At 64.8% G+C, this 112,829-nt stretch carries 105 protein-coding genes (2 of these 105 cut by a window edge); 64 read left to right on the top strand and 41 right to left on the bottom strand.

The annotated features are described in order from the left end of the window. The 9 genes from DACI_RS21585 to DACI_RS21545 form a co-directional block, all read left to right on the top strand. Positions 1 to 927: the 3' portion of a Bug family tripartite tricarboxylate transporter substrate binding protein gene (locus DACI_RS21585; protein WP_012206083.1), read on the top strand. Its footprint begins 75 nt before the window's first position; the window shows 927 of its 1,002 coding nt (coding positions 76-1,002); its start codon lies beyond the left edge, outside the window; it ends in the stop codon at positions 925 to 927. Between the two features lie 83 nt (positions 928 to 1,010). Next, a complete protein-coding gene (locus DACI_RS21580; protein ID WP_012206082.1) occupies positions 1,011 to 1,946 on the top strand; it encodes an amidohydrolase family protein in 936 nt (311 codons plus the stop codon). Beyond that, a complete protein-coding gene (locus DACI_RS21575; protein ID WP_012206081.1) occupies positions 1,943 to 2,941 on the top strand; it encodes a Bug family tripartite tricarboxylate transporter substrate binding protein in 999 nt (332 codons plus the stop codon). Before DACI_RS21580 ends, DACI_RS21575 begins: the two co-directional genes overlap by 4 nt. 48 nt (positions 2,942 to 2,989) lie before the next feature. Next, positions 2,990 to 3,676 (top strand): RraA family protein, encoded by a 687-nt coding sequence (locus DACI_RS21570; RefSeq protein ID WP_012206080.1) that lies wholly within the window; start codon positions 2,990 to 2,992, stop codon positions 3,674 to 3,676. Continuing rightward, positions 3,673 to 4,605, top strand: coding sequence for an NAD(P)-dependent oxidoreductase (locus tag DACI_RS21565; RefSeq protein ID WP_012206079.1), 933 nt, complete (start codon positions 3,673 to 3,675; stop codon positions 4,603 to 4,605). The genes DACI_RS21570 and DACI_RS21565 overlap by 4 nt, the downstream gene beginning before the upstream one ends. A 70-nt stretch (positions 4,606 to 4,675) precedes the next feature. Further along, entirely contained in the window at positions 4,676 to 5,680 is a 1,005-nt protein-coding gene (locus tag DACI_RS21560) for a Bug family tripartite tricarboxylate transporter substrate binding protein (RefSeq protein ID WP_012206078.1), read from the top strand. Positions 5,681 to 5,718: 38 nt separating this feature from the next. Continuing rightward, the gene (locus DACI_RS21555; protein WP_012206077.1) at positions 5,719 to 6,675 is read left to right on the top strand and encodes a tripartite tricarboxylate transporter substrate binding protein; all 957 of its coding nucleotides are present in this window, start codon (positions 5,719 to 5,721) and stop codon (positions 6,673 to 6,675) included. A 4-nt stretch (positions 6,676 to 6,679) separates the two neighbouring features. After that, positions 6,680 to 7,570, top strand: coding sequence for an amidohydrolase family protein (locus DACI_RS21550; RefSeq protein ID WP_012206076.1), 891 nt, complete (start codon positions 6,680 to 6,682; stop codon positions 7,568 to 7,570). Between the two features lie 22 nt (positions 7,571 to 7,592). Further along, positions 7,593 to 8,516: an SMP-30/gluconolactonase/LRE family protein gene (locus DACI_RS21545; protein ID WP_012206075.1), complete on the top strand. Its 924-nt coding sequence runs from the start codon at positions 7,593 to 7,595 to the stop codon at positions 8,514 to 8,516. A gap of 57 nt (positions 8,517 to 8,573) precedes the next feature. Here DACI_RS21545 and DACI_RS21540 read toward each other — a convergent pair whose 3' ends face one another. After that, on the bottom strand, positions 8,574 to 9,113 hold the full coding sequence (locus DACI_RS21540) for a PadR family transcriptional regulator (RefSeq protein WP_012206074.1): 540 nt from the start codon (positions 9,111 to 9,113) through the stop codon (positions 8,574 to 8,576). A 163-nt stretch (positions 9,114 to 9,276) separates the two neighbouring features. Here DACI_RS21540 and DACI_RS21535 point away from each other — a divergent pair, with 163 nt between their 5' ends. Together DACI_RS21535 and DACI_RS21530 are read left to right on the top strand one after the other, a co-directional pair. Beyond that, positions 9,277 to 11,298 (top strand): NADPH-dependent 2,4-dienoyl-CoA reductase, encoded by a 2,022-nt coding sequence (locus tag DACI_RS21535; RefSeq protein WP_012206073.1) that lies wholly within the window; start codon positions 9,277 to 9,279, stop codon positions 11,296 to 11,298. Positions 11,299 to 11,345: 47 nt separating this feature from the next. Further along, positions 11,346 to 11,786, top strand: a complete 441-nt coding sequence (locus tag DACI_RS21530; RefSeq protein WP_012206072.1) for a nuclear transport factor 2 family protein — start codon at positions 11,346 to 11,348, stop codon at positions 11,784 to 11,786. Between the two features lie 66 nt (positions 11,787 to 11,852). On the opposite strand, the gene DACI_RS21525 is transcribed toward DACI_RS21530, so the two are convergent. Then, positions 11,853 to 13,304: a catalase gene (locus DACI_RS21525; RefSeq protein WP_012206071.1), complete on the bottom strand. Its 1,452-nt coding sequence runs from the start codon at positions 13,302 to 13,304 to the stop codon at positions 11,853 to 11,855. Between the two features lie 264 nt (positions 13,305 to 13,568). After that, positions 13,569 to 14,111 carry a PAS and helix-turn-helix domain-containing protein gene (locus DACI_RS21520; protein WP_012206070.1) on the bottom strand — a complete coding sequence of 181 codons (543 nt, stop codon included), beginning with the start codon at positions 14,109 to 14,111 and terminating at the stop codon, positions 13,569 to 13,571. Positions 14,112 to 14,184: 73 nt separating this feature from the next. Between DACI_RS21520 and DACI_RS21515 the strand changes: the two genes are divergently transcribed. The 6 genes from DACI_RS21515 (at position 14,185) to DACI_RS21490 (ending at position 22,869) form a co-directional block, all read left to right on the top strand. Continuing rightward, entirely contained in the window at positions 14,185 to 14,892 is a 708-nt protein-coding gene (locus DACI_RS21515; protein WP_012206069.1) for a CoA transferase subunit A, read from the top strand. 2 nt (positions 14,893 to 14,894) lie between these two features. After that, on the top strand, positions 14,895 to 15,533 hold the full coding sequence (locus DACI_RS21510; protein ID WP_012206068.1) for a 3-oxoacid CoA-transferase subunit B: 639 nt from the start codon (positions 14,895 to 14,897) through the stop codon (positions 15,531 to 15,533). 102 nt (positions 15,534 to 15,635) lie between these two features. Beyond that, positions 15,636 to 17,000: an HD-GYP domain-containing protein gene (locus DACI_RS21505; protein WP_012206067.1), complete on the top strand. Its 1,365-nt coding sequence runs from the start codon at positions 15,636 to 15,638 to the stop codon at positions 16,998 to 17,000. A 90-nt stretch (positions 17,001 to 17,090) separates the two neighbouring features. After that, positions 17,091 to 17,975, top strand: a complete 885-nt coding sequence (gene imuA / locus DACI_RS21500; protein WP_012206066.1) for a translesion DNA synthesis-associated protein ImuA — start codon at positions 17,091 to 17,093, stop codon at positions 17,973 to 17,975. Positions 17,976 to 17,981: 6 nt separating this feature from the next. After that, the gene (locus tag DACI_RS21495) at positions 17,982 to 19,490 is read left to right on the top strand and encodes a DNA polymerase Y subunit UmuC family protein (RefSeq protein ID WP_012206065.1); all 1,509 of its coding nucleotides are present in this window, start codon (positions 17,982 to 17,984) and stop codon (positions 19,488 to 19,490) included. Continuing rightward, positions 19,483 to 22,869, top strand: coding sequence for an error-prone DNA polymerase (locus tag DACI_RS21490; protein ID WP_012206064.1), 3,387 nt, complete (start codon positions 19,483 to 19,485; stop codon positions 22,867 to 22,869). Before DACI_RS21495 ends, DACI_RS21490 begins: the two co-directional genes overlap by 8 nt. A gap of 29 nt (positions 22,870 to 22,898) precedes the next feature. Here the strand turns inward: DACI_RS21490 and tsaA are convergent, their stop codons facing one another. The 6 genes from tsaA to DACI_RS21460 all read right to left on the bottom strand — a co-directional run bounded on the left by tsaA (position 22,899) and on the right by DACI_RS21460 (position 29,762). After that, positions 22,899 to 23,399, bottom strand: coding sequence for a tRNA (N6-threonylcarbamoyladenosine(37)-N6)-methyltransferase TrmO (tsaA, locus tag DACI_RS21485; RefSeq protein WP_012206063.1), 501 nt, complete (start codon positions 23,397 to 23,399; stop codon positions 22,899 to 22,901). Then, entirely contained in the window at positions 23,396 to 23,758 is a 363-nt protein-coding gene (locus DACI_RS21480; RefSeq protein WP_013802017.1) for a winged helix-turn-helix domain-containing protein, read from the bottom strand. Before DACI_RS21480 ends, tsaA begins: the two co-directional genes overlap by 4 nt. Before the next feature lie 352 nt (positions 23,759 to 24,110). Then, positions 24,111 to 26,387 (bottom strand): AsmA family protein, encoded by a 2,277-nt coding sequence (locus tag DACI_RS21475; protein ID WP_043782238.1) that lies wholly within the window; start codon positions 26,385 to 26,387, stop codon positions 24,111 to 24,113. A 147-nt stretch (positions 26,388 to 26,534) separates the two neighbouring features. Then, positions 26,535 to 27,869, bottom strand: a complete 1,335-nt coding sequence (locus DACI_RS21470) for an MFS transporter (RefSeq protein WP_012206060.1) — start codon at positions 27,867 to 27,869, stop codon at positions 26,535 to 26,537. Between the two features lie 111 nt (positions 27,870 to 27,980). Beyond that, on the bottom strand, positions 27,981 to 28,913 hold the full coding sequence (locus tag DACI_RS21465) for a BKACE family enzyme (RefSeq protein WP_012206059.1): 933 nt from the start codon (positions 28,911 to 28,913) through the stop codon (positions 27,981 to 27,983). Positions 28,914 to 28,967: 54 nt separating this feature from the next. Continuing rightward, positions 28,968 to 29,762 (bottom strand): SDR family oxidoreductase, encoded by a 795-nt coding sequence (locus DACI_RS21460; RefSeq protein WP_012206058.1) that lies wholly within the window; start codon positions 29,760 to 29,762, stop codon positions 28,968 to 28,970. Positions 29,763 to 29,900: 138 nt separating this feature from the next. On the opposite strand from DACI_RS21460, the gene DACI_RS21455 reads away from it, so the two are divergent. The 8 genes from DACI_RS21455 (at position 29,901) to DACI_RS21420 (ending at position 37,397) form a co-directional block, all read left to right on the top strand. Next, positions 29,901 to 30,656 carry a GntR family transcriptional regulator gene (locus DACI_RS21455; protein ID WP_012206057.1) on the top strand — a complete coding sequence of 252 codons (756 nt, stop codon included), beginning with the start codon at positions 29,901 to 29,903 and terminating at the stop codon, positions 30,654 to 30,656. Between the two features lie 64 nt (positions 30,657 to 30,720). After that, entirely contained in the window at positions 30,721 to 30,948 is a 228-nt protein-coding gene (locus DACI_RS21450) for an AbrB/MazE/SpoVT family DNA-binding domain-containing protein (RefSeq protein WP_012206056.1), read from the top strand. Continuing rightward, positions 30,945 to 31,361, top strand: a complete 417-nt coding sequence (locus DACI_RS21445; RefSeq protein WP_012206055.1) for a putative toxin-antitoxin system toxin component, PIN family — start codon at positions 30,945 to 30,947, stop codon at positions 31,359 to 31,361. Before DACI_RS21450 ends, DACI_RS21445 begins: the two co-directional genes overlap by 4 nt. Before the next feature lie 12 nt (positions 31,362 to 31,373). Beyond that, positions 31,374 to 32,291 (top strand): pseudouridine synthase, encoded by a 918-nt coding sequence (locus DACI_RS21440; RefSeq protein ID WP_012206054.1) that lies wholly within the window; start codon positions 31,374 to 31,376, stop codon positions 32,289 to 32,291. Positions 32,292 to 32,397: 106 nt separating this feature from the next. Continuing rightward, positions 32,398 to 32,946: a TetR/AcrR family transcriptional regulator gene (locus tag DACI_RS21435; RefSeq protein ID WP_013802028.1), complete on the top strand. Its 549-nt coding sequence runs from the start codon at positions 32,398 to 32,400 to the stop codon at positions 32,944 to 32,946. 1 nt (position 32,947) lies between these two features. Then, entirely contained in the window at positions 32,948 to 34,723 is a 1,776-nt protein-coding gene (locus tag DACI_RS21430) for an MFS transporter (RefSeq protein WP_012206052.1), read from the top strand. 29 nt (positions 34,724 to 34,752) lie between these two features. Next, a complete protein-coding gene (locus tag DACI_RS21425; protein ID WP_012206051.1) occupies positions 34,753 to 35,946 on the top strand; it encodes an HlyD family secretion protein in 1,194 nt (397 codons plus the stop codon). Further along, positions 35,943 to 37,397: an efflux transporter outer membrane subunit gene (locus tag DACI_RS21420; RefSeq protein WP_012206050.1), complete on the top strand. Its 1,455-nt coding sequence runs from the start codon at positions 35,943 to 35,945 to the stop codon at positions 37,395 to 37,397. The genes DACI_RS21425 and DACI_RS21420 overlap by 4 nt, the downstream gene beginning before the upstream one ends. On the opposite strand, the gene DACI_RS21415 is transcribed toward DACI_RS21420, so the two are convergent. The 3 genes from DACI_RS21415 to dsrO form a co-directional block, all read right to left on the bottom strand. Beyond that, positions 37,398 to 40,598, bottom strand: a complete 3,201-nt coding sequence (locus tag DACI_RS21415; protein ID WP_012206049.1) for a tetrathionate reductase subunit A — start codon at positions 40,596 to 40,598, stop codon at positions 37,398 to 37,400. It abuts the gene before it with no gap. A 78-nt stretch (positions 40,599 to 40,676) separates the two neighbouring features. Beyond that, entirely contained in the window at positions 40,677 to 41,720 is a 1,044-nt protein-coding gene (gene nrfD / locus DACI_RS21410) for an NrfD/PsrC family molybdoenzyme membrane anchor subunit (RefSeq protein WP_012206048.1), read from the bottom strand. Between the two features lie 16 nt (positions 41,721 to 41,736). After that, a complete protein-coding gene (gene dsrO / locus DACI_RS21405; RefSeq protein ID WP_012206047.1) occupies positions 41,737 to 42,582 on the bottom strand; it encodes a sulfate reduction electron transfer complex DsrMKJOP subunit DsrO in 846 nt (281 codons plus the stop codon). Positions 42,583 to 42,915: 333 nt separating this feature from the next. Here dsrO and DACI_RS21400 point away from each other — a divergent pair, with 333 nt between their 5' ends. Further along, positions 42,916 to 43,380: a hypothetical protein gene (locus DACI_RS21400; RefSeq protein WP_012206046.1), complete on the top strand. Its 465-nt coding sequence runs from the start codon at positions 42,916 to 42,918 to the stop codon at positions 43,378 to 43,380. Here the strand turns inward: DACI_RS21400 and DACI_RS21395 are convergent. The 4 genes from DACI_RS21395 to DACI_RS21380 form a co-directional block, all read right to left on the bottom strand. Then, positions 43,365 to 43,766, bottom strand: a complete 402-nt coding sequence (locus DACI_RS21395) for a DsrE family protein (protein ID WP_012206045.1) — start codon at positions 43,764 to 43,766, stop codon at positions 43,365 to 43,367. The genes DACI_RS21400 and DACI_RS21395 overlap by 16 nt on opposite strands. An 11-nt stretch (positions 43,767 to 43,777) precedes the next feature. Then, positions 43,778 to 44,584 carry a thiol:disulfide interchange protein DsbG gene (dsbG, locus tag DACI_RS21390; protein ID WP_012206044.1) on the bottom strand — a complete coding sequence of 269 codons (807 nt, stop codon included), beginning with the start codon at positions 44,582 to 44,584 and terminating at the stop codon, positions 43,778 to 43,780. Next, positions 44,581 to 45,579, bottom strand: a complete 999-nt coding sequence (locus DACI_RS21385; RefSeq protein WP_012206043.1) for a TlpA family protein disulfide reductase — start codon at positions 45,577 to 45,579, stop codon at positions 44,581 to 44,583. The genes dsbG and DACI_RS21385 overlap by 4 nt, the downstream gene beginning before the upstream one ends. 185 nt (positions 45,580 to 45,764) lie before the next feature. Beyond that, complete coding sequence (locus DACI_RS21380; RefSeq protein ID WP_043782236.1) at positions 45,765 to 45,947, bottom strand: hypothetical protein; 183 nt, start codon at positions 45,945 to 45,947, stop codon at positions 45,765 to 45,767. Between the two features lie 439 nt (positions 45,948 to 46,386). Between DACI_RS21380 and DACI_RS21375 the strand changes: the two genes are divergently transcribed. The 7 genes from DACI_RS21375 to DACI_RS21345 all read left to right on the top strand — a co-directional run bounded on the left by DACI_RS21375 (position 46,387) and on the right by DACI_RS21345 (position 52,632). Then, on the top strand, positions 46,387 to 47,049 hold the full coding sequence (locus tag DACI_RS21375) for a response regulator (RefSeq protein WP_012206042.1): 663 nt from the start codon (positions 46,387 to 46,389) through the stop codon (positions 47,047 to 47,049). Beyond that, the gene (locus DACI_RS21370) at positions 47,046 to 48,590 is read left to right on the top strand and encodes an ATP-binding protein (protein ID WP_012206041.1); all 1,545 of its coding nucleotides are present in this window, start codon (positions 47,046 to 47,048) and stop codon (positions 48,588 to 48,590) included. The genes DACI_RS21375 and DACI_RS21370 overlap by 4 nt, the downstream gene beginning before the upstream one ends. A 196-nt stretch (positions 48,591 to 48,786) precedes the next feature. Next, positions 48,787 to 49,548, top strand: a complete 762-nt coding sequence (locus DACI_RS21365) for a c-type cytochrome (protein ID WP_043782235.1) — start codon at positions 48,787 to 48,789, stop codon at positions 49,546 to 49,548. Between the two features lie 17 nt (positions 49,549 to 49,565). Beyond that, entirely contained in the window at positions 49,566 to 50,597 is a 1,032-nt protein-coding gene (locus tag DACI_RS21360; protein WP_012206039.1) for a c-type cytochrome, read from the top strand. Positions 50,598 to 50,900: 303 nt separating this feature from the next. After that, positions 50,901 to 51,506, top strand: coding sequence for a DUF2325 domain-containing protein (locus tag DACI_RS21355; RefSeq protein WP_013802042.1), 606 nt, complete (start codon positions 50,901 to 50,903; stop codon positions 51,504 to 51,506). Then, entirely contained in the window at positions 51,503 to 52,006 is a 504-nt protein-coding gene (gene fur / locus DACI_RS21350) for a ferric iron uptake transcriptional regulator (protein ID WP_012206037.1), read from the top strand. The genes DACI_RS21355 and fur overlap by 4 nt, the downstream gene beginning before the upstream one ends. After that, the gene (locus DACI_RS21345) at positions 52,003 to 52,632 is read left to right on the top strand and encodes a nitroreductase family protein (protein WP_012206036.1); all 630 of its coding nucleotides are present in this window, start codon (positions 52,003 to 52,005) and stop codon (positions 52,630 to 52,632) included. Before fur ends, DACI_RS21345 begins: the two co-directional genes overlap by 4 nt. 67 nt (positions 52,633 to 52,699) lie before the next feature. Here DACI_RS21345 and DACI_RS21340 read toward each other — a convergent pair whose 3' ends face one another. From DACI_RS21340 to DACI_RS21330, 3 genes are all read right to left on the bottom strand, one after another. Further along, entirely contained in the window at positions 52,700 to 53,587 is an 888-nt protein-coding gene (locus tag DACI_RS21340; protein WP_012206035.1) for a class I SAM-dependent methyltransferase, read from the bottom strand. 147 nt (positions 53,588 to 53,734) lie between these two features. Continuing rightward, a complete protein-coding gene (locus DACI_RS21335; protein WP_012206034.1) occupies positions 53,735 to 54,319 on the bottom strand; it encodes a cysteine hydrolase family protein in 585 nt (194 codons plus the stop codon). A 227-nt stretch (positions 54,320 to 54,546) separates the two neighbouring features. Further along, the gene (locus DACI_RS21330) at positions 54,547 to 55,053 is read right to left on the bottom strand and encodes a hypothetical protein (protein WP_012206033.1); all 507 of its coding nucleotides are present in this window, start codon (positions 55,051 to 55,053) and stop codon (positions 54,547 to 54,549) included. Positions 55,054 to 55,186: 133 nt separating this feature from the next. On the opposite strand from DACI_RS21330, the gene DACI_RS21325 reads away from it, so the two are divergent. The 3 genes from DACI_RS21325 to DACI_RS21315 all read left to right on the top strand — a co-directional run bounded on the left by DACI_RS21325 (position 55,187) and on the right by DACI_RS21315 (position 57,565). Continuing rightward, positions 55,187 to 55,549 carry a hypothetical protein gene (locus DACI_RS21325; protein ID WP_012206032.1) on the top strand — a complete coding sequence of 121 codons (363 nt, stop codon included), beginning with the start codon at positions 55,187 to 55,189 and terminating at the stop codon, positions 55,547 to 55,549. 179 nt (positions 55,550 to 55,728) lie between these two features. Further along, complete coding sequence (locus DACI_RS21320) at positions 55,729 to 57,066, top strand: hemolysin family protein (protein ID WP_012206031.1); 1,338 nt, start codon at positions 55,729 to 55,731, stop codon at positions 57,064 to 57,066. After that, positions 57,053 to 57,565: a hypothetical protein gene (locus tag DACI_RS21315; RefSeq protein WP_012206030.1), complete on the top strand. Its 513-nt coding sequence runs from the start codon at positions 57,053 to 57,055 to the stop codon at positions 57,563 to 57,565. Before DACI_RS21320 ends, DACI_RS21315 begins: the two co-directional genes overlap by 14 nt. 121 nt (positions 57,566 to 57,686) lie before the next feature. Here the strand turns inward: DACI_RS21315 and azu are convergent, their stop codons facing one another. After that, positions 57,687 to 58,145 (bottom strand): azurin, encoded by a 459-nt coding sequence (azu, locus tag DACI_RS21310; protein ID WP_012206029.1) that lies wholly within the window; start codon positions 58,143 to 58,145, stop codon positions 57,687 to 57,689. Positions 58,146 to 58,473: 328 nt separating this feature from the next. On the opposite strand from azu, the gene DACI_RS21305 reads away from it, so the two are divergent. Further along, positions 58,474 to 58,764, top strand: coding sequence for a hypothetical protein (locus tag DACI_RS21305; protein WP_012206028.1), 291 nt, complete (start codon positions 58,474 to 58,476; stop codon positions 58,762 to 58,764). A 29-nt stretch (positions 58,765 to 58,793) separates the two neighbouring features. Here the strand turns inward: DACI_RS21305 and DACI_RS21300 are convergent, their stop codons facing one another. Together DACI_RS21300 and DACI_RS21295 are read right to left on the bottom strand one after the other, a co-directional pair. Beyond that, entirely contained in the window at positions 58,794 to 59,504 is a 711-nt protein-coding gene (locus DACI_RS21300; protein ID WP_012206027.1) for an alanyl-tRNA editing protein, read from the bottom strand. 38 nt (positions 59,505 to 59,542) lie between these two features. Continuing rightward, a complete protein-coding gene (locus tag DACI_RS21295) occupies positions 59,543 to 59,713 on the bottom strand; it encodes a hypothetical protein (protein ID WP_157059691.1) in 171 nt (56 codons plus the stop codon). Between the two features lie 540 nt (positions 59,714 to 60,253). On the opposite strand from DACI_RS21295, the gene DACI_RS21290 reads away from it, so the two are divergent. Beyond that, on the top strand, positions 60,254 to 60,460 hold the full coding sequence (locus tag DACI_RS21290) for a hypothetical protein (protein WP_225970973.1): 207 nt from the start codon (positions 60,254 to 60,256) through the stop codon (positions 60,458 to 60,460). Here DACI_RS21290 and DACI_RS21285 read toward each other — a convergent pair. Both DACI_RS21285 and DACI_RS21280 read right to left on the bottom strand, forming a co-directional pair. After that, a complete protein-coding gene (locus DACI_RS21285) occupies positions 60,445 to 61,272 on the bottom strand; it encodes an isocitrate lyase/PEP mutase family protein (protein WP_012206025.1) in 828 nt (275 codons plus the stop codon). The two genes, DACI_RS21290 and DACI_RS21285, sit on opposite strands and share 16 nt — an antisense overlap. Positions 61,273 to 61,292: 20 nt before the next feature. Continuing rightward, complete coding sequence (locus DACI_RS21280) at positions 61,293 to 62,438, bottom strand: hypothetical protein (protein ID WP_012206024.1); 1,146 nt, start codon at positions 62,436 to 62,438, stop codon at positions 61,293 to 61,295. 100 nt (positions 62,439 to 62,538) lie between these two features. On the opposite strand from DACI_RS21280, the gene DACI_RS21275 reads away from it, so the two are divergent. Further along, positions 62,539 to 62,865, top strand: coding sequence for a hypothetical protein (locus DACI_RS21275; RefSeq protein ID WP_225971107.1), 327 nt, complete (start codon positions 62,539 to 62,541; stop codon positions 62,863 to 62,865). 38 nt (positions 62,866 to 62,903) lie between these two features. After that, the gene (locus DACI_RS21270; RefSeq protein ID WP_043783577.1) at positions 62,904 to 63,869 is read left to right on the top strand and encodes a hypothetical protein; all 966 of its coding nucleotides are present in this window, start codon (positions 62,904 to 62,906) and stop codon (positions 63,867 to 63,869) included. Positions 63,870 to 63,902: 33 nt separating this feature from the next. On the opposite strand, the gene DACI_RS21265 is transcribed toward DACI_RS21270, so the two are convergent. Continuing rightward, on the bottom strand, positions 63,903 to 64,397 hold the full coding sequence (locus tag DACI_RS21265; protein ID WP_043782232.1) for a hypothetical protein: 495 nt from the start codon (positions 64,395 to 64,397) through the stop codon (positions 63,903 to 63,905). A gap of 181 nt (positions 64,398 to 64,578) precedes the next feature. Here DACI_RS21265 and DACI_RS21260 point away from each other — a divergent pair, with 181 nt between their 5' ends. After that, a complete protein-coding gene (locus tag DACI_RS21260; RefSeq protein WP_012206021.1) occupies positions 64,579 to 64,908 on the top strand; it encodes a hypothetical protein in 330 nt (109 codons plus the stop codon). A gap of 99 nt (positions 64,909 to 65,007) precedes the next feature. On the opposite strand, the gene DACI_RS21255 is transcribed toward DACI_RS21260, so the two are convergent. The 7 genes from DACI_RS21255 to DACI_RS21225 all read right to left on the bottom strand — a co-directional run bounded on the left by DACI_RS21255 (position 65,008) and on the right by DACI_RS21225 (position 70,682). Further along, positions 65,008 to 66,231, bottom strand: a complete 1,224-nt coding sequence (locus DACI_RS21255) for a DUF1501 domain-containing protein (protein ID WP_012206020.1) — start codon at positions 66,229 to 66,231, stop codon at positions 65,008 to 65,010. 5 nt (positions 66,232 to 66,236) lie between these two features. Continuing rightward, positions 66,237 to 67,601 (bottom strand): DUF1800 domain-containing protein, encoded by a 1,365-nt coding sequence (locus tag DACI_RS21250; RefSeq protein ID WP_012206019.1) that lies wholly within the window; start codon positions 67,599 to 67,601, stop codon positions 66,237 to 66,239. Between the two features lie 66 nt (positions 67,602 to 67,667). Then, a complete protein-coding gene (locus tag DACI_RS21245; RefSeq protein ID WP_252980559.1) occupies positions 67,668 to 68,225 on the bottom strand; it encodes a periplasmic heavy metal sensor in 558 nt (185 codons plus the stop codon). Between the two features lie 2 nt (positions 68,226 to 68,227). After that, entirely contained in the window at positions 68,228 to 68,755 is a 528-nt protein-coding gene (locus DACI_RS21240; RefSeq protein WP_012206017.1) for a hypothetical protein, read from the bottom strand. Continuing rightward, positions 68,752 to 69,360, bottom strand: a complete 609-nt coding sequence (locus DACI_RS21235) for an RNA polymerase sigma factor (RefSeq protein ID WP_012206016.1) — start codon at positions 69,358 to 69,360, stop codon at positions 68,752 to 68,754. The genes DACI_RS21240 and DACI_RS21235 overlap by 4 nt, the downstream gene beginning before the upstream one ends. 42 nt (positions 69,361 to 69,402) lie before the next feature. Further along, positions 69,403 to 69,666, bottom strand: a complete 264-nt coding sequence (locus DACI_RS21230) for a hypothetical protein (protein ID WP_012206015.1) — start codon at positions 69,664 to 69,666, stop codon at positions 69,403 to 69,405. A 374-nt stretch (positions 69,667 to 70,040) separates the two neighbouring features. Further along, positions 70,041 to 70,682: a substrate-binding domain-containing protein gene (locus tag DACI_RS21225; protein WP_012206014.1), complete on the bottom strand. Its 642-nt coding sequence runs from the start codon at positions 70,680 to 70,682 to the stop codon at positions 70,041 to 70,043. A gap of 121 nt (positions 70,683 to 70,803) precedes the next feature. On the opposite strand from DACI_RS21225, the gene DACI_RS21220 reads away from it, so the two are divergent. Next, positions 70,804 to 71,109, top strand: a complete 306-nt coding sequence (locus tag DACI_RS21220) for a helix-turn-helix domain-containing protein (protein WP_012251119.1) — start codon at positions 70,804 to 70,806, stop codon at positions 71,107 to 71,109. Between the two features lie 37 nt (positions 71,110 to 71,146). Here the strand turns inward: DACI_RS21220 and DACI_RS21215 are convergent, their stop codons facing one another. Beyond that, positions 71,147 to 72,037: a LysR family transcriptional regulator gene (locus DACI_RS21215; protein ID WP_012206012.1), complete on the bottom strand. Its 891-nt coding sequence runs from the start codon at positions 72,035 to 72,037 to the stop codon at positions 71,147 to 71,149. 279 nt (positions 72,038 to 72,316) lie between these two features. Here DACI_RS21215 and DACI_RS21210 point away from each other — a divergent pair, with 279 nt between their 5' ends. The 19 genes from DACI_RS21210 (at position 72,317) to DACI_RS21125 (ending at position 103,523) form a co-directional block, all read left to right on the top strand. Next, positions 72,317 to 73,225, top strand: coding sequence for a WYL domain-containing transcriptional regulator (locus tag DACI_RS21210; protein ID WP_012206011.1), 909 nt, complete (start codon positions 72,317 to 72,319; stop codon positions 73,223 to 73,225). A gap of 12 nt (positions 73,226 to 73,237) precedes the next feature. After that, complete coding sequence (locus DACI_RS21205; protein WP_012206010.1) at positions 73,238 to 76,471, top strand: helicase-related protein; 3,234 nt, start codon at positions 73,238 to 73,240, stop codon at positions 76,469 to 76,471. Further along, positions 76,468 to 77,271: a DUF4391 domain-containing protein gene (locus tag DACI_RS21200; protein ID WP_012206009.1), complete on the top strand. Its 804-nt coding sequence runs from the start codon at positions 76,468 to 76,470 to the stop codon at positions 77,269 to 77,271. The genes DACI_RS21205 and DACI_RS21200 overlap by 4 nt, the downstream gene beginning before the upstream one ends. Positions 77,272 to 77,297: 26 nt before the next feature. Continuing rightward, a complete protein-coding gene (locus DACI_RS21195; RefSeq protein WP_012206008.1) occupies positions 77,298 to 79,283 on the top strand; it encodes a site-specific DNA-methyltransferase in 1,986 nt (661 codons plus the stop codon). 11 nt (positions 79,284 to 79,294) lie between these two features. After that, complete coding sequence (locus tag DACI_RS21190; protein WP_008266576.1) at positions 79,295 to 82,300, top strand: type III restriction-modification system endonuclease; 3,006 nt, start codon at positions 79,295 to 79,297, stop codon at positions 82,298 to 82,300. 80 nt (positions 82,301 to 82,380) lie between these two features. Further along, on the top strand, positions 82,381 to 83,115 hold the full coding sequence (locus tag DACI_RS21185; RefSeq protein ID WP_012206007.1) for a vWA domain-containing protein: 735 nt from the start codon (positions 82,381 to 82,383) through the stop codon (positions 83,113 to 83,115). Next, positions 83,115 to 83,384, top strand: a complete 270-nt coding sequence (locus DACI_RS21180) for a WXG100 family type VII secretion target (RefSeq protein WP_012206006.1) — start codon at positions 83,115 to 83,117, stop codon at positions 83,382 to 83,384. The genes DACI_RS21185 and DACI_RS21180 overlap by 1 nt, the downstream gene beginning before the upstream one ends. Positions 83,385 to 83,400: 16 nt before the next feature. Continuing rightward, positions 83,401 to 84,711, top strand: coding sequence for a hypothetical protein (locus tag DACI_RS21175; protein ID WP_012206005.1), 1,311 nt, complete (start codon positions 83,401 to 83,403; stop codon positions 84,709 to 84,711). Next, on the top strand, positions 84,708 to 85,052 hold the full coding sequence (locus DACI_RS21170; protein WP_033940875.1) for a hypothetical protein: 345 nt from the start codon (positions 84,708 to 84,710) through the stop codon (positions 85,050 to 85,052). The genes DACI_RS21175 and DACI_RS21170 overlap by 4 nt, the downstream gene beginning before the upstream one ends. Beyond that, complete coding sequence (locus tag DACI_RS31575; protein ID WP_031757235.1) at positions 85,045 to 85,275, top strand: hypothetical protein; 231 nt, start codon at positions 85,045 to 85,047, stop codon at positions 85,273 to 85,275. Before DACI_RS21170 ends, DACI_RS31575 begins: the two co-directional genes overlap by 8 nt. Then, a complete protein-coding gene (locus DACI_RS21165; RefSeq protein ID WP_033945064.1) occupies positions 85,272 to 87,947 on the top strand; it encodes an FtsK/SpoIIIE domain-containing protein in 2,676 nt (891 codons plus the stop codon). The genes DACI_RS31575 and DACI_RS21165 overlap by 4 nt, the downstream gene beginning before the upstream one ends. Next, positions 87,944 to 89,707, top strand: coding sequence for a Card1-like endonuclease domain-containing protein (locus DACI_RS21160; RefSeq protein ID WP_043545366.1), 1,764 nt, complete (start codon positions 87,944 to 87,946; stop codon positions 89,705 to 89,707). Before DACI_RS21165 ends, DACI_RS21160 begins: the two co-directional genes overlap by 4 nt. Further along, positions 89,704 to 90,192, top strand: a complete 489-nt coding sequence (locus DACI_RS21155; protein ID WP_012206001.1) for a hypothetical protein — start codon at positions 89,704 to 89,706, stop codon at positions 90,190 to 90,192. Before DACI_RS21160 ends, DACI_RS21155 begins: the two co-directional genes overlap by 4 nt. Beyond that, a complete protein-coding gene (locus tag DACI_RS21150; protein WP_012206000.1) occupies positions 90,189 to 90,905 on the top strand; it encodes a PP2C family serine/threonine-protein phosphatase in 717 nt (238 codons plus the stop codon). Before DACI_RS21155 ends, DACI_RS21150 begins: the two co-directional genes overlap by 4 nt. Beyond that, positions 90,898 to 92,241: a protein kinase domain-containing protein gene (locus DACI_RS21145; protein WP_012205999.1), complete on the top strand. Its 1,344-nt coding sequence runs from the start codon at positions 90,898 to 90,900 to the stop codon at positions 92,239 to 92,241. The genes DACI_RS21150 and DACI_RS21145 overlap by 8 nt, the downstream gene beginning before the upstream one ends. Next, a complete protein-coding gene (locus DACI_RS21140; protein WP_012205998.1) occupies positions 92,238 to 95,618 on the top strand; it encodes a DEAD/DEAH box helicase in 3,381 nt (1,126 codons plus the stop codon). The genes DACI_RS21145 and DACI_RS21140 overlap by 4 nt, the downstream gene beginning before the upstream one ends. 86 nt (positions 95,619 to 95,704) lie before the next feature. Continuing rightward, the gene (locus DACI_RS21135) at positions 95,705 to 97,552 is read left to right on the top strand and encodes a hypothetical protein (protein WP_197968055.1); all 1,848 of its coding nucleotides are present in this window, start codon (positions 95,705 to 95,707) and stop codon (positions 97,550 to 97,552) included. Between the two features lie 2 nt (positions 97,553 to 97,554). Next, positions 97,555 to 100,191: a chromosome segregation ATPase gene (locus tag DACI_RS21130; RefSeq protein ID WP_008265595.1), complete on the top strand. Its 2,637-nt coding sequence runs from the start codon at positions 97,555 to 97,557 to the stop codon at positions 100,189 to 100,191. Next, positions 100,188 to 103,523 carry a cold shock domain-containing protein gene (locus tag DACI_RS21125; RefSeq protein ID WP_012205995.1) on the top strand — a complete coding sequence of 1,112 codons (3,336 nt, stop codon included), beginning with the start codon at positions 100,188 to 100,190 and terminating at the stop codon, positions 103,521 to 103,523. Before DACI_RS21130 ends, DACI_RS21125 begins: the two co-directional genes overlap by 4 nt. Before the next feature lie 30 nt (positions 103,524 to 103,553). Here the strand turns inward: DACI_RS21125 and mobH are convergent, their stop codons facing one another. Continuing rightward, positions 103,554 to 105,407, bottom strand: coding sequence for a MobH family relaxase (gene mobH, locus DACI_RS21120; RefSeq protein ID WP_012205994.1), 1,854 nt, complete (start codon positions 105,405 to 105,407; stop codon positions 103,554 to 103,556). Positions 105,408 to 105,704: 297 nt separating this feature from the next. Here mobH and DACI_RS21115 point away from each other — a divergent pair, with 297 nt between their 5' ends. The 3 genes from DACI_RS21115 to DACI_RS21105 are packed head-to-tail and all read left to right on the top strand — an operon-like array spanning position 105,705 to position 106,867. Further along, positions 105,705 to 106,022 carry a type II toxin-antitoxin system PrlF family antitoxin gene (locus DACI_RS21115; protein ID WP_008265574.1) on the top strand — a complete coding sequence of 106 codons (318 nt, stop codon included), beginning with the start codon at positions 105,705 to 105,707 and terminating at the stop codon, positions 106,020 to 106,022. After that, on the top strand, positions 106,022 to 106,480 hold the full coding sequence (locus DACI_RS21110; protein WP_012205993.1) for a type II toxin-antitoxin system YhaV family toxin: 459 nt from the start codon (positions 106,022 to 106,024) through the stop codon (positions 106,478 to 106,480). Before DACI_RS21115 ends, DACI_RS21110 begins: the two co-directional genes overlap by 1 nt. Positions 106,481 to 106,507: 27 nt before the next feature. After that, positions 106,508 to 106,867 carry a DUF3742 family protein gene (locus DACI_RS21105; RefSeq protein WP_008264713.1) on the top strand — a complete coding sequence of 120 codons (360 nt, stop codon included), beginning with the start codon at positions 106,508 to 106,510 and terminating at the stop codon, positions 106,865 to 106,867. Between the two features lie 6 nt (positions 106,868 to 106,873). Here the strand turns inward: DACI_RS21105 and DACI_RS21100 are convergent, their stop codons facing one another. From DACI_RS21100 to DACI_RS21070, 7 genes are all read right to left on the bottom strand, one after another. Next, positions 106,874 to 108,397, bottom strand: coding sequence for a conjugal transfer protein TraG N-terminal domain-containing protein (locus tag DACI_RS21100; RefSeq protein ID WP_008266205.1), 1,524 nt, complete (start codon positions 108,395 to 108,397; stop codon positions 106,874 to 106,876). A gap of 15 nt (positions 108,398 to 108,412) precedes the next feature. After that, the gene (locus tag DACI_RS21095; protein WP_008264618.1) at positions 108,413 to 108,784 is read right to left on the bottom strand and encodes a hypothetical protein; all 372 of its coding nucleotides are present in this window, start codon (positions 108,782 to 108,784) and stop codon (positions 108,413 to 108,415) included. Further along, positions 108,781 to 110,187, bottom strand: a complete 1,407-nt coding sequence (locus DACI_RS21090) for an integrating conjugative element protein (RefSeq protein WP_012205992.1) — start codon at positions 110,185 to 110,187, stop codon at positions 108,781 to 108,783. Before DACI_RS21090 ends, DACI_RS21095 begins: the two co-directional genes overlap by 4 nt. A 10-nt stretch (positions 110,188 to 110,197) precedes the next feature. Next, on the bottom strand, positions 110,198 to 111,145 hold the full coding sequence (locus tag DACI_RS21085) for a TIGR03756 family integrating conjugative element protein (RefSeq protein WP_012205991.1): 948 nt from the start codon (positions 111,143 to 111,145) through the stop codon (positions 110,198 to 110,200). Beyond that, positions 111,142 to 111,588, bottom strand: coding sequence for a TIGR03757 family integrating conjugative element protein (locus DACI_RS21080; protein ID WP_008266034.1), 447 nt, complete (start codon positions 111,586 to 111,588; stop codon positions 111,142 to 111,144). Before DACI_RS21080 ends, DACI_RS21085 begins: the two co-directional genes overlap by 4 nt. Before the next feature lie 164 nt (positions 111,589 to 111,752). Then, a complete protein-coding gene (gene radC / locus DACI_RS21075; protein ID WP_012205990.1) occupies positions 111,753 to 112,247 on the bottom strand; it encodes a RadC family protein in 495 nt (164 codons plus the stop codon). Positions 112,248 to 112,425: 178 nt separating this feature from the next. Next, positions 112,426 to 112,829, bottom strand: partial view of a DsbA family protein gene (locus DACI_RS21070; RefSeq protein WP_014596091.1) — the 3' portion only. 361 nt of this gene lie beyond the right edge of the window; only the last 404 of its 765 coding nucleotides appear in the window; its start codon lies beyond the right edge, outside the window; it ends in the stop codon at positions 112,426 to 112,428.

Raw genomic sequence — 112,829 nt, 5'->3', positions numbered from 1 at the left:
CCCATGGGCGCTGCCCAGGCCCAGGACGCCTATCCCCGCAAGCCCATCCGCCTGGTCGTGCCGTTTCCGCCCGGTGGCGGCACGGACATGATCGCGCGCACCGTGGCCCAGCGGCTGGCGGACCACAACAAGTGGACCGTGGTGGTGGACAACCGGCCCGGCGCCGGCGGCAACCTGGGCGTGGATGCCGTGGCCAAGGCCGCGCCGGACGGCCATACCCTGGTCATGGGCCAGACCAGCAACCTGGCCATCAATCCCTCGCTGTACGCCAGGCTGCCCTATGACCCGCTGAAGGATCTGGTGCCCGTGGCGCTGGTGGCTTCCGCGCCCATCGTCATGGCCGCGCCGGCCAACTCGCCCTACAAGACCTTTGCCGACCTGGTCAAGGCCGCCAAGGCCAAGCCCGACGGCCTCACGCTGGGCTACCCGGGCAACGGCACGGTGGCGCACCTGGCCGGCGAACTGGCCGAGAACGCGGCCGGCATCAAGCTGCGCCATGTGCCCTACAAGGGCGCAGCCCAGGCCATGACCGACCTGGTGGGCGGGCAGATCGATTTCTACATGTCCGCCGTGCCCACGCTGCTGGGCCAGGTGCGCAACGGCAAGCTGCGCGCGGTGATGGTCACCTCGCTCAAGCGCTCCGCCCAGCTGCCGCAGACGCCCACGCTGGCCGAGTCCGGCTACCAGGACTTCGAGGCCGTCACCTGGTTCGGGGTGCTGGCGCCGGCGGGCACGCCGCAGGCCATCGTGCAGCAGTTGAACAAGGCCATCAACGACGCGCTGCTGGTGCCCGAGGTGGCCGAGAAGCTGCGCTCCGAAGGCGGCGAGGTGCTGGGCGGCTCGTCCGAGAAGTTCGCCGCGCTGCTGCGCGCCGAGGTGCCGCGCTGGGCACGCATCGTCAAGGACTCGGGCGCCAGCCTGGACTGAGCCCGGGGGCAGGGGCGCCAGCCCTTTCGCTTCCTTCTCGCTCCCACCTCCCTTCCTTTCCTTTCCTCCATCGAGATCTCGCCATGGACTGCGACAGCCTTGCCGTGCCCGTCCGTTTCTCGCAGGGCAGCGCCCGGCCCCGTGCCACGCTGCCCCCGGATGCCTGCGACTGCCATGTGCATGTCTATGACGGCCGCTACCCGGCAACCCCGGGCGCGCGGCTGCTGCCGCCCGACGCCTCGGCCGGCGACTACCGCGCGCTGCAGCGGCGCCTGGGCACCTCGCGCTGCGTGCTGGTCACGCCGTCCACCTACGGCAGCGACAACCGCTGCATGTTGGATGGGCTGGCCGCCCTCGGCCCGCAGGCGCGGGGCGTGGCTGTGATCGATGGCAGTGAAAGCGATGACCAGCTGCAGCGCCTGCACGGCCTGGGCGTGCGCGGCGTGCGGCTGAACCTGTCGCTGGGCGTGACGGGCACGGCCGAGCTGCTGGTGCCGCTGGCCCGCCGCATCGCGCCGCTGGGCTGGCACCTGCAGCTGCTGATGGCGCCGGACCTGCTGGCGTCCCTGGCCGGCGTGCTGCGGCAATTGCCGGTGCCGCTGGTGTTCGACCACTTCGGCCGCATCGCCCCGGTGCAGGCGGGGCGCCATGCGGGCCATGCGCTGCTGCTGGAGCTGCTGGAGGGCGGCAGGGCCTGGGTCAAGTTGTCCGGCGGCTACATCGTCAGCGCGCTGCAGTCGGTCGAAGACCCGGCGCTGGATGCCCTGGCCGCCAGCTTTCTGCACTGCGCGCCCGAGCGCGTGCTCTGGGGCAGCGACTGGCCGCATGTCAGCGCCTTGGCAGGCATGCAGCCCCTGCCCGATGACGCCCGCCAGATCGACCGCCTGGCCGACTGGACCTCCCATGCCGGCGGTGCCGCCACGCTGCAGCGCGTGCTGGTGGACAACCCCCGGGCGCTGTACGGCTTCGAGACGGCAGCGCCGACATCGCTTTGCACACAAGCAGGAGACAAACCATGAACACCTTCCATCCCGCGCGCCGCGCCCTGCTGGCCGCAGGCGGCGCCGCCCTGCTGGGGCCGCTGTGCAGCCCCGCCGCCCAGGCGCAGCCCGCATGGCCGGCAGGCAAGCTCATCACCTGGGTCGTGCCTTACCCGCCCGGCGGCAGCACCGATGTGCTGGGCCGCCAGGTGGCACTGCAACTGGGCAAGGCCCTGGGCAGCACCGTGATCGTGGACAACCGCGCGGGCGCCACGGGCACCATCGGCGCGGCCTACGTGGCCAAGGCGGCGCCGGACGGCCACACGCTGCTGGGCACCTCCATCGGCCCGCAGGCGATCGCGCCCCACCTCATGGGCAAGCTGCCCTATGACCCGATTGCGGGCTTCGAGCCGGTCATCACCATAGGCACCATCCCCCATCTGCTGGTGGTGGGCGCGGCCCAGCCCTGCCAGTCGGTGGCCGATCTGCTGGCCGCCGCCAAGGCGCAGCCGGGCCGGCTGGCCTTTGCCTCGGGCGGCAGCGGAACCATCTTGCAGATGCAGGGCGAGCTGCTGCAAAGAAAGGGCGGCGTGCGCTTCATCCATGCGCCCTACAAGGGCGACACGCCCGCGCTGCAGGACACGCTGGCGGGCCAGGTGCAGTTCATGTTCGCCCCCGTGGCCGCGGCGCTGCCCCATGTGCAGGGCGGCAAGCTGCGTGCGCTGGCCGTGACCTCGGCGGCGCGCCTGAAGGCCCTGCCTGACGTGCCCACCATGGCCGAAGCCGGCATCGGCGACTTCGTGGTCGAGCAGTGGCAGGCCGTCTTTGCGCCGGCCAGGACGCCGGCCGCCATCGTGCAGCGGCTGAACCAGGAGATCGGCCAGGCGCTCAAGGACCCGGCCGTCGTGGCACTGGGCGAGCGGCTGGGCGTGGCCCTGGTCGGAGGCACGCCGCGGCAATTGGGCGAGCTGCAGAAATCCGACTCCGCCAAGTGGGCCCAACTCATCCGCGAGGCCGGCATCAAGGCCGACTGACGCGCTTGCTTCTTCCTGTTTTCCTTCACCTCATCTCACTGGACCATCATGAGCCAACTCCCAGAAATCATCCGTGACATAGAGCGCGTGGACGCCCAAGTCGTGCAACGCGCAGCAGGCTTTCAGGCCGCCATCCTGGCCGACGTGGCGGGCCGCCGCGGCACCATGCATGCGCGCGTGGCGCCCGTGCACCAGGGCATGAAGGTGGCCGGCCCGGCCTTCACCGTCGAGGTGCGCCCCGGCGACAACCTCATGATCCACGCCGCCATCGCGCTGGCCCGGCCCGGCGACGTGCTGGTCATCGACGGCAAGGGCGACCAGACGGCGGCGCTCATGGGCACGCTGATGCTCAGCGCCTGCAAGAAGCTGGGCCTTGCCGGCGTCATCGTGGACGGCGCCATCCGCGACCGGCTGGAGCTGCTGGAGCTGGACTTCCCCGTGTTCAGCGCAGGCTTCAATCCCGCAGGCCCGACCAAGTTCGTGCCGGGCCGCATCAACCACACCATCTCCGCTGGTGGCACGACGGTTCACCCGGGCGACCTGGTGGTGGGCGATGCCGATGGCGTGGTCGTCATCGAGCGCGCCAAGGCCCCCGCCATGCTGGAGCTGGCCGTGAAGAAGGTGGCGGACGAAGCCGCCCGCATCGAGGCCATTGCGCGCGGCGACACCGCATCGAAGTGGCTGCCCGCAGCCCTGCGCGCGGCCGGCGTGCTCAAGGAAGGGGAATCGCTGTGAGCACCATCATCGTCACCGGCGCCGATCTGGCGCAACAGGCGCTGGAGCTGCTGGCGCAGCACGACATCGTCTATGCGGGCAAGACGCCCACCGAAGAGGACCTGGTCGCGCTGTGCCGCGCCCATGATCCCGTGGCCATCATCGTGCGCTACGGCAAGGTGGGCGCGGCCGTGATGGACGCGGCGCCCTCGCTGCGCGTGATCTCCAAGCACGGCAGCGGCACGGACACCATCGACAAGGCGGCCGCCGCCGAACGCGGCATTGCCGTGGTGGCTGCGGCCGGCGCCAACGCGGCGGCCGTGGCCGAGCAGGCACTGGCCCTGCTGCTGGCCTGCGCCAAGTCGGTGGTGGCGCTGGATGCCCGCATGCACGCAGGCCACTGGGACAAGGCCACGCACAAGAGCCTGGAGCTGGGCGGGCGCACCGTGGGCCTGGTGGGGCTGGGCGCCATCGGGCTGCGCTTTGCGCGCATGGCCGATGCGCTGGGCATGCGCGTGATCGGCTTCGATCCCTTCGCAAAGAACCTGCCCGCCTACGTGCAGCCCGTGGACCTGGAAACCATCTGGCGCGAGTCCGACGCGATTTCGCTGCACTGCCCGCTGACCGAGGAAAACCGGGGCATGCTCGGCGCCTCCACGCTGGCGGCCTGCAAGCGCGGCGTGATCGTGGTCAACACCGCACGCGGCGGCCTGATCGACGAGGCCGCGCTGCTGGCCGCCGTGCGCTCGGGCCAGGTGGCGGCCGCAGGGCTGGACAGCTTTGCGGTGGAGCCCATGGTGGCCGGCCACCCGTTCCAGGGCGAAAGGAACTTCGTGCTCAGCCCCCATATCGGCGGCGTGACCGGCGATGCCTACGTGAACATGGGCGTGGGCGCGGCCCGCAATGTGCTGGAGGTGCTGGCCCGCGTGCCTGCGGCGGCCGGCGTCTGAGCCAGGGCAGGGGCGCCGTGCGCGCTCTTGGCCCATGCATGTGCATGCATGTGATTTGAGGAGACAAGCGATGTCGAGGAATTTCCAAGAGGTCCGCCGCCTGGCCTTGCGCGGCAGCCTGCTGGCCGCCGTGGGGCTGGCCGCGCTGGGCGCCCAGCCCGCGCTGGCGCAGAAGGACTATCCGGCCAAGCCCGTGCGGCTGGTCGTGGGCTTTGCGGCGGGCGGCCCCACCGACGTGGTGGCGCGCGCCTTTGCCGACCATGCGGGCAAGGCGCTGGGCCAGCCCTTCGTGGTGGACAACAAGCCCGGGGCCAACACCATCGTGGCCGCGCAGGCCGTGGCTGGTGCGCCGGCCGATGGCTACACCCTGCTGTTCGGCGCCACCAACCACAGCATGATCCCGGCGCTGTACCAGGGCCGCGTGAAGTTCGACGTGGTGCGCTCGTTCCGGCCGCTGTGCACGGTGGCCAGCAGCCCCACGGTGCTGGTCGTGGGGCCGGGCATGCCGGCGCGCAGCCTGCAGGAGTACATGGACCAGGCGCGCAGCCGGCCCGGCAGCGTCACGGCCGGCACGGCGGGCATGGGCAGTTCGGGCCATTTCGCCACCGAGATGTTTGCGCGGGCCAAGGGCCTGAAGCTCAACCACGTGCCCTACAAGGGCGCGGCGCCCGTGGTCACGGATCTCATGGGCGGCCAGCTCGACAGCTCCTTCGCCACGCTGGGCTCGGTGCTGCCCCAGGTGCGCAGCGGCAAGCTCACGGCGCTGGCCGTGGCCTCGCCCAAACGCGCGTCCCTGCTGCCCCAGGTGCCGACCTTTGCAGAAGCGGGCGGCGGCGACTACTCGGCCGATGTCTGGTACGGCGTGCTCGCGCCGGCCGGCATTCCCGACGGCGTGGCCCAGGCGCTGGAGCGCGTGGCCGTGGAGTTTGCCAAGAGTGCCTCGGCTGCGGACAAGCTGCACGGCCTGGGCATGGATGCCGAGTCGAGCTGCGGCAGCGCCTTCGCGCAGCGCGTGGCCAGCGAAGCGGCGTCCTATGCGCAGATCGCCCGCGAACTGAACCTGAAGGCGGATTGATTCGGCCGCCGCCCCTCAAAAAAATCTGGAGACAAGCCATGAAATTCCTTGCCGGAACCCTGATCGCGGCCTGCGCCCTGGCCGCCGCCGTGGCCCAGGCCGCCTTTCCCGAGCGTCCCATCACCCTGGTCGTGCCCTATGCGCCCGGCGGCGGCGCCGACGCGGCCGCGCGCCTGCTGGCCACGCGCATGGGCGCGCGGCTGGGCACCAGCATCATCGTGGACAACCGGCCCGGGGCCAGCGGCACGATTGGCGCCAGCCAGGTGGCCAAGGCGCGCGCCGACGGCTACACGGTGCTCTACGACGCCACGCCGTTTTCCATCAACCCGCATCTGTTTGCCAGGCTGCCCTACGCGCGCAGCGCGCTGCAGCCGCTGTCGCTGGTGCTGCTCATGCCCAATGTGGTCGTGGTCAAGGCCGACTCGCCCGTGCGCAGCGTGGCCGACCTGGCGGCCAGGGCCAAGGCGCAGCCGGGCAAGATCAACTTCGCCTCGGGCGGCAGCGGCACGGTGCAGCGCCTGGCGGCCGAGCTGTTCCGCCAGCGGCTGGATCTGGACATGGTCCACGTGCCCTACAAGAGCGGCGGGCCGGCCATTGCCGATGTGATGGGCGGGCAGGTGGACTTCATGTTCGGCACCATGGCGGCCACCTATCCGCTGGTCACGGGTGGCAAGCTGCGCGCCCTGGCCGTGGCGGCGCCCCAGCGCTCGGCCCGCCTGCCCGATGTGCCCACCGTGTCCGAGACCGTGATTCCCGGCTACGAGGCCTATGAGTGGAACGGCATCTTCCTGCCCACGGGCACGCCCGAGCCCGTGGCCGCGCGCCTGCACCAGGCGCTGTCCGAGGTGCTGCAGGAAGCCGAGGTGCGCCAGCGCCTGAGCGACCTGGGCGCTCAGCCCATGACATCGACGCCGGCCGAGTTCGCCGCCTTCCTCCAGAAGGAAGACGCCAAGTGGGGCGAGGTGGTGCGCAAGGGCGCCATCGTGCTGGACTGAGCGCATGGCCATGAACGCATCGACCATCGCCGTTGCGCATTCGGCCGGCACGAACCGGCCTTTGCGCACGCTGCCGCCGCTGGCCTGCGACAGCCACATGCACATCTTCGATGCGCGCTTTGCGCCGTCGCCGCACTGGCCGCGCACGCCGCCGCAGGCCGACGTGGCCATGTACCGTCAACTGCAGCAGCGCCTGGGCACCTCGCGCGCCGTGGTGGTCACGCCCTCGACCTATGGCACGGACAACGCCTGCACGCTCGATGCGCTGGATCGCCTGGGCGATGTGGCACGCGGCGTGGCCGTGGTCGCCCACGACGTGGCCGATGCCGAGCTGGACCGGCTGGCCGCGCACCGCGTCTGCGGGGTGCGCGTGAACTTTGTCTCGCCGCAGTCCTGGGGCGAGACCACGGCTCACATGCTGGTCACGCTGGCGCACCGGGTTGCACGGCTGGGCTGGCATGTGCAGGTCTTTGTGCAGCCCGAACAGCTGGTGGCGCTGGAGCCTGTGCTGGGTGCGCTGCCTGTGCCCCTGGTCGTGGACCACCTGGGCCGCATCGACCCGGCTGAAGGCATGGAGGGCGCGGCCCATGCCGCGCTGCGCCGGCTGCTCGACGGCGGCAACACCTGGGTCAAGCTCTCCGGCGCCTATATGCGTTCATCGGTGGGCGGCCCTTCCTATGCCGACACGCTGCCGCTGGGCCGCGATCTGGTGCGCGCCGCGCCCGAGCGCCTGGTCTGGGGCAGCGACTGGCCGCACACCACCGAGGCGCCGGGCTCCGTCAACGATGCCGACCTGGTGGACCTGCTGCAGGCCTGGGCGGGCACGGACGAGGCCATGGACCGCATCCTGGTGGACAACCCCGCAAGGCTGTATGGCTTCGACGGCGCGGCCTGACACTCCAAGAAAGACAGACACCATGTTCCTGCTGCAAGCCCCCCAGGTCTGCGAACTCGAATCGTTCACCACCATGCCCGACGCGCTGCGCCACCCCGAGCGCAGCGACTGGGCCGATGCCAACCGCAGCGGCGCCGTGACCGACTCCTTCCTCGAAGGGCCGGTGTTCGACGCGGCCGGCCATCTGTACGTGGCCGACATTCCCTGGGGCCGCGTGTTCCGCATCGATCCGCAAGGCGCCTGGACGTTGGTGGCCGAGTACGACGGCGAGCCCAACGGCATGAAGTTCCTTGACGAGCGCACGCTGCTGATCACCGACTACAAGAACGGCCTGATGCGCCTGGAGGTGGCCACGGGGCGCATCAGCCCCTATCTGCAGCGGCGCAACAGCGAGCGCTTCAAGGGCGTGAACGACCTGGTCTTCGATGCCGAGGGCAACCTCTACTTCACCGACCAGGGCCAGAGCGGCCTGCACGATCCCAGCGGCCGCCTGTACCGCCTGCGGCCGGACGGCCGGCTGGACCTGCTGCTGGCCAACGTGCCCAGCCCCAACGGCGTGGCGCTGTCGCCCGACGGCCGCGTTCTCTACCTGGCCGTGACACGCGGCAACTGCGTCTGGCGCGTGCCCCTGCTGCCCGATGGCAGCGTGGCCAAGGTGGGGCAGTTCTTCACCTCCTACGGCCCCAGCGGCCCCGACGGCTTGGCCGTGGATGACCAGGGCCGGCTGCTGGTGGCCAACCCGGGCCTGGGCCTGGTGTGGGTGCTCAACCACCGTGCCGAGCCCGTGCAGGTGCTGCGTGGCGTGCCGGGAAGCTCGCTCACCAACCTGGCCTTTGGCGGTGCGGACCGCCGCACGCTGTATGTGACGGACTCCACGCACGGGCGCATTCTGCGTGCCCGGCTGGAGGCGCCGGGGCTGGCGCTGCACGGCTTGAACAAGGGCTGAGGCGGCCGTCGCGACCTTCTCAGCCGTCTCGGCAGTCTCAGTCGTCGCAACCGCTCCTCAGGGCTTGGCCGGCATGTCCAGGATCTCCCGGGCTTCCTGCAGCAGGCCTATCCACAGCTGCTCCTGCTGTATGCCGGCCTTGAGCACCAGGTGCTGCAGCCGCCGCTCGCGCGTGGGCGGCTTGTCCAGGAAATCGCGCTGCTCCAGGCGCTGGTAGACGTCCAGCTGCGCCTGGTGCAGTGCCAGCAGCCGCTGCACTTCGTCCTGCAGTCCGCAGGGGCCCACCACCGCCTCGGCACGCAGGCGGACCATCCATTCCTCGCGCAGCGGCTTGGGGTCTTCCTGCTCGGCCACCCAGCGCTTGAGCTCCTTGCGGCCCGTGGGCAGGATGCGGTACTGGCGCTTGCGGCCCCGGCCGGATTCGGCGGGCAGGGCCTCGATCCATTGCGCCTCCTCCAGCCGCGCGAGTTCGCGGTAGATCTGCTGGTGCGTGGCGTTCCAGAAGTAGCCGATGGAGCGGTCGAAGCGCTCGGCAAGTTCCGAGCCCGAGCAGGGGTGCTCGACCAAGGCGGTGAGAAGGGCGTGTGGCAGGGACATCGGCAACAAGAAAGGCGCTGGAGCTGGGCGCCATCTTACGGGCCTGCATGGAGGTGCGGCCAAGCGCTGCAGTCATTTCTGCAATTTTTTGCGCAACCAGTTGCATAAATAAAGGAGGCTGACTACATTCATGCAATCAGTTGCATAAAAAAGCGAGACAGGCATGACCCACTACCCCCACCTGAATGCCGAACTGGACCTGGGCTTCACCACGCTCAGAAACCGCGTGCTCATGGGCTCCATGCACGTGGGCCTGGAGGAGGCGCCCCACGGCTTCGAGCGCATGGCCGCCTTCTACGCCGAGCGCGCGCGCGGCGAGGTGGGCTTGATCGTCACGGGCGGCATTGCCCCCAATGAGCGCGGCCGGCCCATGAAGGGCGGCGCCATGATGGTCAATGAGCACGAGGCGGACCAGCACCGCATCGTCACGCAGGCCGTCCATGCCGAGGGCGGCAAGATCGCCATGCAGATCCTGCACTTCGGCCGCTATGCCTACCAGCCCGGGCTGGTGGCGCCCAGCGCGCTGCAGGCGCCCATCAACCCCTTCGTGCCGCATGCGCTGACGGGCGACGAGGTGGAGCAGACCATCGAGGACTTCGTGCGCTGCGCAGCCCTGGCCCGGCATGCGGGCTACGACGGCGTGGAGATCATGGGCTCCGAGGGCTATCTGATCAACGAGTTCATCGCTGCGCGCACCAACCACCGCGATGACGAATGGGGCGGCAGCTACGCGGGCCGCATGCGCTTTGCGGTGGAGATCGTGCGGCGCACGCGCCAGCGTGTGGGGCGGGACTTCATCATCATCTACCGCCTGTCCATGCTGGACCTGGTGGAGGGCGGCTCCACGCTGGAGGAAGTGATCGCGCTGGCCCAGGCCATCGAGGCCGCAGGCGCCACGCTGCTGAACACGGGCATAGGCTGGCACGAGGCGCGCATTCCCACCATCGCCACCAAGGTGCCGCGCGCCGCCTATGCCTGGGTCACGCATCGCGTGATGGGGCAGGTGGGCATCCCGCTGATCACCTCCAACCGCATCAACACGCCCGAAGTGGCCGAGCGCCTGCTGGCCGAGGGCTATGCCGACATGGTCTCCATGGCCCGGCCGCTGCTGGCCGATGGCGACTTCGTGCGCAAGGCGCGCCAGGGCCGGGCCGACGAGATCAACACCTGCATTGCCTGCAACCAGGCCTGCCTGGACCATACCTTTGGCGGCAAGATCACCTCCTGCCTGGTCAACCCGCGCGCCTGCCACGAGACCGAGCTGGTGATTGCGCCCGCGCCCGCCGCCAAGCGCATCGCCGTGGTGGGCGCCGGCCCGGCGGGCCTGAGCTTTGCCGTCACCGCCGCGCAGCGCGGCCATGCGGTGACGCTGTTCGATGCGGCCAGCGAGATCGGCGGGCAGTTCAACATTGCCAAGAAGGTGCCCGGCAAGGAGGAGTTCTACGAGACGCTGCGCTACTTTCGCCGCCAGCTGGAGCTGGGCGGCGTGGACCTTCGCCTGGGCCACCGCGTGGAGGCCGCCCAGCTCATCGAGGGCGGCTATGACGAGATCGTGCTGGCCACGGGCATACGGCCGCGCGTTCCCGCCATCGACGGCGTGGACCATTCCAAGGTGCTCGGCTACTTGGACGTGCTGCAGGGCGACAGGCCCGTGGGCGAGCGCGTGGCCATCATCGGCGCGGGCGGCATAGGTTTCGATGTGGCCGAGTACCTGACCCATGCCGGCGACAGCGGCGCCGTGGCGCCCCGCAAGTTCTATGCGGAGTGGGGCATAGACACCGGCTACGCCCGGGCCGGCGGCCTGGCGCAGCCGCAGGCCGAGCCCTCGCCGCGCCGCGTGCACCTGCTGCAGCGCAAGTCCACCAAGGTGGGCGACCAGCTGGGCAAGACCACGGGCTGGATACACCGCACCTCGCTGAAGGCGCGCAGCGTGGCCATGGGCTCGGGCGTGGCCTATGAGCGCATCGACGACGCCGGGCTGCACATCACCGTGGACGGCCAGCCGCAACTGCTGGAGGTGGACAACGTCGTGCTCTGCGCGGGCCAGGAGCCGCAGCGCGAGCTGCATGCGGCCCTGAGCGCGGCGGGCTGCAGCGTGCACCTGATCGGCGGCGCCGACGTGGCGGCCGAACTCGACGCCAAGCGCGCCATCGTGCAAGGCACCACGCTGGCGGCCAGCCTTTGAGGGCGCCGCCCGATTCCGTTTTCCACCTCAACCACCAGGAGACAAGCATGTCCCAGCCCCCGAAGAACGCCCATCCCGCAGTCGCCCGCTCCCTGCAGCTGTGGCATCGCATGGTTGCCGCCAGCGACCTGGGCGAGCTGCACACCATCGTCCATCCCGATGCAGTGTTCCGCTCGCCCATGGCGAACACGCCCTATGCCTCGGCACCCGCGCTGATGCTGGCGCTGTCCACCGTGGTTCAGGTGTTCGAGAACTTCGCCTACCACCGCCAGATGGCCAGCGATGACGGCCTGGACGTGGTGCTGGAGTTCAGCGCCAGCGTGGGCGGCAAGAACCTCAAGGGCATCGACTTCATCCGTTTCGACGAGCAGGGGCTGATCCGGGAATTCGAGGTCATGGTGCGCCCCATGAGCGGCCTGCAGGCGCTGGGCACGGAGATGGGCAAGCGGCTGGGCGACAAGCTTCCCGCCTTCAAGGCCGTGGCCTGAGGGCAGGGCGCGCCATGAAAAACGCCCCCGGCGATGCGGGGGCGTTTTGCCGTGGGCATCAGCCGGTCAGAGCGTGCCGGCCTTCTGGCGGGCAATGGCATCGGCCACGCCCTTGCCGTAGGCCGGGTCGGCCTGGGTGCAGTGCGCTATGTGCTTTTGCACGATGTGCTCGGACACGCCGGCGATGTTGCGCGCCGTGTTCTCGAACAGGCGCTGCTGCGCATCGGGCGTGAGCAGGCGGAACAGGTCGCCGGGCTGGGTGAAGTAGTCGGCATCGTCCTCGCGGTAGTTCCAGCGGTCGGCCGCGCCGTGCAGGGCCAGCGGCGGCTCGGCGAAGGCGGGCTGCTCCTGCCACTCGCCCTTGGTGTTGGGCTCGTAGGCGATGGTGCCGCCGTAGTTGCCGTCCACGCGCATGGCGCCGTCACGGTGGTAGGCGTGGTAGGGGCAGCGCGGCGCGTTCACGGGGATCTGGTGGTGGTTCACACCCAGGCGGTAGCGTGCGGCATCGCCATACGAGAACAGGCGCGACTGCAGCATGCGGTCGGGCGAGGGGCCGATGCCCGGCACCAGGTTGGCCGGCGTGAACGAGGCCTGCTCCACATCGGCGTGGTAGTTGCGCGGGTTGCGGTTGAGCTCCATCACGCCCACTTCGATCAGCGGGTAGTCCTGCTTGCTCCAGACCTTGGTCAGGTCGAAGGGGTGGAAGCGGTAGGTCTCGGCTTCATGCTCGGGCATGATCTGCACGCACAGCTTCCAGCGCGGGAACTCGCCGCGCTCGATGGCTTCGAGCAGGTCGCGCTGGCTGCTTTCACGGTCGGAGGCGACGACGGAGGCCGCCTCGGAATCGGTGAAGTTCTCGATGCCCTGCTGGCAGACCCAGTGGAACTTGACCCAGTGGCGTTCGTTGCTGGCGTTGATGAAGCTGTAGGTGTGCGAGCCGAAGCCGTGCATGTGGCGGTAGCCGCGCGGAATGCCCCGGTCGCTCATGACGATGGTGATCTGGTGCAGCGCCTCGGGCAGGCCGGTCCAGAAGTCCCAGTTGTTCTCGGGCGAGCGCAGGTTGGTGTAGGGGTCGCGCTTGACGGCCTTGTTCAGGTCGGGGAACTTGAGCGGGTCGCGGAAGAAGAACACCGGCGTGTTGTTGCCCACCAGGTCCCAGTTGCCTTCCTCGGTATAGAGCTTGACGGCGAAGCCGCGGATATCGCGCTCTGCGTCTGCCGCGCCGCGTTCGCCGGCCACGGTGGAAAAGCGCGCGAACACTTCGGTCTGCTTGCCGATGTCGGAGAACACCTTGGCGCGGGTGTAGCGCGTGATGTCACCCGTCACGGTGAAGGTGCCGAAGGCGCCCGAGCCCTTGGCGTGCATGCGGCGCTCGGGAATCACTTCGCGGTTGAAGTGGGCCATTTTTTCCAGATGCCACAGGTCCTGCAACAGCATCGGGCCACGCGGGCCGGCCGTGAGCGAATCCTGGTTGTTGGCAACCGGGGCGCCTGCGGCGGTGGTGAGCTTGTGGGTCATGGTCTCTCCTTGATCGAGGGGTGGTAGCGGCGCCGGCTTGCACTCAGGCAGCGCGGCGCTTGGAAAATCAATAGCTGCGTGCTATCGAATTGCTTTTATTGTTGTTTCGTTCTATGGATGCGGCAAGGCTTTGGCGATTGGCAAATCTCAACTGCGCCATAGCCAAAAAATTTCACCGCCACCCGCATGCGCCGTGCCGGGCATGCTTTTTGCCAAGGCATTGTGTTGCGCGGGCGGATACGGCCCGTGTAGGCCGTCGCCCTGTCAGCCAGAGACCAGCTTGTGGACCAGGTCGGCGGCCGTGGAGGCGCCGTACTTGCGCATCAGCCGTGCGCGGTAGATCTCCACCGTGCGGTGGCTGATGGCCAGGGCGCGGCCGATTTCCTTGGAGGTAAGCCCCTCCAGCAGGCGGGCGGCCACCTCGCGCTCGCGCCCCGTGAGCTCGGCCTTGACGGGACGGTGGGCGCTGAGGTCCTCGAAGCTCCAGATGCCCGATGCGTGCGGGTCGCTGCGGTCCAGCGTGCGGCCCGTGACATGGCACCAGAACGTTTCGCCGTTGGCGCGCTTCATGATGCGGTTGTCCGAGTAGAAACCCCGGGCGTTGAGAATGGGCGCGATGCGCGCGCCCAGCCGCTCGTACTCGTCGGCGCTGGGGTAGAGGATCTGGAAGGTCTGGCCGATCAGCACCTCGCGCGAGGCCTCGAACATCTCGCAGACCTGGCGGTTGCAGTCGATCATGGTGCGATTGCGCGAGATCACGAGGCCGACGGGGGCGGCTTCGAACGCCAGCCGGTAATCTATATCCATGGGCAAATCTTTACGAAAAACTACCTATGTAAGTACGTAGTATCGTAGCGCATCCAATCTGAAGGAGACATGTGTGAAAAAGCTCTACCCCTCCGCGGAGCAGGCGCTCCAGGGCGTCGTGGCCGACGGGCAATTGCTGGCTGTGGGCGGCTTCGGCCTGTGCGGCATTCCCGAGGCCCTGATCGACGCGCTGCGTGACAGCGGCGCCAAGGGCCTGACGGTGATTTCCAACAATGCGGGCGTGGACGGCTTTGGCCTCGGCAAGCTGCTGGAGACGCGCCAGATCAAGAAGATGATCTCGTCGTATGTGGGCGAGAACAAGGAGTTCGAGCGCCAGTACCTGGCCGGCGAGCTGGAGCTGGAATTCACGCCCCAGGGCACGCTGGCCGAGAAGCTGCGTGCCGGTGGCGCCGGCATTCCCGCCTTCTTCACCAAGACCGGCGTGGGCACCATGGTGGCCGAGGGCAAGGAGCTGCGCGAATTCGACGGCAAGACCTATGTGATGGAGCGCTCGCTCGTGCCCGATGTCTCCCTGGTCAAGGCCCACCGGGCCGACAAGAGCGGCAACCTGCAGTTCCGCCTGACGGCGCGCAACTTCAACCCTGCCGCCGCCACGGCCGGCAAGGTCTGCATCGTGGAAGTGGAAGAGGTGGTCGAGGTCGGCGAGATCGCACCGGACGACATCCATCTGCCCGGCATCTACGTGCACCGCATCGTGCACAACCCGAATCCCGAAAAGCGCATCGAAAAGCGCACCATCACAGAAAAACAAGGAGCCTGACCATGCCGTGGACCCAAGACCAGATGGCCGCCCGCGCGGCCCAAGAACTCGAAGACGGCTTCTACGTCAACCTGGGCATCGGCATTCCCACCCTGGTGGCCAACCACACGGGTGACAAGGAAGTGTGGCTGCAGTCCGAGAACGGCATGCTGGGCATCGGCCCCTTCCCGACCGAGGATGCCGTGGACGCCGACCTGATCAACGCCGGCAAGCAGACCGTGACGACGATTGCCGGCTCGTCCATCTTCGGCAGCGACCAGTCGTTCGCCATGATCCGTGGCGGCAAGATCAACCTGTCCATCCTGGGCGCCATGCAGGTGTCCGAGAAGGGCGATCTGGCCAACTGGATGATTCCCGGCAAGATGGTCAAGGGCATGGGCGGCGCCATGGACCTGGTGGCGGGCGTCAAGCGCGTCATCGTGCTCATGGAACATGTGGCAAAGAAGAAGGACGGCACGACCGACCTCAAAATTCTTCCCGCCTGCACCCTGCCTTTGACCGGCGTGGGCGTGGTGGACCGTATCATCACCGACCTGGGAGTGATGGACGTGACGCCGCAGGGCCTGAAGCTCGTGGAACTGGCCCCCGAAGTGAGCTTCGAGGACATCCAGTCCAAGACCGGCGTGACGCTGATTCGCTGATGTTGCCGTGCACGGCCTGCCTTGGCTGGCCTGCGCAACGAGAGCCCGCCTTGCGCGGGCTCTTTTGCTTATATTTCAGATTTCGAGCCAATGGGAGCCTCTATGACGGATGTCGCGGCCGTGCGCAATCCACCGACAGCGCAGGGATGGAAGGACGAGGGCGTGCATTTCCTGCGCGCCGTCACCGACATGGCCGAGCATTGCAACGTGGTCACCGGCGAGCCCATCTTCAACGACAAGGGCGTCAAGCTCGTGGACAAGGGTGCGCGCATCGACGGCAACATGTACGAGCGCCTGGTCAAGCACAAGCTGCGCGACCCCATCGACAAGCACCTGGGCGTGGACAACCGCGTGGACGTGCTGGCCATCGAGGCCCAGGCCATGGTGCAGTGCGAAACCGTGGACCTGATGCGCCGCCTGGTGCAGTCGCTGGGCGGCACGGACCGGCTGCTGGCGCCGCTGCGCCTGATGGTGCTGCCGCCGCAGATCGCCTTCAAGCTCACGGTCATGCGCGAGCAGCGGCCCGAGCTGTTCGCCCACAGCCTGCAGATGATGCTGGTGGCCGTCTACCTGGCGCTGCAAAGCGAATGGAGCGAGCGTGAATGTGGCCCGCTGGCCACGGCGGCCCTGCTGCACGACGTGGGCATGCTCTACATGGACCCGGCCTGGACCGACCCCAACTACCGGCTCACGGGCGCCGAGCGCAAGCACCTGGTGGCGCACTCGGTCACCGGCATGCTCATCATGCGGGGCGCGGGCGCGTATTCGCAGGACGTGGAAATGGCCGTGCTCGAGCACCACGAGCGCATGGACGGCACGGGCTATCCGCGCGGCGTGCATGGCGAAGCCATCTCCAAAATGGGCCGTATCCTGTTGCTGGCCGAGGTGGTCTCGGCCTTCTTCGACAAATTCCAGGACCTGCCCGGCCAGCGCCTGTCGCTGATGCTGCGCATGAACCACCGCCGCTATCCGGCCGATCTGGTCGGCATCCTGCTGCCGCTGCTGTACGACGAGATCTCGCCGGGCACGCCGCTGCCGCCGCTGCAGGCCGAGGTCACGCACAGCGTGGCCGCCCTGTCGGCCGCCTTCCAGATGTGGGACACGTTCAGCCAGGCCTTCCCCGAGCGCTGGCAGGCCATGCCCGACCACCAGGCGGCCGTCTACATCGACTCCAGCATCGGCGGCCTGCAAAAGCAGCTGGCCGAGGCCGGCCTGCATCCCAGTCAGCAAACCGACCTGCTGGCCTACCTCAAGGACGATGTGCAGGGCATGAGCGAACTGGCCCTGCTCAGCCGCGAGGCACTGTGGCAACTTCAGGCCATCGTCAACGCCTGCCTGCGCCGCTGGCCCGCCATTAACGCCCGCACCCACGCCGTGGACACAGCGGTCGCGCAATGGTGCGAAGCCTGCATGCAGATCGACGCCACACCCCCAGCGGGCGGCGCAGCGAGAGCGCCAGCGCACTGAGACAGCCGGGCTTGCCCGGCTTTTTTACATCCGTGGATCTCTTGGAAATCAAGAGTGCTGTATATTCATACAGTATTTGAGATTTTCCCCATGACCACCCCCCACGCCTCCCAAACTGCGCAGCCCGCCCTCATGGCGGGCGCGGCGCGTGTGCTGCCTCAGTTGCAGGGCGTGTGGCGTGGCGATGGCTGGCAGCAGGCGCTGCAGCAGCGCGTTCAGCCTTCGGGCCATGCGCTGCTGGATGCGCAATTGCCGGGCGGGGGCTGGCCGCTGGGTGCCATGGTCGAGCTGCTGCAACCCGCGCATGGCCATGCCGAGTGGCCGCTGCTGCTGCCGGGCCTGGCGGCCCTGATGCAGCGCAGCGCGGGCCAGGTGGTGCTGGTGGCGCCGCCTTGCAGGCCTTTTGCACCGGGGCTGGAAGCGGCAGGCGTGGCGGCGCACCGGCTGTGCTGCGTGGAGGCCGACACCCACCCGGGCGCCCACCCCGGCGCCCACCCGGCAGGCGATGGGGCAGGGCTGGCCTGGGTCTGTGAGCAGGCACTGCGCTGCCGCGACGTGCTGGCCGTGCTGGCCTGGCTGCCAGCCGGTCTGCCCATGGCCACGCTGCGCCGGCTGCAATGGGCGGCCGCTGCGCAGGGGCGCATTCTGTGGCTGTGGCGCGAGGCCTCGGCCGCCCTGCAGACGGTGGCCTCGCCCGCGCCGCTGCGGCTGCGCGTGGAGACAGAGTTGGGGGAGCCGGGCGAAGGCGGCACGCCAGCCTGCCTGCGCGTGCAGTTGCTCAAGCGCCGGGGGCCTGCGCTGGAGCATCCCTTGAAGCTGCCCCTGCACCACTGGGCCTGGCAGGACGTGCTGCAGGCCCAGGCCCAGCGGCGCACCCGGCAGGCGGACGAGGCGCAGCGCTGGCTTCATGGACACGGGCAACTGCTGCCCGCCGAGGCGCCCGCCCTGCAGGCGGCAGCGCATACCCTGGGGTGAGATGCCATGGCACAGCCGAATCAAGCACTGCACTGGATTGCCTGGCCGCTGCATGTCGCGCAGGGCGATGGCCAGGGCAACGGCGACAGTGATGGCGAACGCAGTGCCTGCGCGCAGCAGGCCTGGTGGGCCCTGCGCTGGACGCCGCGCGTGGCCCTCTGGTACGGGGCAGGGCAGGCCGTGGCGTTGATGGAGGTGGGCAGCGTGGAGCGCCTGTGGGGCGGTCGCCAGGCCATGCTGCTGGGCCTGCTGCGCGCGCTGCGCGAACAGCAGCCCGAGGGCGGTCAGGCGGGCGGCCCCCGGATGCCGTTCTGGGCCCGGGGCGCCACGGCATGGCAGGCGCTGGCGCGTCTGCGCTGGCGCATGCAGGGCACGGATTCGCGCCAGCCCTGGCCGCCTGCCGACGCACTGCCCATCTGGACACTGCCCGCACTGGAGCCGCATGCGCCGGCCCTGGAGCGCATGGGCTGCCGCCGCTGGGGCGAGCTGCGCGCCCTGCCGCGCGCGGGCCTGGCGCGGCGCATCGGGCTGCCGGCGCTGCTGGCGCTGGACCAGGCCTATGGCAGCAGCCCCCATGCGCTGGACTGGCTGGAGCTGCCCGAGCACTTTGCATTGCGCGCCGACCTGGGATATCCGGCCAGCGACGCCCAGGCCCTGCTGCAGGCCGCCCGGCCCCTGCTGCTTGCGCTGCAGGCCTGGCTGCAGGCCCGCCATCAGGGCGTGCTGGGCCTGCAACTGCGCTGGCACCACGATCTGCGTCGCGTGGACGGCACGCAGCTGCCGGCCTGGGAAGCGCTGGACATCCGCACGGCCCGCCCCGCCCAGGCGCTGGAGCACATGGAGCGCCTGCTGCGCGAACGCCTGGCCCGCACGCCCTGGCGCGCGCCTGCGGACATGCTGGAGCTGGTGGCGCTGGACACCGCGCCTTTCGCGGCCGATGCCGGCAGTTGCCTGCCACCGGCCGCGCCCGGCCCGGCGCCACTGGGCGAGGCGGCAGGCGCGGCAGATGGGGCAGGCGCGGCCAGCGGCATGGCCTGGCATGAATGGGTGGAGCGCGTCTCTGCCCGCCGTGGTGCGCAGGGCGTGCGGGTGGCGCAGCTGCAATCGGACCACCGGCCCGAGGCCATGCAGCGCTGGACCCCGGCCTGCGAGGCCTTGCAGACCCCGCAGGCAACGCGGCGGCCCGCGCACGCGCGCAAGGCGGCCAACCCCTGGCAGGGCCTGCTGCCGCCCTGGCTGCTCGATCCGCCCCAGCCGCTGCTCCTGCAGGGCAGCCGCCCTTGCTGGCAGGGGCCGCTGCAATTGCTGGCCGGCCCCTATCGGCTGGAGGCCGGCTGGTGGGGAGAGCCGCAGGCCGATGCGGCGCTGGCCGTGCGTGACTATTTCGTGGCCAGCAACGCGGCTGTCGGCCATGTCTGGATCTACCGCGAGCGCACGCCTGCATCGGAGCGGCTGCCAGGCATGCCGGCCCTGTTGTCGCCCGCCGCCTGGTTTGCGCAAGGCATCTATGGCTGAACAGGACATCCTGCTGGAGCCGCCGCCCCCGCAGCTGCAGCGGCTGCAGCCCCCGCCCCAGGCCACCGGGCCGGTGTCCGGTATGGCATCGGGCCCGGGCCTGCCCGGCTATGCGGAGCTGCACTGCCTGTCGAACTTCAGCTTTCTGCGCGGCGCCTCTTCGCCCGCCCAACTGGTGCAGCGCGCCAAGGCCCTGGGCTACCAGGCGCTGGCCCTGACCGACGAATGCTCGGTGGCCGGCGCCGTGCGCGCCTTCGAGGCCGCGCGCGACTGCGAGATGGCGCTGATCCATGGCAGCGAATTCGCCTGGGGCTCGCTGCGCGTGGTGGCGCTGGCGCGCGATCTGAACGGCTGGGGCAACCTCTGCGAATTCATCAGCGCGGCGCGCGCCCGTGCCGAAAAGGGCCGGTACCTGGTCGATGCCGACAGCCCCTGGCATCTGCTGCGTGAAGGCTGCGAATGCATCGTTGTGCCGCAGCGTGCGCAGCTGTTGCCCGGCGATGTGCCCGCCATGGCCGAGGCCGTGCAGGCCGCCGTGGCGCAGCTGGGGCCGGGCTGCTGGCTGGGCGTGGAGCTGCTGCTGGCTCCAGACGACAGCCTGTGGCTGCAAAGCCTGCAGGACGTGGCAGGGTTGCTGGGCCTGTCCTGCGTGGCCTGCGGTGATGTGCACATGCATGCGCGCTCGCGCAAGCCGTTGCAGGACCTGGTGACGGCGCTGCGCCTGGGCTGCACGGTGGCCGAGTGCGGCTTCGAGCTGCACCCCAATGCCGAGCGGCATCTGCGCTCGCGCTTGCGGCTGGGCGGCATCTATCCACGTGCCATGCTGGATGCAACCTTGCAGATTGCCGCGCGCTGCGATTTCAAGCTCAGTGAGATCAGCTACCACTATCCGCAGGAAAGCGTGCTGCCCGGCATGGATGCACGCCAGACCCTGGCCTGGCATACCTGGCAGGGAGCGGCGGGGCGCTATCCCGAAGGCATTCCCAAGAAGGTGCGCAAGCAATTGCACAACGAGTTGAAGCTGATCTCCATGTGCGGCTACGAGATGTACTTCCTCACCGTGCACGACATCGTGCGATTCGCTCGCAGTCAGGACATCCTGTGCCAGGGCCGGGGTTCGGCCGCGAACTCGGTGGTCTGCTTCTGCCTGGGCATCACGGCCGTCGATCCCACCCTGCAGACGCTGTTGATCGCGCGCTTCATCAGCCGCGAGCGCAGCGAGCCCCCAGATATCGACGTGGACTTCGAGCACGCGCGGCGCGAGACCGTCATCCAGTACATCTACGAAAAATACGGCCGTGACCGTGCGGCGCTGACGGCCGTGGTCAGCTGCTGGCGCACGCGTGGCGCACTGCGCGACGCGGGCAAGGCCCTGGGTGTGGATGCGGCGCTGATCGACGCCATGGCCCGGCAGCACCACTGGTTCAGCGATGCCGAGGACCAGGCGGCCGAGCCGGAGCCCGAACCCGATGACCCCGCCCTGGGCTGGGTGCGCTCCAAGCTGCTGCGCCTGGCCCGGCTGCGCGAGCGGCTGGGCGACGACTGCCCGCAACTGTCGCCCCAGCGTGCGCGGCTGTGGCTGGAGCTGGCCTTGCAGCTGCGCGACAGCCCGCGCCACCTGAGCCAGCACGTGGGCGGCTTTGTGCTGACCGACGGGCCGCTGACGCGGCTGGTGCCCGTGGAGCCGGCCGCCATGGAGGGCCGCTCGGTCATCCAGTGGGACAAGGACGATCTGGACACCATGAATCTGCTCAAGGTCGATGTGCTGGCCCTGGGCATGCTCACCGTGCTGCGCGGCAGCCTGAAGGCACGCGCCGCGCTGCGCGGGCCGCGCTGGGAGCTGGCCGACATCCCCAAGGAGGACGCCGCCACCTACGACATGATCTGCCGCGCCGACACCGTGGGCACCTTCCAGATCGAGAGCCGCGCGCAGATGAGCATGCTGCCCCGGCTGCGGCCGCGCGTGTTCTACGACCTGGTGGTCGAGGTCGCCATCGTGCGGCCCGGCCCCATACAGGGCGGCATGGTCCATCCCTATCTGCAGGCGCGCGAGCGTCGGCGGCAGGGCGGCGAGCTGGTCCTGGAAAAGCCCGCGCTCGAGAAGGCGCTCAAGCGCACGCTGGGCGTGCCCATCTTCCAGGAGCAGGTGATGCAGATCGCCATGATTGCGGCAGATTTCTCGGCGGGAGATGCCGACGAGCTGCGCCGCTCCATGGCCGCCTGGCGGCGCAAGGGCGGCGTGCACCGCTTTGAGCGCCCATTGATAGACGGCATGCTGGCCAACGGCTACAGCGCCGAATTTGCCCAGGCCATCTTCCGCCAGATGCTGGGCTTCGGCGAATACGGCTTCCCAGAAAGCCATGCCTACAGCTTCGCCATGCTGGCCTATGCCAGCGCCTGGCTCAAGCGCCATGAGCCGGCCTGTTTCCTCATGGCCTTGCTCAATGCCCAGCCCATGGGTTTCTACACCCCCTCGCAGCTGATCCAGGACGCGCGCCGCCACGGCGTGCGCGTGCTGCCCGTCGATGTGCGCCACAGCGACTGGGACTGCACGCTGGAGGCGCCGCACGAGCGCATTGCCGGCGTCGAGCTGCCGCAGCCGGCCGTGCGCCTGGGTCTGTGCATGGTGGCGCAGTTGCCAAAGACTTCGGGCGAGCGCGTGGCGCAGGTCCGCGCGCAGGCGCCGTTCAGGAGCACCGAGGACCTGGCCCTGCGCGCCCGGCTGCAGCGCGCCGAGCTGCAGGCCCTGGCGGCGGCCGATGCGCTGCAGGGCCTGTCAGGCCACCGCCGCCAGCAGATGTGGGATGCGGCGGCCCTGCAGGTGCAGCCGCCGTTGTTCGCGGGCGTGCCCGTGCACGAGGCGCCCGTGCAACTGGCCGCCGCGCCCGAGGGCGAGGAAATCCTGTTCGACTACGCGGCCACGGGCCTGAGCCTGCGCCGCCATCCGCTGGCCCTGCTGCGTGACCGCCTGCGCCGCCACGGGCTGCGCACGGCGCTGGAGCTGCGCGACACGCTGGCGGGCATGCGCGTGCGGGCCTGCGGCATCGTCACCGTGCGCCAGCGCCCGCCCACGGCCAAGGGCACCCTCTTCATCACGCTGGAGGACGAGACGGGCACGGTCAACCTGGTGGTCTGGCCCGATACCGTCACGCGCTGGGGCGAGCCCTTGCTGGGCGCGCGGCTGCTGGCGGTGGAGGGCATCTGGCAAAGCAGCTCGGATTGGGGCGGCGGCAAGGACTGCGGCGAGCCAGCGCCTGCAGAGCAGGCCAGCCAGGAGGTGCCCGCCGTGCGCCATCTCATCGTGCACCGCGCCCGCGACATGAGCCGCTGGCTGGGCCGCCTGGGCGGCGCCGGCGTGGCAAGCCGCAATTTCCACTGAGGGCTGTTGCCGTTGCTGCCGAAGCAGGCTCAGGCCATGCGGGCGTCCGCGCGGATGTCCGGCATCTGGTCTATGCGCTTGCCGAACCAGCCTATGCGCTCGGTCTGGCGCACATCCAGCCTGGGCACGTAGGGCTTGATGTCGAGCACGGGCGTGCCGTCCAGCATGTCGTTGCCCAGGAAATGCAGCAGCAGTCCTTCGCGCCGCACCAGGCGCACGATGGACAGGCCCAGCCGGTTGGGCCGCGCCGGGGCGCGCGTGGCGAACACGCCGTGGCTGCTGTCGTCCATGAAGGGCACGACTTCCAGCTTTTCCACGGCCTGGTGCAGGTGGGTGATGAGGATCAGGTAGTCAAAGCCTTCGATGTCGCGCAGCCCGGCCTCGAACTCGGGCAGCAGCTCCACGCTGCCGGCCTCGTCGGCCGCGCCCGCCGTCTGTATGGGCATGCCCACCGGGTCGGTGAAGCGGCTGCGCACATGGCCGATGGGGCGGCAGGCGATGGCCTGCGCCGTGGAGCCGGCCGCGCTCATGCGCTCGTTCCCTGGGGATTGAGCAGGCGCGTCAGCGCGGCGATATCGGCCGCCGCCGCCATGCGCGCCGTGGTCTCTATGGAGCGGTAATGCCTGACGATGGCTTCGCCCGTGGAGGTGAGCGAGGCGCCGCCGCCATGGGCGCCGCCGGCGCTGGTGTTGACGGCCGGCGTCTGCAGCGCGCGGTTCATCTCGTCGACCAGCACCCAGGCGCGCCGGTAGGACATGCCCAGCGATCGCGCTGCAGCCGAGATGGAGCCCGCCTCGGCAATGGCTTCGAGCAACTGCACCTTGCCGGGACCGATGGCAATGGTGCTGTCGTTGTATACGCGCAGGCGGAACTGGACTTTGGAGGACATGGGGAAAGGACTTGGCACAGGAGAAAAGCGAACGTCAAGGTTAAGCGAAATCAACGGCTTGCGCCGTCACAGGGGCTAAGGGGAAATACGCAATGCATGGATCGCTACAGCGAAGGGGTGCTCTGGCAGGGCGTTCCTGCACACGGGCCGTCGGGGCCGGCGCGCTGGCGCTGCCGCCAGGGCGCCCGCTGCCTGCGCATCGTCTGCGAGTGCATTGGCGAGGCCCTTGACCTGCCGGCGCCGCGTCTCGATGCCTGTGTGCTGCGGCGCTATTTCGTCACATTGCCACCGGGTTTGCTAGCCTTTTTGCGCCAATGCAGCGCGGCGCTTGCCGCGCATCCTGGCCACGCGTTTACTTCTTGCTGCTTTCTGCCAGCAGGCGCTGGCATTGCGCATCTTCCTCGGCGGCCGGCACCGTGAGCGGCACCAGCGCCAGGGCCGCTGGCGCCACCACGGCGGCGGCTACGGCCGCGCCCGCGCGCAGCAGCAGCGGGCCGGGCTCCACGCCCACCTTGGGCTGGGCGAAACTGCCGCGCACGTACAGCGGCGTGCGCAGCGAGAAGAACTTCCACTTCAGCGACTCGGGCACGATGCGCAGGTCCATGGTCTCCTGCGCCAGGCTGATCTGTCCGGTGGCCTCGATGATGGCCTCGGGCGTGGCCAGCTTGACGTTGCGGGTGCGCGCAATGCCCTGCTTCACGGTCAGGTCGGCAACGGCGCAGTTGAGCTGCACTTCCTTGTCGGCGCCGAACAGCTTGGTGACGATGACGCTGCCCAGGTTCAGCGCGGCCAGGTCCAGGAGCTGCTTGCTGAAGCGGCCATCGCGCACATACAGGCGGATGTCGCCCGAGCTGGTGCCCAGCCATTCGGCAATGGACTGGCCCCGGCCCTCCAGCCCCAGCGCGCCGTCCATGCTGCCCAGGCTTTTCTTCATCAGTTCGATCTCGGGGAACAGGGCCGACAGCTGCAGCCCCTGGACCTTGCCCTGGAGGCTGGCCTTGGGCGGCTTGGCGCCGCTGTCCACCACGGCCTCGATGTCCAGCCGGCCCTTGGCCATGCCGAAGCGCAGCGGGGACAGGCGCAGCACGCCGTTGTCCATGACGGCATGCACGCTGAAGTCCTCGATGGGCAGGGCCTGGGGGCGCTCGATGCGGTCGCTCTTGAAGCGCACATCCATGTCCATGGCATTCCACTTGCTGGTGTCAAAGCGCTGCGTGGGCAGGGCCTTGCCGCTGGCCGCCTGCCGGGTCTTCTGTCCCTGCTTGGTGGACGGTGCTCCCACCACCGGCCCCAGGTCGGCCAGGCGCAGCTTGCGCGAGGCCAGATCGCCGCTGAGCTTGGGGCGCGGCTTGCCCGATGCGTAGTGCAGCGTGCCGCGCAGATCGCTCTGGCCCACGCGGCCATCGAATTCCTCGTAGTCCCAGACGGCGCGCCCCGGCTCCAGGCTGCCGACCAGATGGCCATTGGTGTCGAAAGGCGGTGTGCGCGGCAGCAGCAGACCCGTCAGCGGGAACAGGTCGGCCATGCTGGAGCCGCGCAGGCGCACCTGCAGGTCCATGCCCTTGAGCGCCCTGGGATTGTCGAGAATGCCCTCGGCCCGGGCGCGCAGGCTGCCCGCATGGGCCCACAGCTTCACGGGAAAGCGTGCCTGTTCGCTTTGCAGGTCCAGCACGGGGCCGATGAGGCCCTGTGCCTCGACCGTGGCCTTGGCGATGCGGCCGGTCAGGCCGACGCGCATGCCATACGGAAAGTCTGGACTGGGCGGCTGCACAAGGCTGTCCAGGCGTGCGCGCACCGCCATCTGGCGCACGCCATCGCTCCAGCCCACCAGGCCGCCGCGCAGGCTCAATTGCGCTACCTGAAAACGCCAGCGCGGCCCTGTGGACTCGGGGCGCTTGAAGGTCCAGTTGTTGCTGCCATCCTTGCGCCGGGCAAAGACCAGGTCAGGGCCTTCCAGTTGCAGATGGTCCAGCAGCACATGCCGGCCCAGCAGCGGCCACAGCCGCAGGCTGGCCGTGGCGCGCGCGGCCGTGGCCATGGTGCCGGCGTCGCGCGGGGGTGGGGCCATTTTCTCGTCGGCCAGGACGATGCTGTCGCTGTCGATCTTGGGCGCGGAAGGGCTGGCCTGCGAGTCCTTGTCCTTGCCTTCGTCCTTGTCCTTCGCCTTTCCCTTGGGCTGTTCCTTGGCTTTCTCCTCGGGCAGGCGGCCCTTGTTCAACTGGTCGGGCGGCGCGGGCAGGGCTGGCAGTTCGTCGCTGCCCTTGGCCGGTTCCTGCTCGACCTGCCAGCCTTCGGGCTGGCCCAGGGCCAGTTGCTCGGCCTCGATGGTCACGCCCGGGACCCAATGGCGCCAGCCCTGGTCCAGGGGCTGGGGCCAGGTCCAGCGCAGGCGCAGGTCGCCTTCAATGGCGAAGTGGCGGCCGGTACTTTCGCTGACGCGCTCGTTGACCCAGGGCTTGGCCCGGTTCCAGTCGAAGGTGGCAATCAGGACCACAACCGCGGCGAGCAGCAGCACCAGGGCCGAAACCGTCCACAAAAGGGCGCGCAGCCAGCGGCGGCGGGCTGGGCGGTGGGGTGCTGGTGTGGCGGCGGGGCTGTGGTTCGCTGTGTCGGTCGCTGTGTCTGTCATGGCGCAGGGGGCCGCTAAATGGGGTTCGGTCCATCCTATCGCCATGAAAACGCTTGCCAAGGCCCGGGACGCGCTGGCGGGCAGCCGGCAGGCCCGCATACAGGAGATTGACCTACAGCGCGGCCTGCGGCGGGGAAGGGGCCGTCATCACGGCGTCTCCTGGCCCTGGCGCAGCCGGGTGGATGCCAGGGCGGCCACCACCAGCAGGCCCGCCATGATGAACAGGCCGTTGCGCGTGCTGCCTGTGGCCTGTTCGATCATCCCCATCACCGTGGGGCCGATGAAGCCCCCCACCAGGCCGCAGGTATTGACCAGGGCTATGCCGCCCGCCAGCCCCGCGCCCGCCAGCCTCGAGGCGGGAAACAGGAAGACCACGGACTGCACCACGAAGAACATCAGCGCCGTCAGGCTGAAACCCAGCAGTCCCAGGGCTGGAGAGGCCTTGCCCGCCAGCGCGGCCACCAGCAGGCCGGCGGCCATGGTGGCCAGGCCCGCCAGCAGCATGCGCCGGCAGCGCTGCGGGTGGGTGGCAAAGCGCGGCAGCCAGGCCGCACCGATGGCCGCTGCGATCCAGGGCACGGAGTTGAGCGTGCCGATCTGCAGCGGCGAGAGCTGGCCGTAGGTGCCGATGATGCCCGGCAGGAAGAAGATCACCGTGTAGATGCTGATCTGGTGGCAGAAGTAGACGAGGATGGCCAGCCAGATCTGGCGGTCGCGAAGGCAGTCCCTGAGCGAGTGGCCCACCTGGCCGGCGCTGGCCTGCTGGTCCTGCTCGGCCTGCAGGCGATGCAGTACCTCGCGCGATTCGGCGGCCGTCAGCCAGGGCGCGCTGGCCGGGCCGTCTGGCAGCTTCTTCCAGACCACCCAGGCCAGGGCCACGGCGGGCAGGCCCTCGATCACGAACATCCATTGCCAGCCGTGCCAGCCCAGGAAGCCGTCCATCTGCAGCAGCGCGCCGCCCACGGGGCCGCTGAGGATGTTGGCAATGCACACGCCCAGCAGGAAGTAGCCGATGGCGCGGGCCCGTTCCTCGCGGCCGAACCAGTAGGTCAGGTAGAGCATCACGCCGGGGAACAGCCCCGCCTCGGCCGCGCCCAGCAGCACGCGCATCACGTAGAACGAGGTCTCTCCGGTGATGAAGGCCATGCCGGCCGACAGCAGGCCCCAGGTCACCATGATCCGTGTGATCCAAAAGCGCGCGCCCACCCTGTGCATGATGAGGTTGCTGGGCACTTCCAGCAGGGCGTAGCTCAGGAAGAACAGCCCCGCGCCCAGGCCGTAGGCGGCCGCCGAGATGCCCAGGTCCACCTCGATGTGCGACTTGGCCAGCGCAATGTTGGTGCGGTCAATGAAGCTGATCACATAGGACAGCACCAGCAGCGGCATCAGCCTGCGGAAGATGCGGGCGTTGAGCGCCGCGCTGGCACTGCTGGCCGCATTGCCAGGAACTGGCGGCGGCGCATGGACGGAATGGCTGGACATGGTGCTTGTCTCCTTCAAGGCTTGGGGGGCGTGGGGCGGAACTTCCAGGGGCCGGCCCGGCCTGCTGCTGCAGGCTCTGGTGCTATGTGCTGGATGGTGGGAAAGGGGGGCTCAGAAGGCGACGTTGGCCGCACCCTTGAGGCCCAGCATGCTGCGCGCCTCGTCAGGCGTGGCGACGTCGACATTCAGGGCCTCGAGCACGGTGCGGATGCGGCGCACCTGCTCGGCGCTGGAGGTGGCCAGCTGCCCCGGGCCTATCCACAGAGAGTCTTCCAGCCCCACGCGCACATGCGAGCCCATGGCCGCGCCCATGGTGGCCAGCGGCAGCTGGTTGCGCCCGGCGCCCAGGATGGACCACTGGTAGTTGCTGCCCAGCAGGCGGTCGGCCGTGCGCCGCATGTGCATCAGGTCCTCCGGGTGGCCGCCGATGCCGCCCAGGATGCCGAACACCGACTGCACGAACACGGGCCCCTGCACCAGCCCGCGGTCCACGAAATGCGCCAGGTTGTGCAGGTGGCTGATGTCGTAGCACTCGAACTCGAAGCGCGTGCCCTGGGCCTGGCCCAGCCGCAGGATGCCTTCGATATCGGCAAAGGTGTTCTTGAAGACCAGGTTGCGGCTGTTTTCCAGATGCTCGCGCTCCCAGGCGTGTTCCAGGTTCGGGAAGCGCTCCAGCATGGGGAACAGGCCGAAGTTCATCGATCCCATGTTCAGCGAGGCCAGCTCGGGCTGGAACTCGGTGACGGGCCGCATGCGCTCTGGCACCGTCATGTGCGGGCTGCCGCCCGTGGTGATGTTGACGATGGCATCGCTCTCGGCACGGATCGCCTTGAGAAAGGGGCGGAACAGATCCGGGTCCTGCGAAGGGCGCCCGTCGCGGGGATCACGGGCATGCAGGTGCACGATGGCGGCGCCGGCCTCGGCGGCATCGATGGCGGCGCGGGCAATCTGCTCGGCCGTCACGGGCAGGTGGGGCGACATGCTGGGCGTGTGGATGGCGCCCGTGGGCGCGCAGGTGATGATGGCTTTGGTGCGGGTGGCCATGGAAGGTCCTTGCAAACGGTGAAAAGACGAGAGGAGGGGAGGAGGAGAGGGCGCTCAGCTCAGCGCCTGTGTCAGCCCATCGACGGCCAGCTCCTGGCCCGTGACATGGCCGGCCAGCGGGCTGGCGGCAAACACGGCCATGTTGGCAATGTCGCGCGCCGTGGCCATGCGGCCCAGCGCGGCCTGGTGCGTGTAGCTGCGCGTGACGTCCTCCAGCGGCAGGCCGCGCGCCTGCGCCTTGGCGGCAATCACATCGCGGATGCGCGGGCCGTCCACGGCGCCCGGCAGGATGGCGTTCACCCGGATGCCGTCGGCGCCCAGCTCCAGCGCCAGCGACTTGGTGAAGCCGATCACCGCCCACTTGGACGCCGAATAGGCCGAGCGGCCCGGCATGCCCAGGTGGCCTGCCGCCGAAGACAGGTTGACGATGGCTGCCTGCCGGCCCTCGCGTGCCGATTGCCGGAGCCGGGGCACGGCCAGCCGCGTGCACAGGAAGGCGCCGGTGATGTTCACATCCAGCGTGCGCTGCCAGTCGGCCAGGTCCAGCGTCTCCACCGCGCCCGTGGGGCCGGCCACCCCGGCGTTGTTGACGAGGATGTCCAGGCCGCCCAACTCGTTGTCCACGGCCTTGAACAGGGCCTGCACCTGCAAGGCATCCGACACATCGGCAAGACGGCCGCTGGCGCCGGGCAGGGCGGCAGCCAGCGCATCCAGGCTGGCCTGGGCCACGTCACAGACCATGACGCGCGCGCCGGCCTCGGCAAAGGCGCGGCTGATTTCCAGGCCGATTCCGGCGGCGCCCGCCGTCACCAGGACGCGCTGGCCGGCCAGAAGATCGTTTTTCCACATGCGGGGACTCCTTGGGAACTCAAACAAAGGTGAAAGGGATTCGGGTTGGTTTTGGATTTTGTATCTGTGATCACAGATCAAATATGGTGAATACCCTATGCGGCATGACAGCGGCGGCGCCGCGCTACCATCGCCGCCATGGCCATCAACGAACTAGTCACCCCACTCAAACGGCAGACCCTCAGCAGCGATGTCTATGCACAGCTCAGGGAATTGCTGATCACGGGCCAGATGATTCCGGGCGAGCAGATCTCGCTGCGCACCACGGCCAGCGCGCTGGGCGTCAGCGTCATGCCCGTGCGCGAGGCCGTGCACCGGCTGGTGGCCGAGCAGGCGCTGGAACTCACGCCCAACCGCGCGCTGCGCGTGCCCTTGATGACGGAAAGCGCCTTCCGCGAGATCACGCGCATCCGCGTCAACCTCGAAGGCCTGGCCACGGAGCAGGCGGCCCGGCAACTGCCGGCCGCCGAGCTGGAACGCATCGCCGCCCTGCAGGACCGCTTTGCGGCCGAGATGGCCAGCGCCGTGCCGGACGGCGCGCGGCTCATCGCCTTCAACAAGGATTTCCACTTCGCCGTCTACAGCGCGGCCGGCATGCCCATGCTGCTGCAGATGATCGAGGCGCTGTGGCTGCGCATAGGCCCCATCCTCAACCACGACATGCGCTCGGGCTCGCGCCGCGTGAGCGAACAGGTGGCGGTCGGCCACCACGCGCGCCTGGTCGAGGCCCTGCGTCGCGGCGATGCGCCAGCCGCCAAGGAGGCGCTGCGCGGCGACATCGAAAGCGCGGCCGACTACATCGTTTCGGCGGGCGTGCTGGTGACGGCGGACAGCGGGTTGAACGGCGTGAGTGGACTGAGCGGGCCAGCCTCGCCAGGTGAAGAAGCCCGGTGAGACGCAGAGGAATGAGGTAAGGAAGTAAGATTTCCGTGTTTTCTCTCATTTGCAGGAGCCGGCCATGCTTGCCAAATTGACGTCGAAGAACCAGATCACCCTGCCCAAGGCCGTGGTGTCCGAGGTGGAGGCCGCAGAGTATTTCGAGGTGGCCGTGGAAAACGGCCGCATCGTGCTCACGCCCGTGCACGTGCAGCGTGTCCAGCGCGCACAGGCCGTCCGCGACAAGCTGCAGCAGATGGGCATCACCGAAGAGGATGTGCAGGAGGCGACCTCCTGGGCGCGCAAATGATGCGTGTCGTCCTGGACACCAACGTCGTGCTCTCGGCATTGCTGTTCACGTCGGGCCGTCTTGCGTGGATACGCCGGGCCTGGCAGCACCAGCAGTTGAAGCCCCTGGTCTGCAGGGAAACGGCCAGCGAATTGCTGCGCGTGCTCGCCTACCCGAAGTTCAAGCTGTCAACGGCCGAGCAACAGGCCTTGCTGGAGGATTTCCTGCCCTGGGCCGATGTCGTCACACTGCCGCAGCCCTGGCCTGCATTGCCGCTGTGCCGGGACGACAAGGACCAGGTGTTCCTGGTGCTGGCGCATGTGGGCCGGGCCCAGGCGCTCATCACCGGCGACGGCGACCTTCTGGCGCTGCGTGACAGCTTTCCCGGCCTGATCGTGACGCCCGATGAGTGGGCAGCGCTGCACAAGCGCTGAGGGCAGGAATCCATGCACAACGCCCACGACCCCAAGGTTCTTCCCATACGCGACGGCGTCAGCCCCAGCTGCGTGGTGCTGCCCAGCCAGGGCGGCGGGTTGCTGATCGATTTTCTGGCCGAGCGCCTGCCGGCCGTGGCGCGCGAAGACTGGCTGCGGCGCCTGGCGCTGCGCGAGGTGGTGGACGAGCATGGCCGCGCCGCCGATGCAGGCACGGCCTTTGCGCCGGGCCTGCGCTACTACTACTACCGCGAGCTGCAGGCCGAGCCGCCCATTCCCTTCGAGGCCGAGGTCCTCCACCGCGACGCGCATCTGCTGGTGGCCGACAAGCCGCATTTCCTGCCCGTGGTGCCGGCCGGCAAGTACCTGCAGCAGACGCTGCTGGTGAGGCTCAAGCGCGAGTTCGACCTGCCCGAGCTGTCGCCCATCCACCGCATCGACCGCGACACGGCGGGGCTGGTGGTGTTTTCGGTGCAGCGCGCCACGCGCGGCATCTACCAGGCGCTGTTCCGCGACCGCGCCATCCACAAGACCTACGAGGCCGTGGCCCCCTGGCGCGAGGACGTGGTTTTCCCGCGCACGCATGAAAGCCGCATGGAAGAAAGCGGCCATTTCTTTCGCATGCACGAGGTGGCCGGCACACCCAACACCCGCACCCACATGCAGGTGCTGGAGCAGCACGGCCGCTGGGCGCGCTACCGGCTGGAGCCCGAAAGCGGCAAGCGCCACCAGCTGCGCGTGCACATGGCCGCCCTGGGACTGCCGCTGTGGGGCGACGGCTTCTATCCCGAAGTGCATGACATGCCCGAGGGCGACTACTCGCGCCCGCTGCAGCTGCTGGCGCGCAGCCTGGCCTTCACCGATCCTCTGGACGGCCAGTCGCGGCGCTTTGACAGCCGCCGCCAGCTGCTGCCGCTGACCGACCTGTAGAGGCCTTGCCGCTGCTGGAAACCGCTGGCTTTTTTGCCCATGGCCACGCCATGGGATAGGCCGGTTGCGGACATTTAACGGACAACTTTGTCCGATAATTGTCCGCATGACTTCCAAAAGACCCAGTGCCGATATCCGCCGCGCCCAGTTGCTGGACGCGGCCGATGCCGTGTTTTCCGAGCATGGCGTGACCGCGCCGCTGGACCTGGTGGTCGAGCGCGCCGAGGTCGGCCGCGCCACGCTGTACCGGCAGTTTCCTGACCGGCGTGCGCTGATGCTGGCGCTGCTGGAGCGTTCGCTGGACAACATGCGCCTCGCGGCCGAGGCCATGGCCGAGGACGACGATGCCTTCTACAAGCTGCTGTCGCGCCTGGCCGAGCGCATTGCGGTCTCGGCCCCCATCACCGATTACTGGCGCACCGTGGAGCGCGGCGACGAGGTCATCGCCCAGGCGCGCGTTGCCATGTGGCAGATCTTTCGGCCGGCCATGGACCGGGCCGTGGCCTGCGGCCATTGCCGCCAGCCGCTGACGCAGGCCGAGCTGTCCCTGGTCTTCGGCATGCTGGGCGCCTCGCTGCGCGGCGAGACGCCGCAGCAGCGGCGCACCCTGGCGCGCAAGGCGCTGCAGATCGTCTGGCAAGGCCTGAAGGCCTGACATGGCCACCACACCCACTCCACCGGGGCCCGTGCTGCCCCCGTCGCCCCCCGTCGTCTACCTCAAGCCCCCGCCGGACTGGGAAGAGCATGAAAAGCCCAGCCTGCCGGGCTCGCCGTCCATGCCGCTGCACCAGCCGGCCGTGCGCGCCGCCTATGGCCTGATCGCCGTGCTGGTGGCGCTGACGGGTGGCCTGGGCAATGCACTGTTCACGGCCAACCTGCCCACCATCCAGGGGCAGATGGGGCTGACGTCTTCCGAGGCCGCCTGGCTGACCGGCGCCTACGTCATGCTCAACATGACGGCCAATTTGCTGGTCTACAAGTTCCGCCAGCAGTTCGGCATGCGGCTGTTCGCCGAGATCGGCCTGGGCCTGTATGCGCTGCTGACGCTGCTGCACCTGGTGCTGGGCAGCTACACCAGCCTGCTCATGCTGCGCGCGGCCAGCGGCCTGGCGGGCGCCACCTGCAGCACGCTGGGCACGCTCTACATGCTGCAGGCCGCGCCGCGCAAGCATGTGCTCAAGATGCTGGTCATCGGCGTGGGGCTGGGGCAGATCGCCACGCCGCTGGCCTGGATCCTCTCGCCGGGCCTGCTGTTCAACAGCGAGTGGCACAACCTCTACCTGTTCGAGGCCGGCCTGGCCCTGATCTCGTTCGCGGGCGTGGTGGTGCTCAAGCTGCCGCCGGGCGTGCACATCCGCAGCTTCGAGCGGCTGGACTTCCTGACCTTCTTCCTCATGGTGCCCGGCGTGGGCCTGCTGATCGCCGTACTGGTGCAGGGCTACAACCACTGGTGGCTGGACACGCCCTGGCTGGCCTGGATGCTGATCGGCTCCATCGTCCTGCTGAGCGTGGCGCTGTACATCGAGCACCACCGTCGCAACCCCATGCTGCAGACGCGCTGGTTCGTGCTGGCGCCCACGGTGCGTTTCGTGATCGGTGCGCTGCTGCTGCGCTTTCTGACCACCGAGCAGACCTATGGCGTGATCGGCATGCAGCGCATGCTGGGCATGACGGTGGACCAGATGCAGCCGCTGTTCATCGTCATCCTGCTGGGCACCATCGCAGGCATTGCCGTGTCGGCGCTGACCTTCGGGCTGGAGAACATGGGCAAGCAGATCGTGGGCTCCATCGTGCTGTTCGCGCTGGCGGCCTGGCTGGACCACAGCCGCACCAGCCTGGCCCGGCCCGAGGACTTCTTCGGCAGCCAGTTCCTCATGGCCGTGGGCGCGGGCCTGTTCATGGGGCCGCTGATGCTGATCGGCGTGGTGCAGGGCCTGAAGTTCGGCGCGCACTACATGCTGACGGCCATCGTCACCATCTCCATGACGCAGGCCATGGGCGCGCTCATGGGCTCGGCCCTGCTGAGCACCTACCAGATGCACCGCGAGCAGGTGTATTCGGCCGCCATCGTGGCCGACGTCGACCCCACCGACCCCATCGTGGCCGACCGCCTGCGCCTGCAGCAGCAAAGCCTGGCCCGCGTCATTGCCGACCCGGCTCTGCGTGCGGCCCAGGGCACGGCCCAGCTGGCGCAGGCCGCACGCCGCGAGGCCAATGTGCGCGCCTACAACGACGTGTTCGCCCTCACGGCCGGCGTGGCCGTGCTCTACCTGCTGTGGATGCTGGCCCTGGCCGGCCGCGCACGCCAGCGCGCCTTCGTGGAGCGCATGCGCGCCGCCGCTGCCGATGCCTCGGCCATGCGCGGCACCGATGCCGCCGCGCCGCAGGACGCGCCGGGCCAGCCGCCCACCCAACCCGTCGCCCGCGCCTGAAACCGTTCGCCCAGAGAAAAGACAACAACATGAGTGACTCCGAAAATTCCAATGGCGGCACGGCCGCCTCTGCCTCGCCTGCGCCGGCTCCCGCTGCGGCGCCATCGCCTTCGCCTTCGCCCAAGCTCATCAAGCCCTCGCTGCGCAGCGTGCTGGTGATGCTGGTGGTCGCACTGGCCGGCGTGCTGCTGGTGCTGCGTGCCTGGAACCTGTTCCCCTTCGCGGGCACCGTGGTCAGCACCGACAACGCCTATGTGCGCGGTGCCGTCACCGTGCTTGCGCCCCAGGTCAGCGGCTATGTGACCGAGGTGCTGGTGCAGGACTACGAGAACGTCAAGGCCGGCCAGCCCCTGGTGCGCATCGACGCCCGCACCTACGAAGCCGCCCAGGCACAGGCCCAGGCCCAACTGGCCAATGCCCGCGCACAGCTGGCCAATGCCGACCAGACCCAGGCCCAGAACCGCGCCACGCTGGGCGCCAGCCGCGCCGGCCTGGCGGCGGCGCAGGCCGAATCCGACCGCGCCGCGGCCGAGCTGCAGCGCGTGCAGGCGCTGTCCGAGCGCGGCTCCGTCTCGCTCAACGAGCGTGACAAGGTGCGTGCCACCGCGCGCCTGGCGGCCACCAACGTGGCCAAGGCCCAGGCCGACATCGAGATCAACGCCCAGAAGATCAAGGCCACGACGGTGAACCGCGCCTCGCTCGAAGCCCAGGTCCAGATGGCCGAGGCCCAGCTGCGCCAGGCCCAGATCAACCTGGACAACACCGTGGTGCACGCGCCCGGCGATGGCCAGGTCAGCGAAGTCGGCGTGCGCCGGGGCCAGTACGTCACGGCCGGCTCCCAGCTCATGTACGTGGTGCCGCATACGCTGTGGGTGGTGGCCAACTTCAAGGAAACCCAGACCGCCCAGGTGCGCATAGGACAAGCTGTGCGCTTCAGCGTCGATGCGCTGGGCGGCGCCCACCTCACGGGCCGCGTGCTGGAGATCGCGCCGGCCACGGGTTCGGAATTCAGTGTGCTCAAGGCCGACAACGCCACGGGCAACTTCACCAAGGTCGTGCAGCGCCTGCCGGTCAAGATTGCAATCGATCCCGACCAGGAGCTGGCCGCGCGGCTGCGCGCGGGCATGTCGGTGGTGGTGCGGCTGGATACGGCGCAGCCTGAGCCCCAACCCGCACAGCAGCCCGCACAGCAGCCCGCACCCCAACCGGAGGCCCGCCCATGACCGCCCGCGCACTGGCCATGGCCATCGCCTGCGCCGCCGCGCTGGCCGGCTGCAGCGTGCCGCCGCTGAGCACCGCGCCCGAAGCGGCCCGGCCCGCCATGCCCGCCCAGTGGAGCGGGGCAGGGCAGGAGCCGGCCGCCGCCGTCCAGGCATCGTGGTGGCAGGCCTTTGGCGATCCGCTGCTCACGCGCTGGGTGGAGCTGGCCCAGTCCCGCAACAACGATGTGCTGCTGGCCCTGTCGCGCGTGGATGAGGCGCGGGCCAACCTGGATGTGGCAGGCGCTGCGGGCCTGCCCCAGCTCTCGGCCACGGCCGGCGCCTCCACGGGCCGCAGCCTGGGCGCGCGGGGCCTGGCGCACACGCGCTCGGTTCAGCCCGGCCTGCAGGCCAGCTGGGAGCCTGATCTGTGGGGCCGCATCGCCCACCTGGAAAAGGCCGCCGCCCTGCGCCTGCAGGCCAGCGAGGCCGACCGCGACGCCGTGGCCCTGGCCGTGGCCGCCACCACGGCCCAGGCCTATGTGGGCCTGCGCTCGCTGCAATCGCAGCTGCAAGTGGCCCAGGCCACGGCCCGCTCGCGCGAACAGGCCCTGCGCCTGGCCGATGAGCAGGCGCGCGTCGGCTACACCTCGCAGCTACAGCTCACCCAGGCGCAGGCCGAGCTGCAATCCGTGCAGCAGGCCGTGGAGCAGCTGGAGCTGTCGCTGGCGCGCCAGCGCACGGCGCTCCTGCTGCTGGCCGGCGGCGAGGGTGACGAGCAGGCAGCCGCGCTCATGGCAACAACCGACAGCCAGTCCGCTGCGCTGGGCGCACCGCCGCCTGCACCGGCCGCCGGCCTGCCTTCGGCCTTGCTGCAGCGCCGCCCCGACATTGCACGGGCCCAACTGCAGCTGGCGGCCGCCGACGAAAGCCTGGCCGTGCAGCGCACCGCCTTCCTGCCCCAGGTCTCGCTGACGGCCAGCGCCGGCAGCCTGCTGGTCAACGCCCTGCAATACCACCCGGCTACGGTCTGGGCCCTGGGCGGCAGCGTGCTGGCGCCGCTGTTCACGGGCGGCCGGCTGCAAGGGCAGTTCGACGCCGCCGCCGCCCAGCGCGACCAGGCCGCCTATGCCTACCGTGGCGTGGTGATCAAGGCCCTGGCCGATGTGGAAAACGCCCTGGTGGGCACCCAGCGCCTGCAGTCGCAGTGGCAGCACGCCAGCGAGCGCGAGGCGGTGCTGCAGCGCTCCCTGGGCTTTGCCAAGGACCGCTACGAGGCCGGCTACGCCAGCTACCTGGAAGAGCTGGACGCCCAGCGCAATCTCTTCCAGGCGCAGCAGGAGGTGATACGCCTGCGCCAGAGCCAGCTGGAAAACGCCATTGCGCTGTACCAGGCGCTGGGCGGCGGCTGGCAGGCCGCCACCACACCAGTCGCTGCAACCGTCACTGCACCTGTCGCCAGCCCCGCCCGCTGATCAGACCTTCTCGATGCGCGCAGGCAGGCCCTGGCGCACCGTGGCGCCGGACACCCAGTCCACCCACACGTTTTTGCAGCCGGGCCGCGTGGGATCGGCAAAGCCCAGGTCGTTGAGGTTCACGCCATTGGCATGCTCGGCGTTCACCGGCATGGGCTGGCCGTCGATGCTGTGGCGGCCCGCGCCCAGCTCGCGGTGGCCGTAGCCGTGCTCGATGGCCACGGTGCCCGGCATCACGCCGTCGCGCACCATGGCCACGGCCGTCACCGCGCCGCCCGGCGTGCGGATGCGCACCGTGTCGCCGTTGGCGATGCCCAGCCGCTCGGCGTCATCGCGGTGCAGGGACACCGGGTTGTGCGGATGCACCTGGCGCAGCCGCGAGACGGCAATCGACATGGAACTCATCAGGTTGGACTTGTACGAGGTCAGCAGCAGCGGCCATTGCTGCTCGCCGAAATGCGTGCGCATGGCGCTGCCGTCGGCCAGCCGCGCCGGATACCAGGTGGGGCAGCCGCTGTAGCGCTCGCCCGTCATGGCGTGGCGCATGCGGGCCAGCTCCTCGCTCCAGACCTGCAGGGCAGGCGCGTGGGCCTTGCGGGTGTGGCCGTCCTTCCAGGCGTCCTCGATGCGGTCGAAGCGCCCGCCGCGCGTCAGCAGCATGGCCACCTGGCGCCATTCATCGTCCTTCAGGCGCTGGCGCAGCGCGGGCACCAGCCTGTCCACGCCGGTGATGGCGATGTCGTCATCGCTGGCCGCCGGCACGGGCTTGCCGCCTGCCCAGGCCACGTTGGCCAGTGCATGGATGAAGAAGTCCTCGGCCGAGCGCAGCGCATGGGGCTGGCCCTGGGCGTCTTTGATGGCGGCCTCGCCAAAGCCGGGCAGGCCCAGCCGTTCTGCCACGGCGAAGAGGAAGCTCTCCACGTTCACGGGCTGGCCGCCGGCCGTGCGCGCCACGGCGGGCTGCACCACGGGCCAGCGCACGGTGGAGCTTTTGGCCACCACGTCGGCCCAGGGCGCCGAGATGCCCCAGCTCTCGTAGGTCACGGTATCGGGCACGATGAAATCGGCCAGCGCGCTGGTCTCGTTGATGAAGGGGTCGATGGAGACGATCAGGGGCAGCTTCTTCGGGTCCTTGAGATCGTCCACCAGCGCGTTGCGAAAGCCCGCAATGCCGTAGACGGGGTTGCTCATGTGGTTGATCCAGGCCTTGGCGCGGTAGGGGTAGCCGGCCAGCGCGCTGGCCAGCATCTCGCTGGACAGGCCGCCCACGGCCGGGTACCACGGGGCCTGGGCGGCGGGGTAGTCCTTCGCGCCCTCGGGCTGGCCCTCGCGCTTGCGCTGGAATTCCGCGCTTTTCTCGTAGGGCTGGCGGTGGCGTGACAGCGCCAGGCCGCGCGGCTTGACCTTGCCGTCGAAGTTGGCGAAGTCGTAGCGCGGGCCCGGGCCGAAGGGGCCGAACGGGCCGGCATCCAGCACCAGGCCGCCCTGCACGTTGAGGTTGCCCACCAGGGTGTTGAGCATGCTGATGGCGTAGGCGGTGTAGAAGCCCGCGCCGCTCATGGTGCCGCCATGCGCATCGGCTACGGCGCGCTTGCCATGGCTGGTGAACTCGCGCGCCAGCGCCTCGATCTCGCCGCGCGCCACGCCGCACAGCGCCGCGTACTCGTCCAGTGTCTTGAGGCTGGCCTGCTCATGCAGCTTGGCCAGCGAGGAGCAGACCGACAGCTCGGGGGCCTGGTCCGCGCCTTCGGCCTTCAGGCCGGGCACCGCCACGCGGGTGCGCACCATCAGCTGTGCAGGCTCGGCCTGGGTGTGCGGCGCCAGGCTGCCATCGGCACGCTGCACCACGAACACATCCTGGGACGGCTTGCCGTCTTCGGCTGGCGCGGGCAGGGCCCAGCCCAGGTCGGCGCCACGCAGAAAGCTGCCATGGCGCGGGTGGCCGGGCTCGTTGACCAGCAGGTGCGTGGCATTGCTCCAGGACGCCTCGCCCGCCGCCTGCATGGCGGCCGGGCCGGGCTGGGCGAGAAAGCCCGTGTCATGGCGTGCCTCGTCCAGGATGACGCGGATCAGCGCCATGGCCAGAGCCAGGTCGCTGGCCGGCTTGACGGCCAGCCAGCGGTTGCCGCTGCCGGCAGCCAGGCTGGACGAGGTCGGCAGCACGGGCGAGACCACCACGTAGCGGAAACGGTTGTCCTCGCGCGAGCGGGCCTCGGCCAGTTCGCGGCCCTGGCGCTGGAAGGGGTTGCCGGACTGCGCGGGTGCCGCGCCGATGAACAGGCCGAAGCTGGCATGGCTCCAGTCGGGCTTGCCGTGCGGCATGCCGGGCAGGTCGCCCAGGGCCGCTGCCGCGCCCACGCGAAAGCTCTGGCCGCAGTAGGCGCCGTGGTTGCTGACGTTCACGGTGCCGAAGGACGGCCCTGCAAAGCGGCGCAGCAGCTGGGCGCGGCCTTCGTTGGAGGCGTCGGTCACCAGCAACTGGTTGGAGCGCGGACCGAACTCGGGGTTGTCGGCGTCCAGCGGCGTCTTGGTGTCCCAGATGGCGCGCAGGCCCTCGACCTGGCCTTCGCCGAACAGATCGCCGCCATCGCAGACTTCCTGCACCAGCTGCTCGAAGGAAATGCTCTGCCAGCGACCGCTGCCGCGCGGGCCCACGCGCTTGAGCGGGGTGAGCACGCGGTGCGGCGCACTTTGGTGCTCCAGCATGGACGAGCCGCGCGCGCAGGACGTGGCCCGGCCCTCCAGGCCCAGCTCCTTGCCCAGTTTGGCGTAGACCTCGCGCACGGGTTCTTCCATGGCGGCAGGGCGCGTGGTGGCCAGCGGGTGGTAGGGGTTGCCTGCCACGCGCAGGATGCGGTTGCTGGCGGTATCGACACGCACGCGCACGCCGCACTGCGTCCAGCAGCCCAGGCAGCTGGAGGGGCTGACCACCTGGCCGGGCTGGGTGGCGAGCGCGCCCGTGGCCGGGTCGATGCGGAACTCGGGCGTCAGCGAATTGCCGCGCGTGGCGCTGGCCGTGGGCGTGCCCGAGGTGCCTGCGACCAGGCCCTTGGCACCGCGCGCCAGTGTTTCCCCGTAGCCGGCCGCGAAGGCGGCCAGCCCACCGGCGGTGAGTCCGCCGCGCAGCAGCAGGCGGCGGCGGGCGGCCTCGGCATCCAGGGAATCTTCGGGAGCTTGGGGGAGTTTCTTCTTGTCGGTCATGAAAGGCTTTCTGTGGCGCGGCCGGCCGGTGGCGGGCCGCGCTCCGTGAATGGGTGAGGGGGCGTCAGGGCGGCGGTGTCAGAGGGCGCGGGCCGCGGCCGAGCGCGCGGGAAACAGCTCCAGCGCCCAGGTGGCCAGCGTCACCAGTGCAATGCACAGGCCGGCCACGCCCAGCATGCCCAGCAGGCCGTCGCCGCCCAGCGGCATGTGGTAGATGTACAGGCCCGCGCCGTACTTGGGCACGCCTTGCACGCCCATGAACAGCGCCCAGCGGAAGGCCCAGGCCGCTGCGGCCAGGCCCAGCCCCAGGGCCAGCGTGTAGCGCGGGCAGGCCATGCGCTGCCCACCCCGCACCAGGGCCCACAGCAAGGCGGCACCGGCCACGGCCGAGCCCAGCATGCTCAGGCGCCAGACCGGAAACTGCTGCCACAGCTGCAGCGCCGCCTGGAAGGAGCGGCCCTGGCCCAGCCAGCCGGCAACGGCCCAGACCGCCACCATGGCCAGCAGGCACAGCGCCAGCGCCAGGCCCAGCATGCGCAGGGCCTGCAGGGCGCCGGCATCGGGGCGGTGGCGGGCGGGCAGAAAGCGCGCCGTCACCAGCATGCAACCCACCGTGGCCAGCCAGCCCGTGAGTGCCAGGTTCAGCGGCACCCACAGCGTGTTCCACAGCGGGCGCGAGCGCACGGCCATCAGCTCGGCGCCGGTATAGGCGGTGATGGTCAGCGCCGACACGGCCAGCAGCGGCGCCAGCCAGCGCAGCCACTGCGGCCGGCCCAGCCACCAGGCCAGCACGAAGGCCAGCGCCAGTCCCACGAAGACGGGCAGCAGCAGGGCGCCCACCGACATCCACGACCACGGCGTGAAGTGCGCATAGAAATGCCAGAAGCGCGCAGGCTGGTGCAGGTCGGCCAGCAGCGACACGGGCGCGGCGATGGCGCTGACGGCCAGCACCAGCACGGCGGCCGGCAGCAGGCGCGCCATGGCGCTGCCGCGCGGCGCCCAGGCGCAGGCGGCGGCCAGCAGGGCGGCGCCCGTGGCAATGCCGGCCAGGAAGAAGTACTGCACGGCCCAGGGCAGCCAGGCCGATTCGTAGGCGGGGGTCAGGAGTTCGACGATGTGCATGGGGTGCTCCTTGCGTTCAGTGGGAAGTGACCAGCCGCACGCTGGCCTGCCCGTCCACGCCGTCAACGAAGGCGTCGGGCAATCCCAGGTAGTACACATGCGGGTCCGTGCCCATGGCGGGCTTGAGCACCTTGAGGTCCTTGGCGTGCTCGCGCATGCGCTGGCGGATCTCGCTGCCCTCGTCGTTGAGGTCGCCGATCACGCGGGCGCCGCCCACGCAGCTTTCCACGCAGGCCGGCAGCAGTCCGGCTTCCAGGCGGTGCTCGCAGAAGGTGCACTTGTCGGCGGTCTGCGTCTCGTGGTTGATGAAGCGTGCGTCATAGGGGCAGGCCTGCACGCAGTAGCCGCAGCCCACGCAGCGCTCGTTGTCCACCAGCACGATGCCGTCGCTGCGCTGGAAGGTGGCCTGCACCGGGCAGACCGGCACGCAGGGCGGGTTGTCGCAGTGGTTGCACAGGCGCGGCAGGTTGAGCATGGCCGGCGGCAGGTCCTCGTTGCCCGCGTGCTGCACCTCGTACTGCAGCACCGTGGTGCGGAACTGGCCCAGCGGCGGCAGGTTCTCCATGGAGCAGCTCACCGTGCAGGCCTGGCAGCCTATGCAGCGGCGCAGGTCCACCAGCATGCCGTAGCGCCTGCCGGCCTCGCCGGGACGGCGCGGCGGCTGGAAACCCGGGGTGCCGGGCGCGGCCGCCGCCACGGGCAGGGCCACGGCCGCCATGGCGGCAGCCAGCAGGTCCTGCAGGAAGCCGCGCTTGCCGGCGGCGGGCTGCGCATGGGCGGCGGTGCGGGCGGGGATGTCCTGGGAGGAGGGCTTGCAGCTGCAGTCGTTGCAGCCGCTGCCGGCGCGGGATGTTTTTGGCATGGCCTGTCTTTCATCGTCCTGCGGCCACGGAGGGTGGTCGCTCAAACCCAATAAAGCATTAAAAATATGCTTTTTATATTGAATTTAATATATGAAATTCAGGGCCTTGGCGGCTTGATGTGAGTCAAGCAATGGGCTTGCAAAGCGCCACCGACTGCCTGCCATGGACAGGCGCCCAAGGCAGTCCATAGCGTGTGGCGCAGGGATTAAGACGGGGTTAACAGGGTGACTGCATTCCTCGGGAATGCGGGGCGCGTATCGGAAATCACCCTCTTGTTTCCGTGCGCGGCCCCGGTCTACGCTGCTTGTGTCGCCACTGCCAAGGAGTTCTCCATGAACCATGCCCTGAACAGCCTTGCTTCGGAACTGGACCTTGCCGCCGAAGCCGGCGAGCACCTGAGGCTGCAATTCACGCAGGCCTGCGTGGACCGCATCGCGCACCTGCTGGAAGACCCGGACGTCATCCGCTGCGCACAAGGCCTTCGCCGCTACCTGGACGGCCAGATCGACAGGCAGGAACTGGACCGCCTGGCCCGCGAGGCGGCCAGCCTGGCCAACCACCACCAGGGATCACGCTCCCTCGACGGCTGCGGCCATGCCGCCGTGTCCGCCACCTATGCCACGGCCCATGGGCTGGCGGGCCGGGCGCTGCAGGCGGCCGACTATGCGGCCTACGCCATGGTCTATGGCGAGGGCGGCCACGGCGCCGTCACGGACCGGGAATCGTTCGAGCCCGAGTACCAATGGCAGGCGCGCTGCCTGGCCTCGCTGGCGCAGGCCGCTCAGCAGCGCACGTAGCACCAGGCCGACTGCTGCAGCAGGGCCAGTGACTCGATCCCGCCCTGCGGCAGCACGCGCATGCCGGCAGGCGCCTCGCGGCCCAGCTTCCTGAGCGTGTTCGGGCAGACCAGCGCATGGGCCAGGGCGGCCGCATCCAGATGCTGCGGCGTGCCCGGCGCAGCGTCCAGCAGCGCCTCGACGGCCGGGCCGTTGATGACGATGCGGACTTCGGCACCGGGCCGGTCCTGGCGCAGATTGGCCAGATTGCTGCGTGCACGGGCCAGGGCGCCGGGTGTGGGCGCATGCAGCACGATGCGCAGCGGCGACGCATCCGGCCGGGCGGGGAACAGGTCGCTCCAGTCGCTGGAGGCGGTGGAAGCGGCGGGAGAACGGCTTGTGCTCATGGTCGTCCTCGTCATTTCCTGCCACGCGGCCCCATGACCTCTTCCAGCAGGCCCGGCGGCAGGCCGGTGCGCACCTGCACCAGCCCCTTGTCATCCTTCCAGACCAGGGCCGGCGTGGCACGCAGGCCCCAGGTGGACATCAGCGAGGCATGGTTGGCCAACACCTGCCGCGTGGCCTGCGGCACCGGGGCCAGCGGCGTGGCGCCCGCGCCCTCTGCGCTGGCGCGGCCGGCCTTGGCATAGGCGCGTGCGTGCTCGGCCAGGGCCTGCTCGGGCTGGCGCGTGGTCAGCAAGGCGGCGGCCTTGCCCTCGCTGCTGGGCTTGAGGATGCCCACCAGAATGTGGCGCAACTGCACCTGGCCGCTCTCCACCCAGGGTCGGGCATCGTTCCACAGCTGGTTGCAATAGGGGCAGTTGGGGTCGGTGAACACATAGACCGTGCGCGGCGCGTCGGCGCGGCCATCCGGTATGGACTGGGCGCGCTGCACATCGCCCCACAGCTGCTCGCCCATGGGCTTTTGCACGGCGGCCTGCAGGGCCTGGGCGTTCACGTCGCGGCCCTGGGCGTCGATCACCGTGCCCAGCACCCAGTGCTTGCCGTCGGGCATGCGGTAGATGGGCACGGGCTGGCGGTCGCGGTAGGCGGCCCAGGCCTTGAGTCCGCCCACGGCCGGCAGCGGTCCCACCAGGGTCAGTCCCTGCTGGGCCAGGAAATCCTCCGATGGCAGCTCGGACGCCGCAGCCGGCAGGGCCAAGGCTGCCGACAGGGCCAGGGCTCCTGCCAGTGCAGGCAGGGGGAACAGGGGGGAAGCGCTCATGAACATTCCTTCAGATGCTGGGCCAGGCTGGCGCGCGACAGCTCGCCCATGCGCATGCCGCACAGCCGGCCGTCGGCGCCATAGAAATAGGTGGAAGGCAGGCCCCGCTGGCGCCAGTGCCGGCCGGCCTGCTGCTGCGGGTCGAACAGCACCTGGGCCAGCGGCAGCGGGGCTGCTGCCTGCTCGCGCCGCAGGTAGCCCGTCACGGCCTCGGCTGACTCGCCCTGGTTGATCCAGATGAAGCGCACATCGGGCCGCTGCTGCTGGGCCTGGGCCAGCACCGGCATCTCGCGTCTGCAAGGCGGGCACCAGGTGGCCCAGAGGTTGATCACCATGGGCTTGCCATCGGCCTGCTGCAGCTGCTGCAGCGAGACCGGCTGCGCCTGCCCGTTGACCAGGGTGAAGGCCGGCAGGGCCGGTGCATCTGCGGAGGGCAGCGCCTGCAGCAGGCTGCCCGGCACCAGCAGGGCAGCCCCCGCGCCCAGCGCCAGCCCTGTGGCGCGGCGCAGCACCGGGGAGCGGCGGCTGCGCCACAGCATGTACAGCAGCGCGGCCAGCAGGCCGGCCCAGAGGTTCCATCCCCCGTCGCGGATATCGACGACACGGCCTGCGAAGGCCGGCATCCCGCTCCAATCCCAGGGGGCCGGCGCGACCTCGGTCCACCACTGCGCGACATAGGCCAGGCGCGCCGCCAGCAGGCCGGCCAGGGTGCTTTGCCACAGCAGCGCATCCACGGCCTGGCCCGTGCGCCTTTCATTCCTGCGCGCCAGCCACTGCGCCAGCAGCCAGGCCAGCATGGCCACCACCACGCCCATCGGCAGGACCAGCGGGCCCAGCGCCAGGCTGGCAGGCAGGTGCAGCCAGGCGCCCAGCGCCGATAGCGCTGACGGCCCGCCAGGCTCTGCCGGTCCGGCAAGACCAGGCGAAGGCGCCAGCAGCAGGCCGGCAAGCAAGGGCAGGAAGGACGAAAGAAGAGGGGATGACCGGAGATGCATGGGCAAGGAGTTTCAGCCATGCAGGCTGACAGGTCGTGGATGCTGGCAGCGGGGAATTAACGGGGGGTTAACGGCCTCATGGCCTCACGGCCTCACCTGGCTTGCCGGGCGGCAGCGCCACCTCATGCGCTCGCAGGAAAAGGATTTTCTGCAATCGCAAGAAAATCCATCTCATGGATCGAGGGTCAGAACTTATTCCAGAGTGCTGCAAATACGCTGGAAAAAATCACAATGAAGATGGAAATTTTGAAAGCCAACCTGTTTTCCGATGGCATGCAGGGTCGCACCATCTTGTATTTGAAAGTGAGCATGATGGCGAAGAGGATCAGGGCGCCCACGACGGCAAGCCCTATTTGAAGTTCATTCATTGCATTTCTTTCCATTCAGCGGGATATGGGGGCGAGAGCTATGCAGCCCCTTGGGAGGCAAGGGTTGAATTGTGCATTGGTGATTGCAAGATCTACTGCAGTAAATCGCCGGGAGGATTCTGAAATCTTCCAGGATTTTTCTTAGTTGCCATAGGACTGGTCCTGCGTTTTTTCAGATTTTTGAATAGCCAATTATTTTCTGAAGAACCCAAGAATTGCGTTTTGCTCTCAGTCCCTGAAAGTCCCATGGGCACATGGCTGCAAAGCGAGCTGGCGGCCCGAACGTCGCGCCAACGCCTGGCCGCATTCTTGTACGCGTGCCTGCGAGATTCGGCATGCTGGCGCACACCTCGCTACAAATCTGCGATGCTCAGTCGCTTTTCGTTCCCGACTTGGATACAGACGGCGGGGCCTGGCGCCAGGCCCTGCGGACAACAACATGCATGTTCTCTTGGTGGAAGACAACGCGCTGGTGGCCAGCGGCGTGCGAGCCGGCCTGCAGCTGCAGGGCTTTGGCGTGGATACCGTGGCCTCGGCCGGGCAGGCGGATGCGGCCATCCGTTCCTCGCATTTCGATGCCTGTGTGCTGGACCTGGGCCTGCCGGACGAGGATGGTCTCTCGCTGCTGGCGCGCTGGCGCGGCCAGGGCCTGCAGGTGCCCGTGCTGGTGCTGACGGCGCGCGATGCCGTGTCACAGCGCATCGAAGGCCTGCAGACCGGCGCCGACGATTACCTGGTCAAGCCCTTTGACCTGCACGAACTGGCGGCGCGCCTGCATGCGCTGCTGCGCCGCGCGGCCGGCCGCAGCGTGGACTGGATCGAGCTGGGCGAGGTGCGCATCAACCCCGCTGCCGGCCACATCCAGCGCCAGGGCCGCACGGTGGAGCTGTCGCGCCGCGAGTGGTCGCTGCTGCGCGCGCTGCTGCAGTCGCCGGGCCGCATCCTGAGCACCGAGCAACTGCGCGACAGCCTCTACGGCTACAGCCAGGACGTGGAGAGCAATGCCGTCAACGTGCATGTGCACCACCTGCGCCGCAAGCTGGGCCATGAACTGGTGGAGACGGTGCGCGGCGAGGGCTATCGCCTGGGCCTGCACCCATGATGCGCAGCCTGCGCGTGCGCCTGCTGGCATGTCTGTGCCTGGCGCTGTGCACGCTGTGGGGCGGGGTGGCGGCCTGGATGTTCTCGGACATGCGCAACGAGCTGCGCACCGTGCTGGATGACCGGCTGATCGCCTCGGCGCGCATGGTGGCAGGCATCGTCCACCAGTTCCGGCCTGCCCGGGAGCTGCCGCAGGACTGGAGCCCCATGCTCAACGTGATCGCGCGCGACGGCGTGGCCTGCGAGGTCAGCCTGGTGCGCGGCGAGGTCCAGCCCGTGCGGCCCGAATCGGCCCTGCCGCAGGTGCTGGCCAAGACCGAGGGCAGTCCCGTGTTCCCGCAGAGCATGCCGCTGGGCTTCTCGACCATCATCAAGGGCGGCAAGCCCTGGCGCACCTATGTGCTGGAGGACCACGGCGTGCGCATCGCCACGGCCGACCGCATCGATGTGCGCGAGGGCCTGATCCACGGCTTTGCCTACACCATCGTCCTGCCCTTCGTGCTGGCGCTGCTGGCCAGCATGGGGCTGATGTGGTGGGCCGTGACCCAGGGCCTCAGGCCGCTGGAGGCCCTGCGGCGCGAACTGGCGCGCCGCCCGCCCGGCGACGACTCGCCCGTGGCCCAGGGCCTGCAGACGCGCGAGCTGGCGCCGCTGGTGGGCACGCTCAACCAGCTGCTGCACCGCGTGCGCGCCGCCATCGACCGCGAGCGCCGCTGGAGCGACGACGCCGCCCATGAGTTGCGCACGCCGCTCACCGCCATCAAGACCCATGTGCAGGTGGCGCAGATGGCGCTGGCGGCGCCCGGCATGCCTGCCGGCCTTCTGGCCGCGCCGCCCGGCTCCATGGCCCGCGATTCGCTGGCCCAGGCGGGCGAGGGCGTGGAGCACCTGCAGCACACGCTGGAGCAATTGCTGCTGCTGGCGCGGCTGGAGCAGCATGAACCTGGCGCTACCTCCGTGCTGGCCTGCGGCGATGCGCCTGCCGATGCGCTGCAGGCGCTGGACAAGGCCTGGCAACTGGCTGTGAATGCCGTGAGCGCCCAGGCCCCAGCGCCCGCGCTGCGCACATGGCTGGACAACGGCCAGCCCGTGCAGGACTGGCCTCTGGCCATCTCCGAGCCCCTGCTGGTCTCGGCCCTGCGCAATCTGCTGGAAAACGCCCTGCGCCATGCGCCGCAGCATGCCGTGGAACTGGCCGTGCGCCCCATTGGCGCCATGCCGGGCAAGACACAGCAGCCGGGCACAGGCTATGTGGAGTTCACCGTGGCCGACCACGGCCCGGGGCTCAGCGCCGAGGAATGCGAAGAGGCCACGCGGCGCTTTTGGCGCAAGCGTCCCCAGGAGCATGGCAGCGGCCTGGGACTGCCCATCGTGCAGCGCATCGCCGAATGCGCAGGCGGCTGCCTGCTGCTGCAGCCGCGCAGCCTGTGGCGGCCCGAGGAAGGCCAGGCCAGCGGCCTGGTCGCGCGCCTGTACCTGCCGCTGGCGGACGGCCCGGGCCCGCAGGCCCCGGCCCCCGGCCCGTTAACGCCGGCCCATTAACGCCGGCCCATTAACGCCGGCCCATTAACGCCGGCTTAATCTCGTTTCCGTATCGTGCGGGCCTGGCTGGCCAGCCCTGCGGGCATTGCGCCTTGCGGGGCGGCGGCCGGTATCCCTATTCGATCCTGTCCGCCGCAGCCGCGCGCTCCTCGGTGCGTGGCGCGGACGCATGGCAGGGCAAATGCCTCTTCCCACGATGATCCGCATGAACAAACAGACCCTGTCCCGGTCGTGCATCGCCATCGGCATCTGCATGCTGATGGGCAGCGCCTGGGCGCAAGACGCCGCGCCCAAGGCACCAGCGCCCGCAGCAGCGCCCACAGCTGCGGTGCAAGGCAGTGCAGCAGCCGGCCAGAAAATCGCCCAGTCGGGCACGCCCCAGGGTGCGGCGGCATGTGCCACCTGCCACGGCGCCAAGGGCGAGGGCATGGCGGGCTTTCCCGCCCTGGCCGGCCAGCACGCCGGCTATCTGGCGCGCCAGCTCCAGCACCTGGCCGACGGCAGCCGCCAGGCCCCCGTGATGGCGCCCATGGCCAAGGCCCTGTCGGCCCAGGACCGTGCCGACGTCTCGGCCTATTACGCCAGCCTGCCGCTGCCCATCCAGCCCGTGCGCGGCCCCCTGCCCAAGGGCAAGGACGATGACGGCGCCTGGCTGGTCGAGCGCGGCCGCTGGGCGGACGGCATTCCCGCCTGTGCCCAATGCCACGGCCCGGGCGGCGTGGGCGTGGGCGCCGATTTCCCGGCCATCGGCCACCTGACGGCCGACTACATGCAAAGCCAGGTCGCCGCCTGGAACAAGGGCCAGCGCGAGGCTGGCCCGCTGGGCCTCATGGGCAAGGTCGCGCAAAAGCTCACGCCCGCGGACATCCAGGCCGTGGCGGCCTACTACGCCCGCCTGCATGGCACCAGCTCCAGCACCAGCACCGCAGCCACGGCCTCCGCGCCAGCCAAACCCTGATGGACCGGGAGCCGAACATGTCCGACACACAACCCACCCGCGCCTCCAAAAACTCCAATACCGCCGAGTACGTCGTCGTCGCCTGCCTGTTCGCCGGCCTGGCGGGCGCGCTCGCCTATGGCATGTACATCAGCCAGCCAGACATGCCACCTGCGCCGGCCCGCGTGGGCGCGGTCCCCGCTGCGGCTGCCACCGCAGCCAGGGTCGATGCAAACGCGAATGCCCAGGTCACCTCCCAGGCCGTGAAAGTGGCTGCCGACGGCGAAGCCTTCACACCCCCCGGCGCCCGCGACATTCCCGACACGCCCATGGGCGAGTGGATCCGCCGCGGCGAGGCCATCTTCCTGCGCACGCCGGCCAACGCCGTGGGCTTTTCGGGCAACACCCTCAACTGCGTGAACTGCCACCTGGACGCAGGCCGGCTCAAGGGCGCCGCACCCATGTGGGGTGCCTACCCGCTGTACCCGGCCTACCGCAAGAAGACCAACCACGTGGACACCTTCGCCGAGCGCGTGCGCGGCTGCTTCATGTACAGCATGAACGGCAAGGCCCCCGATGACGGCCACGACATCCTCGTGGCGCTGGAGGCCTACGCCTACTGGATGGCCCAGAAGGCGCCCACGGGCGAGAAGCTGCCGGGTGCGGGCTTCACCAAGGTGGGCAAGGCCGCGCAGGAGCCCAGCTTCGAGCGCGGCGCCAAGGTCTACGAGGCCAAGTGCGCGCTGTGCCACGGCGTGCAGGGCCAGGGCCAGGAAACCGGCGGCGTGACCGTGTTCCCGCCGCTGTGGGGCAAGCAGTCCTACAACTGGGGCGCGGGCACGCATGAGGTGGACAAGGCCGCCAGCTTCATCAAGGGCAACATGCCCTACGGCAACCCCACGCTGGATGACCAGGAGGCCTGGGACGTGGCCACCTACATCAACAGCATGGAGCGTCCCCAGGACCCGCGCTTCACCGGCAACGTGGCCGACACGCGCAAGCAGTTCCACGACACGCCGTTCTCGCTGTACGGCACCGAGGTCAACGGCCGGCTGCTCAAGGGTCTTTGAGCAGGTCGGACAGGCAACGGCAGGCCGGGCGCAGGCCTGCGTTGCCGTACATGGCAGGGCGCTGACGGCCACCCTGCAAACGCATCTGCGCCGGTGCGGCCTTTGCACCAGACGGCGTACGGTCATCGGTTTGACGGCCGGCATTTCATGATTTAATAAGAATCATTCTCACTGATTTGCCAGCGCATCCGGCTTGCACCGCAGCACACCGCCTTGCCGGCAAGCCAGGCCCGTGCCGCACAGGGCCATGCGCAAAGGCCTTCGCGCGACCACCGCGCAATGCTCAGGTTTGCCGAGGAAACCATGACCCAGACCTTGGACGACATTCAGCAACTGGCGCATGAGCACCAGGTGCTGCTGCGTGGCTACGGCCACGCCCAGTTGCGCAGCAGCGAGCTGCTGTGCCTTCAAGCCCAGGAAATAGAGAGGCTGCAAAGGCTGGTGATCCGCCAGCGTGCGGCCTTGATGGCCAAGGAAACCCAGCTGCTGTGGGCGCGCGAGGAGCGCGAGGCGCTGGAGAAGGCCATTCCCGGCCTCTCGCGCCGCGTCACGCTGGCACGGCGCGTGGAGTCGCTGCTGGTGCGCGTGCAGGACCTGCTGCGCGAGCGTGCACGCTGGCAGCGCCAGACGGCCGCGCCCCTGGCCCAGCCCGCCATGCCTGCGCGGGAGCCCGAACAGGACGCCGAGGCCTTCGAGGCCAGCCTGCGCGAGGCCGATCTGGTGATCTGCCAGACCGGCTGCCTGAGCCACGGCGAGTACTGGCGCGTACAGGACCATTGCCAGCGCACGGGCAAGACCTGCGTGCTGGTGGAGCAGCCCGATGCGCTGCGCATTGTCCGCATACACCGGGGTGCCGAAGGCGGCGACAACCCCGCCATGACACTGACACACGGAGACACCACCGCATGACACGCAGCAAGATGCCCCTGAGCCCGGGCGGCGAACCCGAACTGCGCAGCGTCGGCCTGAAGGCCACGCTGCCGCGCATGCAGGTGCTGGAAATCTTCAGGCAGAGCGCATCGCGCCACCTGCATGCCGAGGACGTGTTCCGCCTGCTGGCCGAGCGGCGCGCCGAGGTGGGCCTGGCCACCGTCTACCGCGTGCTGTCGCAGCTGGAGGCCGCAGGCCTGCTGCTGCGCCAGACCTTTGAAAGCGGCAAGGCGGTGTTCGAGCTCAACGAGGGGCCGCACCATGACCACCTGATCTGCCTGCAGTGCGGACGCGTGGATGAATTCAGCAACGACCACATCGAGGCGCTGCAGCACCAGGTGGCCCAGGCCCACGGCTACCGCCTGGCCGACCACCGCCTGGCCCTGTACGGCCATTGCGGCGCGTGCTCGCAGCTGCCACCCGAATCACCGGCACAGCCCGTGCAGGCAAGACAGCCTGCGCTGCAGGACAACGAATGAGCACCAACGACAGATCCCTGACTCCCGAGCAGCGCGCCGCGCTGGACCTGCTGATGTCGCGCCAGTCACGCTGGCCGCTGCAGGAGCCGGCGCCCGGCCCCGGCGTGATCGACACCGTCATCGACGCGGCCTTGCGCGCCCCCGACCACGGCCAGCTGCGCCCCTGGCGCTTCGTGCTGGTGCAGGGCGATGCGCGCCATGCGCTGGGCGAGGTGTTCGTGCAGGCCGCCAAGGCGCGCGATCCCCAGGCCGACGCCGAGCGATTCCGCGCCAAGGCCCTGTCCGCCCCGCTGATCATCGCGCTGGGCGTGCACCTGCAGCCCGAGCACAAGGTGCCTGAAAGCGAGCAGCTGCTGGCCGGTGGCGCTGCCGCCATGAACATGCTCAACGCCCTGCACATCCTGGGCTTTGGCGGCTTCTGGGCCAGCGGTGCCAACAGCCACGATGCGCGCGTGCGCGAGGCCCTGGGATTCGAGCCCCATGACCGGCTCGTCGGCCTGCTGTATGTGGGCACGCCCGTCTCGTCCGGCCGCGAAGCACTGCGGCCGCCGCGCAACCGCTTTGTGCGCGAATGGCAGCCCGGGCAAGACCTGGCCCTGTCCTCCAGCGCGGCCGACGAAGGCTGATCCTGGTTCCCAGAAACAAGGATGCCCGGCTTGACCGGGCATCTTTCATTGCGGCTGCTCAATCGGCCTAAGCCGCCGTCTCGACCGACTTCAACTGGTAGATGGCATAGAAGTGCACGCCAAAGGTCCAGCGGAATGCCGGCCCCACCAGCGAGTAGGGCGGGCCGTAGCCTTCCATCACCTGGTGCGCGGCCACCAGCTGCAGGCGCGGATGGGCTTGCGCCAGATCGGCCTCGCGGCGCAGGCCCCAATGGAACTGGGCCTGGGTGAGCCGGACCGAGGGGTGCTGGCTTGCGCGCCCGGCGGCCAGCCAGCACATGGCGTCGAACACCAGTTCCGAACCCGGCGGGCTGCATTGCGCAAACGTGGTCCACAGCGCCTGTATCTGCTCTTTTTGCAGGTACATGGAAACGCCTTCGGCCATCATGAAGACGGCAGGCCCTGACCTGTCGGCCGGCAGTCCCAGCCGCTGCCACCAGTCGGCGTCGGCCAGGTCGAATTCACGGATCTCCTGGCGCTCCGATTGCCAGGGCAGCAACCGCCTGCGCAGTGCAACGACCGGCCCCAGGTCCGCATCCGTCATGTGCATCTGCCCGTTGTCCAGCCATTGGAAATAGTCGCTGAGGCCGCAGCCCAGGTTCACGACATGGCCCTGCGGCTGGCGCCGGAGAAAGTCCTGCGCCAGCGCGCGAAAGCAGTGCGTGCGCGCCAGCACGCCGTAGATGCTCTGCCTGTCCTGAAGCCAGCGGCTGCCGTCGTCGCCCAGCTGGGTCAGCGTGTCCAAGGCATGGGCATCGCTGACGGCCATGCCCGGAAACAGCCGGTCGCCCAGTGCGCGGGCGGTCAGCGGAATGCGCAGCGTCTCGCTGACGTCGGACAGTTTTTCCTGCCGGGGCGTGGAGGGCGGCGCATCGGTGAAAGCCGGGCCGGCCGACGGTGCAAGAGGTTCGGGCATTGCTCGCTCCTGTGGTGCGCTGCAGGCCAGCATGCCAGGCCTGCGCACGTCATGAACCAGTTAACGGAAATCATTCATATTGGTTTGATGCAAGGCTGCCACGGCACGACACGTGACGCTGCCATGGCCATCATGCGCGAAGTCCGTTCAGAACCGGCAGTCCGCAGTCTGCACCAGTTGCGCAAAGGCGCCGCCCAGCGTGCGGTTGTGGTGGCCGATGATGAGCTCGGCCTGCAGCAGCGGCGAATCGGTGGTGGTATGGGCATCCGCCACCAGCACCGGGCGAAAGCCCAGGCCGGCTGCGGCACGGCAGGTGGTGTCCACGCAGAACTCGGTCTTCATGCCGGCGATGACCAGTTCGGCAATGCCGGCTTCGGCAAGCCAGGTGGCCAGGCCGGTGCCCTCGAAGCAGCTGGGCCGTGTCTTGTCGAAGACGCGGTCCCGCTGTGCCTCGATGCCCAGCTGCGGCAGCAGTTGCGTGAGCGGGCTGCCCGGGGCGATCGGCGAGCCTGCAGGGCCGGTGTGGCGCGCAGCGAAGATGGGCGCGCCGGCTTCACGGGCGCGGGCGATCAGTTGTCCGGTGTTCGCCAGCACGCGGTCCTTGTCGAACGGCGCATCGCTGCCGTTGAAAAGACCTTGCTGCATGTCGATGACGAGCAGGGCACGCCGTGGGCCGTCCGGTGCGGCCGTCGAGGAGGAAGCGGCGGAAGGGGCGGAAGGGGAAATCTGCATGAAGTCTCTCCGGTGATGCCCTGGATGCACGGAGAAACGCAAAGGCCCCGACCATCGTGGGCGGGGCCTTGGGGGATGGTGGCTGCCTTGCGGCGCTCAGGTATCCGTCCACGGTCCGCCGTTGGCGGTCGTGGTGGTGGTCGTGAGGCGGTGCGTGGCAAAAACCATCCGCGCATCCTGAGGCCGGCGATGCGGCCTGTCAACCCTTGCGTGCGCGGGCCTGGCCCTCACGACTTGTTGACCTTGTGGTCCTCGCCCTTGGCTTCTTCCATGGCCTCGGGCTCCAGCTCCTCGGCGGAGCGGTTGAGGTGGATGAAGGCGCCCCAGCCCAGCAGCAGGACACCCACGGCGCTGACCAGGGCGGCGGGGTAGAGCAGGTGGGCGGGTTCTTCCTGCGTCTTGAAGGCGGCGACCAGGGCCTCCACGGCCAGCGCGACGACCAGCACCACCAGAAAGCGCGAGAGAAAGCGGCGCACGCGCGTGGGGCCGCTGATGTGGGCCTCGCGTATGACTTCCTCTTCGGTGATGGTCTGGGCGATCTGCAGTGCAACCACGCCGGAGGCCAGGATGCCCAGCGCCTCGACGATGCGCAGGCCCGATTCGCCATCCACGCCATGCGCCATGGCGTTCCAGCCCTTCAGGCCCGCGATCCAGAGCAGGGCCACGGCGGCCAGCGAAAACAGCAGCGCGATGAGGGCGTGCAACACGGTGAAAAGGGTATGGATGGCTTTCATGGCAGAGGGCGGAGAGTGGGCCGTGGCGCATGTTTCCACGGCGCCGGCGCGCCGCTTGTAGGAAGCGGCGAACAGCGGTGGACAGGCGGCCTGCCTGTCTGCGGTTCACGGGCATGGATAGAATCCGAAGACCATGTCCAGATGGTTCATCGCGGTTTTCTCCCTGCACTTCGTCGTCAGCGTGGCCTTGTCCACGCTGGGGCTTGCGCCATGGCGCGCCCTGCCGCACGAGCCATGCGAGCCGCCCGGTGTCCACCCGCGCGCGGCCTGCGCCGGCCCGGAGCGCGCGGCGGCGCCGCGGGTGGACACGGTGTCCCTGCTCGATGACTTCGACCACGCGCTGATGGACGATCAGCAGGACCTCCCCGATGTCGTGCACGCCGTGGACGGCATGCCGGCACCCCGCCTGCAGGCCGGGCGCCACATCACCGCCAGCCTGCGCGAAGGCCCTTGGCGCAGCCTGGCCCCGCCCGACCGGCCTCCCCGGGCAGCCTGATCCCCATTGCCGTTTTTCTGACCTGCAGTGCCCTGCGCCTGCGGTGCCTCTGCCGCTTCGGGACCCTGTCCTGAATGCCCGGCTGCCGGGCTGGCCCCTGGCTTTCCTTCTTCCCGGACCCATCGCCGCATGGGCCCTTTCTGCCGCAGCTGCGGCTTCCGGTTCCCACAACACGCATCATGGAAATTGCCATACTTTTTGCGCTGATCCTGCTCAATGGCGTCTTCGCCATGTCCGAGATCGCGCTGGTGACGGCGCGCAAGGCGCGCCTGCAAAAACTCATTGACGAGGGCGATGCCGGCGCCGCCGCCGCCGCGCAACTGGGGGCCGACCCCACGCGCTTTCTGTCCACCATCCAGATCGGCATCACCTCCATCGGCGTGCTCAACGGCATCGTCGGCGAGGCCGCGCTGGCCGCCCCCCTGGCCGAGTGGCTGCAGCGCCTGGGCGTGCCCGCGCCCTACGGCGGCTACACGGCCACGGCGCTGGTGGTGGTGCTGATCACCTATTTCTCCATCGTCGTCGGCGAACTGGTGCCCAAGCGCATCGGCCAGACCTATCCCGAGACCTTTGCGCGCCTGATCGCACGCCCAGTCAACTGGCTGGCCCATCTGACCAAGCCCTTCGTGGTGCTGCTGTCCGTGTCCACCCATGCGCTGCTGCGCCTGCTGGGCGTCAAGGAAAACAGCGGCAGCGCCGTCACGGAGGAAGAAATCCACGCCATGCTGGCCGAAGGCACGACGGCCGGCGTCATCGAATCGCACGAGCACACCATGGTGCGCAACGTGTTCCGCCTTGATGACCGCCAGATCGGCTCGCTGATGGTGCCGCGCAGCGACGTGGTCTGCCTGGATGCGGATGCGCCGTTCGAGGACAACCTGCGCGTGATCGAGCAGTCCGACCACGCGCGCTTTCCCGTGGTGCGCGGCGGCATGGATTCCATCATCGGCGTGCTCAACGCGCGCCAGTGGCTGTCGCGCGCGCTGCAGGGTAAGGAACAGGGCCTGACCGACCAGCCCATGCAGACCGCGCTCTATGTGCCCGAGACCATCACCGGCATGGAACTGCTGGAGAGCTTTCGCCTGTCCGACGTGCACATGGCCTTCGTGATCGACGAGTACGGCGAGGTCCAGGGCATCGTCACCCTGCAGGACCTGGTGGAGGCCATCGCGGGCGAATTCCAGCCGCGTGACCCGCGCAACTCCTGGGCGCTGCAGCGCGAGGACGGCAGCTGGCTGCTGGACGGCCACATCCCCGTGCCCGAACTCAAGGACCGGCTGGAGCTGGCCACCGTGCCCGAGGAAGAGCGCGGCCGCTACCACACGCTGGCCGGCATGGTCATGCTGCTCACGGGCCGGCTGCCGCGTGTCACCGACACCGTGCAATGGGAAGGCTGGCGCTTCGAGGTGGTGGACATGGACGGCAAGGCCATCGACAAGGTGCTGGCCATGCGCGTGGACGTGTCGCTGCAGGTACCGGGTGGTGAAGACGTCGGTGCAGCCCATGCCGCGCGCTGAACGCCGGGGCCCGCGCGGCGCATGGAAACTGCTGGCATGCGCGGCGGCCGTGGTCTTCATGGCCGCCTGCCTGGACGGCGTGCAGGGCTATCCGCAGCAGCAGGCGCCCATCATCAGCCCCTACGACATGACCCAGGAGCAGCGGCTTGCCGAAATGAACGCCATGGGCGCGGCCGGCCACGCCGACCATCGCTGGACCTACGAACTGCGCCCCGGCTGCGTGCTGCGCGTGGACCTGGACGGCCCGCAGGGCCCCAGGCCTTCGCATGACATCGCCCTGCTGGGCAGCGTGGTGGCCGTCACGGCCCAGCGCGAACGCGGCAGTTTCCGCGTGGAGCTGCAGCCCGGCGACGGCCTGCAGGCCGCGCGCTCCCTGGTGCTGGAAAGCGCCAAATGGGCCGACGCCAGCTGGACCCAGCTGCTGCTGCGCCTGATGCAAAAGGGCTGCGTGGAAATGCAGGGCCTCTCGCATGGCAGGGGGGCCGCAGGCCGGCACTGAAGAGGCATGAAGCGCGGCGGGCAGGCTGCTTGCTCCGATCTCCACAAATGAGAAGCGGCACCGAAGTGCCGCCGTATGGAATGCGGGGCACAAGGCCCCGCGCACAAGGCAGATCGCCGGCTTACTTGGCCAGCGTCAGCGTACCCTTCATCAGCGCGGAGTGGCCGGGGAAGGAGCAAAAGTAGCTGTAGGCCTCGCCGGCCTTCAGGGCGGCGGTGGAGAAGGTGACGGAATCGCTCTCGCCGCCGCCGATCACCTTGGTGTGGGCGATCACGCGGGCATCCTTTTCCTTCACGAAGTCCTTGGCCGCGCCAGCGGCGATGCCGTCATTGGCCACGGGCTGCAGGTCGGCCGTCTTGCTCAGCACCCAGTTGTGGCCCATGGCCGTCTTGGGCAGCTTGCCCACGTGCTTGAGCTTGACCGTGAACTGCTTGCAGCTGGCGGGCACGCTGATGGTGGGCTTGTTGAATTGCATGGCGTCGTTGCCTTCGATCTCGACGGCGCAGTCGGCGGCCAGCACAGGCGCGGCGACGGCAGTCATTGCGAGGGCCAAGAGGACGGGCTTCCATTGCTTTGCCATTGTTTTCTCCTTGAAAAGCGGGTGAGGTGGCTGGCATCCGAGGGCCATGGACCGGCAGGCGGTCTGTCGCCATGGATGCTTTGTATGGCTGCCCCAAGCATAGACAGGATCGGGGGCGGCAGGTTGATTTGAATCAAGTCAAAAGAGTTCGAAGACTTGCGCTTGGAGCATGCGGTATGGCGTCGCGCATGCAGGGCATGCATTCGGGCCGCCGCAGGAAAACGGTTTTGCCGCCCGTGGTCTTTTGGCGACGGGCAACCCCACAGCTCGCATGCCTCTACTCACGTCAGTCACATTTGGGTACGATTACTGAAAATAGAGGGAATGTATGAGATTTCTTGTTTTCATAGGCTCAATCATCGGCGCCATCTTTTTGCTGACGGCGTTCTTCGTCGACAGCTCCCATCAACAGGCGGCGCTGGCGGCCATGGCCTGCGCCAGCGTCCTCATTCCCTATGTGCTGTTCAGATTGCACTCGATCGCCGTCGAGCATGACCAGCTCGACCAGATCCTGCAACTGGTGCGAAAGTCCGGCAGCCAGGGCGAGGGGCTGGCCCAGGGAGGCGAGGGATCCCCTGACGCGAGCGGGCCTGTGGCGCCCAGGTCCTGGATGTCCTGAGGCCTGGCATCAACAGGTCTGGGGGGGTGTCAGGCGAGCTGCACCACCACGCGCCGGTTGGTGCGGCTTTTCTTCTCGATCTTGGTGACCGCCACCGTGCCTATCTCGGCCGTGCTGCGCACATGCGTGCCGCCGCAGGGCTGGCGGTCCAGGCCGGGGATGTCGATGATGCGGATCGTGGAGGTGCCGCCCGGGGGCGCGGCGCCTGCGGTGCGCACCAGGTCGGGCTGGGCGGCCAGTTGCTCGGGCGTGATGCGGTCCACGTTCACCGCATGGCTGGCGGTGATCAGGGCGTTCAGGCGCTCCGTCAGATCGGTCTTGTCCAGCGTGGACTCGGGCAGGTCGAAATCCAGGCGTGCCGAGTCCGGCGAGATGCTGCAGCCCGTCACGGGCACAGGCACCAGCACGCCCAGCAGGTGCAGGCAGGTGTGCAGGCGCATCAGCCGGTGGCGCCTGTCCCAGTCGATGGCTACCTGAACGCGCTCGCCCACCTGGGGCGGGGCATCGGTCTGCAGCACATGCAGGATGCGCTGACGGTCATCGGCATAGACGGTGTCGATCAGGGCCAGACTGCGGCCATCGGCCAGGGTCAGCGTGCCGGTGTCGCCGGCCTGGCCGCCGCTGCGGGCATAGCAGACCGTGGCATCGAGCTCGACGCCCTCGGCGCTGACGGCCGTCACGGTGGCTTCGCAGCGGTCCAGGTAGGCGTCGTCGTCAAAGAGCTTGTGCGTCTGGGGCATGGGGTGTCTCCGGGGTCGTGGTTCTTGGGTTAGGGGCTTCAGCGCAGGGCGCACAGGCCCTGGGCGGTTTCCATCTGGGGATCTGGGGGCGTGGGAGCCGCCGGCCCGGGGTGCAATGCCCCGAAGGTCGGCCACATGCCGGCCGCATGCCGGGCGCCGCGGTCCAGACCGGCTGCGGCGGTGATGAGATGGTCAGGCTCCCGTGTCATGGCGCGTGTCATGTCGCGGTCCATGGTATAGGCGGCATGGCGAGGCCGGGCAGTACGCCTGGGCGAAAAGTCCCCAGTACAGTCCATGGCCCGCAGCGGTGGCAGTCGCCTGCTTGACAGCCTGTCAAGTGGCGGTGCCCGCGACCTGACAAGATCGGCGCCCGCGCCGCGTGCGTGCCGGCGATCGCTGGCTGGCCTTTGCGCGGCTCACCGTGCCGCGCGGCCATGTGCTGTCGGGCCGCAGCGAGGAGCTGACCAACGCCCATGTGGCTGCCGAAGTGCGCGTGCTGGCCAAGCAATGGCTGGCCCACGCCCGTAGCGCCGACCTGCCTGTGTACAAGGGCATAGGCTTGGTGCTCAGCTATCCCGGCATGCCCTATGACGAGGTGACGTCCACGCTGGACTGGGCGCTGGCGCTGCGCGAGGAGGCCGGATTCCGCCGCCGCCATGAGTACCACGCGGCCTGGAAGCCCCTGGTCGCCCAACTGAACGATGCCGACCTGCTGCGCTACGCCGCCGTGGGCGGCAAGCTGTTCGACGATGTGCTGCGCACCGCTGCTGGCCGCAGGCCGGGCCTGGGCCGATCAGGCAGCACTGCTGGGCTGGTCCGCCCTGGCACGGCAGATGGACGACGTGCTGGACCTGCAGCTGCCGCCAGCGGAGCGCGCGGCCGCCCTGCTCGATATCGCGGTCTGGGTCATGACCGCGCAGCGGCTGCAGGCCGGTGCGGATCAGTCCTTGCCCTGAAAAAACCTATTGAGTTCGGCGCCCGGCGTGGCCTGGGCGAACGCGTCGAAGCGCCCCGTCTCGGCAATGGAGCGCGCCGCATGCAGAAAGCCGCCCCAGGCTGCGCGCGCCAGTGCGCCGCCCACGCTGATGCGGCGCACGCCCATGGCCTGGGCATCCTGCAGGCTCCATTCGCTGGCCCCGCCGATCAGCAGATTCACCGGCTTGGGTGCCACGGCCGCCACCACGGCACGGATCTGCTCGGCGCTCCGGATGCCGGGTGCGTACAGGCAGTCCGCGCCGGCCTCGGCATAGGCCTTGAGCCGGGCAATGGTGTCGTCCAGATCGGGCCGGCCCACGAAGAAATTCTCCGCACGCCCGACCAGCAAGGTGCCGCCACCGGCCTCGTCGATGGCGGCACGGGCGGCGCGCAGCCGGGCCACGGCTTCCTCGATGCTGCGCAAGGGGTTGGCTGCATCGCCCGACGAGTCTTCGATGGACAGGCCCGCCACGCCGGTGTCCACGGCCATGCGCACGCTTTCGGCGACCTCCTGCGGGCCCAGGCCGAAGCCGCTCTCAAAGTCCGCATTTACGGGCAGATCGGTGGCCGCGACCAGGCTGCGCAGATGCTCCAGCGTCATCTCGCGGGAGATGGCGCCATCGGGCTGGCCCAGCGACCAGGCATGGCCCGAGCTGGTGCTGGCCAGCGCCTTGAAGCCCAGGCCCTGCAGCATGCGGGCGCTGCCCGCATCCCAGGGGTTGGGCAGCACAAAGCAGCCCTGGCGGTGCAGGGCGTGGAAGGTGGCGCGCTTTTGTTCGGTGGTGGGGGTCATGGGGGCACTCCGTTGCGGGGTCAGGGCGCTGGTGGAAACAGCAGGGGCCGCGCGGCCAGGGACGGCAGCACGCAAGCCACATCATGGGCGCAGTCCGGCACCACGACGAAGCGGCGTGGCCGCTGCGGCGCCAGCAGCTCGCGCTCGTAGGCCGCGAAGGCGTGGCCTCGCTGCAGCCGGAACGGGCCTTGCAGCATGGCGGCGCAGGACTTGTCGAGGATGGGATAGAACGCGCCCTTGTCCGCGCTGCTGTCCAGGGCGCCTTCCAGGTAGTCGATCTGCGCGGCCGCATAGCGGGCCCGCGCGGCAGCCGCATCGCGCCCCAGGTGGCCGGGCAGGTCCTGCAGGCCGTACTTCCAGCGGTCATGGCCCGGGCAGGCGCTGGCTGCGGGCGGCGCATGGAAGACATAGCTGCACGCTCCCGGAAACGCCGCGCCTGTGCCGCAGGCTGCCCAGTCGGTGCTCTGCCCGGCTATCTTCGGCTGTGGCCGCACGGGATCGAAATACAGCCAGGTGCCCGGATCGGCGATCACGTAGCGCAAGGTCACGGAACCCGGCGCATCGGCTGCAAAGGCCACGCTGTGCTGCAGCATCTGCGCCCCAGCCGAAAACCCCGCCAGGGTCACGCTGCGCAGGCCGGGCCAGCGCTGCACGAGCTCGGCCACCAGCGCATCCAGCGCGGCGAAAGAACCTATCGGATGCGGCCCCAGCGAGGGCTCGCCGGCCAGCCAGCCCGCGCAGGTCCATACCGCGTCTGCGTTCCCGGCTGCGGGCACGCCACGGCTGTGGCAATGCGCAGCCTGGTCCTCGGGCACCTGGTACAGCGGGGCGATGACCAGGGTGTCCTGCAGCCGCTGTGCGCCTTCGGCGGCCCGCAGGCCGGCCTCGAAGCTGCGGTTGGCATCGCGTGGATGCCCGTGCATCACCAACAGCGCGGACCGGGGCATGGCGCCGTTGCTGGCCACCGGCGCCTGCGATGCGTAGTAGCGCATGCGCCCCGCGTTGCCGGGCAGGTTGAAGGATTGCAGGCAGGCGGTGTCGGCCCGGTGCCTGCAAACGGAAGCATCGGCGGTGACAGGTTCGGGAGATGGCGCTTGCGCCAGCGCCTCGACCGAGATCGCCAGAAACAGCAAAAGCAGGGAGCGCAGAGGACGGATGGACGGCATGTGCGGGACGTCATTCGCAGGGGTGGGTCGGGCTGCTAGTATGCGGGCGGCCGCAAGCCATGGCCTGGCTTGTTTCTCAAGACCCACTCCCTTGTCGCATATGCCACTTCTGCCGCGTTTCAGCCTTGTCCTTGCCTGCCTCGCACTGCCGGCCTTCGTTCACGCCGCAGACTTCGACAAGAAAAACTGCACCTACAAAGGCATCCGCCTCTACGGCAAGGTCCAGATCGTGCACTCCTTTCCCGACATCAAGGTCCAGGCCACCAGCTCTTTCCCGGACCTCAAGGTCAAGGTGGTGGACTCCTTTGCAGACAGTTGCGGGGAGTGGAAGATCGTCACCTCCTTCCCCGACTTTAAGGTCCAGATGGTCAGTTCCTTCCCGGACCTGAAAGTCGACATGGGCAGCTCGTCGCCCGGCGTGCGATAGCCGCCTGGCGCTGTCCAGCATTGCCCCATCGCAGCACCGTGACCTCCTCCACACCCGACGAATTCGAAGCCCTGCACGACCAGGCCTATGCCGACATGGAACGCGGCGCGCTGGCCGAGGCTGCCCAGGCCTTCGAGGCGCTGGCAGCCCATATGCCGGACAACCGCCACTACCACTACATGCTGGGCCTGGCGCGCAAGTACCAGCGCGATTGGCAGCCATCGCTGGACCACAACCTGCGCGCCATTGCACTGGCCGGCGAAGACGATGAAGCCAGCCTCTGGAATGGCGCCATCGCGGCCACGGCGCTGTCCGACTGGGCCACGGCGCGCAGGCTGTGGAAGGCCTGCGGCATCCAGGTGCCCGGCGAGCAGGGCACCATCGAGGGTGACTACGGCGTGGCCGTGGTGCGCCTGCACCCCTGGCAGGGCGGCGAGACCGTGTTCATGCGCCGCATCGACCCCGTGCGCGCGCAGTTGCTCAACGTGCCGCTGCCCGAAAGCGGCCATCGTTTCGGCGACATCGTGCTGCACGACGGCGCCTCCACCGGCCAGCGGTTCAACGGCCAGCGCGAAGTGCCGGTCTTCAACGAGCTGCAGCGGCTGGAGCCCTCGGCATTCCAGACCTTCGTGGTCTTCATCACCTGCGCCAATGCGCAGGACTTGCAGGAATTGCTGGGTACCGAAGCCCCGGGCATAGGCTATGCCGAGGACTGGACGGCCAGCATCCGCCACTACTGCATGCGCTGCAGCTACGGCACGCCCCACCAGCATGCCGAGGAAACTTCGCCACGCGAGGACGAGCCGTCCTGGCAGACCGATCGCAACCTGGGCATCGCCGCAGTGGACCGCGCCGCCGTCGATGTCTTGCTCAACGCATGGCAAGCCGGTGGCGCAGGGCGCCGTATCGACGCAGTGCAGACCCGCGAACTGCCCGTGCCCGACGAGGAAGAAAGCTGGGCCTGGTGGGTAGGGCCGGAGGGCGCGGAGGATGAGGCGCCGTAGCTGAGCAATGCGAGCGAGCATGGCCCGCATCGATCACCGACCCTGTGCGCGGGCCCCCTCAAGTCCGGGCGCGTGAAGCCGGACCCTGAAGCCTTCCGCGACGCTGTAGCGAGGGATGCCGTGCCCCTCATACCGCCGCATCAGGCCAAGAAAGCGGTGCTTGAGCTGCATGGCCGCGCTGAACTCTTCCCAGGCGATCAGCGCACAAGGTGAGTCGCCGTAGGTGCTGCAGATGCGCACCTGGCGCTGGTCCGGCTCCATCTGCGCCCAGCCGTCCTCGCGCAGGCTGACGGCGCCCACCTGAGGATTGCGCAGATCCAGAAGCTCGGCGAGATAGGGCAGGTCCAGGTCGTTGAGCCAGAAGTAATTGAAGAAGTGGTGCATCACGTCCAGTGCATCGGGCGAGCCCCTGGCTTCGAGATCCATGTGCATCCGTGCGATGCCATCGCAGACGCTCATGCCCCGCACGCGCACGGCGCTCAGCTGGATGTCTTTGGTGGTGTTCTCGCAAGAGAGGGTGTGCTGCATGCTGCCTGGTGAGGTGGGACGGATACGGTGCTTGCCAATGTAGCGTGCGCGGCCCCGGATGGACGATGGACTTGCTTGATCCGCGACGGATTGGCCTTGGCCGTGCGTTGAAGTGATGTGGCAAGCCGACATCGGCTTTCTGCAAGCAACGTCCGTCCACATCCTTTCAAGGAGAAACACCATGTCCCTGCGCAAAGCCTTCATGCTCGTCATTGCCACTGTTTCGTTGGCCGGCCTCGGCAGCGCCGCATCCGCCGCCACCTGGGACCAGGCCCATCCGCGCCGTGCCGAGGTCAACGGCCGCTTGGCCAACCAGGACCGCCGCATCCACAACGAAGTGCGCAAGGGCGAGATCAGCCATGGCCAGGCGGCTGCGCTGCACCAGCAGGACCACAAGATCCGCCAGGAAGAACGCCTTATGGCCAGCCAGAACGGCGGTCATATCACGCGCAGCGAGCAGCATGTGCTGAACCAGCAGGAGAACCAGGTCAGCCGTGAGATTGGCCACTGAGCGGCCACTGGTCAGATCTCGCCAGATCTTGCGCACATGGCACAAGGGCCGGCCGCCTTGAGGCGCCGGCCCTTTTTCACGTTGGCGTGCGGCCCGCGTTCATGCTCTCAGCAATGGCGGCAGCGACCGCGCCGGGGCACCGCCTGGCAGGGCATGGCCTTCGGGGAACAGGTTGCGCGCCAGCCGCTGCGGGTCGATGCCGAAGCACTCGCCGGCGGCCGAGGCAATCAGCGCATCGACGCTGGTGGTCGGTTTCAGGTCCCGGTTCTCCAACAGCTGGCCGGGCTGCAGGCCAGGCCAGTCGGCCAGCACGCGGCCGCCCTGAACCGCGCCGCCCATCAGCATGGCGACGGCGCCTGTTCCGTGGTCGGTGCCACCGGTGCCGTTGGCCGCAGCCGTGCGGCCGAACTCGGTGGCCACCAGCACCACGGTCTGCGACCAGGCATCGCCGAGGCCGTCATGCAGCGCCGCAATCAGTGCATCGAGGTTCTTGAGCTGGGCCGCCAGCCGGTTGTTTTGTGCACTGTGCGTGTCCCAGCCGCCGGTTTCGATCATGGCGATGCGCGGCCCGTCCTGGCGGGCAAGAAAGCCGGCTGCCAGCTTGCCCAGGCTTGCGCCATCCAGGCGCGGCCGGTTGTTGCCACTGTCCATGGCCACGCCGCGCGTGTCCATGGCGGAAGTCCAGAGAGCATGCAGCTGCGCATCGCCCTCGTAGAGCCTGGCCACGCGCAGCAGCAGGTCGTCACTGGCCTGGGGCAGGGAGGACGGCGCGTAGGAGGCCACTTCCGCCGGCCCGCGCAGCGCCATGGGCACGGTGGGCGCGAAGGCAATGGCCTCTTGCCGGTGCGGCAACTGGGCGACCAGGCGGTTGAGCCAGCCGTCCTTGACCTGGTAGGGCGCGCTGCCTCCGGTTTCCAGCACGTTCTGGCCGTCGAAATGAGAGCGGTCACTGTAGGGCGATGCGGCCGCGTGGACGAACAGCGCCTGGCCCTGGGCGTAGAGCCTGCCGGTCTCGGCCAATGAGGGATGCAGCGCGAACATGCCGTCCAGCCGCGTGGCCGCAGCCGTGTCCACGGCGATGGCGCCGCGCAGCCGGGCGTAGCCGGGGTCGGCATAGGGAATCAGGGTCTCCAGCCCGTCGGCCGCGCCGCGCTGGATGATGAACACGAAGCGGCGCTCGGTGGCAGCACGCGCCAACGCCAGGTGGGGCGCTGCCAGTGCCAGCCCGGTGCCTGCGGCCAGCAGGCCCAGGAAATGTCGGCGATTGCGCCTGGCCATCGTGCTGGTCGCGATGTTCGTGGCGTTCGTATGGATCGTGGTCATGGTGTTCACCTGCGCAGGAAGTCGGGCGAGACCAGCAGCAGCGCGAGTGCGCCGCTGCCGCTTTCGGATCGGGCAATGGCCTCGGCCGTGCCCGCGCCCAGTGCATCGCCGGGCAGCAATCGGGGTGCCAGCGCGCGCGCATCGACGCTGTTGCCGGCCTGGGCTGCGAGCCGCTGCGCCAGCTCGACACGGCGTACCAGCGCATCGGGCGCAGCCCAGCTGGCGGCGATGTCGTCGTAGCCGGCCGGCGAGCCGGGGCGCCACACTGGCTGGCCGAGCTGGTTGAGCAGGCCGGCGGCCTGAGCACCTTTCAACTCGCGCCGGCCCAGTGCGCGCATGGAAGAGACGGCCCATTCCCAGGGCGTCTTGAACTTCGTGGCTGGCGCGGCCCAGGGTTCTGGCGAATCGATCAGCGCGCGGTAGACGGCTGGCAGGTCCCCGCCGCTGCGCTGGTAGGCGGCCGCAAGGCGCTGCACCAGCGCGGGCGGCGGATCGTCGGCGACGAAGTGCCGTGCCAGCTTGGTCGCGACATGGAGCGCGGTAGCGGGGGAGGCTGCCAGGTCGCGCAGGATGGCCAGCGCCTGCTCCTGCCCGCCTGCGGCATAGCTGCGGCCCAGCAGGCGGCGCGGTCCGGGCTCGTGCAATGCCGGGCGGTACTGGAAGCCGGCGGCCGGGCTGCCAGCGTCATTGCCCAGGCTCCAGCCGGTGAGCGCGCGGGCGAACTCGGTCACGTCCTGCTGGGTGTAGCCGCTGCGCACGCCCAGGGTGTGCAGCTCCATGATTTCCCGCGCCAGGTTTTCGTTCAGGCCGCGTGTCTTGTCCGGGTTGCGCCGGGCGGCGCGCTGTGCAGCGGGGCTGGCGGGTCCCACCGACTGGGCCTGGTCCAGATAGACCAGCATGGCCGGGTGGCGCACGGCGGCAAGCAGCAGGTCCTCGAAGCGGCCCAGCACGTGCGGGCGTATGGCCTCGGCCTCGTAGGCGCCGGCCAGGTCGAGCACCACGGGCTTTTCCACCGAGACCGCGAAGTGGTTCGACCAGAAATGCACCAGGCGTTCCACAAACGGCGTGGGTGTGTCGATGGCGCTGGCCAGGCGCGCGTTCACTGCGTCCAGGTAGCCGTTGCGTGCGCCACGGCGCAACTGCTGGCGGGCGGCGGCGCGCTGGTCTTCAGGCAGGCTGCGCAGCTCGCGCTGCCGGGACTGGTAGTCGGACAGCAGCGCGTCCGTGTCCGTGTGACCGGCCCAGGCAGGGGGCTGTGGCTGGTAGCGCGCGAGCTGATCCAGCAGCCAGCGCTGCGGGTCGGCGGGCAGTGCGTCGTCAGGGCGGGCGCCCAGGCCGAAGCGGTTCAGGGCGATGGCGGCAGAATTCATGACTTCACCTCGAAAAATCGCGGGCGCGGCGGGCGTGGCGGGCGTGGCAGGCGTGTCCTGTGCTCCTCAGCGCCTGGCCGGAGATGCGGGCACATGGAAGGGGCCTTGCTGCGCTGCCAGCCCCTGCACCAGTGTCTGTCGCTCGGCCGGCGTGAGCTGGGCCGCGAAGTCGACCACGTGCGCCTCCACGCGCTCGCGCACCGCCGTGTCGGCGGCCCGGGTACGTGCCAATGCAGCCTCGACGGCAGCGCGGTCGAACTGCGGCGCAGCCAGCAGGCGAACCACCTCGGCGCGGCCTTCGCGGCTGCCTTGGGTCAGCGCAGCAGCCTCGCGCCGCACTTCACGCAGTCCTGTGCGGAAAGCCTGGCGCCGCTCGGGCGGCAGGCCGTCTGCGGCAAAGCGCAGTCCGCGCGCAGTGGCCGGGGAGCTGCCCGCCGGTGCTCCGGTGGGTGTTCCTGTCTGCGTGGACGTGGCTACCGACCTGGCCTCGGCCTGGTGCGCCCACCAGCGCCAGGTGCCACCGGCAATGCCGCCCACCAGAAACAGATTCAGCAGGGCAGAGGCCCACAGCCAGCGGCGCAGGTGCGTCGTGCGGGGGGCATCGCCGATGGGGGATTCGTTCATCGTCATTCCTCGCTTCCTTCCACCAAGGCGCCGCCCGTGTCGAAGGCGGTGCCCGGCCACCAGCCGCCTTCGGACTGTGCCGGCCGGGCCGTGGGCAAGGCCGTGCCTATCAGCAAGGCCATGGCCAGGGCGCCTGCGGCCACACCGGCCAGGCCCGCACCGGCGATGCTGGCGCCGGACCACCAGCCATGCCAGGGCTTGCGGCCGCTGGCGCGCACCGGCCGTGCGGGCGCGGTACGACGGGGCTGCGGCCATGCATGCGGCGATGGTTGGCCTGGCGCATTCGCCATGCCTGGGCGAGCTTGCAAACCGGCCAGTACCGCGCTTGCCAGCGCTGCGCTGGGGGGCGCGACGGCATGGCTGCCGAGCAGCGCGTCGAGTTCATTCGCACGGGCGAGCAAGGCCCGGGCCGCAGGCGCAAAGGCCGGCTGTTCCATCAGCGCGCGTGCCGCCGCCTGCTCCTGTGCCGGCCAGCGCCGCAGGTCGGCGCCCCAGGCGTCGGCCAATTGTTCAAAGCGATCTGGCGTCATGGCGGTGATCCTCCAGGGTCTGCGGGTGCGGCGATTGCGCTCGTGCTTGCGTCCTGCAGGCGGGCGCGCAAGCTGCGCCGCGCACGGGCCAGCAGGCTTTCCAGGGCATCCACGGAGACGCCCATGAGTGCTGCCGCCTCGGCCTGGGGCAGCGCCTGGTAGTAGTGCAGCACCAGCGCCTCGCGCTGGCGCGGCGGCAATGCATCCAGGGCAGCGGCGACCCGGGCGCTGTGCTGCGCGTGGTCCAGCTGCTGCTCCGGTGTGGGCCCGGGGTCGGCGAAGGCGGCGGCTTCGGCGTGCTCGTCCAGCGCTTCTTCGCGCCGCACCGCGCGCCGGCGGAGCCGGTCGCGGCACAGGTTGAGCACCACCTCATGCAACCAGGTGTCAAAGCGGGCCTGCCCCGGCCGCCAGTGGCCCACCTGCTGCCAGGCGCGCACCAGGCCTTCCTGCGCCACCTCTTCAGCCTCGGCCCGGTTGCCCAGCAGGCGCTGGGCCAGACCCAGCAGGCGTGGCAGCTTGCGCTCCACCAGTTCGCGGGCGGCCTGCGGCTCACCGCGGGCCAGTCTTGCCAGCAGGTCGGCATCCGGGTCATCGATTTCAGCCAAAGGGCATCGGTGTAGTGGCGGGGTCAGCCAGTGTCGCGCGGCTCAACGCCAGCCGCGATGCCAGCCGTAGACCGGATGGTGCCAGCCCCAGCCGTAGCGCGGGTGGTATTGCCACACGAAGCCGACGCCGGGCATCGGATAGGCAGGCGCCACATAGGCGACGCCCGGCGGCACCACATAGGGGCCGGGCGCCACGGGCGCAACAGGCGCTACCACGCAGCCGGCCAGCGCGGCCAGGCTGCCGGCGGCAAGCGCCAGCGCAAGCGGACGGACGGCGCGGCGAACGGTCAAACGCAATGAGGACATGAAAGACTCCTGCATCGGCCACATCAGGCGGCCTTATTGCGTTCAACGCGCGGGCAGCACGGATCCGTCGCGGGGGAGCGAAAAAATGTCGCGGAGAAAAGCGGGGGAGAGGTCGGAGGCGGGAGAGATCGGGCCCGCGCGGAAGGCGGTCCGTGGGATATCGGTGGCGGATGTGTATCCGGGACTGATGGGCTTTGCTCCAGGAAATCTGGAGCGGGCGAAGGGAATCACCCAAGGCAGCCAACCCATTGATTAATAAAGATTTTTTCTGGTTATTAAAACCAGAAGTGGCCTCTGAATGTACCACATCACCCCTCTTGGCGAAAGGCATAAATCCACCGCCTTCTGCTGGCAGCTACCGACAGCCACTGCGATCAGGAAGGGAGCGCTTTTGCGATCTGCAGTGCCCTGCGCTCGAACCGTTCGGAAACAGGGTTCGCTTGCCCCTGGGGCCTATGCAGGTGCGCCACGATTTCGTAGGGGCCGTCGTCCAGTGGTCGCATGCTGACTCCCCATCCAGGGGCGTGCTTGATACGCGATTGTGCGGATACCCCGACACCGTAGCCGGCAGAAACCCATAGCGCCATCATCTCGAAGGAAGTCACGTACTGAAGGTTCTGCGGGTCAGCAGGCAGACGCGCGAGCAGCCGACGATCCAGCGAAGAACAGGTCTCAGCCTCCCAGCGAAAGATCGGATAGTTCTGGAGGTCGGCGATGGTGAGCGATGCCTGCTCAAGCAAGGGAAGCCTCAGCGGTATCGCAACGGCCATGTGCTCAATCCACAAGGGCTGGGTTTGGATGGCCGGATCGCTCGACCCTTGAAGCGACAGCCCTACGTCATAGCGGCCTTCACGGAGTCCATCAAGCAACTCGTCACCAGCAACCTCAAAGAACGCGATGCTGACCTCGGGTTCTTCGGCACGTTGCAGCGCGAGTAGCACCGAAAGCTGCGATGACGATACGCCTGGCGCTATCGCAAGCCTGAGGTGGGCGGGTTGGCTGGTGAGGTTGTCCATGGAGAACCCACAGAAGCGACGAAGCGGGTCAAGGGAAAACCAGCATCATAGTAAAGAGAGAACTTTAACGTCTATATGTTTAACGTGGTTAATTTAAGAGGTTTGTTTGACGCTTCTGTCGATGCAGAAGCTTACTATTCAGCCAGGTCGTCCACCTGGCACACCCACCTATGAATCCGAACCAGCATTAGCTTTCGGGCGGGCCGTGCGTGCCGCTCGCGTCGCGCAAGGCGTCGCTCAAGACGACTTTGCATTTCAGGCTGGAATATCGCGTTCGCACATGGGCAAGATCGAGCGCGGGGAGCATGTGCCTACGCTTCCCCTGATACTGAAAATTGCTACCGCGCTCGGGATCAGCGCCAGCGAGTTGATGGCGGCGACTGAAAAAAACCTCAACTCTGGCAGTGAGCTGCAAGGCTCGCCATAAGCGGCCGCGAACTTCAGTTACGGCCCTTGCCGCCGCATCAATCGCCCGAGTGCTCGCGCAGGCGCGCGATGAATCGCTCCACCGACACCGGCGAGTCCTCGCCGGCGGGCCGTAGCAAGTAGGTCGTGATGACTGCGGAATCCATGGCCAGAGGGCGGATCACCACGTCGGGGCGCAGGCTCGCCGCGATCCTGGTTTCGGTGATGAAGCCTACCCCGTAGCCGGCACCGACCAGGGTGAGCATCATGTCCAATGACGACACGTGCTCGGCGACGTCGGGTGGACGCTCCAAAGGCCGCAGCAGCCGCGCCAGTTCACGATAGTAGCCTTCGCATACCTGCGGATCGCATAAGACCAGTGGGTAGATCGCAAGCTGATGCAGCGGAACAGCCTTGTGTGAAAGCAAAGGATGCCGGGCGGGCACGGCAACCACCAGCGGATCGTGCCAGAGTGGCTCGGTAACGATGCCGTCGCCGACCTCCGCCGTGTGCGCAAACCCGATCGAGAAGTCGCCTGAGCGCAAACCACGCAACTGATCGGCTAACGGCACTTCCGACAGGCGAATCTCGATCTCCGGCTCTTCCTCGCGGCAGCGGGCCAGGAGGGCCGACAGCCTGGGATCGATTGCACCGTCGGATACGGCAATGCGAAGGCTTCCGCTCAGGCCCGCAGCGACCGCCTGTACGTTCTCCTGAGCCTGTTTGAGGACGGCGAACACTCTGCGCACATCTTGCAGGAACGTTGCTCCCGCCTCGGTCAGTACCGTGCCTCGGCGGTTGCGCTCGAAGAGCACCACACCCAGATCATCCTCAAGCTCTTTGATGGCGCGGGACAAGGGTGGCTGTTCGATATGCAGGCGCTCTGCGGCCCGTGTGAAGTGCAGCTCTTCTGCGAGAGCCACAAAGCAGCGAAGGTGTCGCAGTTCCATGGGTCGTGCTCCTGTTCCGTATCAGCGATCTATTCGCACCAGCTCTCGTCCGCAGTGACCTGCTGGATGCACGTCCAGTCCACGTCACTCCTGGCGCGCTGCGCTGGACTGAAGCGCCTGCCAGTCCACGCCGGATCACTCATTTGCGCCTCAAAAATGGTTATCATAATGCAGCTAACTAGTGAATCAACTTAGATTTATAGACGTCTTTCCACACAGACCATATACTTTCTGCAGAAATTTACACGAGCATTCGCTAACCCGAACGAGCCAGTCAGGATGCCCCACCAACAGCTTGCCAATCTCACCCAGCCACAGCGTGACCGCCTCGCGTTCGTGGAATTGCGTCTGCGCTTCATTGGGGAGATGCGCCGCCAGGACTTGGTCGCGCGTTTTGGTATCCAGTCCGCTGCCGCGTCCAGGGATCTGGCGCTGTACAAGGACTTGGCTCCGGGCAATATCGACTACGACGGCAAAGGCAAGTTCTACGTCCTGGGTTCGAGCTTCCAGCCGATCTTCGATTTCCCACCCGAGCGGGTGTTGTCGTGGCTGACCCAGGGGTTTGGCGACGGTGAACCGATGCACATCAAGGCGTGGGTGGCCAGCGAGAGCCCGTCCCGGCTCACTCACCCTGACCTGGCAATCTTGGCGAGCGTCACTCGGGCCATTCATTACGAGTGCCCGCTCGGCATCGAGTACCACTCCATCTCCAGCGGTCGCACCGCGCGGGAGATCGTCCCGTTCGCGCTGATCGACAACGGCCTGCGCTGGCACGTGCGCGCCTTCGACCGCAAATCGCAGGAGTTCCGCGATTTCGTCCTCACCCGGATCAAGCGCCCTGTGGTGCGCAAGGGGCAGCCCGTAGAGTCCCACGAGATGAGCGATCAAGACATCCAGTGGACCCGGATTGTCGAGCTGGAGCTGGTCCCTCATCCCGACCAGCCTCGGCCAGAAATCACCGAAATGGACTACGGCATGCAGGGTGGTGCGCTGCACATGAAGCTGCGCGCCGCCACGGCGGGCTACATCCTGCGCAAATGGAGTGTGGACTGTTCCCCCGACCATCGCCTGCGCGGCCCGGAGTACCGGCTTTGGTTGAAAGACCATCTGGCGATCTACGGCGTGCGCAATGCGGTGCTGGCGCCGGGGTATGCGCCGCCAAGCGCAGAAACGTCGATTGATGACTGAACGGAAGCGACCATGAAGCTGATCCAAAACACCGGAACACAGCGCGTCATCGACTTGATGAGGCCCAACCTCAAACACGGCAACCGACTCGACTGTGTAACGCCTTCGTTTTCTCTCTACGCCTTCGCAGAAATCCGGGAGGCGTTGTCCGCTCTGGATCGAGTCCAATTGATCGTGCCTCCCGATAATGAGGCGCTCGAACTCCTGGGCACGGAGGGCGACCGCGCTGCGCGCAATCGTCTGCAGGCACGTTGGCTGGCCAATCAGTGCGCGAAATGGATCAGTGGAAAAGTAGCGCTCCGGCGGGCATCGAGGTCGGTGCCACAGGGGGCTGCTGTCTTGCGCAGCCCGGATGGGACACCTGCACAAGTGGTTCTGGGCTCCTTTGCCTTCAACACATCTGGCCTTGGCCTGACGCCAGGCAATCCATTGAACCTGATTCAGGCGTCAGAAACGGCCGAGGAAGCCGCGCAGCTCGCCCAATGGTTCGATCACCAGTGGGCAGCCTTGCAAACTGCTGCTTCAACCGACCCCGAGGGTCAGGAAGAAGAGCACGAATCCGTTCTTGAGGCGTTGCGAGCCCTTGGCGAACACCGTGACCCGTTCACTATCTACACCTTGATGCTGCACCGCCTGTTTCAGGACAGCGGTGACGAGATGGACGAGGAGCGCATCGTCAAGTCTGCCACTGGCATCCGTAATACCGTGGTGTGGAAAAAGCTCTTTAAGTTTCAACGCGATGGTGTGGTGGGTGCCATCGACAAGCTGAACCGCTTTGGCGGCTGCATCATCGCCGACAGTGTAGGGCTGGGTAAAACCTTTGAAGCTCTGGCCATCATCAAGTATCACGAGCTGCGCAACGACCGCGTTCTGGTGCTGGCGCCCAAACGCCTGCGCGACAACTGGACGCTCTACAAGGCCAACGACAAGCGCAACATCCTTGCGGCTGATCGGTTCAACTACGACGTGCTCAACCACACCGATTTGTCGCGCGATGGCGGCCTGTCGGGTGACATCGACCTGTCTCATGTGAACTGGGGCAACTACGACCTGGTGGTGATCGACGAGTCGCACAATTTCCGCAACAAGGCCACGCACAAGGGCAAGGAATCGCGCTACGACCGCCTGATGCGACGCATCATCCGTGAAGGCGTCAAGACCCGCGTGCTGATGCTCTCGGCCACGCCGGTGAACAATCGCCTGGCCGACCTGCGCAACCAGATTGCCTTTGCCACCGAAGGCGATGACGCCGCCCTGATGGAGCATGGCATCGCCAGCATCGAGGCCACGACCCGCAAGGCGCAGGCGCAATTCAATCGCTGGCTGGCGCTGGACGAAGCTGAAAAGACCCCCAGTCAGTTGGTAGAAATGCTGGGGTTCGACTACTTCACCCTGTTGGACCATCTCACCATTGCCCGCTCCAGGCGGCATGTTGAGAAGTATTACGGTACCAGCGAGACCGGCCGCTTCCCTGACAGACTGCCGCCCATCAACATCAAGGCCGACGTGGACCTTGCGGGCGAATTCCGTGCCATCCGCGACATCAACCAGGAAATCCGTCGGCTCACGCTCGCCAGCTACGCGCCGCTGCGCTATGTGCTGCCCCACAAGCAGGCGGCCTACGACGCCAAATACAGCACCCAGGTGCGTGGCGGCGAAGGTTTCTTCCGCCAGGCGGATCGTGAGGAAAGCCTGATCCACCTGCTGCGCGTGAACGTGCTCAAACGCATGGAAAGCTGTGTATCGGCCTTCACCCTGACCGTGCAGCGCCAACTCAAGGATGTAGAGAACACACTGGCACGCATCGAATCCCATGCCGAAGCACTGGAGGAAATCGACATTGCCGACGTCGATATCGACGACCCGGCGTTCGAAGCCTTGCTGGTCGGTCGCAAGGTCAAGGTGCTGCTGGGCGATGTGGATCTGATCCGCTGGAAGCAGGATCTGCTGGAAGACCGCAACCGCCTGGCGACCCTGCTGGCGGCAGCGCGCCAAGTGGATGCCGCTCGCGATGCCAAGCTGGCAGCCTTGCGCGACATGATTGCCCGCAAATGCGCCCAGCCCATCAACAGCCACGATGGCAAAGCCAACCGCAAGATCATCGTGTTCACCGCCTTCTCGGACACGGCGCACTACCTCTACGCCCAGCTCGCCCCCTGGGCCAGGGATACGCTGGGCATGCATGCGGCGGTCGTCACCGGCAGCGCCGGCATCCAGGTCACGTTGCCGGGCCTGCGCAAAAGCATGGGCAATGTGCTTTCGGCCTTCGCCCCGCGCGCCAAGGAGCGCCCGCAAGACATGGCGGGTGAAGGCGAGATCGACTTGCTGATCGCCACCGATTGCATCTCCGAAGGGCAGAATCTGCAAGACTGCGACTGGCTGATCAACTACGACATTCACTGGAACCCGGTGCGCATCATCCAACGCTTCGGGCGTATCGATCGCATCGGCTCGCCCAACCAGCGCATCCAGTTGGTGAACTTCTGGCCCAACATGGAGCTGGAGGAATACATCAACCTGGAACAGCGCGTCAGCGGCCGCATGGTGCTGCTCGATGTCTCGGCCACCGGCGAAGAAAACCTGATCGAACAGCAGTCCGGCAACGCCATGAACGATCTGGAGTACCGGCGCAAGCAACTGCTCAAGCTGCAGGACACGGTGATCGACATGGAAGATCTGTCCACCGGCGTGGCGATCACCGACCTCACCCTGACCGACTTCCGCATCGACCTCGCGCAGTTCCTTAAAAGCCACCCCGGCAAGCTGGACACCCAGCCGCTGGGGGCTTTTGCGGTCACCACCACGCTGGATGCCGACATTCCCCCTGGCGTGATCTTTTGCCTGCAAGCCTGCGGCCCGACGGCAAAATCCGCCGCGTCGTCCGACTACCCGCTCGCGCCGCACTACCTGGTGCATGTCGGCGATGACGGCCACGTATTGCTGCCCTACCCGCAGGCCAAGCGCATCCTGGATCGCCTCAAGCGCCTGGCGCTGGGGCGAGAACGGCCGGATGACAGTGCCTGCGCGCGCTTCGACAAGGCGACAAAAAGCGGTGAGGACATGCGCCACGCCCAGAAGCTGCTCGCGGCGGCCGTGGCATCCGTCGCCGGCAAGCATGAGGAACGGGCCGTTGCCAGCCTCTTCACACCTGGCGGCACGCACGCCATGAAGGGCGAGTTCGCTGGTAGTGACGACTTCGAGGTGGTGGCATTTCTGGTGGTGCTGCCCGAGCATGAAGCGGCATGACAATGGCAACATCACGCGCGCTTCTTGATGCTTTACAACTGCCCGACAGCGCACGGGTAGACCAGCGGGTTCCCAAGAAGCTGTTGCTGGAGAACGGTGCGCCCACGGCATCCGACAAGCGCCTGATCACGGACGCCATTGAAGAAATCCAGTGGCTTGCCGCACTCAAGCCCAACACCATTGGCGTACCCAGCTACCGGGACGCGCAGCGTGAATACCTGGAAGTCACCGTGCTTGGCTTGACCCTGCGTGGCACCGTCAAGCCCGCCAGTCTCGCTCGCCTTGCCGAATTGATGCATCGGGCCGTGCCGTATCCCGTGTTGCTGCTTGTGCAAGGCCAGGCACTGACCCTCTCGCTGGCGCACAAACGCTGGGCGCAGAACGAGGCAGGTAAGGTCGTGCTCGACGGCGACCCCGTGTTGGCCTCGCTGCCCCACGCAACCGAAGATACCGCCGCAGTGGAAGACGCAATAGCCCCCGAAATCGAGCGCGCCTTCGTGCAGTCCCTGTCGATTGCACGCCAACCCCAGACCACGCTGCATGCCCTTTATCAGGGTTGGATGGAGCGCGTGTGGGCCTTGCAGGCGGCACGGCTGACGGGAACCTACCAGGCTGACACAACCCCGGAACAAGCGGCTGCCCGCTGGCAGGCGCTGGCTGATTGTGAGCGGCTGGAGAACGAGATCGGCCGCCTGCGAGCGCAAGCCACCAAGGAAAAACAACTGGCGCGCCAGGTAGAACTGAACCTGACGCTCAAGCGCATCCAGGCCGAACTGGCCGCTGCGCGCCGACAACTTTGAAGATTGAACGAATGACGGAGAAGACCATGGAAAAACTCACGGCAGCCAGCCCCGAAGCCCAGTCCGCCGACTTGGTGGCGGCAAATATCGAACAGCTCAAGGCCCTGTTCCCGGAATTGATTACCGAAGGCGCGGACGGCGTGGCGGTGAATGTGGACGTGCTCAAGGCGTTGGTGGGTGATGCCAGCGTGACCGACGCCGATGAGAAGTACGGCCTCAACTGGCACGGCAAACGCCGCGCGCGGCAACTGGCGCTGACGCCCAGCACCGGCACCTTGCGCCCCTGCCCGGAAGACAGCGTGGACTGGGAGACCACCCAGAACCTGATGATCGAGGGCGACAACCTTGAAGTGCTCAAGCTGCTGCAAAAGAGCTATGCCGGCAAGGTTAAGCTGATTTATATCGACCCGCCGTACAACACCGGCAAGGATTTTGTGTACCCGGACAATTTTCAGGACAACATCAAGAACTATCTGGAACTGACCGGACAGGTAGAAGGTGGGCAGAGAATTAGCAGCAATACCGAGGCCAGCGGGCGGTTTCATACCGACTGGCTGAATATGATGTATCCACGACTTAAGCTGGCAAAAAATCTTCTTCTCGATAGTGGATTAATAATTATCTCCATTGACTCTTCTGAAGCCACTAACTTGCGGCTAATTATGGACGAAGTTTTTGGTCAAGAGAACTTCATCGGCTTACTGCCGACTATCATGAATCTGAAAGGCAATAACGATGCCTTCGCTTTCGCGGATACTCATGAATTTACAGTTGTTTATGCTCGGAATAAAGAAAAATGTGTGGTTTTTCAACTTCCAGTGTCAGAGGAATCGCTAGATGATTGGCTGGAAGATGAGCGTGGCCTCTACAAGCGCGCTGACACTTTAAGGCGGACAGGGCAGGATGCATCGAGGGAGCGCCGTCCTAACGGGTGGTTTCCAGTCTTTATTGACGAAAAGGGTGAAGTCTACGCGACGCTTGATGATGAGCCTCGCTCAGGTTCAGATTTAACTCTATGGCCAGTTTCAGAGGCAGGCGAAGAGCTCTCTTGGACGTGGAGCAAAAAGAAAATAAACGATGAAAACTTTAACTTGATTGTTGTTGAAGGTAGGTCAGGAAAGAATATCTACAAAAAACAACGAGCCACTCTCGGCGACCTCCCAACCAGCAAGCCCAAATCGATTCTCTACAAGCCTGAGTACAGTAGTAGTAATGGAACGGCCGAAATTTCATCGTTGCTGGGAAGCAATGTGTTCGATAGCCCTCCAAAACCTCGCTCATTAATTCGTGACTTTGTAACAATTGGTACGTCTCCTCAGGACATCATTCTTGATTTCTTTGCTGGAACTGGAACAACTGGTCATGCAGTAATGGCACAGAATTTCTTAGATGAAGGAAACCGTAGATTTATTCTTGTTCAACTCCCCCAGTATCTCGATCCGGAGGATAAGGGGCAGAAAAATGCAGCCGAATTCTGCGACCAGATCACCAAGCCTCGTTCTATCGCAGAACTCACTAAAGAGCGCTTACGCCGCGCAGGCACCAAGATTAAGGCTGAAAGCTCTGGCTGGCAGGGCGACACCGGCTTCCGCGTCTTCAAGCTCGACACCTCCAATATCCGCGTCTGGAATCCCAAACCAGACGATCTGGAAGCCACACTATTCGACCATCAGGATCATCTGCTCGAAGGTCGCAGCGAGGCTGATGTGCTTTACGAACTGCTGCTCAAGTTGGGGCTGGATCTGTGTGTGCCCATCGAACAGCGCAATATCGAAGGCCTTCACGTCCATGCCATTGGCGGCGGCGTGCTGCTGGCGTGCCTGGCTGAGACCATCACCCGCGAACAGGTAGAGCCGCTCGCCCAGGGCATCATCGGCTGGCACAAGGCGTTGGCCCCTGCCGGTGACACCACCTGCGTGTTCCGCGACAGCGCCTTTGCCGATGACGTGGCCAAAACCAATCTCGCAGCCATTCTGGAGCAACACGGCATCCAGAACGTGCGCAGCTTGTAAGGGGGCTTGCCATGAAACTGCACTTCGAGCCCAACCTCGACTACCAGATGCAGGCCATCGAGGCTGTATGCGATCTTTTCCGTGGTCAGGAGGTCTGCCGCACCGAATTCACGGTGACCATGAAATTGCCCGATGACGTGCAGATGTCACTGGGCGTGGCGCAGTCCGACCTTGGCGTTGGCAACCGCTTGACCCTGCTGGACGATGAACTGCTCAAGAACCTCGCGGACATCCAGTTGCGCGGTGGCTTGCCGCCTTCCAGTTCGCTGACTTCGGGCGACTTCACTGTGGAAATGGAGACCGGCACCGGCAAGACCTATGTGTATCTGCGCTCGATTTTCGAGCTGAACAAACGCTACGGCTTCACCAAGTTCGTGATCGTGGTGCCTTCAGTGGCGATCAAGGAGGGTGTTTATAAAACCCTGCAGATCACCGAGGAACACTTCAAGGGGCTCTACGCGGGCGTACCCTTCGATTACTTCCTATACGACTCCGGTAAGCCGGGGCCGGTGCGCAATTTCGCCACGAGCTCCAACATCCAGATCATGGTGGTGACGGTGGGCGCCATCAACAAGAAGGATGTGAACAACCTCTACAAAGAGAGCGAGAAAACCGGCGGCGAGAAGCCCATCGACCTGATCAAGGCCACCCGGCCGATAATCATCGTGGATGAGCCGCAAAGCGTGGACGGCGGCATGGAAGGCCGTGGCAAGGAAGCACTGGACGCCATGAACCCGCTCTGCACGCTGCGCTACTCCGCTACCCATGTGGACAAGCACCACATGGTATTTCGCCTCGATGCCGTCGATGCCTACGAGCGCAAACTGGTCAAGCAGATCGAGGTGGCGTCGGCCACGGTAGAGGACGCGCACAACAGGCCCTTTGTGCGCCTGGTGAAGGTGGAAAACAAGCGCGGCCGCATCAGCGCCAAGGTCGAGCTAGATAAACAGACCGCCACTGGTGTGCAGCGGGCTGAAGTGACGGTCAGCGACGGCGACGACCTCCAGCAGAGCGCCGATGGCCGCGCGATCTATGCCGATTTTCGCGTCGGCGAGATCAACACGGCCAAGGGCGAAGCGTTCATGGAGCTGCGCTACCCCGGTGGCGAGGTGTTTTTGCAACCTGGCCAAGCCCACGGTGATGTGGATGCGCTTGCCGTGCAACGCGAGATGATCCGCCGCACGATCAAGGAACACCTGGACAAGGAGAAGCACCTGCGCCCGCTGGGCATCAAGGTGTTGAGCCTGTTCTTCATCGACGCGGTGGACAAATATCGTCAGTACGATGCGGACGGCCAGCCGGTCAAGGGTGTGTATGCGCAGATGTTCGAGGAGGAATATCGCCGTGCCGCCAAGTTGCCGGCTTACCAGAGTTTGTTTGCCGAGATCGACCTGGAGTCCGCCGCCGAAGAAGTGCACAACGGTTATTTCTCCATCGACAAGAAAGGCGGCTGGACTGACACCGCCGAGAACAATGCGGGTAACCGGGAGAATGCCGAACGCGCCTACAACCTGATCATGAAGGAGAAGGAGAAGCTGCTGTCCTTCGGTACGCCGCTGAAGTTCATCTTCTCCCACTCCGCCCTCAAGGAAGGCTGGGACAACCCCAACGTGTTCCAGATTTGCACCTTGCGCGACATCCAGACCGAGCGCGAGCGCCGCCAGACCATTGGCCGTGGCCTGCGTCTGTGCGTCAACCAGGATGGCGAGCGGGTACGCGGCTTTGAGGTCAACACCCTGACCGTGGTGGCCACGGAAAACTACGAACAGTTTGCCGAAAACCTGCAGAAGGAAATCGAGAAAGACACAGGCATCCGCTTTGGCATCGTGGAGCAGCACCAATTTGCCGCCATTGCCGTGACTGGCGCTGATGGGCACGCCGCACCGCTGGGCATCGAGCAATCAAAGGCACTGTGGGAGCACCTGAAAGCCGCCGGCCATATAGATGCCAAAGGCAAGGTGCAGGATTCACTGAAAACGGCGCTGAAGAACGGCACCTTGGAACTGCCGGACGAGTTTGATGCGCAAAAGGCCCAGATTGCTGAAGTGCTGCGCAAGGTGTCGGGCCGGCTCGATATCAAAAATGCCGATGAACGCAGGCAAGTGCCGCTGCGCAAGGGCAAGGATGGCAAGGCCGTTTATCTGAGTGACGAGTTCAAGGCACTGTGGGACCGCATCAAGCACCAAACAACGTACCGCGTGCAGTTCGATAACGCCAAGTTGGTGACGGATTGCATCGCAGCGTTGCAGAAGGCCCCGGTGATTGCCAAAGCACGACTGCAATGGCGCAAGGCCGACATCTCTATCGGCAAGGCGGGTGTCGCCGCGACGGAGAAAGCGGGCGCGGCGACCGTGGTGCTGGACGAGGCGGATATTGAGCTGCCGGATTTGCTGACCGACCTTCAGGATCGCACCCAGCTCACCCGGCGCACCATCGTCAGCATCCTGACGGGAAGCGGTCGCCTGAACGACTTCAAACGCAATCCGCAGCAGTTCATCGAATTGACTGCCGAAACCATCAACCGCTGCAAGCGCTTGGCCCTGGTCGATGGCATCAAGTACCAGAAGCTGGGTGACCAGCATGTCTATGCGCAGGAGCTGTTCGAGAAGGAAGAGCTCACCGGCTATCTCAAGAACATGCTGCTGGATACCCAGAAGTCGATCTACGAGCACGTGGTGTACGACTCGACCACTGAGCGGGATTTCGCCGATGGGCTGGAGAAGAACGACGCCATCAAGCTCTACGCCAAGTTGCCAGGCTGGTTCAAAGTGCCCACGCCGCTGGGCACCTACAACCCCGACTGGGCCGTGTTGGTGGAAGAAGACGGCACTCAGCACCTGTATTTTGTGGTGGAAACCAAGAGCAGCCTGTTCACCGACGATATGCGCGACAAGGAAAGCGCCAAGATCGAATGCGGCAAGGCGCATTTCACTGCGCTGGAGGGCGGCGAGAACCCAGCCCGGTATGTGGTTGCGCGCTCGGTTGGTGATCTTTTGACCGAGGCGGCAAAGGGGTAGGTTCTGCCGTCGCGACGGCACGATAAGTTTTCGTCATGCACACGAGCGGACACCGTAGCTTTGAATAAAGGAGTTTTTATATGAGCAATATCCCATTCGACCCGTCGAAATTCACGGCACCGAAAGCGAAGCCTCTACCAGTCGTGCTTCTTCTCGATGTCAGCGGCAGCATGAGCGGAGAGAAAATCCGCAATGTGAATGATGCCGTTCGCGATATGTTGGATACGTTCAGCGACACCGAGAACGGTGAAACTGAAATCCATGTTGCGATCATCACTTTCGGTTCTCAGGTAGCGCTGCATCAGCCGCTTGCCAGCGCCAGCGATATTCATTGGCAGGACCTTTCAGCTGGCGGCATGACTCCGCTTGGCACGGCATTGCAAATGGCCAAAGCGATGATCGAAGACAAAGATGTCATTCCTTCGCGTGCGTATCGTCCAACGGTCGTATTGGTCTCTGATGGTGGGCCTAATGATGCGTGGGAAAAACCTCTGAACGCGTTTATTAGCGACGGACGCTCTGCAAAATGTGACCGTTTGGCAATGGCGATAGGCGCTGATGCTGACGAGGCGGTACTTGGGAAATTTATCGAAGGCACCTCGAATCGCCTCTTCTACGCAGAGAACGCCAAGCAGCTACGTGACTTCTTCAAGTTTGTCACCATGTCGGTGACCATTCGCACGAAGTCACAGACGCCAAATAATGTACCTGAAGCGAGCACCATTGACATCCAGCCGGCCACAATCGAAGCACGCCAGGATAAACAGAACTCTGTGACACAAAGTTCTTCGACAGAAGATGGAGGGTATTGGTAATGGCACAAGCAATCGGCGATCCAGAAGAACTTGAGCGCTTCGCATATTCGTTACAACAATTTATTGATTCGCTCAACGATGCTGTCGGCAATCTTAACGGTGCCTTTGCTTCACTCGGAGACACCTGGCAAGACGAAAAGCGGGCGCGATTTGAGGAGGATTACAACGCGCTCGTTCAGCAGTTGCAACACTTCAACGACAACGCGTCTGAGCAGGTTCCATATCTGGCAGCGCTCGCGGCGCGGCTGCGGGATTATTTGCAAAGCTAAGGGCAGCGAGGTCGCAATGGCACAAGTTTCAATTGGGCAAGTGGAGAATTTGGAAGACCTCGTGCGCGATCTGCAGTCAGTGCGCGAGGCGCTAGAGGCCGCATGCCGCGAACAAATTGCTGTTGCGGAGCAGAAATGCGCAGAGGCTCGTGAAGAAGCGCAGAACAGCGCAAGCATGTTGGAAAGTGCCATCCAGCAGGAGCAAGCCGCCACGCAAAATGTTGACGGCGCTGAGCAAGCGCTCGATAGCAGTCAGAGCTCGCTTTCTTCCGCCGAGTCTGCGCTATCTGCTTGCCTTGCTCAGCCGCACGATGACGATGGACGTTGCCCGGACTGCTCCGGCGAGGACTCTGCCGTGGCTGAAGCAGAAGCCGCTGTTGAGCAGGCTCAGAGCATGCTGGAGCAAGCAAGAGCAGAGCTTGAGGTGGCGAAAGGAGATCGCATATCCATGGAGCAGCGCGTGGATCTTGCGAATCAGGCCGAGGCGATGGCGGAACATACCCTGGAGCAGACCCTACAAGCATGCAATGCGCACTTGGCAACTGTCGATCAGGCGATTGAAGCTGGCACTGCACGCTTGATATCCGCGCAACAAGCACTGGATGCTTATCTCGCGACAAACCCGTCCGCTGCGCAATTCCATGCTTGGTTGAAATGGGACCCTGCCAAAGATGGCCGCCCTGTGACTCCGGATATGTTGCGAGACCGCATGAACCTATCGTCAGAGCAGAGACGATTGCTTCAGGAATATCTTTACGACCGTGATCCAGCGTATCGCAAGCAGGTCGATAAATTTCGGAACCAATGGGTAGCCGCCAAGGGTGATGCAGAGCGAAACATCGTCGCACGTAAGGCACGGATACACCTGAGCGGTGAATTCGGGGAGCAGATAGTTCGGCACGCACTTGCGCCACTTGGCGGCCGGATCGAGACGCAAGGGCGAACCTTTGTGGGCGATAACGGACGCTACACAAAAACAGATTTGATAGTCACTGACTTGCGGGTTCCGGTCATTCTGGGACGTGGTGAGGGCATGGGGGCTCCTGTGGGAGGCTCGATGGCATTCGAAGTGAAATGCGGCAAGGCGGAATACCTCTATTCGCAGAAAGATCACATGATTTTTCAGGCCGAAGGGCACAAGCAAGCAGACGCGCAATGCACTCTTTGCTCACGAGACATCCACGATTTGCCAGAAGAAAAACAGAAAGAACTGCGCGATGCCCTGCGCGAAGCTGGCTCACCGATGGTGGGAATGCTGCCAAGGAAAAATGAAATAGATCAGTCCTGTCTTGATTTCATCCGCCAAAACGAGGAGGAGCAACCATGAAAATACGTTTCGCAATTATTAGCCATGACCTTCTCGCACAAGTCCGGGCTGAGGTTGATGTTCTCCTGCGTGCAGTCAATGTCGGAAATATGGACGGTGTGGATGCGTCCACCGCACGCCTCTTGGAGCTGACAGTTAATTGCAGATCGATTGAGTTGTCCGAGCAAGAGTGGCGCGCATTTCTAAGCGAACTCAGGGCCAAGAGCCCGGAGTTCGAATCGAGCTACCTTTTGCCTGGGACTATTTGCGCACCCCTGTTTCCCAAAGTCTCGGTAGCTGACCACTATGTTCTCGAACTTCCAATCGATGGTGATATGGAAGAGGAGGAAGCTGATGTTTGATGAGGCTTTTGGAATGGCTGCGATGTGTGCTGGAAAATTTCGCGAGGGAGTGCGTGATACGTTCGGCGCGTCCATTGTTGCCGATGTACTTGATCCGATTCTCAAGGAAGTCGATTCACTCTGCATTTTCAATGCTGCTTTTCAGCAACAATCGCTCGCCATTGATCGAACTTTGAATGACGTTCGCGAGCTTCAATTCAAAGACAGCGGGTGGAATCAATGAGTGGAAGCGCAAAGGATTTTCAGAGCATCATTTCCAAGCTACACAAGGCAGTTGCGGACTATCAAGAAGGTTGTGCGCGCATCGACCGCGAATTCGATACCACCAAAAAAGCATTAAGCGAAGACCAGGAACGCAATCGAAACATAAGGAGGTCGAATTGGCAGGCAGGTTTTTCCAAAGAGTGGGAAAGAAATGCAACTGCTATAGCGAACGCAAGCTCGCAGCTCAGACAACAACAACCTGCCTTCGTGGATTTTTGTGTAGATAAGCCATTGATGGCATCAGAAATTCCAGCAGGTCTTGTGCTTGGCACGGAGCAAGTCTCTTTTGAGAAGCTATCTTGTCAGGCCCCTAAATTCATCTCATTCCCCTTATCCAGTGCTCTTGTTTTTTCACAAGGCGATGCAGAGCAGAAACGCCTCGTGCATTGTCTCTTGTTACGGTTGCTGCAGGCTTTGCCTGCAGGTCAAGTAGAGTTGACACTGATTGACCCCCTGCAGCAGGGGCAATCGGTCGAGCCGTTCCGGCCATTGCTGAAGGTAGAGCAATTGGTGCCGCAAGGTCATGTTCTTACTCGTTCGGATGAAATCGAAGCTGCGCTCGGAAAGCTGACGGACGAAATTGAGGAGTTGATCCAGCAGCGGTTCAATGACAAGGCATCCAACTGGTCGGAATACAACGCGATCAACCCCGGCAATTCATTACCTTACAAGGTGGTGGTGCTTTTTGATGTGCCAGAGCAGATGTCGGAAAAATCTCTCTGGTTTCTTGGCCGCATTTTTGAAAACGGTCCACGCTGCGGCGTGCTGCCCATCGTTGCAATTGATGAGCAGCGCATGGAAGACCGGCGATATGAAAAGCTCAACGCCACGCTGAAAAACTCAACCATGCAACTGAATGATCTGTTGCAGCGCGCTGGGGCTGGCGAGCTGTCATTCACATACCAGCCGGAGCAATGGCCGCGACAGGATGTGCTGGATGGCTTTCTCGCAAAGCTCGTTGAAGATTGTGCTGCTAAGACGCGCTTCAAGAAAACGATGCCTGATCTCTGGACGAGCTTCGGCAAGGGTGAGACGACTCTTGCTGGCTTTGATATTCCCATCGGCTGGACGACCACAGGCGACTTCGCTCCCCTGAGACTGGGCGCGACGGACTCCGAGCATCATGTACTGCTTGCGGGGAAGACAGGCTCGGGAAAATCCAATCTGCTCCATGTTTTGATTCACACGTTATGCGAGAAATACCCGACCGAGGAGCTTGATCTTTATCTACTGGATTACAAGGAATCGACTGAGTTCAATATTTACGCAACTCCCCCAGTCCCACAAGCCCGCCTTGTCGCTACGGAAAGTGACCCTGAATATGGCGTCACTGTATTAAGGCATCTTGTGGATGAACTGGAAACGCGTGCACGCATATTCAAGTCAAAAAATGTCAACGATTTCAGCGAATACCGAAAATCAAGCGGGATACGGTTGCCACGCGTCCTGCTAGTCATAGATGAGTTCCAAATTCTGTTCTCAGAAAGTCGCCAGGTGGCAGAAGCTGCTGAGCAGTTGCTGTCGAAGCTCTTGAAACAGGGGCGCTCGTTCGGTATTCACATCCTCCTGGCTACTCAGACTTTGAAAGGCATCAACGCACAGTCAATCGGAAGCATCATCACCCAGTTGGGATGCCGTATTGCACTGGCTTGTGGGCAGGAAGACTCCGCAATGATCCTCGGGGGCGGGAATTGGGCAGCCGCAGAGCTGCGCAGCCCACCTGAAGGCATCATCAACAATGCTAATGGTGCCAAATCCGGCAATGTGAAGTTCATGATTCCATTCGCCGGAGAAAGTGAGCATCGACGTGATTTGTTGACGAAGTTGATAGCGCGTACATCTCTTTCTGGGGTGGCTGAAAAAACCAAAATCTTCAGCGGTGCATTCCTTCCGCAGATACCGTCTCCCTTTGAATATCAGACAGCTTGTGCGCATGAAGAAGCTCTTCTTTTGGGCGAAAACCTCGCATTCGATTCAAAACCGTTGACGGTACCACTTACTCGTCGATCCGCGTTCAATGTTCTATTCAGCGGCTACAATGACCACATTCACGATGGACTCCTGTCCGCTACGCTTTTTAGTCTGACTTTCGTCGATGGCTTTGATGAAATCGTGTACTTCAACGCGCGCGGGATCCCCCCAGGAGGAGGATTCTCAGCCGCAGCGCAGATGCTCGGTGCACGCCTCAAGATATTCGACGATATATCCGAGCTACCACTTCAAGCGATATCAGACGATATTGGGAATCGCCGCGTAGCATTGATTATCGATGGCCTGGATTCCGAGAAAGTACTACAGCCAGCCCCAGCGTTTAGATCGCCCAAGCCTGGCGAACCACCTACCCCGGCTGACTTGTTAAAGCGTCTCGCCGAGGACGGCCCAAGAAAGGGGACGTTTGTATTTATTTTTGTTGACCGTTGGCAGCGCTGTGCCAGTGCCTGCAAAGACCTTTTCTCCTTTTTCGAATTGCGCGTGGCGTACTGCATGAATGAAGACGATGCCGGATCGCTTGTGAGTGGCGGTGTTGGTAAGTTCAAAGGTATTGAAAAACCGAGCCGAGCTGTATTCGTAAACAAAATGACGAATGACATCACATGGTTCCGGCCATATGTTCAGGAAAGCACTCAATGAAGAGATTTCTGCTCACGTGGTATGGAATCACCGATTTTCGCGCGTCTCTGGGGTTTGAGAATACCGACGGCCCTATTGCGAGCGCCCTTGCGGGCGCGTCCTACTCGGACATCATTATCCTGGGTTACACCCGGACGGATAATGATGCCAGCGAATTGATCGAGGCACAGAAGACGTTCACGCTTGAATTGGCGTCAATACGAAGCATGGGGCAAGAGAAAGACTGGAAGCTTACTAATCAGTTTGTCTCCAGGTTCGCCAATACCTCTGTCGCACATGAACATTTTGAAGCCTGGCTGAAAAAGAAAGCCGCCGCCCTGGGCTGCAACGCAAGGATCCGTTTAAATAGCGAGAAACTTTACCAGCTCAACGACACCGAAGGTATTTACGCTAGCGCAATGCGGGCGCTGGATGGGGTTGAACAGGAGCCAGGTGAAAAGCTCGTCACGCTCTATCTCAGCCCAGGAACTCCGGTGATGGCCTTTGTCTGGGCGCTCGCGGCGCTGAGCTACCCTGAGCTCAAAAAAAGACTCATAGCATCGTCCATCATTGGCAAAGCACCTGAAGTCATAGCGTTGCCTGCTGAGTGGCTTGAGCGACACAGCTCAAAACAGGCTGCGATCCGAGGCATCTCCAACGGGTTCGATGTGACATTCCATCTTTTTGGTGAGCAACGGATGCCTGCCTTGTTGAGCATCCGGCAATTTGAGTCGGCGCATCACATTTTTGTCAACTCAAAAGACTTCCCTGCTGCATGTATGCAAACCTTTATTGGCTCTCGGGACCTGCATGAACTTACCGTTGACCCCTGGGATGATCGCGCTGTTCACGAACAAATCACCGAGCTGGCAAAGCAATTTCCAGAAAAAACACGAATTGGAATCAATTTAACTGGCGGCACAAAATTGATGTTTGCTGGCGCGCTCTCTGCTGCACGTGAACTGGGCGCTGTTCCGTTTTATTTTGACAGCAAGAATCGTCGCGTCATATTCATTGACAGTGTTCGGCGCGAAAAAATCAGGCAGATTGATTCAATCGAGACATTTTTGCACCTGAATAGCGATGGTTTGGAGATTGCAGGCAGTTCCTTCATGAAGGATATATCGCCAAGTCGCCAACTTCTGACCGAGACCCTTTGGCTGCATCGTGACAAGGTGCGTAGATTTTATAGAGAACTGACCGACTATAACAATGCATTCAGGCCATTCGAGATTTGTCGTGACGGCTTCAATTTCAAGCTGGATGACATGGAGGCAGTATCCGTCCAGGGCTACGGATTGGATCTGAGATTTGAGAAATGGCCTGATTTCGCCAAATACCTATCTGGCGGCTGGTTCGAGGAGTTTGTTTATTTGCAGTGCAAACCCTACGAGGATGCTGGCGTCATTCAAGACTTGCGCATCAATGTCAAGCTGAACTTGAATTTAGAAGAGTCAAAAGGCTATTCGAGCTTCGGTGTTGAATACAACGAGCTGGACATCACATTCACCGACGGTTATTCGCTTTATGTCGTGGAATGCAAGGCGGGCAATGTAACGCAAGAGCAGATTATGAAGCTGCAGAACCTTGTGCGCTTCTACGGAGGAATTGAAGGTCGCGGTATCGTTGCCTGCTGTGTTCCGCCAAATACTGAGTCGGCCAAGAAAAAAATAAAAGATGCCAGACTGATGCTTTGGAGTGGTGCATCACTTTCTGAGCAGATAACGGCAATGATGAACAGCATCACTGAGCGGGCTGAAGCGAGTGAGGCAACGCCATGATGCTCCATTTGGTTTGCGACATCTCCGGCAGCATGAGTGAAGGAGGCAAGCCCTTCATCCTGCGAACCTTGGCCACGACCGTGGCGCAATGGGTGCGGCAAGGGTATGGAAAGGCGGAAATCCGCCTTTGTGCTTGGAGCAGCGAGGCACGCAGCATCCCGGACTGGAGCGTCACGGACGATCTCCCGGTCGAAATGCTGGTTTGCCATGGAAGCACCAATGGCCAGGCGCTGGTTCAACTGCTGGGTAACGAGCCGGATGGAAAGGTTCTGATCCTCACGGATGGATTCTGGACAAGAGACGACGTGAAGACCCTGAGCCGCTGGCAGGAAGGTCTACCGCCGGACACGCTGCGCGTCATCCAAATCGGCGCGGATGCCAACCCACATCTTTCCAAGGGGCTCAAAGGCGCAAAGGTGTTTGCCGCAGAAGAAGTGCTCGCCGTACTCGATAACTGGCTGCAGGCGGATGAGGAATGGGCATGACGCTTTGGAAAAGTTTTGGGGCAAGCGTTCGCGGCCCGAGCCATATCGCCGAAGGTTTGCCAAATCAGGATGCATGGGCGAAGTTTCACCATGTTTGGGGTGATGGCATCGTCGTGTCCGACGGAGTTGGCTCCAAGCCCTTCTCCAGCTTCGGCAGCCATGCTGCCTGTCTCGCCGTCGAGTTCGCAGCCCGGGCTTGTTGCACCGGTGGTGAAATCGAACACAACGCGCTGTTTAGCAACATCCAAGCTAACTGGCTGAGGCTTGTCGCTCCGCTGGAACCTCGCGATTGCGCGGCCACCTGTCTCTTCGCACTACACCTGGATGGCGTAATCCACCTAGGGATGCTTGGCGACGGACTTGCCGCTATTGCCAAGTCCGATGGATCAGTGGTTTCGCTGTCGGAAAACAAGACGCAAGGCTTCTCCAATATCACTACTGCGCTGTCCTCCAAGGTCTCCGCCAAAGACTGGCAGTATTTGTCGCTGCCGGGGGAGCAGTGCATCGCAGTATTGCTCTGCACCGATGGGGTGGCTGACGATTTGGATAACGCTGACGGGTTTGTGAGCAGTTTCGCCGAAACGCATCGAACCCTCGCACCGGTAAGTGCCAACCGGCGCATCCACGAGATGCTCGAAAACTGGCCCACGCCCAAGCACAGCGACGATAAAACCCTCGCCTGCCTGTGCAGTGAGGAGGTTGCAGATGAGTAACGCCGAACACCAGGCTCTGAAGCCACTTGTGGATGAATACAACAATGTTCATCAGATGGCCGATGAGCTTGCGCGCGGTGGACAAGGCGTGGTCTATCGCACCAAGGATGCGGATTTGGCCGTCAAGCAGCCGCTGGACGCTGCCGGCCAGCCGGACAAAAACGCCAATCTGCGCGAGCGCTTCCAGCACGTCCGCCTGTTGCCCATACCACGGCGCATCCCCGTTTCCCTGCCACTCGCCATCCTGCGCGACGAGCCGGGCTATGTGATGCGTCTGTTGAACGGCATGAAGCCCTTCGCCAGTTTCGATTTGGACGGCAGAAGCAAAAAGAAGCTGGAAGATCAAAGCCAAGCCTTGCCCCAATGGCTGACGAAGATTCCTGACAAGGACCTGGCGCTGCGACTACTGCATTACGCACAAACTGGCTCCACCCGCCGCCGTTCGCTCGCGCTTGCCAAGTGCGCTGCCATCCTCGCCCGCCTGCACAGCGCTGGACTGGTCTATGGCGACATTTCCACCAACAACGCTTTCATTGGCGAAGACGACACCACCGATGTCTGGCTCATAGATGCCGACAATATGCGCCTGGAGTTACCCAGCGGCGGTGTGTCCGTCTATACGCCGGGCTACGGTGCACCGGAGGTAGTGCAGGGCCGTGACCAATCCCGCCCGCGAACCGACTGCTGGGCTTTCGCTGTGATGACATTCAAGCTACTGGCGCTTTGCCACCCTTTCATTGGCAAGAAAGTACTGGAGCCCGAAGATGAAGAAGACGGCTGGGATGCCGACCCTGCGCCCAATGGCACTGCCACCGATCTGAACGAACAGGCATTCGCTGGTTTCTTGCCTTTCGTGGATGACGAAGATGACGATTCCAACGAAGGAGTTGGAGGCCTGCCCCGTGTATTAGTCGCAACAGAAGGATTACGCCGCCTGTTTCAGGAAACTTTCGGTGCAGGACGTGAACTGCCGCACCGCCGCCCGACAATGGCGTTCTGGACATTGGAGCTTGCGAGGGCGGCGGATCAGTCGCTGGATTGCCTCGAATGTGGCATGAGCCATTTCGCCGATGAATACGCGCAATGCCCGTATTGTGGCGCGGCGCGCCCGGCTTTCATTCGCGTCAAAACGCCACGTTGGGAAATCCTGATTCCTGGTGGTGCCACGGAGTTCAGATTGCCGCAGCGGCTTTTTCACCCGTTTTCATTCGAGTATTTCGATAACACAGCATACGAAGCCATGCTGAACTGCGCGGCCAAAACCGCAGTCCCCGTGCGGGGCACGCTGCCTTTCCCGGACAACCTCACCTTTGAGTTCGTGGAGGGCTGCAAATGAAGTTTCAGGACATTCCTGTCAACATCATAACTGTCCGCATCAAGCGGTCTGACAATGTCGAAGCCCTGCAAGAGCAGCCAGTATTCTCGGTAGAGGCCAGCCTATCCCGCGCAGATGAATTTGAAATCCGCCTGAGAGACGCGGTTGTTTTCGTTCGCCCCGTCGCGGCTGTTGACATCCGCCGCCTCAACGCTGAACTTGCCAGTGGGCGTTCCCTGCTTGCACAACTTGAAAACCCTGCCGCCGATGGCAGCATCGAGCTGAAGATCGGTTTTTTCACCGGCGTCTGCCTGGAAATGGGCGATGTTGAAATCGGTGTGGATGAGTATGTGCAAGAAAAGATGCGGACGAAGGGTGAGGCACTTTACAAGAGGCTGGGCGAACTTTGCTGCTTCCAACAGGGAAACGACGCATTTTTCTTCCTGACTGCTGGCCCGGCGATTGATGAAGAACTGAAACCTGTCGGCGAGGACACGCCACGCGATGCAGCTGCGGAGCCGACCCGAATAAACGCTTTCTGTGTTACTGGCGAAGGTATCCGCTTCATTGCCACCGAAAAAGCAATGCCAGGCGGCCAAACTATCTACATCGCCACCCGTCTAACCAAGCCAAAGAAGGAACCTGACCGCACCTTACGCCTGGCCAAAGGTCGGCTGCGTTTTGTGGACTGGACACAGGCGGGACAAGTGCAAATTCTTGCCAAAGCGCAAATGACAGCACTCACTCAGGACGATGGAAGCTATCTGAAAAAGTGGGACGAGTTTGGTGAGGTTGAAGGTGAACTGCTGCTCAAGCAAGCACGCGAAGTGGGTGCTTTGCAATTCACGGAGATGGTGCCGAAACGGGATGGAACTGTCGGAGTTCGTATTGCGCAGGCATCAGATTCTGCGTGGGGCGCACTGAGACAAGGCGCAGTACCTGAAGTTGAACTGGTGGACGAGTTGCCGGACTACTTGCAGGATGAAAACCTGAGCTTCACGGATTTTGCGAGAGGGATCGAAAAAAAGGAGGGGGAACACAGCAAGCTCGGTGAAAAACGCGAGCTGCGCGAGAAAAATACCTATTTCAGTGTCGCAGAGTTTGACGAGGAAACTCGCGTACTCACGCTTAAAGCCGAGGCTCTACCCAAGGAATTCGGCACGCTCATCCTGTCGCTGGCGGGCGAATCTGCTCAGATCAAGCGCCGCATGGCCGCCCGTCAAGCCATTCTGGAAGGCCGTGCCGCCAACCCCCAGCTTGGGCTGTTGATTGAGGCGCAGGGGCGAATCACACAGATCCGGCCATCGCAAAAAGTTCAACCGCTCACGGCCTTCGTTCGCAACAAGGTCTTTCGCAATCCGCCCACCGTCATGCAGGAAAAGGCCATCGAGGCCGCCCTAAAAACGCCAGATATAGCGTTGATCCAAGGCCCGCCCGGTACCGGCAAGACCACCGTCATCGCTGCCATTCTGGAGCGCCTGAACGAGATGGCCGACAAGCGCGGCGCGAGCATCAAAGGCCAAATTCTGTTGACAGGCTTTCAGCACGATGCGGTGGAAAACATGATCGAGCGGCTCTCGCTCAATAGCCTGCCCGTGCCGAAATTCGGCAAACGGTCTGGCGCGACGGAAGACGATCTCAGCACCTTCGAGCGCAATCTTGAGGATTGGTGTTCAAAGTTGGCCGCCGAACTACGTGAACGAAACCCACAGATTGCCGAAGTTGAGCAGGAACGGGAAATAAAAAACCTGTGCCTGCAATATGTCCAAGCCCCGTCACGCGTGCTGGCCGCCAGCCTTGCTAGGAAAATCGCAGCGCTCGGCAGTGTAATTCTTGGCGAAGACGGCGCTCGACGGTCGACGAATTTGGCGAAAAAGCTCGCGCACGAGGAAAACCTCAACGATGGCTCCACCCAATGGCTTGATGCAGCGCGCCGTCTGCGCGTTCGCCATGAAAGCTTTTCTGACGACGGGCCAGAAAGGGCGATGGACGCACTGGATGACCTGCGTGATGTGCTTGAAGAAGACGAACGCAAACTGCTGGACAAAGCCAGTCTGTGGCGCAATGAAGATGGCCCAGCGCCATTTTTGGACAACCTGGTCGCGTTGAAAAAGAGGCTCCTCGCCCGGTTCACCGCTCCACCGATTCTTCGCGTGGAAAAGCAGAACGACGCAGTGCTTGCATTGGCAGAATTCGCCATACAACGCATCAAAAACGCCGAGTATTCGGCTAAGGATAAAAAATCTGCTGCGCTGGCCGAGTTTCTAGCCGAACTGGAAGGCAACCCCTATGGCATGGTAGATGCCCTGTCCGAATACAGTTTTGCCTTTGCCGCCACCAGCCAGCAGAGCGTCAATCGTGCAATGCAAAAACGCAAAGGGCTTGTCGGGCGCGATGTCAATCAAAACCAGAAAGGCATGGAATACGAATATGTCATCGTGGACGAAGCCGCCCGTGTCTCGCCTCGTGATTTGATGGTGGCTATGGCGCAAGGCAAGCGCATTATTCTGGTCGGCGACCATCGACAATTGCCGCACATCATTGACGAAGAGGTGGCTCGCCAGATGGAGGAAGGCGAAACGGGTGAGGACGAAAATGACTGGCTAAAAAAATCCATGTTTCAGTATTTGTTCTCCGAGCGTTTAAAAACACTGGACAAGAGCTTCCCAATTATCGACAGCACCACTGGCCGCGTTACACCACGTTGCATCACGCTGGACAAGCAATACCGCATGCATCCGCTGCTGGGCAGCTTTATCAGTAGAAATTTCTATGAACGCTTCGACCCGGAGGAGCAATTTGGCTCCGGGCGACCAGCAAGCGATTTCGCCCATGATCTGCCAGGCACGAACGGCAAGTCTGCCGTTTGGATGGATGTACCAGCACAAAGAGGAAAACATCAAAAGGACGGAACCAGTTGGACGCGCCCCGCAGAAGTCACTGTCATCGCTCGCCAGTTACAGGCGTGGATGAGTTCGGATGCAGGGAAAGATCTCTCCTTCGGTGTTATTTCATTTTATAAGGCGCAGGCCGACAGCATCAGGGAACAACTCAAAAGGAAATTCGGCGGGATCGTGAACGATGACAAGCAACTGCGTGTTGGAACGGTGGACTCTTTCCAAGGCATGGAATTCGATGTCGTCTTCCTCTCAATGGTGCGAACCTTGCCGCAAAACTGGCAGCCAAAGGATGATGACCGCGACAAACAAGCTAGAGCGCTGTTTGGCCATCTCTGTCTTTACAACCGTCTGAATGTCGCCATGAGCCGTCAGAAGAAGCTGCTGGTGGTCGTTGGAGATACGGGGTTGCTACAAAGTGAACTCGCGAAGGAGTTCGTGCCTGGACTGGTGGATTTCCTTCAGATATGCCGCGAGCAAGGGGTGATGCTGCCATGTTGAGGCTCCTTGATTACGGCAAACCTGCCCCCTTCGGTGAGACCATCGGTAGGCCGCGCCACCTTGCGTGGCCGCTGAACGCATACCGCGTGACCTTGCCCAGAGTTCTTGACGATGGCAATGGCTTGAACGCATTTGAGCGTGTCATCCTGAAACTACTCGACGCTGCCGGTCGTATGGATGCCGATGCGCTGGCGGCTGAAACCCGCATCCCACTCGATTTGGTCAAGAGCGTTCTGCTTCGTTTGCAAGACAAGGACTTGATTGACGAACACAATGCCGTCATTGAGCGGGAGCGTGAAGATGAGCGCGCGCCGGTGTTTGTCACTGCGCTGGTCTTTCGCGAACTCGCCACCGGGAGAATTCTGCCTTTTCTGCATCGGCTGGACGACACAAACCCCATGCGGAAAAAGGAATGCGAGGACAAAGACTTCCGGGTAATCCGCTGGGATGGTGACCGCAGAAAAGCGATACCAGCGCCGCGTGATGTAATCAGAACTTTGCGCGCCATGAAAAAGCGTTCGTCTGCGTTCGGCCAGGACAGCAAGATGCCCGCAGTCCAACAGATCACGATAGTCGCCGAGCCCGAGCTGCTTCACCTTGACTGCCCTATCGCCATCCAGAAAAGCGATGGCGAGTTCCGTATAGCTGACCCGTTCGGCAACGGTTTCTCCTTGATTCTCGAAAATGCGTTCGAGAAACTTTTGGAGCAGGATGAAAGCCTCAGCAAGTGGCTGCATGGTTGGAAACAGTCATTAAGCACTCCTCGTCCAGAAAAGCAGGATGCCACGCCAAAAGAGCCGTTCGACAACGATGCCAACCGGCAACGCTACCCGAAGCTCGTCGCCAATTTGCGCCCCTTGCGGAATAGCCCGTTCCGCTCCATCGCCCAAATCCATGCCGCAATCGAATGGGCGCTGTTCTATACCTGCTGCCGCAGACCGGTTGATTCCGTTATTGCAAGGCTGAAATTCACTACGCAAGACCAACACGCAGCCCTGCTTGAGCAGGCCGCGAAAGCCCTCGGTCTTGAGCAGCCGCCGATTGGCTTCAGGCCGATTCGGGAAGGTAAGCTGCGGGAATTTGAGGACGGCGGCGCGTTCCAAGAGACGGTTCTTGCCATAGCTTTGCTTCAAGCGCAAGACGACGCTTTGCATCCCTTGCGCCGTGTTGCGGCCGCGTATTCAGACCTCATCACTCGCCTGTTCGCTATCAACGCCAAACGCAACGAGAAGGGCCACGGCAAGGGCGGCGCAGACGCACCGCAGCAGGCACTAACTGACGATTCGTTCATGCGCGAAGTCGTTCATGCGCTTGTGCCAGGCATCGTGTTTACCGACACGCCTCCTACCGCGCCAGACAAGGACGAGCAGGGTGATGCACTGCTGGATGCCCGCACTAGCATTCAGGAGGAGTTCGGCCACCAGTTGTTCAACCGCCTGGGCGCAAACTTGCAAGACCGGCTGGTTCACGCGGAACGTTTTTTCCAGTCTTGCCATGACGGGGATGACGCTTTGGCCTATGTCCGCGACCTTTATGCCGCAATCCAGTCATCATTTGAGAGAGCTTTGACAGGCAGGCTGCCGTCCGATACCAGTGACGCGCAGCTCAAAGACACGGCTGAACGCAAGGCTGTTGAGGCTGGTTTCTGCGAAGGCTTGTCGGAGAGCCTGCGAACCGTCAAAACATCGGCTGTGCGCCAGGCATTGCAAGGCGGCAGCCAAACGCTCGGGGCTTGCGTTCTTGCATGGCTGCTGGTGAGCGATGCTGATGAACTTGCCGCAATTCATGACACGCAGCCGTCCTTGATCGGCGATATGGCAAACCTTATCGCTCGGCGTGGGCATGGCAACGAGCCGCTGCCATTGCCCAAAGAGAACATCGCACAGCTTCGCAAAGCTGCTTTCACAACTATCAGAACACTTATGGAATCTTGAAAATGAACAGCCCCGTCCAACCCGACACCGAAGCCCAGCGGCTTGCCGATTTGAACGCGCGTGAGAGCTGGATAAACACCAAGGAAAGCGAAATCGCCAGCCGTGAAACCGCCGTGGCTACACGTGAAAGGGATGCGACTGCAGAGCGTCAAGTCATCGAGCAAGACAAGGCCAAGCTGGCGCAGCGCGAGCAGGCCGTCACGCAGGCTGAGCAAAAGTGTGATGCAGGTTTTGCCGATGAACGAGCCGCGCTGAATGATGAGCTGCGTGAAAAGCGCGCCCAGGGCGAAAGAGCAATTGCCGAGATGCGAGAGAAAAACCTTTCAGCGTTGGAGGTTGAAATTTCCGAGCTGAAAGCAAAGCGACTGGGTGCGGTTGCCCATGCCGAAAACGCCGAACGGGAGCGCATTCGGACAGAAATCGCCCAAGAGCGCGATGCATGGACAAAACAACAGGGTGACGCTCGAAAGCAGTTGAATGCAGAGCGCACGGAATTTGAGAAACAAAAAGGCGCACTCTCCGCCTTGCAAAGCGAAGTCGAAGGAAGACAGGCAGAGCTTGAGACTTCAGAGCGGACACTCGAACGCAAAGAACAACGGCTGGAACAGCAGAACCAGAGGCGCAGCGAGCAACTGGACGATGAGGTTGAGAGGCGTGTTGAGGATCGCCGAAAATCGCTAGAGGCTGCTCTGCAATCTGCCAAAGAGGAAAACATTCGACTGCGCGAGGCGTTTAAAACTCAAGACGAACTTCTCGGCGCGTTCGAACAGTTAAAGTTGCAACTTGGTGGCAAAGACCCTGCTGAAATTCTGCGTGCGCTGAACAGCCAGGCCGACGAACTCAAACGCCTACGAGAGGAGCTTGCTACCCGACCTACTGAGGAAATGCGCGAGCGGTATCAAGCCCTTGAATCAGAAGCCAAAAATCAGAAAACACGGGCAGACCAGTTAGAACGGCAACTTTCCACCAATGAGGCTGCGGTCGCTGAAATTGGCGAGCTGCGCCGTCAAGGCTCGGAGCTCAACGCCGAAAACAAATCTCTGGCGCAAAGGGCATCCATCTTCGAGGGAGCAGCCAACGAAGCGCAAGCCGAACTCAAGCGTTTGCGTGCAGCTTATGAGCGCCCTGCTGAAGTTACCGCTCGCTACAAAGAAATTGAGATGCCGCACATCAGTGTGGATAAGGTCAAGCAGCCGGTGCAGCACGAGATCGATGAGCTAACTTGGCTCACTGGGATTGGTAATGCTTGCGATACATACGGACTACATTTCAATCCACGTATTTTGAAAGCTTTTCATACAGCTCTCAAAACAGCGGAATGGTCGCCGCTCACTGTCCTGGCAGGGGTTTCCGGAACCGGAAAATCCGAACTGCCGCGCCTCTACTCGCACTTTGGCGGAATTTATTTCGAGCCGCTGTCTGTCCAGCCTAATTGGGATTCGCAGGAATCCATGCTGGGCTTTTTCAATTCCATAGACAATAAATTCGATGCACAGCCGGTGCTGCGTTTTCTCGCGCAAAGTCAGATATCAGGCCGCGAACAATATGAACAGCGCATTAGACGTTGGCAGAGTATGTCGCCAGATCAGCAAATAGCACTTGACCCTGAGAAGGACAAAGAGCTGATTGAAGCGTTGAAACAAGCAGATTATCCAGGATTGCAGGACGCAGTGTGTCTTGTTCTGCTTGATGAGATGAATCTGGCACACCCTGAGCTTTATTTTGCAGAGTTTTTGAGCAAGCTAGAACTGCGGCGTGGCAGAAAGGGTGATGATGTTCCGTTCATACCGGTGAAAATTGGCGCCGGCATGGAACCCTATAAGCTCCCCCTCGGTCGTAATGTACTCTGGACAGGGACGATGAACCAGGACGAAACCACCAAGTCCCTTTCGGACAAGGTGCTTGACCGTTCCATCATCATCAACTTTCCGCGCCCGACGGAACTCAAACGTCGCCTGAAGCTTGCTCCACTTGATGACAAAAATCGAGGCCCGGCGCTACACAAAACGTCGTGGCAGAGTTGGCTAGCACAGGGCAGCAACTTCTCCGACGATCAAGTCAGCCCGTTCAAAAAATTCATTGAAGCAATCAATGCTTCTTTAGCGGTTACAGGCCGTGCCCTCGGTCACCGCGTTTGGCAATCCATTGAATACTACATGGCCAATTACCCGGATGTCCGTGCTGCACGCGATAAAGATGCGCTTGCCAGAGCTATGCATGTCGCCTTCGAGGATCAACTCGTGCAGAAGGTCATGCCCAAATTGCGGGGTATTGATACACGCGGCAAGAGCAAGACAGAGTGCCTGGACAGGATTCGTGGACAACTCGTTACAGGAATCGGCAGTAACTCATTCAATCTGACAGAGGATTTCGACCTTGCCTGTGATCTTGGCTATGGTCAGTTTATTTGGCAGTCGGCAAATTACCTAAACGTCGGTGACACGGAAACCAATGATAGATCCACGGCCAGTCGAGACTCGGACAATGCTGAATTGCCACACTCCCTTTTTATGAAAGATGAACCAGATTCAGACAAGCGTCATAAAATGTGGAACTTAAAGACACCAGAGCAACGAGATGAGCTGCGCGTGAAACTTGAAGAAAATGCCAGAGCAGGAAGGATTCACGCCAAGCAATGAGTATTACTCTGGAAAAAATCTATACCGACTTCCGTGCCAAAGAAAAACTTGCCAAAAAACTGCTTGAGCAAATGAATTGGTTTGGTTCAATCACGGATTTCGATCCTAAGACCGGCGCGGCTCTGCCGAAATCCTTGTCAGGGTTCCTCGCCAAAGTCGCACAGCCAGAAGCGAGTGAGATAACCCGTGACCGCCTTTGGCGCATAACGGAACACTGCCGCGCTTCTGTCGAGCGATTATTTCATTCTCTCAACGAAAGTCCTCGCCGCGAACACGCTCTACTGCCTGTTCATGCTGTGCGTGAACTGGATGCCAACAGTTTTATTAAGCTGAGTAATCGTCCGGGTCGTACCATTCGGGAAAAACTGGCAGGTAACCCCTACATACAGGCTGTGCGTCGTTTTCAATCCGTCGACCTGCCGGAAAATCGCTTGCTGAAAGCCTTTGCCATTCGCCTTGCGGAAATGCTTGATTTACGCGGTGATTGTCTCGGTCAAGAGGATGAGCTTCTATCAAAAATCTACTTATGGTTGCGTTCTGATGAGGCGCAAGCCATCGGCAATTGGGAAAATCTGCCACCTAACAACACGCTACTAGCACACCGAGATTACCGTCACGTGTGGGATGCATGGCGCTGGCTGCAAACCCTCGATGAGGACATCACCAGCGACCTTTCTCAACTGGATGTCCGCGAGAAAACCATGCGCCTTTGGCAGCAATGCGCGCAAATGTGGCTTGATGGAAAGCATCTTTTTGCTGAGATACCGTTACTATTCGATTATGAAAAGTTTGAGATTCTTCCGTGGACTTCCAAGCCACCTTTGTTCAAGGAAGTGAAGTACAAGATGCCCCGGCATTTGCGACAAAGCGCGAGTGCCGAACCAATTTGTGTTGATATCACAGCCCTGCATCCCCGCTATGCCAGTGGTGACGGAAAAGGAGCGCAGTCGCTGGCGGCCCCCTTTCTTTGGCAGAGGTGGCAGCGCGAAAATGAAACCGTTGACATCGAACTCTTTGGTTCCGATGCCGTTTGGCTGAATCCCGATGCGACCACCATTTCTGCGCCAGATCTGTTTTTCGCCAAAGACAACGCCACTGAGCTTTTTGACCCCGCCGCCCGCGCGTTCACTACTCGGCTACGCGAAGAGTTCAAGAACGATACACTCATCTGGCTTGCGCCTGACTTTCTCAACGATTTCGAGCTTGAAGTCATCCGTCGCAACCTCAACGCGCGTTTCCCGAATGCCGAGCCGTTGCCGCGAAGTGTGGCGGCCGTGTTCGCTCAAGCTGACCCGGCCAAAATCACGGGCGAGGGTTACGCCATCATCGTCGTTGATTCCATTGGCGGCAAGACGACCGCCACCAAGCTCATCGCCAAGCGCGACAAAGACCTGGCGAAACGTCTTCCCATCACCAAAGGCTTTTATTGGGAGCGTTGCCCGCCGGTTGTTATCCCTGGCGAGGAAGCAGAAAGGCTAGGTGGCAGCGGCTACGACATCATCACGCTGGATGCCAACGGGCGGTGGCACGATGCGATCCGCCCGGCAAAGCCCCCATTCATTGAGGCAGCACACCTGAAGCGTATTCCAAACATCGGGAATTTCGCGTTCTGCATCAATTTGATGGAAAGCCCCGTTATGGGCGGAATCCATCTACATGCTTTACAACAACAGGTGGCTGATATTCCACTTTGGCGCGACCAGATTCCTGAGCTTTCAGTCAAAGTGATGAAGGATGGACATCAGCAACGATTCCACCTGGTTTTGCGCGGAACGACAGTCAAACCCATTCGGGGTAAACCCGTCACCATCCCGGTTGATGAATTCTTCACACTGCCCGCTGGCAGGCCGCATTACTCGTTTCCGCTCTATGTCGGCGATAAGGGTGACGACTTCGGTTTCTCTGCTCGTCTCGATTCACCCGCCTTCCCATTGGAAAACAAGGTTGACTGCGAGTTGAACCTGACCTTTGAATACGGCGCGGATGATCCCTATAAACTCGTCTTCACACCGCGCGACAAATCTTTCCCACCCATCCGCGCTACCTGGCGACGCACGGAAGAAATCACCGATGCCCCTGCGCCGGAATATCCGCAGCCAATGACTTGGGCGGAGTTGCAGCGGTTTCCGAAGCAAGACAGTAATAAAACCTCTGATCTGTTGGACTGGGTGGAAAGGGCAATTGAACAGCTTGACCGTGATTTTTACATCCGCCCCAAACAGAGGACGACTGGCACGGTAAACAGAAAGTGGCTGACCGACAAAATAGGCGGGCAGTTTACCTTTGCTACATGTAAATCCACCGATGAGTCTGTATTCATTCATCAGAACAGTTTTGTTCATGAACTGAGCTACGCCGACTTCACTGAGGGGGCAGAAATTTCATTCGAGCTTCAGGAGCGCGATGGGAAATTCTCTGGCTGGAAAGTGGCAGGGCCGAGATACAAAGATGAAGTGCGTCTGAAAAACTTTGACGAAGAATCAGCAAAAAATCTGGTTGCCAGTATACGCAAGAGACTTTACTTTCCTGTCATTCAGGTTTGGCGCGATGGGCGCTCGACTGGAGACCGTGAATGTCCGAAAGGGTTTGCCGACGCAATGAAGGCCAGAGGAGAACACCTCGTTGCCCTGCTGAACGAGAGTGGCATTCCTGAGCAAGTAAAGAATGAAATTCGATTTCTAATGGCCTGTATGCACAAGGATGCGCCTGAAAATTGCGTTCAGTGGATAACCGGGCAGGTTGAGGGTCAGAAAATTCGTGACCTGCGAGCCGTCGGCTTCGCGCTTGGTGATGTTTCGCAGCAATGGCAGAAAGATTTGCTATCCCAGCTCGTTGCGAATCCGTCAAATGACGCGCTCAGTATTTTGGCCTATGCCATCTGGCGAGAGCAGCAGTTTGTTGAGAAATTCAGCCTCGCCAACTTGCAGTCCATTCTGAATGCTCTGAACATCATGCTCAACATCAAGCAATATCCGCCCCGGAAAGACGAGTGGACTGCTCGCAACTGGATTCGCGCCACGACAGAACCGCTTGAACTTCTGCTCGGCCTGCTTCGCACCCGTGCATCATCCACCCCCGAAATCAAGATTCTCCTTCAGCCGCATCAAAAAATCACCAAGGAATTGGCCAAGAAAATCGAGCGAGTGACAGAAATTGTCACACTGTCCAACATCAAGCTCTTCTCCCGTGTGAAAATCAACATCCAGAAACCCTCAGGCGACCGCACCCCCGATCTGCTCTACGCGCTGCGCCTGTACCTCACTGGTGACGATGGTGCGAACGCTATTCACATATCTAGTGTTTCTGATGGAAATACTGATGAGACCATTTAATTTTGATAGATGATTTTCATATCTTGATCTTCATAGGCCGGGAAATTTCATTGAAAATAGATATGGGTTATTTGGAGGCGTAAATTCGAAAACCATTTCTGGTTTGATAAGTAAATAGCCATGTAGCTTCCTCGATTTTCTGGCGCCTGTGACTTCGCAAGTCCAGATGTTCAGGCCACTTGGTTGCTTGCGATGCAATTGCAGTCGCTCGAAGCGCTTCTGCACCCACTGCCAATCCTGCAGGTTCTCCTGTTTGGCCAGTTTGCCTACCTGCGGGTGTTCCTGCGCATAGCGCTGGAACACGCCAGGGCTGACCAGGTAGGCGGTGTCGCTCACGGTATGCACCAGCGCTTTCGCATCGTTGATGATGAGCCGCCGCGTGGCGATGCCATGTTTCAGCCACGCCATGAAGTGCTCGCCGGATGGCTGTGTCGTCGAGGACGTGAAGGCCGGTGACGAAGGCGCAGCGGCGGCCAAGGGCGGCTGGGTCGCATCGGGGAGAGCTGCGGGTACTTCGTCCGGGGCGGTTTCCACATCCTCGGTGGTTGACGAATCCCCCATTCCCACCATCGCCAGCATGTCCGCCATGACGTCGGGGCTGGCCTGGGCCTTGGGTGGAGAGGCCGAGACGATGCCACTACCTTCCGCTGGCGGAGCGTTTTGGTTCTCGGAGGCGGACGCTGCGCCGTCCGCAGAAAGCGTGGCCGCTGCCTCGGCAGCTTCGCCCGCCAGTGCCGCGTCGGTCGTCACCGTCCCGGCAAAGGGCGCTGGTCGCTCACCAGATTCCCAGATCAGCGCGGGTGCCAGCCGTAGCAACGTAAACAAGTGGGTCCAGCCGGTGGAACTGGTCACGGTAGCGCGCCAGATCGCTTTGCCGTCCGGCGTGGGCTGCAACATGCCGTGATCCTGCAGCACGTTGAACACGGCGGTGTTGTTTGCCGGGATACCGTCAACGCCCTGCGACAGCAGGTGCGCGCGCAGCTTGTCGGAAACTGTCTTGCTCACCAGCCAAAGCGCGCCATCGGTGAGCCAGCCATCGGAGGCTTCGGGCTGGTTCAGCTTCAGCTCCTCCTTGAGCAGGTAACGCAGCCCTTCCAGCAGCTTGCGTTGCAGCGCGTGCTTGGGCGCGGCCATGGCGCGTGTGGGGTCGCCGCCCAGTTCCTGGGCCACGGAAGCACGGTCGGCCTGCACCACCAATTCGCCCAGCACGCCAGCGTGCTCGTACTGCCCGGCCAGGACGTAGAGCAGCGGTGCCCACAGCGACGGATAGCAGCTGAGCCAATCCAGGACTTCACGGTCAAGCAGTTGCCGGTAGAGCAAGCCTGTCGCGGCGCTGTGGAGCCGGTACTCGCGATCGTCACGGTAGCGGAAGCGGTATGGTTGACGCAGCGGGCCGTGCCACGGATGCCAGGTATTGCCGTCGGCTAGCTCGACGTGCAGATCGACAGCGATCTTGCCGACGTCGTGCAGTAGCGCGGCATAGGCAACTGCAGCGGTCCAGGCTTCCTCCTGCGCCGCTTGGTCCTCAGGACTGGCGCCAATGGGCAGCAGATGGGACTGCCGCAGCTTCAGGCTGTAGGCGACGATTTCGAGACCGTGGTCGAGCATGCCTCCCGGGTAGGCATGGTGATGCGCCTCGGAGGCCGGGAAGGCCTGGACCAGCTCGGCGTAGCGTTCCAGGGGCGTGCGGTACAGGGTGGCGAATTGCCTGCGCGAGAGCGAGGTTCGCTGCCAGATGTGTTCCAGCAGCTTCTGCCGGCGCGGTGTCGCCAGCAGCGATGCGGCCGATTCCGGTTGCAGCAGCCCTTTCGGGAGATCGGTGACGGGTGCTGGCGACGGAGCGGCAGCGACCGGAGGCCGTTTCCGCTGGAACAGAGAGAGCATGTGGGTGTCCTGGTGGCGGGCAAGCGGGCGGCCTTTTCGCCTTTTCGGGTAGGGCCTTTCCCCTTGCACCCCATTCCCTTGCCATTTCGGCCCTTTACAGCCTTTGGGTATAGGGCGACGGGTGCCGGCCGTCCACCTCCAATACGAGTTGCGGCAGGCCGGATTGATGCAGGAAGGCTGGCTGTTTACGCCTTACGATGGACCGATTCTTGGACTCGGGAGAACGCCGTGAGACCTCAGATTGACAAAGTAAGGAAATTTCCTTACCGTGCGGGTATCGCAATCAGGAGAGCCACCATGCCTGCCATTCACGAAGTTGCCACGCTGACCTCCAAAGGTCAGATCACGCTGCCCAAGTCCATCCGGCAGGCGCTGGGGGTGGATACGGGCGGCAAAGTTGCGTTCGACCTGCGCGGCGGCGAAGTCGTCGTGACCCGCGCTGATGCCGAGCACGAGGACCCTGCCATTGCCGCGTTTCTGACCCTGCTGGCCCGCGACATTGAAGCGGGCCGAAATGTGCGTGGCCTGCCCGAGGATCTGGCTCGCACCATGCTGGAGCACGCTGGGCACAAGGTGGACCTGGGCGATGATTTCGATGAGGACGTGGAGATCTGATGCAACAGCATGGCTGGTCACTGCTGTTCCACGACAACCTGATCGAGCAGATGATGAAGCTGCGCGCGGCCGTGCTGCGCGCCCAAGAGAACGACCCGGAAGGGTTCGGATCGAACGCCAACGTCAAGTTCTTCCGGGCCTTGGTCCAGTTGATGCAAGACGTGGTGCCGAGTGATCCGGCGCGCGACGAATACCGCCAGGGCAACACCATGGGATCGGCCTATCGCCACTGGCGGCGGGCCAAGCTCGGAAGGCGATACCGACTGTTCTTCCGCTACGACTCGAAGGCCAAAGTCATCGTGTACGCCTGGGTCAACGATGAGCAGACTCTGCGGTCTTCGGGAAGCAAATCAGACCCGTATGCCGTGTTCGAGAAGATGCTCGGGCGCGGGAACCCGCCGGACGAATGGAGCGCATTGGTACAGGCAAGCAAGCAGGATTGGAGCAAACTGGAGTAGCGATTTCACATGTAGCAGGTGACGACCATGAGCACGACGACCCGCATCAGCACCGCAGAACGCCTCGGCCGCAGCTTTGGCCGTGGGTGGCGCGCCTATGCGCGTGGCGAACGGCGGGCGTCGAACTGGTTGGTATCCAAGGGCGTGCCGATGGCAGGTGCCACCGTGCTGCTGTGGACGGTCAAGCTGGTTGTGCTGGGATTGCTGTTCTATGCAGTCTTCTGGATGGCGCTGCTACTGGTGTTCGTCATGGTGGTTGCCTGGATGGCGCGCAATGCCGACTTGAACGATGAACTGCCCGAACCAGAATGGCGAAACGGGCCTGCCGGATTCGGCCTGTACACCTACGATGGTTTTCGCATTGACCCTCATGTCCAGGACGATTAGCTGTGCTCACTTCTTCGGCACCGCGCTGATTGCGGTACTTCCTCCCTTTCCGCCAGCGGCCTTGGCATCTCCGGTAGCTCCAGCCAGGCCTTGTAAGACGTTACCGGCGCGAACGCCCGCCCAAGCCAGGGCCATGATCCAGAACGTAGGCAGCACAATAAACATCGTTCCCGTGACGAACATCAGGAGCATGTCGCCAAAGGCGTTGTTCAGCCCCACCAGCGGGTCGAAGTTGCTGTGTGGCCGGTTCCAGCCGAAGCCCCAGCCGTAGAGCGCATCGAGGATGGTGCTGTCGATCCAGCGCGCGAGCTGGAACCAGAAATCGACGAAGAATAGCGCGAACTGCACGACGCTCACGGTAACGACGGTCTTCAGGTCGTAGGTGCCCACGACCAGCACCAGCGGGATGCAGATGACCAGCGCCATCTTGAGCAAGGCGAGCACCATAGGCAGCGCCTGGCGCACCACGTCCATGGCGGGAAACGCGGCAATCGCGCCGAAAGCCATGCCGACGTCGCCCGTGGCCCGCGTTACGATGTTCGGCAGGGTCTTGTCGATCTGACCGCCGTAGTCCGTATAGACGCTGCCCTGGTTCAGTTTCTGCTGCCTCGGCGAGGCGATGGTGCGGATCACCGAGTCGTCCACATCGGCACGGGTCAGGAATCCGGCCCAGCCCGCCAGGCGATTCAGCAGGCTTGGGTTTACCTGCCCCAGCAGGCGTGCACGCAGGCCATTGCTGCCATCGGCCCACCACTGCCTGCAGGACGGATAGCCGCCACCGCTGGCCACCTGCGCAAGCCCAGCATCACGGTTGCTGTCGTAAGGCCAGTCATCGCGTGGTGTGCTGGAGCGGTAGGTGTCGTAGTAGCCGCCCGTGTCAGTGAAGAAGCGCGAGCCGATCCAGGTCACGTCGTGCATCTGCGCCTCATCGAGGTTCGGGCGCTGCATGAAGAGTTTGGCGCGCGCCGGTCCGTAGCAGTCGCGCGAGAAATCCGCCACTTCCTGAGCCAGCACCGGGTTGTCGATGCGGGTCGCGTCGATCTCCATGCGCATCTGCCGCAAGTCGGTGCCGCAGGGAATCGCCGCCACAGAGGCACCGGTCACTGCTCGCGAGAGTGTGTGCATAAAGGCCCACCAGACGGGCACCTTCGCCGACTGGTTGTTGATAGTGCTGAAGGACTGCGACCAGCCGGTATCGGTGGGCTGCGGCACGCTGACCTGGCATTGGGCCGAGCGCGAGCTGTCGTAGCGGATGGTGTTGAGATCCACGTCGATGAATGGGATGCCGGCGAACATCACCACCACGATGGCGACGAAGACCCGGTTCTCGATGCGCGCAGCCGAGAGCACGCCCTTGTTGCCTTCGTCGGCGCCTTCCGCGCGGGCCTTCAGCCACTCCTGCACGATGATGGCAATGAAAGGCAACGCGAATACACCGCTCGCCACCAGCACGGCCCAGATGCCGTTATGGACGATCCACGACACCAGCGTCAGGTAGTACTCCAAGTAGTCGGTGGTGAAAAGCGTCATGACCCCGATCTCCCCTCAAGCGGCCTGCAGCAACAGGCTGGCTTCCAGCGCCACAATGGCGGCGACGCCAGCGATCTCGCTGCGCAGCAGTCGCCGCCGCGCCTGCCTATCCGCCCCGCGTTGGGCCTCACGCGCCAGCAGCCGGCGACGCATCCAGACCCAGCCGTAGGCGGTTGCGCCATACAGGCACAGCCGCCACACCAGGAAGTAGCCCGCCGTGGCCGTCAGCCAGCGCTCCCAGTTGTCAATGCTGCCGACGAGAAAAATGCCGACGATGTTGGCGCCCACGGCAGCGGCGACGAGCACCACCGTCCACAGCAATGCCTTCGCCGCGCGCCGATTCAGCAGCCAGCGCGGGCGCAGCCAACTGGCGCGCGTCGGGTTCATGGGTTGCCTCCCGGATTGCCCTTCTGGAGCCGGTCAAGGCGGTCGGGAATGGGATCGCCTTCGTAGATGCCACGCGAGCCAGCCGCGCGCGTGCCGTGGCGCTGGATGATGGCCATGGGGGAGTTGTTCGCCAGCTCGCGGCGCAGCTCCAGCTCGGTCTTGAGGTTGCGGATTTCCTGGTCGAGCGTGTCGCTCTCGTGGTTCACGGCCTCGACCGCCAACTGGTTCGCCGCGACGTTGGGCTCCTTCTTGCCGGTCAGCAGGGTGCGCTGGAGCAGCAATGCCTTCTCCAGCACCGACGCCAGCGCGACCTCCGAGGCCAGGCGCCGCGCCAGCAGGTCTTGATCCGGCTCGTCGCGCAGCGCCTCGATGACGCCGCGTGTGATGGGCAGCGAGGTGCTGCCAGCCGCACGCAGGTTCTCGAAGGTGGTGTTGCGCGTTCCCGAGACCAGTTCCTGCAAGGCTTCCAGCTTTGCCTCGTACTCCTCCTGGATCAGCGGCGTCAGCCCGACGCCGGGCACCGTTTCGGTCTTGGTGCAGGCATCGCAAGTGCGCTGCACCTGTTCGCCGAGAACCCGTGTGGCCCATTCGGTCGCCTGCTGTGGCGAGGTCCAGGTCTGGCAAGACAGACTCGCGCAACTGGCGGCAGCGATGGACGATGTGTCGGTCACGCTGCGGCCGTTGACCAGGTTGTAGCCTGCGCGGGTGACGTCGCCGACCACGCGGATGGCCGACTGGCCTGCGCCGCCCGCATTGCTACCACCCACCCAAGGCACGCCGTCGTTGCCGCGGCGCGTCTCCGCCTGTTCAATTGCCGACACGGCATCCGTGCTCGACACCGCATCGCGCAGTGCCATGCCTTCGGCCATCTGGCTCCAGCCGAGTTGTCCGCCCGCCGTGTCGGCCATCTTCTCGGCCATGGCACGGCAGGTCAGCTTGGATCGGTCGAAATCCAGGCGCGCCTGCAGCACGCCGTTGGTCAGCAGGTTGTACAGGCCGGGATCGGCGCGCTGGATGATCAGCGCAGGCAGCGATGCCACCGCGCTGGTGGCGCTCTGGATCACGTTGCTCATGATCTGCTGAAAGCCGTTGGTGACGCCGTTGAGCTGGTTGCGCAGCGTGGTCTGGATGCTCATGTCGCCGCAGATCAGGTTGCTGTTCCAGCCCACGCCAACGCCGATCGAGCGCATGCCGGCCACGCGGCCCATGGACACCGCGCTGCCGCCGCCAATCGAATACATCACTTCGTCGCCGATCACGGAGCCGCCGGTCTGAAATCCGGCCTGCGCCCACGCCAGGCCGCCGCCAAGAACGAGTGCGCCAGCCAGCAGCCCAGCCAATACCGTGGGACGCAGCAGGCGGCACGCCTTGGTGGAGAGGTTTGTCAGTTCAGGACGCTTCATCGCCGTACCCTCATTGGAAATCGACGCTGCCGAGGAATACCTGGCCGCGACGTTCGCAGCACGCATAGGGCCGCCACAGCGCCCAGGCGTAATCGCCCTGCTGCGCCTGGGTCAGGAAGCCGCTGCGCGGGAACACCGTGCAGGACGAGGACAGGACGGGCGTGAGTTCCTGCCACTTGCCCGTCGAGGCATCGCCTTCCATCAGCGCGCCGGCAGGCCAGTAACCGGGCCGCGAGTTGGCGAGCAGCGGCTGATAGACGTGAATCTGCCCACGGCGCGTGACGACATCGCCGGCGCGCTGGGCCACCACGGCGCCGGCCTTGTGGTCGTCGGCCTGGTGCAGGAAGCCGCCGCGCGGATAGACGTTGCCCCACAGGTTCATCGTGGTGCGCGCGCCGACCTCGCGCCTGCCCGGAATTAGTGCCTCCGGGTAGGCCATCTCCGGCACGTTGTAGCGCCAGGCCAGTGTGTCCAGGGTGCTGAGCAGATACGGCATGAACGCCGTGCCCGCGCCCTCGCAGAAGTAGCCCGACGATGAGACGAACTGGTTGAACACCTCGACGCCGGGATGGCCGATGACGTCCGCGTTCTTGAACTTGGCGAGATTGTTTTCGTGGTCTTCGTTGGTGGTGCCGTCCCCGCCGGCCTGCGCGGATGGGTTGGGCGCGCTCATCGCCCGGACTTCGACCCAAGGGTTCTCGCCGGTGTTGCTGTAGCTGGAGACGACCGCATCGGGGATGTAGTGGCGGACCTTGATGGATGTGCGCACCGTGCAGCCCGTCCAGGTGCAGTAGAGCCAGTAGCAGATGCCGACGACGCGGTATTCGAGGCAGTCCGGCGATGCCACTGAGCCAACGATGGTTGCGGTGTTGAGGGCGTAGCTGCCCGTGGCGCTGAGCAGCAGCACTGAGACCACGCCAGCACGCAGGCGGCGCATCCGCTCGAAGGGTCGGGTCATGGCTGCGGCCTCCGGTGTTGCTCGATGCGCGCGACGGCACGGGCCACGTCCGGCTCGCCATAGACCACGTAACGCTGATCCACCACGACCGCCGGGATGCTGGTGACGCCCAGGCTCCATGCGTCGGCGACGCCCTGGTATGCGGAAGCAATGCGGCGCTGGAGGTCGGCACCGCCGTTGTTCAGACGGCGCTTGACGATGGCCGTGGCCTGCTCAGGATCGGCGGGCAGCTGTGCGGAAAGCTCGGCTTCGATGCGCGGGCCTTCATCCAACTCGATCAACCGCTCGCCACCCATGGTCTTGACCGGGTGGCGGCTGTCGGTGACGACCACCACATCGGCGGCGAAGGTGGCTGGGCTGAAAACGGCCAAGGATGCCGGCAGTGCAACGGCCAGGCCAAGGGTTCGCCAGCCGGATGCGAAGCGGAATAAAGATGCTGGCATGTCGCGTGCCCTGGAAGTTGATCAGAGCCATAGTCGAACGCGAACCCGCTGCCGCCCCAACAAACAATGCGCATCGCGGGCACCCCGCATACCTGTTCGGTGCTGCCGCATGGAAAAAAGCGGAGGCCGAAGCCCCCGCTGTGATCAGTGAACCACGGGCCTTCCTACAAAAGACCAGACTCGGCGAACGAGTACGGTGTGCCCTGACCAATCACGAAATGGTCAAGTACCCGCACGTCGATAAGCGCCAAGGCCGTCTTCAACTGCTCGGTCAGCAAGCGATCCGCATTGGATGGCTCGGTGGTGCCCGAGGGGTGCTGATGGGCGAAGATGACCGCAGCGGCGTTCAGTTGCAAAGCGCGTTGCAGCACGACACGCGGATAAACCGAGGTCGCATTGATCGTTCCATGGAACATCGGCTCCACGGCCAGCACGTCGTGCATGCTGTTCATGAACACGACGACGAATATCTCATTGGGCTCGGCGACCAGCTTCAAGCGAAGGTAGTCCCTGACCGCAGCGGGCCGTTCAAGACGTGGCCCTGCTTTGAAAACCCGTCGCTCCAGCAACACGATGGCTTGCTGGACGATCCAGTCCTCGTTCTGAACAGAAATATCGGAAAGCGACTCCAGGCAGGAGTCATTGATGACGACAGACATGGCGAACCTCCAGGCAGGGAAATCGGAGGGCGCACATGCCCCTGGAGGGCAGGCCCTCCAGGGAATGGAACAAGGTGCATCCATCACCGCAGCAGCGGTGATCGTTCGCGGCCAGGATGCGGGGCGAACGGGTAGCGGTCAGCGCAGCGTGCTGCGCCGTAGCCTCAATGACCGCGGGCTACCTGGGCATGTCGCCGACGACGTCGGCAGGCATTTCCGTAGTGGGTGAAACGACCGAATCCTCAGCTGCCAGCATGTCCATGGCCGACAGCAGTGCATCGCCTTCGATAGGCCCCTGCAGCAGGATCGCCTGGCTGGTCTGGCGATCGTGTAGTCGCAGGGATGGCGTCGCGGTCACGCCGCCCTTGGTGGCTTCCTCGGCCTGAGCGCGAATCAACGTTTCGGGCCGCTCGCTGGCCAAACACTGCTCGACGGCTGGGTTTAGGCCGGGATAGCGCAGGCCCTCGGGCAAGCCCAGGCCGTCACTGCGCGTGTGCGCATAGACCCATTCAATGGCCTGCCAAAAGGCCACATGCCCGCCACTTTCGGCGGCGCACTCGGCCAGGCGTGCCTCGGCAGAGG

It is taken from the genome of Delftia acidovorans SPH-1, assembly GCF_000018665.1.
Taxonomy (GTDB): Bacteria; Pseudomonadota; Gammaproteobacteria; order Burkholderiales; family Burkholderiaceae_C; genus Comamonas; species Comamonas acidovorans.
The sequence above is the reverse complement of the archived record's forward strand: the minus strand, read 5'-3'. Positions and strand labels throughout refer to the sequence as shown.

Excerpts from the sequence above, each read along its gene's own strand:
- DACI_RS21155 (WP_012206001.1), top strand. The coding sequence starts at position 89,704 with ATGATGCTCCATTTGGTTTGCGACATCTCCGGCAGCATGAGTGAAGGA.
- DACI_RS21110 (WP_012205993.1), top strand. The coding sequence starts at position 106,022 with ATGCAACAGCATGGCTGGTCACTGCTGTTCCACGACAACCTGATCGAG.
- DACI_RS21480 (WP_013802017.1), bottom strand. The coding sequence starts at position 23,758 with ATGTCCTCCAAAGTCCAGTTCCGCCTGCGCGTATACAACGACAGCACC.
- DACI_RS21380 (WP_043782236.1), bottom strand. The coding sequence starts at position 45,947 with ATGAATGAACTTCAAATAGGGCTTGCCGTCGTGGGCGCCCTGATCCTC.
- DACI_RS21440 (WP_012206054.1), top strand. The coding sequence starts at position 31,374 with ATGCACAACGCCCACGACCCCAAGGTTCTTCCCATACGCGACGGCGTC.
- DACI_RS21220 (WP_012251119.1), top strand. The coding sequence starts at position 70,804 with ATGCAGAAGCTTACTATTCAGCCAGGTCGTCCACCTGGCACACCCACC.
- DACI_RS21085 (WP_012205991.1), bottom strand. The coding sequence starts at position 111,145 with ATGACCCGACCCTTCGAGCGGATGCGCCGCCTGCGTGCTGGCGTGGTC.
- DACI_RS21265 (WP_043782232.1), bottom strand. The coding sequence starts at position 64,397 with ATGCAGCACACCCTCTCTTGCGAGAACACCACCAAAGACATCCAGCTG.
- DACI_RS21475 (WP_043782238.1), bottom strand. The coding sequence starts at position 26,387 with ATGACAGACACAGCGACCGACACAGCGAACCACAGCCCCGCCGCCACA.
- DACI_RS21520 (WP_012206070.1), bottom strand. The coding sequence starts at position 14,111 with ATGGATATAGATTACCGGCTGGCGTTCGAAGCCGCCCCCGTCGGCCTC.
- DACI_RS21580 (WP_012206082.1), top strand. The coding sequence starts at position 1,011 with ATGGACTGCGACAGCCTTGCCGTGCCCGTCCGTTTCTCGCAGGGCAGC.
- DACI_RS21230 (WP_012206015.1), bottom strand. The coding sequence starts at position 69,666 with ATGTCCTCATTGCGTTTGACCGTTCGCCGCGCCGTCCGTCCGCTTGCG.
- DACI_RS21300 (WP_012206027.1), bottom strand. The coding sequence starts at position 59,504 with ATGCCCCAGACGCACAAGCTCTTTGACGACGACGCCTACCTGGACCGC.
- DACI_RS21470 (WP_012206060.1), bottom strand. The coding sequence starts at position 27,869 with ATGTCCAGCCATTCCGTCCATGCGCCGCCGCCAGTTCCTGGCAATGCG.
- DACI_RS21170 (WP_033940875.1), top strand. The coding sequence starts at position 84,708 with ATGAAAATACGTTTCGCAATTATTAGCCATGACCTTCTCGCACAAGTC.
- DACI_RS21080 (WP_008266034.1), bottom strand. The coding sequence starts at position 111,588 with ATGCCAGCATCTTTATTCCGCTTCGCATCCGGCTGGCGAACCCTTGGC.
- azu (WP_012206029.1), bottom strand. The coding sequence starts at position 58,145 with ATGGCAAAGCAATGGAAGCCCGTCCTCTTGGCCCTCGCAATGACTGCC.
- DACI_RS21435 (WP_013802028.1), top strand. The coding sequence starts at position 32,398 with ATGACTTCCAAAAGACCCAGTGCCGATATCCGCCGCGCCCAGTTGCTG.
- DACI_RS21095 (WP_008264618.1), bottom strand. The coding sequence starts at position 108,784 with ATGAACCCGACGCGCGCCAGTTGGCTGCGCCCGCGCTGGCTGCTGAAT.
- DACI_RS21525 (WP_012206071.1), bottom strand. The coding sequence starts at position 13,304 with ATGACCCACAAGCTCACCACCGCCGCAGGCGCCCCGGTTGCCAACAAC.
- DACI_RS21575 (WP_012206081.1), top strand. The coding sequence starts at position 1,943 with ATGAACACCTTCCATCCCGCGCGCCGCGCCCTGCTGGCCGCAGGCGGC.
- dsbG (WP_012206044.1), bottom strand. The coding sequence starts at position 44,584 with ATGAGCGCTTCCCCCCTGTTCCCCCTGCCTGCACTGGCAGGAGCCCTG.
- DACI_RS21105 (WP_008264713.1), top strand. The coding sequence starts at position 106,508 with ATGAGCACGACGACCCGCATCAGCACCGCAGAACGCCTCGGCCGCAGC.
- DACI_RS21175 (WP_012206005.1), top strand. The coding sequence starts at position 83,401 with ATGGCACAAGTTTCAATTGGGCAAGTGGAGAATTTGGAAGACCTCGTG.
- DACI_RS21555 (WP_012206077.1), top strand. The coding sequence starts at position 5,719 with ATGAAATTCCTTGCCGGAACCCTGATCGCGGCCTGCGCCCTGGCCGCC.
- DACI_RS21260 (WP_012206021.1), top strand. The coding sequence starts at position 64,579 with ATGTCCCTGCGCAAAGCCTTCATGCTCGTCATTGCCACTGTTTCGTTG.
- DACI_RS21355 (WP_013802042.1), top strand. The coding sequence starts at position 50,901 with ATGACCCAGACCTTGGACGACATTCAGCAACTGGCGCATGAGCACCAG.
- DACI_RS21465 (WP_012206059.1), bottom strand. The coding sequence starts at position 28,913 with ATGGCCACCCGCACCAAAGCCATCATCACCTGCGCGCCCACGGGCGCC.
- DACI_RS21330 (WP_012206033.1), bottom strand. The coding sequence starts at position 55,053 with ATGAAAGCCATCCATACCCTTTTCACCGTGTTGCACGCCCTCATCGCG.
- DACI_RS21495 (WP_012206065.1), top strand. The coding sequence starts at position 17,982 with ATGGCACAGCCGAATCAAGCACTGCACTGGATTGCCTGGCCGCTGCAT.
- DACI_RS21140 (WP_012205998.1), top strand. The coding sequence starts at position 92,238 with ATGAAGTTTCAGGACATTCCTGTCAACATCATAACTGTCCGCATCAAG.
- DACI_RS21185 (WP_012206007.1), top strand. The coding sequence starts at position 82,381 with ATGAGCAATATCCCATTCGACCCGTCGAAATTCACGGCACCGAAAGCG.
- DACI_RS21150 (WP_012206000.1), top strand. The coding sequence starts at position 90,189 with ATGACGCTTTGGAAAAGTTTTGGGGCAAGCGTTCGCGGCCCGAGCCAT.
- DACI_RS21290 (WP_225970973.1), top strand. The coding sequence starts at position 60,254 with ATGTGCTGCGCACCGCTGCTGGCCGCAGGCCGGGCCTGGGCCGATCAG.
- DACI_RS21240 (WP_012206017.1), bottom strand. The coding sequence starts at position 68,755 with ATGACGCCAGATCGCTTTGAACAATTGGCCGACGCCTGGGGCGCCGAC.
- DACI_RS21545 (WP_012206075.1), top strand. The coding sequence starts at position 7,593 with ATGTTCCTGCTGCAAGCCCCCCAGGTCTGCGAACTCGAATCGTTCACC.
- DACI_RS21445 (WP_012206055.1), top strand. The coding sequence starts at position 30,945 with ATGATGCGTGTCGTCCTGGACACCAACGTCGTGCTCTCGGCATTGCTG.
- nrfD (WP_012206048.1), bottom strand. The coding sequence starts at position 41,720 with ATGCACATCGTCGAACTCCTGACCCCCGCCTACGAATCGGCCTGGCTG.
- DACI_RS21250 (WP_012206019.1), bottom strand. The coding sequence starts at position 67,601 with ATGAATTCTGCCGCCATCGCCCTGAACCGCTTCGGCCTGGGCGCCCGC.
- DACI_RS21255 (WP_012206020.1), bottom strand. The coding sequence starts at position 66,231 with ATGACCACGATCCATACGAACGCCACGAACATCGCGACCAGCACGATG.
- DACI_RS21335 (WP_012206034.1), bottom strand. The coding sequence starts at position 54,319 with ATGCAGATTTCCCCTTCCGCCCCTTCCGCCGCTTCCTCCTCGACGGCC.
- DACI_RS21210 (WP_012206011.1), top strand. The coding sequence starts at position 72,317 with ATGCCCCACCAACAGCTTGCCAATCTCACCCAGCCACAGCGTGACCGC.
- DACI_RS21285 (WP_012206025.1), bottom strand. The coding sequence starts at position 61,272 with ATGACCCCCACCACCGAACAAAAGCGCGCCACCTTCCACGCCCTGCAC.
- DACI_RS21195 (WP_012206008.1), top strand. The coding sequence starts at position 77,298 with ATGGAAAAACTCACGGCAGCCAGCCCCGAAGCCCAGTCCGCCGACTTG.
- DACI_RS21385 (WP_012206043.1), bottom strand. The coding sequence starts at position 45,579 with ATGCATCTCCGGTCATCCCCTCTTCTTTCGTCCTTCCTGCCCTTGCTT.
- DACI_RS21275 (WP_225971107.1), top strand. The coding sequence starts at position 62,539 with ATGCCACTTCTGCCGCGTTTCAGCCTTGTCCTTGCCTGCCTCGCACTG.
- DACI_RS21540 (WP_012206074.1), bottom strand. The coding sequence starts at position 9,113 with ATGTCCCTGCCACACGCCCTTCTCACCGCCTTGGTCGAGCACCCCTGC.
- DACI_RS21295 (WP_157059691.1), bottom strand. The coding sequence starts at position 59,713 with ATGACACGGGAGCCTGACCATCTCATCACCGCCGCAGCCGGTCTGGAC.
- DACI_RS21320 (WP_012206031.1), top strand. The coding sequence starts at position 55,729 with ATGGAAATTGCCATACTTTTTGCGCTGATCCTGCTCAATGGCGTCTTC.
- DACI_RS21360 (WP_012206039.1), top strand. The coding sequence starts at position 49,566 with ATGTCCGACACACAACCCACCCGCGCCTCCAAAAACTCCAATACCGCC.
- DACI_RS21510 (WP_012206068.1), top strand. The coding sequence starts at position 14,895 with ATGCCGTGGACCCAAGACCAGATGGCCGCCCGCGCGGCCCAAGAACTC.
- DACI_RS21460 (WP_012206058.1), bottom strand. The coding sequence starts at position 29,762 with ATGTGGAAAAACGATCTTCTGGCCGGCCAGCGCGTCCTGGTGACGGCG.
- DACI_RS21125 (WP_012205995.1), top strand. The coding sequence starts at position 100,188 with ATGAGTATTACTCTGGAAAAAATCTATACCGACTTCCGTGCCAAAGAA.
- DACI_RS21145 (WP_012205999.1), top strand. The coding sequence starts at position 90,898 with ATGAGTAACGCCGAACACCAGGCTCTGAAGCCACTTGTGGATGAATAC.
- DACI_RS21455 (WP_012206057.1), top strand. The coding sequence starts at position 29,901 with ATGGCCATCAACGAACTAGTCACCCCACTCAAACGGCAGACCCTCAGC.
- DACI_RS21280 (WP_012206024.1), bottom strand. The coding sequence starts at position 62,438 with ATGCCGTCCATCCGTCCTCTGCGCTCCCTGCTTTTGCTGTTTCTGGCG.
- DACI_RS21430 (WP_012206052.1), top strand. The coding sequence starts at position 32,948 with ATGGCCACCACACCCACTCCACCGGGGCCCGTGCTGCCCCCGTCGCCC.
- DACI_RS21535 (WP_012206073.1), top strand. The coding sequence starts at position 9,277 with ATGACCCACTACCCCCACCTGAATGCCGAACTGGACCTGGGCTTCACC.
- radC (WP_012205990.1), bottom strand. The coding sequence starts at position 112,247 with ATGTCTGTCGTCATCAATGACTCCTGCCTGGAGTCGCTTTCCGATATT.
- DACI_RS21090 (WP_012205992.1), bottom strand. The coding sequence starts at position 110,187 with ATGAAGCGTCCTGAACTGACAAACCTCTCCACCAAGGCGTGCCGCCTG.
- mobH (WP_012205994.1), bottom strand. The coding sequence starts at position 105,407 with ATGCTCTCTCTGTTCCAGCGGAAACGGCCTCCGGTCGCTGCCGCTCCG.
- DACI_RS21225 (WP_012206014.1), bottom strand. The coding sequence starts at position 70,682 with ATGGACAACCTCACCAGCCAACCCGCCCACCTCAGGCTTGCGATAGCG.
- DACI_RS21505 (WP_012206067.1), top strand. The coding sequence starts at position 15,636 with ATGACGGATGTCGCGGCCGTGCGCAATCCACCGACAGCGCAGGGATGG.
- tsaA (WP_012206063.1), bottom strand. The coding sequence starts at position 23,399 with ATGAGCGCGGCCGGCTCCACGGCGCAGGCCATCGCCTGCCGCCCCATC.
- DACI_RS21345 (WP_012206036.1), top strand. The coding sequence starts at position 52,003 with ATGAGCACCAACGACAGATCCCTGACTCCCGAGCAGCGCGCCGCGCTG.
- DACI_RS21180 (WP_012206006.1), top strand. The coding sequence starts at position 83,115 with ATGGCACAAGCAATCGGCGATCCAGAAGAACTTGAGCGCTTCGCATAT.
- DACI_RS21560 (WP_012206078.1), top strand. The coding sequence starts at position 4,676 with ATGTCGAGGAATTTCCAAGAGGTCCGCCGCCTGGCCTTGCGCGGCAGC.
- DACI_RS21130 (WP_008265595.1), top strand. The coding sequence starts at position 97,555 with ATGAACAGCCCCGTCCAACCCGACACCGAAGCCCAGCGGCTTGCCGAT.
- DACI_RS31575 (WP_031757235.1), top strand. The coding sequence starts at position 85,045 with ATGTTTGATGAGGCTTTTGGAATGGCTGCGATGTGTGCTGGAAAATTT.
- DACI_RS21215 (WP_012206012.1), bottom strand. The coding sequence starts at position 72,037 with ATGGAACTGCGACACCTTCGCTGCTTTGTGGCTCTCGCAGAAGAGCTG.
- DACI_RS21395 (WP_012206045.1), bottom strand. The coding sequence starts at position 43,766 with ATGAGCACAAGCCGTTCTCCCGCCGCTTCCACCGCCTCCAGCGACTGG.
- DACI_RS21570 (WP_012206080.1), top strand. The coding sequence starts at position 2,990 with ATGAGCCAACTCCCAGAAATCATCCGTGACATAGAGCGCGTGGACGCC.
- DACI_RS21305 (WP_012206028.1), top strand. The coding sequence starts at position 58,474 with ATGAGATTTCTTGTTTTCATAGGCTCAATCATCGGCGCCATCTTTTTG.
- DACI_RS21450 (WP_012206056.1), top strand. The coding sequence starts at position 30,721 with ATGCTTGCCAAATTGACGTCGAAGAACCAGATCACCCTGCCCAAGGCC.
- dsrO (WP_012206047.1), bottom strand. The coding sequence starts at position 42,582 with ATGCCAAAAACATCCCGCGCCGGCAGCGGCTGCAACGACTGCAGCTGC.
- DACI_RS21375 (WP_012206042.1), top strand. The coding sequence starts at position 46,387 with ATGCATGTTCTCTTGGTGGAAGACAACGCGCTGGTGGCCAGCGGCGTG.
- DACI_RS21530 (WP_012206072.1), top strand. The coding sequence starts at position 11,346 with ATGTCCCAGCCCCCGAAGAACGCCCATCCCGCAGTCGCCCGCTCCCTG.
- DACI_RS21425 (WP_012206051.1), top strand. The coding sequence starts at position 34,753 with ATGAGTGACTCCGAAAATTCCAATGGCGGCACGGCCGCCTCTGCCTCG.
- DACI_RS21190 (WP_008266576.1), top strand. The coding sequence starts at position 79,295 with ATGAAACTGCACTTCGAGCCCAACCTCGACTACCAGATGCAGGCCATC.
- DACI_RS21100 (WP_008266205.1), bottom strand. The coding sequence starts at position 108,397 with ATGACGCTTTTCACCACCGACTACTTGGAGTACTACCTGACGCTGGTG.
- DACI_RS21160 (WP_043545366.1), top strand. The coding sequence starts at position 87,944 with ATGAAGAGATTTCTGCTCACGTGGTATGGAATCACCGATTTTCGCGCG.
- DACI_RS21315 (WP_012206030.1), top strand. The coding sequence starts at position 57,053 with ATGCCGCGCGCTGAACGCCGGGGCCCGCGCGGCGCATGGAAACTGCTG.
- imuA (WP_012206066.1), top strand. The coding sequence starts at position 17,091 with ATGACCACCCCCCACGCCTCCCAAACTGCGCAGCCCGCCCTCATGGCG.
- DACI_RS21550 (WP_012206076.1), top strand. The coding sequence starts at position 6,680 with ATGGCCATGAACGCATCGACCATCGCCGTTGCGCATTCGGCCGGCACG.
- DACI_RS21115 (WP_008265574.1), top strand. The coding sequence starts at position 105,705 with ATGCCTGCCATTCACGAAGTTGCCACGCTGACCTCCAAAGGTCAGATC.
- DACI_RS21400 (WP_012206046.1), top strand. The coding sequence starts at position 42,916 with ATGAACCATGCCCTGAACAGCCTTGCTTCGGAACTGGACCTTGCCGCC.
- DACI_RS21415 (WP_012206049.1), bottom strand. The coding sequence starts at position 40,598 with ATGACCGACAAGAAGAAACTCCCCCAAGCTCCCGAAGATTCCCTGGAT.
- DACI_RS21490 (WP_012206064.1), top strand. The coding sequence starts at position 19,483 with ATGGCTGAACAGGACATCCTGCTGGAGCCGCCGCCCCCGCAGCTGCAG.
- DACI_RS21200 (WP_012206009.1), top strand. The coding sequence starts at position 76,468 with ATGACAATGGCAACATCACGCGCGCTTCTTGATGCTTTACAACTGCCC.
- DACI_RS21165 (WP_033945064.1), top strand. The coding sequence starts at position 85,272 with ATGAGTGGAAGCGCAAAGGATTTTCAGAGCATCATTTCCAAGCTACAC.
- DACI_RS21245 (WP_252980559.1), bottom strand. The coding sequence starts at position 68,225 with ATGAACGAATCCCCCATCGGCGATGCCCCCCGCACGACGCACCTGCGC.
- DACI_RS21325 (WP_012206032.1), top strand. The coding sequence starts at position 55,187 with ATGTCCAGATGGTTCATCGCGGTTTTCTCCCTGCACTTCGTCGTCAGC.
- DACI_RS21365 (WP_043782235.1), top strand. The coding sequence starts at position 48,787 with ATGATCCGCATGAACAAACAGACCCTGTCCCGGTCGTGCATCGCCATC.
- DACI_RS21370 (WP_012206041.1), top strand. The coding sequence starts at position 47,046 with ATGATGCGCAGCCTGCGCGTGCGCCTGCTGGCATGTCTGTGCCTGGCG.
- DACI_RS21205 (WP_012206010.1), top strand. The coding sequence starts at position 73,238 with ATGAAGCTGATCCAAAACACCGGAACACAGCGCGTCATCGACTTGATG.
- DACI_RS21420 (WP_012206050.1), top strand. The coding sequence starts at position 35,943 with ATGACCGCCCGCGCACTGGCCATGGCCATCGCCTGCGCCGCCGCGCTG.
- fur (WP_012206037.1), top strand. The coding sequence starts at position 51,503 with ATGACACGCAGCAAGATGCCCCTGAGCCCGGGCGGCGAACCCGAACTG.
- DACI_RS21340 (WP_012206035.1), bottom strand. The coding sequence starts at position 53,587 with ATGCCCGAACCTCTTGCACCGTCGGCCGGCCCGGCTTTCACCGATGCG.